This is a genomic window from Spirosoma sordidisoli (assembly GCF_004138325.1).
Lineage (GTDB): Bacteria > Bacteroidota > Bacteroidia > Cytophagales > Spirosomataceae > Spirosoma > Spirosoma sordidisoli.
Window position 1 is genome coordinate 230687 of the sequence record NZ_SBLB01000002.1, and the last position, 115343, is coordinate 346029.

96 protein-coding genes (1 of these 96 cut by a window edge) are annotated in these 115343 nt (G+C 54.9%); 40 read left to right on the top strand and 56 right to left on the bottom strand.

Annotation, left to right across the window (positions count from 1 at the left end; genetic code table 11):
- Positions 1-79: 79 nt before the first annotated feature.
- Genes EQG79_RS09480 through EQG79_RS09500 form a run of 5 tightly spaced genes read right to left on the bottom strand, consistent with a single transcriptional unit; the run spans position 80 to position 2963 of the window.
- Positions 80-916 carry an ATP-binding protein gene (locus tag EQG79_RS09480; RefSeq protein ID WP_129601321.1) on the bottom strand — a complete coding sequence of 279 codons (837 nt, stop codon included), beginning with the start codon at positions 914-916 and terminating at the stop codon, positions 80-82.
- Complete coding sequence (locus EQG79_RS09485) at positions 834-1820, bottom strand: hypothetical protein (protein WP_129601322.1); 987 nt, start codon at positions 1818-1820, stop codon at positions 834-836. Before EQG79_RS09485 ends, EQG79_RS09480 begins: the two co-directional genes overlap by 83 nt.
- The gene (locus EQG79_RS09490; RefSeq protein ID WP_129601323.1) at positions 1817-2419 is read right to left on the bottom strand and encodes a DNA cytosine methyltransferase; all 603 of its coding nucleotides are present in this window, start codon (positions 2417-2419) and stop codon (positions 1817-1819) included. The genes EQG79_RS09485 and EQG79_RS09490 overlap by 4 nt, the downstream gene beginning before the upstream one ends.
- Entirely contained in the window at positions 2416-2697 is a 282-nt protein-coding gene (locus EQG79_RS09495) for a helix-turn-helix domain-containing protein (RefSeq protein ID WP_129601324.1), read from the bottom strand. Before EQG79_RS09495 ends, EQG79_RS09490 begins: the two co-directional genes overlap by 4 nt.
- A complete protein-coding gene (locus EQG79_RS09500) occupies positions 2694-2963 on the bottom strand; it encodes a hypothetical protein (RefSeq protein ID WP_165358868.1) in 270 nt (89 codons plus the stop codon). Before EQG79_RS09500 ends, EQG79_RS09495 begins: the two co-directional genes overlap by 4 nt.
- Positions 2964-3057: 94 nt before the next feature.
- On the opposite strand from EQG79_RS09500, the gene EQG79_RS09505 reads away from it, so the two are divergent.
- Positions 3058-3732 carry a hypothetical protein gene (locus EQG79_RS09505; RefSeq protein ID WP_129601326.1) on the top strand — a complete coding sequence of 225 codons (675 nt, stop codon included), beginning with the start codon at positions 3058-3060 and terminating at the stop codon, positions 3730-3732.
- A 449-nt stretch (positions 3733-4181) separates the two neighbouring features.
- Here the strand turns inward: EQG79_RS09505 and EQG79_RS31460 are convergent, their stop codons facing one another.
- Both EQG79_RS31460 and EQG79_RS09510 read right to left on the bottom strand, forming a co-directional pair.
- Complete coding sequence (locus tag EQG79_RS31460; protein ID WP_255376574.1) at positions 4182-4316, bottom strand: hypothetical protein; 135 nt, start codon at positions 4314-4316, stop codon at positions 4182-4184.
- Between the two features lie 14 nt (positions 4317-4330).
- Positions 4331-5575 carry an SGNH/GDSL hydrolase family protein gene (locus EQG79_RS09510; protein WP_129601327.1) on the bottom strand — a complete coding sequence of 415 codons (1245 nt, stop codon included), beginning with the start codon at positions 5573-5575 and terminating at the stop codon, positions 4331-4333.
- 404 nt (positions 5576-5979) lie between these two features.
- Between EQG79_RS09510 and EQG79_RS09515 the strand changes: the two genes are divergently transcribed.
- The 8 genes from EQG79_RS09515 to EQG79_RS09545 all read left to right on the top strand — a co-directional run bounded on the left by EQG79_RS09515 (position 5980) and on the right by EQG79_RS09545 (position 14396).
- Positions 5980-7095: a sensor histidine kinase gene (locus EQG79_RS09515; protein WP_129601328.1), complete on the top strand. Its 1116-nt coding sequence runs from the start codon at positions 5980-5982 to the stop codon at positions 7093-7095.
- Between the two features lie 21 nt (positions 7096-7116).
- Entirely contained in the window at positions 7117-7851 is a 735-nt protein-coding gene (locus EQG79_RS09520; RefSeq protein ID WP_129601329.1) for a LytR/AlgR family response regulator transcription factor, read from the top strand.
- Between the two features lie 87 nt (positions 7852-7938).
- Positions 7939-8136 (top strand): hypothetical protein, encoded by a 198-nt coding sequence (locus EQG79_RS30950; RefSeq protein WP_165358870.1) that lies wholly within the window; start codon positions 7939-7941, stop codon positions 8134-8136.
- A gap of 10 nt (positions 8137-8146) precedes the next feature.
- A complete protein-coding gene (locus EQG79_RS09525; RefSeq protein WP_077921909.1) occupies positions 8147-10510 on the top strand; it encodes a TonB-dependent receptor in 2364 nt (787 codons plus the stop codon).
- 94 nt (positions 10511-10604) lie between these two features.
- Positions 10605-11441 carry a DUF4249 domain-containing protein gene (locus EQG79_RS09530; RefSeq protein ID WP_165358871.1) on the top strand — a complete coding sequence of 279 codons (837 nt, stop codon included), beginning with the start codon at positions 10605-10607 and terminating at the stop codon, positions 11439-11441.
- A 23-nt stretch (positions 11442-11464) separates the two neighbouring features.
- On the top strand, positions 11465-12145 hold the full coding sequence (locus EQG79_RS09535; protein ID WP_129601332.1) for an ABC transporter ATP-binding protein: 681 nt from the start codon (positions 11465-11467) through the stop codon (positions 12143-12145).
- A gap of 49 nt (positions 12146-12194) precedes the next feature.
- Positions 12195-13115 carry an HlyD family secretion protein gene (locus EQG79_RS09540; RefSeq protein ID WP_077921833.1) on the top strand — a complete coding sequence of 307 codons (921 nt, stop codon included), beginning with the start codon at positions 12195-12197 and terminating at the stop codon, positions 13113-13115.
- 147 nt (positions 13116-13262) lie between these two features.
- Complete coding sequence (locus EQG79_RS09545; protein ID WP_129601333.1) at positions 13263-14396, top strand: ABC transporter permease; 1134 nt, start codon at positions 13263-13265, stop codon at positions 14394-14396.
- A gap of 86 nt (positions 14397-14482) precedes the next feature.
- On the opposite strand, the gene EQG79_RS09550 is transcribed toward EQG79_RS09545, so the two are convergent.
- Positions 14483-14869 (bottom strand): GxxExxY protein, encoded by a 387-nt coding sequence (locus EQG79_RS09550; RefSeq protein ID WP_077921835.1) that lies wholly within the window; start codon positions 14867-14869, stop codon positions 14483-14485.
- Positions 14870-14990: 121 nt separating this feature from the next.
- On the opposite strand from EQG79_RS09550, the gene EQG79_RS09555 reads away from it, so the two are divergent.
- Positions 14991-16319, top strand: a complete 1329-nt coding sequence (locus tag EQG79_RS09555; protein ID WP_129601334.1) for a TolC family protein — start codon at positions 14991-14993, stop codon at positions 16317-16319.
- Between the two features lie 690 nt (positions 16320-17009).
- Here the strand turns inward: EQG79_RS09555 and EQG79_RS09560 are convergent.
- The 14 genes from EQG79_RS09560 to EQG79_RS09625 form a co-directional block, all read right to left on the bottom strand.
- Positions 17010-18470 carry a glycoside hydrolase family protein gene (locus EQG79_RS09560; RefSeq protein WP_129601335.1) on the bottom strand — a complete coding sequence of 487 codons (1461 nt, stop codon included), beginning with the start codon at positions 18468-18470 and terminating at the stop codon, positions 17010-17012.
- An 81-nt stretch (positions 18471-18551) separates the two neighbouring features.
- A complete protein-coding gene (locus tag EQG79_RS30955) occupies positions 18552-20840 on the bottom strand; it encodes a glycoside hydrolase family 88 protein (RefSeq protein WP_165358872.1) in 2289 nt (762 codons plus the stop codon).
- A gap of 20 nt (positions 20841-20860) precedes the next feature.
- Positions 20861-21823, bottom strand: a complete 963-nt coding sequence (locus tag EQG79_RS09570; protein WP_129601336.1) for a ThuA domain-containing protein — start codon at positions 21821-21823, stop codon at positions 20861-20863.
- 18 nt (positions 21824-21841) lie between these two features.
- Positions 21842-24991 carry a PVC-type heme-binding CxxCH protein gene (locus tag EQG79_RS09575; RefSeq protein WP_129601337.1) on the bottom strand — a complete coding sequence of 1050 codons (3150 nt, stop codon included), beginning with the start codon at positions 24989-24991 and terminating at the stop codon, positions 21842-21844.
- Positions 24992-24994: 3 nt separating this feature from the next.
- Complete coding sequence (locus EQG79_RS09580; protein WP_129601338.1) at positions 24995-26395, bottom strand: SGNH/GDSL hydrolase family protein; 1401 nt, start codon at positions 26393-26395, stop codon at positions 24995-24997.
- Positions 26396-26436: 41 nt separating this feature from the next.
- The gene (locus EQG79_RS09585) at positions 26437-29193 is read right to left on the bottom strand and encodes a right-handed parallel beta-helix repeat-containing protein (protein ID WP_129601339.1); all 2757 of its coding nucleotides are present in this window, start codon (positions 29191-29193) and stop codon (positions 26437-26439) included.
- Positions 29194-29220: 27 nt separating this feature from the next.
- Positions 29221-30369, bottom strand: coding sequence for a glycoside hydrolase family 88/105 protein (locus EQG79_RS09590; protein WP_129601340.1), 1149 nt, complete (start codon positions 30367-30369; stop codon positions 29221-29223).
- Positions 30370-30397: 28 nt separating this feature from the next.
- Positions 30398-31681 carry a DUF4861 domain-containing protein gene (locus EQG79_RS09595; protein ID WP_129601341.1) on the bottom strand — a complete coding sequence of 428 codons (1284 nt, stop codon included), beginning with the start codon at positions 31679-31681 and terminating at the stop codon, positions 30398-30400.
- A gap of 73 nt (positions 31682-31754) precedes the next feature.
- Positions 31755-33530: a hypothetical protein gene (locus EQG79_RS09600; RefSeq protein ID WP_129601342.1), complete on the bottom strand. Its 1776-nt coding sequence runs from the start codon at positions 33528-33530 to the stop codon at positions 31755-31757.
- 77 nt (positions 33531-33607) lie between these two features.
- Entirely contained in the window at positions 33608-35272 is a 1665-nt protein-coding gene (locus tag EQG79_RS09605; protein WP_129601343.1) for a RagB/SusD family nutrient uptake outer membrane protein, read from the bottom strand.
- Between the two features lie 25 nt (positions 35273-35297).
- On the bottom strand, positions 35298-38747 hold the full coding sequence (locus EQG79_RS09610) for a TonB-dependent receptor (RefSeq protein ID WP_129601344.1): 3450 nt from the start codon (positions 38745-38747) through the stop codon (positions 35298-35300).
- A gap of 134 nt (positions 38748-38881) precedes the next feature.
- Positions 38882-40012 carry a FecR family protein gene (locus EQG79_RS09615; protein WP_129601345.1) on the bottom strand — a complete coding sequence of 377 codons (1131 nt, stop codon included), beginning with the start codon at positions 40010-40012 and terminating at the stop codon, positions 38882-38884.
- A gap of 112 nt (positions 40013-40124) precedes the next feature.
- Positions 40125-40733, bottom strand: coding sequence for an RNA polymerase sigma factor (locus EQG79_RS09620; RefSeq protein WP_077921847.1), 609 nt, complete (start codon positions 40731-40733; stop codon positions 40125-40127).
- A 556-nt stretch (positions 40734-41289) separates the two neighbouring features.
- On the bottom strand, positions 41290-42102 hold the full coding sequence (locus tag EQG79_RS09625) for an alpha/beta fold hydrolase (RefSeq protein ID WP_129601346.1): 813 nt from the start codon (positions 42100-42102) through the stop codon (positions 41290-41292).
- Between the two features lie 69 nt (positions 42103-42171).
- Here EQG79_RS09625 and EQG79_RS09630 point away from each other — a divergent pair, with 69 nt between their 5' ends.
- The 4 genes from EQG79_RS09630 to EQG79_RS09645 all read left to right on the top strand — a co-directional run bounded on the left by EQG79_RS09630 (position 42172) and on the right by EQG79_RS09645 (position 46217).
- A complete protein-coding gene (locus tag EQG79_RS09630; protein WP_129601347.1) occupies positions 42172-42543 on the top strand; it encodes a winged helix-turn-helix transcriptional regulator in 372 nt (123 codons plus the stop codon).
- Between the two features lie 523 nt (positions 42544-43066).
- Positions 43067-44257: a glycosyltransferase gene (locus EQG79_RS09635; protein WP_129601348.1), complete on the top strand. Its 1191-nt coding sequence runs from the start codon at positions 43067-43069 to the stop codon at positions 44255-44257.
- The gene (locus EQG79_RS09640) at positions 44250-44900 is read left to right on the top strand and encodes a glycosyltransferase (RefSeq protein WP_077921851.1); all 651 of its coding nucleotides are present in this window, start codon (positions 44250-44252) and stop codon (positions 44898-44900) included. Before EQG79_RS09635 ends, EQG79_RS09640 begins: the two co-directional genes overlap by 8 nt.
- Before the next feature lie 57 nt (positions 44901-44957).
- Positions 44958-46217, top strand: coding sequence for a glycosyltransferase family 4 protein (locus EQG79_RS09645; RefSeq protein WP_129601349.1), 1260 nt, complete (start codon positions 44958-44960; stop codon positions 46215-46217).
- A 49-nt stretch (positions 46218-46266) separates the two neighbouring features.
- Here EQG79_RS09645 and EQG79_RS09650 read toward each other — a convergent pair whose 3' ends face one another.
- Both EQG79_RS09650 and EQG79_RS09655 read right to left on the bottom strand, forming a co-directional pair.
- Positions 46267-48105, bottom strand: a complete 1839-nt coding sequence (locus EQG79_RS09650) for an ABC transporter ATP-binding protein (RefSeq protein ID WP_077921853.1) — start codon at positions 48103-48105, stop codon at positions 46267-46269.
- 73 nt (positions 48106-48178) lie between these two features.
- Positions 48179-49234, bottom strand: a complete 1056-nt coding sequence (locus tag EQG79_RS09655) for a glycosyltransferase family 4 protein (RefSeq protein WP_129601350.1) — start codon at positions 49232-49234, stop codon at positions 48179-48181.
- A gap of 289 nt (positions 49235-49523) precedes the next feature.
- Between EQG79_RS09655 and EQG79_RS09660 the strand changes: the two genes are divergently transcribed.
- From EQG79_RS09660 to EQG79_RS09675, 4 genes are all read left to right on the top strand, one after another.
- Positions 49524-50564, top strand: coding sequence for a glycosyltransferase family 4 protein (locus EQG79_RS09660; RefSeq protein WP_165358873.1), 1041 nt, complete (start codon positions 49524-49526; stop codon positions 50562-50564).
- Positions 50565-50649: 85 nt separating this feature from the next.
- On the top strand, positions 50650-51150 hold the full coding sequence (locus tag EQG79_RS09665; RefSeq protein ID WP_129601352.1) for a GNAT family N-acetyltransferase: 501 nt from the start codon (positions 50650-50652) through the stop codon (positions 51148-51150).
- Between the two features lie 25 nt (positions 51151-51175).
- Complete coding sequence (locus EQG79_RS09670; RefSeq protein WP_129601353.1) at positions 51176-51634, top strand: hypothetical protein; 459 nt, start codon at positions 51176-51178, stop codon at positions 51632-51634.
- A gap of 176 nt (positions 51635-51810) precedes the next feature.
- Positions 51811-52197, top strand: coding sequence for a hypothetical protein (locus tag EQG79_RS09675; RefSeq protein ID WP_129601354.1), 387 nt, complete (start codon positions 51811-51813; stop codon positions 52195-52197).
- Positions 52198-52215: 18 nt separating this feature from the next.
- On the opposite strand, the gene EQG79_RS09680 is transcribed toward EQG79_RS09675, so the two are convergent.
- The 5 genes from EQG79_RS09680 to EQG79_RS09700 form a co-directional block, all read right to left on the bottom strand.
- Positions 52216-56424, bottom strand: coding sequence for a PAS domain S-box protein (locus tag EQG79_RS09680; protein WP_129601355.1), 4209 nt, complete (start codon positions 56422-56424; stop codon positions 52216-52218).
- Between the two features lie 50 nt (positions 56425-56474).
- Positions 56475-57581 carry a hybrid sensor histidine kinase/response regulator gene (locus EQG79_RS09685; RefSeq protein ID WP_077921860.1) on the bottom strand — a complete coding sequence of 369 codons (1107 nt, stop codon included), beginning with the start codon at positions 57579-57581 and terminating at the stop codon, positions 56475-56477.
- Positions 57582-57595: 14 nt separating this feature from the next.
- Entirely contained in the window at positions 57596-61372 is a 3777-nt protein-coding gene (locus EQG79_RS09690) for a PAS domain S-box protein (RefSeq protein WP_129601356.1), read from the bottom strand.
- Between the two features lie 69 nt (positions 61373-61441).
- Positions 61442-62185, bottom strand: coding sequence for a response regulator (locus EQG79_RS09695; protein WP_077921862.1), 744 nt, complete (start codon positions 62183-62185; stop codon positions 61442-61444).
- A gap of 837 nt (positions 62186-63022) precedes the next feature.
- Positions 63023-64240: a PQQ-dependent sugar dehydrogenase gene (locus EQG79_RS09700; RefSeq protein WP_129601580.1), complete on the bottom strand. Its 1218-nt coding sequence runs from the start codon at positions 64238-64240 to the stop codon at positions 63023-63025.
- Between the two features lie 361 nt (positions 64241-64601).
- Here EQG79_RS09700 and EQG79_RS09705 point away from each other — a divergent pair, with 361 nt between their 5' ends.
- Positions 64602-65351 carry a ferritin-like domain-containing protein gene (locus tag EQG79_RS09705; RefSeq protein WP_129601357.1) on the top strand — a complete coding sequence of 250 codons (750 nt, stop codon included), beginning with the start codon at positions 64602-64604 and terminating at the stop codon, positions 65349-65351.
- Between the two features lie 353 nt (positions 65352-65704).
- Here the strand turns inward: EQG79_RS09705 and EQG79_RS09710 are convergent, their stop codons facing one another.
- From EQG79_RS09710 to EQG79_RS09720, 3 genes are all read right to left on the bottom strand, one after another.
- A complete protein-coding gene (locus tag EQG79_RS09710; protein ID WP_077921866.1) occupies positions 65705-66022 on the bottom strand; it encodes a hypothetical protein in 318 nt (105 codons plus the stop codon).
- Positions 66023-66040: 18 nt separating this feature from the next.
- Positions 66041-66481: a hypothetical protein gene (locus EQG79_RS09715; protein WP_077921867.1), complete on the bottom strand. Its 441-nt coding sequence runs from the start codon at positions 66479-66481 to the stop codon at positions 66041-66043.
- Positions 66482-66547: 66 nt separating this feature from the next.
- The gene (locus EQG79_RS09720; protein ID WP_077921868.1) at positions 66548-67297 is read right to left on the bottom strand and encodes an SDR family oxidoreductase; all 750 of its coding nucleotides are present in this window, start codon (positions 67295-67297) and stop codon (positions 66548-66550) included.
- 116 nt (positions 67298-67413) lie between these two features.
- On the opposite strand from EQG79_RS09720, the gene EQG79_RS09725 reads away from it, so the two are divergent.
- Complete coding sequence (locus tag EQG79_RS09725; protein ID WP_077921869.1) at positions 67414-68316, top strand: histone deacetylase family protein; 903 nt, start codon at positions 67414-67416, stop codon at positions 68314-68316.
- Between the two features lie 4 nt (positions 68317-68320).
- On the opposite strand, the gene EQG79_RS09730 is transcribed toward EQG79_RS09725, so the two are convergent.
- From EQG79_RS09730 to kdpB, 10 genes are all read right to left on the bottom strand, one after another.
- The gene (locus EQG79_RS09730; RefSeq protein ID WP_317126245.1) at positions 68321-69835 is read right to left on the bottom strand and encodes a PQQ-dependent sugar dehydrogenase; all 1515 of its coding nucleotides are present in this window, start codon (positions 69833-69835) and stop codon (positions 68321-68323) included.
- 164 nt (positions 69836-69999) lie between these two features.
- Complete coding sequence (locus EQG79_RS09735) at positions 70000-71217, bottom strand: DUF6797 domain-containing protein (protein ID WP_240699322.1); 1218 nt, start codon at positions 71215-71217, stop codon at positions 70000-70002.
- 105 nt (positions 71218-71322) lie between these two features.
- Positions 71323-72165, bottom strand: coding sequence for an SMP-30/gluconolactonase/LRE family protein (locus tag EQG79_RS09740; RefSeq protein ID WP_240699323.1), 843 nt, complete (start codon positions 72163-72165; stop codon positions 71323-71325).
- 111 nt (positions 72166-72276) lie between these two features.
- Complete coding sequence (locus tag EQG79_RS09745; RefSeq protein ID WP_077921871.1) at positions 72277-73113, bottom strand: ThuA domain-containing protein; 837 nt, start codon at positions 73111-73113, stop codon at positions 72277-72279.
- A gap of 42 nt (positions 73114-73155) precedes the next feature.
- Positions 73156-75000, bottom strand: a complete 1845-nt coding sequence (locus tag EQG79_RS09750; protein ID WP_129601359.1) for a HAMP domain-containing sensor histidine kinase — start codon at positions 74998-75000, stop codon at positions 73156-73158.
- A gap of 7 nt (positions 75001-75007) precedes the next feature.
- Complete coding sequence (locus tag EQG79_RS09755; RefSeq protein WP_077921873.1) at positions 75008-76132, bottom strand: histidine kinase; 1125 nt, start codon at positions 76130-76132, stop codon at positions 75008-75010.
- A gap of 8 nt (positions 76133-76140) precedes the next feature.
- Positions 76141-77274, bottom strand: coding sequence for a porin (locus tag EQG79_RS09760; RefSeq protein WP_129601360.1), 1134 nt, complete (start codon positions 77272-77274; stop codon positions 76141-76143).
- A gap of 98 nt (positions 77275-77372) precedes the next feature.
- The gene (gene kdpA / locus EQG79_RS09765) at positions 77373-79076 is read right to left on the bottom strand and encodes a potassium-transporting ATPase subunit KdpA (RefSeq protein ID WP_129601361.1); all 1704 of its coding nucleotides are present in this window, start codon (positions 79074-79076) and stop codon (positions 77373-77375) included.
- Positions 79077-79091: 15 nt separating this feature from the next.
- Positions 79092-79655 (bottom strand): K(+)-transporting ATPase subunit C, encoded by a 564-nt coding sequence (locus tag EQG79_RS09770; protein ID WP_129601362.1) that lies wholly within the window; start codon positions 79653-79655, stop codon positions 79092-79094.
- 77 nt (positions 79656-79732) lie between these two features.
- On the bottom strand, positions 79733-81808 hold the full coding sequence (gene kdpB / locus EQG79_RS09775; protein ID WP_129601363.1) for a potassium-transporting ATPase subunit KdpB: 2076 nt from the start codon (positions 81806-81808) through the stop codon (positions 79733-79735).
- Between the two features lie 32 nt (positions 81809-81840).
- On the opposite strand from kdpB, the gene EQG79_RS09780 reads away from it, so the two are divergent.
- Positions 81841-82137 (top strand): hypothetical protein, encoded by a 297-nt coding sequence (locus tag EQG79_RS09780; RefSeq protein ID WP_077921878.1) that lies wholly within the window; start codon positions 81841-81843, stop codon positions 82135-82137.
- A gap of 73 nt (positions 82138-82210) precedes the next feature.
- Positions 82211-82483 (top strand): toxin-antitoxin system TumE family protein, encoded by a 273-nt coding sequence (locus EQG79_RS09785; protein ID WP_129601364.1) that lies wholly within the window; start codon positions 82211-82213, stop codon positions 82481-82483.
- Here the strand turns inward: EQG79_RS09785 and kdpA (EQG79_RS09790) are convergent.
- From kdpA (EQG79_RS09790) to EQG79_RS09805, 4 genes are all read right to left on the bottom strand, one after another.
- A complete protein-coding gene (gene kdpA / locus EQG79_RS09790; RefSeq protein WP_129601365.1) occupies positions 82475-84190 on the bottom strand; it encodes a potassium-transporting ATPase subunit KdpA in 1716 nt (571 codons plus the stop codon). The genes EQG79_RS09785 and kdpA (EQG79_RS09790) overlap by 9 nt on opposite strands.
- 34 nt (positions 84191-84224) lie before the next feature.
- Positions 84225-84305: a potassium-transporting ATPase subunit F gene (locus EQG79_RS31610; protein WP_077921881.1), complete on the bottom strand. Its 81-nt coding sequence runs from the start codon at positions 84303-84305 to the stop codon at positions 84225-84227.
- A gap of 396 nt (positions 84306-84701) precedes the next feature.
- On the bottom strand, positions 84702-86543 hold the full coding sequence (locus EQG79_RS09800; RefSeq protein ID WP_129601366.1) for a glycoside hydrolase family 13 protein: 1842 nt from the start codon (positions 86541-86543) through the stop codon (positions 84702-84704).
- An 82-nt stretch (positions 86544-86625) separates the two neighbouring features.
- Complete coding sequence (locus tag EQG79_RS09805) at positions 86626-87423, bottom strand: phytanoyl-CoA dioxygenase family protein (protein ID WP_129601367.1); 798 nt, start codon at positions 87421-87423, stop codon at positions 86626-86628.
- A gap of 172 nt (positions 87424-87595) precedes the next feature.
- Here EQG79_RS09805 and EQG79_RS09810 point away from each other — a divergent pair, with 172 nt between their 5' ends.
- The gene (locus EQG79_RS09810; protein WP_129601368.1) at positions 87596-88441 is read left to right on the top strand and encodes an AraC family transcriptional regulator; all 846 of its coding nucleotides are present in this window, start codon (positions 87596-87598) and stop codon (positions 88439-88441) included.
- Positions 88442-88454: 13 nt separating this feature from the next.
- On the opposite strand, the gene EQG79_RS09815 is transcribed toward EQG79_RS09810, so the two are convergent.
- Entirely contained in the window at positions 88455-89798 is a 1344-nt protein-coding gene (locus tag EQG79_RS09815) for a sigma-54-dependent transcriptional regulator (protein WP_129601369.1), read from the bottom strand.
- 187 nt (positions 89799-89985) lie between these two features.
- On the opposite strand from EQG79_RS09815, the gene EQG79_RS09820 reads away from it, so the two are divergent.
- Positions 89986-91206 (top strand): acyl-CoA dehydrogenase family protein, encoded by a 1221-nt coding sequence (locus tag EQG79_RS09820; protein ID WP_129601370.1) that lies wholly within the window; start codon positions 89986-89988, stop codon positions 91204-91206.
- A 60-nt stretch (positions 91207-91266) separates the two neighbouring features.
- On the opposite strand, the gene EQG79_RS09825 is transcribed toward EQG79_RS09820, so the two are convergent.
- The 3 genes from EQG79_RS09825 to EQG79_RS09835 are packed head-to-tail and all read right to left on the bottom strand — an operon-like array spanning position 91267 to position 93140.
- Positions 91267-91650 carry a VOC family protein gene (locus tag EQG79_RS09825; RefSeq protein ID WP_129601371.1) on the bottom strand — a complete coding sequence of 128 codons (384 nt, stop codon included), beginning with the start codon at positions 91648-91650 and terminating at the stop codon, positions 91267-91269.
- Positions 91647-92114, bottom strand: coding sequence for a DUF3224 domain-containing protein (locus tag EQG79_RS09830; RefSeq protein WP_077921888.1), 468 nt, complete (start codon positions 92112-92114; stop codon positions 91647-91649). The genes EQG79_RS09825 and EQG79_RS09830 overlap by 4 nt, the downstream gene beginning before the upstream one ends.
- A 57-nt stretch (positions 92115-92171) precedes the next feature.
- Positions 92172-93140, bottom strand: coding sequence for a helix-turn-helix transcriptional regulator (locus EQG79_RS09835; protein ID WP_077921889.1), 969 nt, complete (start codon positions 93138-93140; stop codon positions 92172-92174).
- Positions 93141-93386: 246 nt separating this feature from the next.
- On the opposite strand from EQG79_RS09835, the gene EQG79_RS09840 reads away from it, so the two are divergent.
- Positions 93387-93698 carry a GNAT family N-acetyltransferase gene (locus tag EQG79_RS09840; protein ID WP_129601372.1) on the top strand — a complete coding sequence of 104 codons (312 nt, stop codon included), beginning with the start codon at positions 93387-93389 and terminating at the stop codon, positions 93696-93698.
- Between the two features lie 3 nt (positions 93699-93701).
- Here EQG79_RS09840 and EQG79_RS09845 read toward each other — a convergent pair whose 3' ends face one another.
- Positions 93702-94085, bottom strand: a complete 384-nt coding sequence (locus tag EQG79_RS09845; protein WP_129601373.1) for an iron chaperone — start codon at positions 94083-94085, stop codon at positions 93702-93704.
- Positions 94086-94246: 161 nt separating this feature from the next.
- Here EQG79_RS09845 and EQG79_RS09850 point away from each other — a divergent pair, with 161 nt between their 5' ends.
- Positions 94247-95731, top strand: coding sequence for an FAD-binding protein (locus tag EQG79_RS09850; protein WP_165358874.1), 1485 nt, complete (start codon positions 94247-94249; stop codon positions 95729-95731).
- Positions 95732-95806: 75 nt separating this feature from the next.
- On the opposite strand, the gene EQG79_RS09855 is transcribed toward EQG79_RS09850, so the two are convergent.
- Both EQG79_RS09855 and EQG79_RS09860 read right to left on the bottom strand, forming a co-directional pair.
- On the bottom strand, positions 95807-96748 hold the full coding sequence (locus EQG79_RS09855) for a DUF2268 domain-containing putative Zn-dependent protease (protein ID WP_129601375.1): 942 nt from the start codon (positions 96746-96748) through the stop codon (positions 95807-95809).
- Positions 96749-96815: 67 nt separating this feature from the next.
- The gene (locus tag EQG79_RS09860) at positions 96816-97718 is read right to left on the bottom strand and encodes a sterol desaturase family protein (protein WP_077921894.1); all 903 of its coding nucleotides are present in this window, start codon (positions 97716-97718) and stop codon (positions 96816-96818) included.
- 230 nt (positions 97719-97948) lie between these two features.
- On the opposite strand from EQG79_RS09860, the gene EQG79_RS09865 reads away from it, so the two are divergent.
- Positions 97949-98239: a hypothetical protein gene (locus EQG79_RS09865; RefSeq protein ID WP_077921895.1), complete on the top strand. Its 291-nt coding sequence runs from the start codon at positions 97949-97951 to the stop codon at positions 98237-98239.
- A gap of 101 nt (positions 98240-98340) precedes the next feature.
- Positions 98341-99606, top strand: coding sequence for a hypothetical protein (locus tag EQG79_RS09870; protein WP_206445581.1), 1266 nt, complete (start codon positions 98341-98343; stop codon positions 99604-99606).
- 66 nt (positions 99607-99672) lie between these two features.
- Here the strand turns inward: EQG79_RS09870 and ald are convergent, their stop codons facing one another.
- The gene (gene ald, locus EQG79_RS09875; RefSeq protein ID WP_129601376.1) at positions 99673-100803 is read right to left on the bottom strand and encodes an alanine dehydrogenase; all 1131 of its coding nucleotides are present in this window, start codon (positions 100801-100803) and stop codon (positions 99673-99675) included.
- 174 nt (positions 100804-100977) lie between these two features.
- Between ald and EQG79_RS09880 the strand changes: the two genes are divergently transcribed.
- The 3 genes from EQG79_RS09880 to EQG79_RS09885 all read left to right on the top strand — a co-directional run bounded on the left by EQG79_RS09880 (position 100978) and on the right by EQG79_RS09885 (position 102764).
- The gene (locus tag EQG79_RS09880; protein WP_129601377.1) at positions 100978-101457 is read left to right on the top strand and encodes an Lrp/AsnC family transcriptional regulator; all 480 of its coding nucleotides are present in this window, start codon (positions 100978-100980) and stop codon (positions 101455-101457) included.
- Positions 101458-101576: 119 nt separating this feature from the next.
- Positions 101577-101699 carry a hypothetical protein gene (locus EQG79_RS31465; RefSeq protein ID WP_262708614.1) on the top strand — a complete coding sequence of 41 codons (123 nt, stop codon included), beginning with the start codon at positions 101577-101579 and terminating at the stop codon, positions 101697-101699.
- A 300-nt stretch (positions 101700-101999) separates the two neighbouring features.
- Complete coding sequence (locus tag EQG79_RS09885; protein WP_129601378.1) at positions 102000-102764, top strand: NIPSNAP family protein; 765 nt, start codon at positions 102000-102002, stop codon at positions 102762-102764.
- Between the two features lie 169 nt (positions 102765-102933).
- Here EQG79_RS09885 and EQG79_RS09890 read toward each other — a convergent pair whose 3' ends face one another.
- Positions 102934-104556 (bottom strand): carboxylesterase/lipase family protein, encoded by a 1623-nt coding sequence (locus EQG79_RS09890; RefSeq protein WP_129601379.1) that lies wholly within the window; start codon positions 104554-104556, stop codon positions 102934-102936.
- 135 nt (positions 104557-104691) lie between these two features.
- Here EQG79_RS09890 and EQG79_RS09895 point away from each other — a divergent pair, with 135 nt between their 5' ends.
- The 3 genes from EQG79_RS09895 to EQG79_RS09905 all read left to right on the top strand — a co-directional run bounded on the left by EQG79_RS09895 (position 104692) and on the right by EQG79_RS09905 (position 108000).
- Complete coding sequence (locus EQG79_RS09895; RefSeq protein ID WP_129601380.1) at positions 104692-106578, top strand: beta-N-acetylhexosaminidase; 1887 nt, start codon at positions 104692-104694, stop codon at positions 106576-106578.
- 117 nt (positions 106579-106695) lie between these two features.
- On the top strand, positions 106696-107268 hold the full coding sequence (locus EQG79_RS09900) for a YMGG-like glycine zipper-containing protein (protein WP_077922641.1): 573 nt from the start codon (positions 106696-106698) through the stop codon (positions 107266-107268).
- 279 nt (positions 107269-107547) lie between these two features.
- The gene (locus EQG79_RS09905) at positions 107548-108000 is read left to right on the top strand and encodes a nuclear transport factor 2 family protein (RefSeq protein ID WP_129601381.1); all 453 of its coding nucleotides are present in this window, start codon (positions 107548-107550) and stop codon (positions 107998-108000) included.
- A 44-nt stretch (positions 108001-108044) separates the two neighbouring features.
- Here EQG79_RS09905 and EQG79_RS09910 read toward each other — a convergent pair whose 3' ends face one another.
- Entirely contained in the window at positions 108045-108446 is a 402-nt protein-coding gene (locus tag EQG79_RS09910) for a hypothetical protein (RefSeq protein WP_129601382.1), read from the bottom strand.
- 406 nt (positions 108447-108852) lie between these two features.
- On the opposite strand from EQG79_RS09910, the gene EQG79_RS09915 reads away from it, so the two are divergent.
- The 6 genes from EQG79_RS09915 to EQG79_RS09940 all read left to right on the top strand — a co-directional run.
- Positions 108853-109677 (top strand): hypothetical protein, encoded by an 825-nt coding sequence (locus EQG79_RS09915; RefSeq protein WP_129601383.1) that lies wholly within the window; start codon positions 108853-108855, stop codon positions 109675-109677.
- Between the two features lie 17 nt (positions 109678-109694).
- Positions 109695-110918, top strand: coding sequence for a hypothetical protein (locus tag EQG79_RS09920; protein WP_129601384.1), 1224 nt, complete (start codon positions 109695-109697; stop codon positions 110916-110918).
- Between the two features lie 276 nt (positions 110919-111194).
- Positions 111195-112280 carry an OmpA family protein gene (locus EQG79_RS09925; RefSeq protein WP_129601385.1) on the top strand — a complete coding sequence of 362 codons (1086 nt, stop codon included), beginning with the start codon at positions 111195-111197 and terminating at the stop codon, positions 112278-112280.
- Positions 112277-113227 carry a hypothetical protein gene (locus EQG79_RS09930; RefSeq protein WP_129601386.1) on the top strand — a complete coding sequence of 317 codons (951 nt, stop codon included), beginning with the start codon at positions 112277-112279 and terminating at the stop codon, positions 113225-113227. The genes EQG79_RS09925 and EQG79_RS09930 overlap by 4 nt, the downstream gene beginning before the upstream one ends.
- Positions 113224-114495: a hypothetical protein gene (locus EQG79_RS09935; RefSeq protein ID WP_129601387.1), complete on the top strand. Its 1272-nt coding sequence runs from the start codon at positions 113224-113226 to the stop codon at positions 114493-114495. Before EQG79_RS09930 ends, EQG79_RS09935 begins: the two co-directional genes overlap by 4 nt.
- A 50-nt stretch (positions 114496-114545) precedes the next feature.
- Positions 114546-115343, top strand: the start of a protein-coding gene (locus tag EQG79_RS09940; protein ID WP_129601388.1) for an Ig-like domain-containing protein. The gene runs 2736 nt beyond the window's last position; 798 of the gene's 3534 nt are visible here — the first part of the coding sequence; its start codon is at positions 114546-114548; its stop codon lies off the right edge, out of view.

A 115343-nucleotide genomic window follows, 5' to 3' on the forward strand; every position in this document is an offset into this window, starting at 1 on the left:
GGTGGGCAAAAAAATAGCAGCCTGTAATCCGGTATTTTCTTCGTTGCGTTTGTCGCTCTGTGCGCAGACACCCCCGGCATCAAATCCGGAAGCTTGGTGTATCCTCGGGAAACCGCACCACGTTGAACATCTCGAACAAGCGGTCGTTCACCCGGGGCCCGTACGCGTTCATCAGGTCGGCGGGCGAACCGTTCGTTTCAGCATGTGTCCAGCCACGAAGCTGGTTGTTTTCATAGCGGTCGAGGAGAAGATCACCGACCGAGAAACCAGACCCGTAGTGTTTACCATCGCTGCGTTCGGCCCCGAAATCGCCGATGCAAAGCCCCAGATCAAGCTGGCCGAAAAACTTGGTGCTGCAGGGATTGGCAATCTTTTGTTTGTACTCGCAGACGTCGCCATTGAGCCGGAACGCTTCGCTGATCGACCGGGACGAAACCAGCCGATACGACCGGACCGGATTGTTTGCAAACAACCTCATCGCCAGTGTTTTGCCTACACCGTAGCCACCCACCAGTAAAATACCCCGCTTTGGTTTCAGGGTACAGGGAAACGTGGTGTAGTCACCACTGAAATAGGCCGCAAGCTGCTGATACACATGCAGCCGGTAGCCATCGAGCACAAACGGATTTTCGAGATCACCCCGTTCGTACATCGCATTACCCTGCTGCACCACATAGGCCAGCAATTCTCCCGCGGTGGTGATAGCCGGGAATCGGGGTGCATTCATTCGGCGCATATACTCGCTGACAAAGCGCCGTTTGGCCGCCGTTTCAGCGAACTGCCTGGCGGCTTTCTGCCGGGCTACCCAGGCGTCGAGGTCGCCGATCAGCTGATCACCAGCTGAAGACTCGTTTTGCGGCTGGTTCGATAACGGATCGTCCGTTTTTAGGTTGGTTACTGTGGGAACTACTGACATTGGCTTGTTTGGTTTGGCTGGTAACTAATTTCCCTTCCCGGTAGTCGTTGAGCATGATGGTGATTGCCGATGCTTTCCAGCTCCCGCGTACCGGTTCGGTCCCGTCGCGGTTTCGCCAGGCAGCAACCTTCTGGTAATAGTAGCTGAGGTCGGCGCTGGCGGCCGTCTGGTTCCCGGCGAGAGCAGCACAAAAGTTCTCGAAGTCGGCAAGCTCTGAGCGCGCGAACGTAGACCCCACCTGGTTTGTCGTCCTGGTCCGTTTTTCGGTTTTTCCCCCTGTACCCCTTTTTCCCTGCATTACATGACCTTTCTCCATATTTACTACCTGACCAGCAGTATCTACAGTATTGTATAAGGTTATGTTATCGCGCGGGGAGAGTAGCTGCGCCGAGGTGGATAAGCTGAAAACAGGCCCTGACGAGCTGGAATCGGACCTATCGGTGCTGATGCTGAACCGATGCGCTTGTTTCATCAGGTCAGCTACTGAACCGATAAACGGCTTCATCGGTACCGTTTCAGAACCGATGGTTTGGCTCATCCGTACAGCCGCTGAACCGATGCAGGCTTTCACTGGCTTCATGCGTTCGGCAATTGAACCGATGGTGTGGCGCATCGGTACGCAGGCTGAACCGATAGACGCAAATGAAATGGTAGATTTTCCGTATCGGCTGGTAGCGGCCACGTAGATTAGATAGCCAAAGGCAGCCAGTTCGTGAAGCGTCTTGTAGTACGTTGCCTTCCCGCGAATCCGGCAAAGTCGCATGGTATCAGCGTGGTTGATGGCTGCCCGTTGCGGTTTACCGGCGTTCACCCAGCATTCCGTAACAACATGAAACAGGGCAACGTGTCGGGGCTCCGTTCGCTTATCACTGGCGATGCGTTGCAGTTGCTCGTAACGGGTCATAGTTTAGCGGGGTTGTTGGCCTGAAAAAAAGCATCGGCAAAGCCCGATGGCGTGATACTCCGTAGTCGTTTCGTTCGCTCGGATTTCCCGCCATAAAGCCGGTGCATCTTGCTGCCCATTACCGGCTTTCGGTGATTCCTGACAAGCCAGGGTGAAAAGTGGCCCCAAAGAATGGTCCGTTTCGTGTAGGGATCCCCGAACTCACAGGGTTGAAATGATAACAGGCGCTTGCCTTTCAACGCGGGTATACACTTATCCAGCCGACCGACCGGATTTTCGATTACCCAGAATTTGAACTGCTGACCCTGGGAAAAGTGGCAGATGATCTCCAGGGTCTTATCGACCAGCTTTATACTCTCAGCCAGCAGCTTCGGATCCTTTTTCTTCCACCATTTCGCGCCAAGAGCAGCAAATTCGGTACAGGGAGGAGCCGCCAGGATGCCAACCACCTGATTGCGGTCAATCTGTGAATAGTCCCAGCTAAAGACATCGGTCCCTAGTTGCAAATCGATCTGGATGATGTCGTAGCCGGCATTTCGATAGGGATTCGACCAGCTACCCGACTGATCGAACAGGCTGATTAAGATCGGCTTGCTCATAGTTCGCGCTTATAACGATCCATATACCGGCTCACCTCGTAAGCCCGAAACCCATACTCTTTTTCATTGATTTTAAAGCCCGTCAGCCGGCCATCCCGTCTGGCTCTGCGAACCGACTCTTCCGTGACATGGAGCCGGGCCGCCACCTCGCGCACCGTCAGCACCGCGTCACGGTCCGGTTCGGCCCCCCGCTCCCGGTCGCGTTCTTCCAGACGCTTCAACCGATCCAGCGTACTCTCCCATACGTCGGGTGGAATCACAATCGCAACCTGAGTCATGCGTGAACAGCCTTTAGATGTTTCGACACAATTTTCATCTCATCCCGAATCTTCCGCTGTTCACTCAGGTAATCACTACCCAGCAAACTGATTTCTCTGGCGATCAACTGGTTATAGCTAACCCCGGCTGTTACGTTGTAGACCTGAGAGCGGGTAACCACGACACCTTTCACCGCCAGACGGCTAACGATCTTGCTGGCGTAATTGAACGTCTTCGGAAAATGCCCCGTGACCTCCTGAAGCAAAGTTTTAATTTCAGTTTGCACCTTATTATTAGTTTTCTGCATACTTTTTGACGAGATTTGGTTAGAAATAGCGCAAAACTATTTGTTGTTAGTTAAAAAGCAAATAATAATTAGTATGACTCCCACCTTGACTAATCATATAGCGCAGCGCTTTACGGAGGTATTCCAGGCGCTCGATGTGAATGCAAATGAAGTAGCTCACCGACTGGGTGTAGCCAATGTGAAATGGTACAAGATCCTGAAGGGAGAAACCAAGCCGAGCTACGAAACCCTGGATGACTTTCTGAAGGCATACCCCCGGGTTAATGCCAACTACCTGTTGAAAGGTCAGTTACCTATTTTGCACACATCGGGAGCCGAGATTGTAGGTACCGATTATGAGCCCGCTACCCAGATCAGCCTACCCATGTACGTGGTCGGGAGCGGGAAGGAATATGTACGTGAACCTGAGCAGTATGTCTCCATTGTGGCTGAGGAGCAGACCGATTATACCTCCTCCATGGTAGTGCGGCTGACCGATAATTCGATGCAGCCCCGGTATCCGGCGGGCATGCGCCTGCTGGCCAAACCCATTCCGGTAGCTGACTGGGACTACATCAATTCGACGCTGGTGCTGGTCCTGTACCGGAATACGCTGGTCGTTCGTCGTATCAAGGAAAACGAGCTGCTGAGTCGCCACTACCTGACCTTGTATGCGGACAGCGATGAGGCTGGTTTTGTGATTGTGAAGCGGGAGGATGTAAAAAGTATCTGGCGGATCACCAAGATTATCGGCGGTGAAATTGACTAATAAATCTGACCTATAATCTGACCTAACAAAAATAGAGGGGCGTAAAAGATTGATTATCAGTATGATTTTTAGGGGTGTTGTGTCCCCGTATCGGTCACTAACATTTACAATGGTTATTGTAAGCAAAAAAGCCTGAGCAATCAGGCTTTTTTTGTTTCCTCAGTCTGTGTTCACTACATGACTTATTAGCATATACTACGTATAGTAGATGAATCGCCCTACTGGTTAAACTGTTTTTACATTTTGCGATCACATCGGCTCATCTGCATATACCAAAAAGCCTCCCTGGTTTACCTCCAGTGCGGCTTTTTGGTACTCCGTATTTTCCCCCATTTAAGTCAGGTAGTTTGTAAAACCCATCGTAGAAAGTGACTTAACGTTTGCCTGGAACATATTTACCAGTGATTCGTTGCGCCTGGCGGTCTGATTCTGATGGGGGTGAAGCAAACCTATCTGCGTCGGCCGGGCTTGTCGGAGCGGAGCAACCAGCCGCCCGTGATCACCAGCACAAACAGCAACACCGTTTTCAGGACGTATAGCGTGGTCAGTATAGGGAGCCGATGGGAAGAGTTGTTTTGCGTCATGACAAAAGGCTGACTCACTCCCTGACCAGAAAAGCTCCGATATAAAAGGCCTGTTTCTCATAGAGCTGAGGGCTGGTGATTTTGTTGTTCCGTTTTGCTAAAATGGACGCTTTGTCCAGTTTAGTTGGCGACACCCGAATGGAAGCGGTGTGTTTGCCGTCGGATAGGCCCGAAATGAGTGTGTAACTCATGCGGTAATAGGTACAATACTCATCAAACCGATTGATGTAGCGGGGCGGGTCGTTGTCAACTCGGACAACAATCTGTCCGGTTCCCGGCCCGATCACATCTACCAGGCCCAGTGTATTACCCCGGAAAGAGATAGTAATATAATCGGCCGTATCGGCTGATGCATACACAGGAGGCATTAATGAGGCATAGGGTTTGCCAGTCACGACCGAATCGACCAGATGCCAGCCTTTGCTTTTTTCAAGCTTGTCGACTGTCAGTAGCGCTACGTTCTGCAAATTATCGCTGATCAGGCTTTTCGGCAACGGATGCTTTTGCACCTTGCTGTTCGGCTCCATCCGCAGCAAATGCCGTTCAACGGTTTCGGCGTAAAGTTTATGCCCTGTTTCAACGTAGGGGTGAACGCCGTCGCCCGAAAACACGATCTTGTCAGGCTGTTCGCTGGCCTTTCCCTGAATTACCATTTTACCGGCCTCAATCAATTGTATAGCTGGCAAGGCCAGGCAAATGGATGGAATCTGGTACTGATCGGCAATCGTTTCCATGGCCGAAGTAGAAACCGGAAACGTCTTGTTCTGATAAAAGGGCAATTGAACTTTCTGAAACGTATACACAAAGCAGATATCTGTGTGGCGATCAGCCTTCCAGATTTGTCGCACAATACCTTCCATAGAGGCTTTCACCTGCTGCGCTGTTTTGCCGTGGTCGTTCACGGCAAACTCGACAAAGACAAGATCGGGCTTGTGCTGAAGTACGTGCTGCCGAAGGCGATAGGCCCCAAAGTCGGAACCTGTGCCGCCAATGGCCGCCATGATTTGTTCGAATTTAGCGTGGGGGTACTGGTCTTTTAGCCAGCTAACTGTCTGATCGCGCCAACCCTGGTCGGCACGGGTAATACTGCCCCCCAAATAGGCCACCTTACTGGTTTGCCCGCTCTGAATCTTATGGAAAAAATTAGGCAATCCGGCCCGATAGGTCGCTTCTACCACCGGGGTCAGACTGTCTGTTTGGGCGGTTGCCGACAACGTGAGCAACAAGCTTACGAGTACTGATAACGAGCGTTCAATCATGATTTTTGCGTGACTACTTCGTCCCCTTAATAAAAGCCAGGAAATCAGCCATGTCGGGTAGCGAGATGCCGCTTTCCAGCCCTTCGGGCATGGAGGAAGCAGGCCGTGTTTTTAGGTTTTTTACGATAATCTGAATAAAATTCGTGTCATCAAACGATCTTAAGTAACGTAACTACTTATACCAGCTTGAATCAGATGGCTACTCATAAATGGTCTATCCAGTTGCTAAGCCGGTGAATGTCTGCACATTTACCCAGATATCTACATCTTATAGATATACGGGCTGAAACTGACTATGTTTATCGTGTCTCAAGACCAGGTTACCATCTGATCGGCATAGCGATTGGAAAGGTAAATGACTCTATACTCACTGGCGTAAAATTCACTATATTTAATAGATAGCATTGGCAGCGTTTTCTTTTTATGAACGGCCACAACAGCAGCAACGGCTCGAACGTTTGTGGATTCTGTTTCAGGCAACCGCCTGGTGCATTTACATTACCCTGCCTTTTTTGTTGCTGACGGTGCCGGGGTCGATTCCTATAACCGATATAGTAAAAATATTCGGCCTCAAGATCATCAATGACCTGCTGAGTATTGCTTTCTTTTACACGAATCTGTACGTACTTACCCCCGACATTCTCGTTAACCAACGGCTTATGCGGTTTGGTCTGGCATTAGTTGGGCTGATGGGGCTCATGCTTGTTACCGACTGGCTCTACGCGAATAACTACCTGTTGAATGAACTATCGATGCTGTCCAGGCATAATCAATTTGCCCGATCGTTACTGGCTCAAACCGATGCCTGGTTCGCTATCCCGACCCCGATCCTGCTTGTTTCGTTTCTGTCGCTGTTACTGCTAACCAGCGTGAGCAGTGGGTTGGCCATTTATAACGACCGCAATCAGTACAAGGCTACCGGACAGCAGATGGTTATTGAAAAACAGGAAGCCGAACTGACCTCCCTCAAACTCCAGATTAGTCCGCATTTTCTGTTCAATACACTCAACAATTTGCGGTGGCTGGCCCGTCAAAAATCAGATGACACGGAAGACGCCATTCTGCGGCTGTCAGACATGATGCGTTACATGATCTACCAGGTAGATAACGGACCGGTGACGCTGGCCAGGGAGATCGATTATCTACAGCATTATGTAGAGCTTCAGGCCATGCGCCTGACCGCGAATAACCAACTGACATTTGTGGTTGAGACCACCGACCGGAACGTACTTATTGAACCGTTGCTGTTTATTCACCTGGTCGAAAATGCGTTCAAACACGGCGTGCACCCCGAAGAGGAATCGCCCGTGACTATCAGGTTGACCTTTCAGAACGACCTGCTGACATTTGAGACGCGCAACCGAATCCTGACCAACGAACTTTCTTCTACCGATTCTGGCATTGGCATTCAAAATGTTGAAAGGCGACTGGCTCTGCATTATCCCGACCAGCACGAACTGAGGATTTATTCGCAAAACGGCCTGTTTTGTGTGGATCTAACTATCCACTTCCCAGCTTAACTACTCATAAATCCCGCGCCCATGGCACTGCATACGATTGCCATCGATGACGAACCTTTAGGACTGAATATTCTGGCCGACGACCTCCGGAAAATTCCCACCCTGGATCTGGTAGGTACGTTCACCAACCCCATTAAAGCCGTTGATCTGATTCAGCAGGGCCTCGTTGATCTCCTGTTCCTGGACATTCAGATGCCGACGTTGTTAGGCACCCAGTTTTTACGCACACTTTCCAATCCTCCGCTGGTGATCTTCACCACTGCCTACGAGCAGTACGCCCTGGAAGGTTACGAACTCGATGTAGTTGATTACCTGATGAAGCCCATCCGGTTCGAGCGGTTGTTTAAAGCCTGTAATAAGGCTGTTGACACCTTTCTGCAACGCCGTAAAGCCGACACCATACCTGCCGATACGTACTTTTTCATTTATTCAGAATACAAGGAAATTAAGGTTTACCACCATGATATTCTGTATATCGAAGGGTTGAAGGACTACGTTAAGCTTTTTCTCGCTTCTCAGCCCAACCGGCCAATTCTGACCCGGCTCAACATGAAAGCGATTGAGAGTAGACTGGATCCGACGCAATTCTGCCGAGTGCATCAGTCTTATATTGTGCCGTTGACCCGCATCAGTTCATTTCATAAATCCAAACTAGTGCTGAATTCCTCAGCCACTGGTAAACCGTCAGGTACGCTGGAAATTCCGATCGGTAGCCGCTACGCTGATGACTTTCTGGCTCGCTACCGGGGCGAGTAAGAACAGCTATCTGTTGGCCTTGGCTGACCCTTTATGTAAAAAGCGATGTCCGAACTCAGGACGGGGAAGGGCGCAATCCAACGGTTCATGATCCTGGTACCCATCTTCCAGTTCGTTGGTGTCGATCCATCCACTGACGGACCAGAAGTAACCGGGCTGAACGTCTACACTCCCGGCCTGAATCTCTACACATATCCATATGCTTCGACACACTCATTTCAGGGGCTAAAATCGCTGAAAATCAGCCGTTTTATTTGTGCCATTCAAGGTGAAAAACACAAATGAAATGCGAATAATGAGCCACAGAAGTATCTTTATTCTAAGCCTGATGGCTTTGCTCTGCTGTCTGACAGACGGAGCGTTAGGGCAAGTTAAATTTACCCTTAGCGGTACCATCCGCGATGCGCAGAACGGCGAATCGCTGATTGGCGTAACCGTCTATGCCAAAGGCGCAGCCGGTACTGTCGGCGTAACCACCAACGCCTATGGTTTCTATTCGCTTAGCTTACCACCCGGCCCGGTAACGGTCACCATCAGTTATGTGGGGTACAGCCCCCAGATCATGTCCCTGACTGTTTCGGCCAGCCAAAAGCTCGACGTTCAGTTGCGCGACGAGTCGAAAGAGCTCCAGGAAGTGGTAGTTTCCCAGACCCGCGCGCAGGACAACGTGCAACAGGTGGGCATGAGCGTGAACCGGCTCGACATCAAGACCATTAAATCCATTCCGGCGCTGCTCGGTGAGGTAGACGTGGTGCGCAGCCTGATGTCGCTGCCTGGTGTGGCATCAGTGGGCGAAGGGGGTGTGGGTTTCAACGTGCGGGGCGGAGCGGCCGATCAGAACCTGATTATTCAGGACGAAGCCAATGTCTACAACGCTTCGCATCTGTTCGGCTTCTATTCAGTCTTTAACCCCGATGCCGTTAAGGATGTAAAACTGTTCAAAGGGGGGATTCCGGCCCAGTATGGCGGTCGACTATCGTCGGTGCTTGATGTTCGGCTCAAGGAAGGCAACGCCAAAAAATTCTCGGTCAACGGCGGCATCGGGCTGGTATCGAGTCGGCTGACGCTGGAGGGCCCCATTGTTAAGGACAAAAGTTCGTTTATCATTTCCGGCCGGCGAAGTTACGCCGATCTGTTCCTGAAGGCGTCCCCCACGCTAAGAGAAAATAGCCTGTACTTCTACGACTTAACTGCCAAATGGAACTACACCATCAATCAGAATAATACCCTTTACGCGTCGGGTTATTTCGGAAAAGACAACTTCGGTTTTGGCAGCGTGTTCGGCCTGAACTGGGGTAATGCCACAGGTACGTTGCGCTGGAACCACGTGTACACGCCGAAGCTATTTGCCAACTACACCTTCGCCTACAGCAAGTACACTTACAACCTGAATTTCAGCAACGGGGGCGAGTTTAACTGGGCCTACGACATCAAGAATTACAACCTCAAGGCCGACCACACGTATTACCTCAACGCCAAAAACACGATCTCGTTTGGGGCAGCGGCCACCAGCTATCAGTTCAGTCCGGGCGAAGTGTCGGGCAGCGGGTCGTCGCCGTTGGGTAGTGGTAACTCGCTCGCTGATCAGAACGCCATCGAATACGCAGCGTACCTGGATAACGAGCAGACGATCAGCCCAAAACTGACCGCACAGTATGGCTTTAGGCTATCGGCATGGAATTTTCTGGGGCCGTATACCACCTATCAGTACACCGGCACCAACGGGCAGCGCAAACAGCCCATGAACGAGCAGTCGTATGGCGATGACCAGACCATTTCGACCTACGCTAACCTTGAACCCCGTTTATCGCTCCGCTACCAACTCAACGCCAACAGTTCGATAAAGGCTAGCTACAACCGCACGGCACAGTATGTTCACCTGATCTCGAACACCACCGCCGGCAGCCCGCTCGATATCTGGTGGCCCACCACCAACAACACCAAACCCGAACTGGCCGATCAGGTGGCGCTGGGTTACTTCAAAAACTTCGGCGACAACCGCTACGAAGCTTCCGTTGAAGGGTATTACAAGACGCTCACCAATCAGGTCGACTATATCGACGGGGCCAATACCCGGCTCAACAAACACCTCGAAGGGGATTTGCTCTACGGGCAGGGCCGGGCCTATGGCATGGAGGTATATGTCAAGAAAAACGCCGGGCGCATCAATGGCTGGCTGAGTTACACGCTCTCCCGAACGGAAAGGCAGATCGACGGGATCAACAACAACGAATGGTATCGGGCCAAATACGACCGCACCCATAACCTGTCGATAGTGGGTATCTACGAAGCCTCGAAAAAGTGGACGCTCTCGGCCAACTTTACCTACCAGACGGGCGTGGCCACCACTTTTCCGAGCAGCAAGTACTACGTGCAGGATATTGCGGTTCCGCAGCGCAGCGACAATGCCCGCAACAACTACCGCGTACCGGCCTATCACCGGCTCGACCTCTCGGCCACGCTTCACCCAAACCCACGCGCCGACGGACGGCCCCGACGTGGCGACTGGACGTTCTCGCTCTACAATGCGTATAACCGCCGGAATGCGTTCTCGGTGTATTTCCAGCAAGACGAAGACAACCCCAGCCAAACCAACGCCACGCGGCTATCCATCTTCGGCTCCGTCATCCCATCAGCCACTTACAACTTCCATTTTTAACTGGCGATTGGAACACAGATCATTATGATTTTTATGATGAATCATGATCGATCATAAGAATCATAAAAATCAGCGTTCAATAAGACCTAAAGAGATGAAAAAACTACTGCTATTCAGCGCATTGCTCCTCTCTCTAACCGCCTGCACCGACACTATCGACGTGGATGTAGAGGGGGGCGAAACACAACTGGCTGTCGATGGCGAGATCACCGATCAACCCGGCCCGTATACCATAAAGCTTACCGAAACAGTCTACGCCTTCGGTTCCGATGCGCCACCCGCCGTTCGCGGAGCTACGGTGTTGCTGGCCGACAGTCAGGGAAAGGTAGATACCCTCCGCGAGACATCGCCAGGTACGTATCAGACCCGCAGCCTTCGGGGCCGGGTAGGCAACAGCTACACGCTGACCATCGGAAATACCCGATTCGGGACCTATAAGGCGACGACTGAAATCAGACGTCCTACACCCATCGATTCGGTGTATGCCGAGTATCGGGACATTGTGCCGGGCACGACCAGCAGCGGCTACCTCATTCGCTATAACTACACCGATCCGAAGGGCGTAGGCGATAATTTCCGGGCCAAACTGTATCAGGGTACCGGTAGCGAAGCAGCCAAACTGCTGAATAAACCCTTCAACCTGAGCTTCGTGCAGGATATCTACAACGACGGTCAAACGGTGAAGGATGTACTGACCACGCCCGAAAAGTTCGAGAAAGGCGACCGGGCGGTGCTGGTGCTGGCTTCGCTGACCAACGATGCCTATCTGTTTCTGAACGAACTGCAACAGCAAACCAACAACGGCGGCCTGTTTGCTAACCCACCCGCCAACGTCCGCACGAACATCGTCAATACCGACGCCAACGGCAAAAAGGCGGTCGGGTACTTCTTCGGGTCGGCCATCACAACCCGCACCACGACGGTAAACTGACCCAGCCAAAACGACCTCGACGTATGATTGCCGAACTGAAAGAAGCCAACAAAATTTACGAGACCCCAGCGGGTGTGTTTACGGCGCTGGATAAAACTACGCTGGTCATCAACGAGGCTGAACTGCTCTTGATTATAGGACCATCCGGTTCGGGAAAGACAACCCTGCTCTCGCTGATTGGTTGCCTGATCGATCCAACCGAAGGTGACGTCTGGCTACAAGGGCAATCGGTCCGCGAGATGTCGGCGAAGCAAATGGCCGACGCCCGCCTGAATCTGGTTGGATTCGTGTTTCAGCAGTTCAACCTGTTGGCTCCGTTGACAGCCGAGGAAAACGTGGCGTTTCCGCTTCAGATGCAACGGCTACCGAGCGTTGACATCAAACGCCGAACGGCCGAGGCACTCGCCAAAGTGAACATGACCGACCACCGCCGAAAATCCCCCAAACAGCTTTCGGGTGGGCAGCAGCAGCGTATCGCCATTGCGCGGGCACTGGTTACCAACCCGAAACTGGTGCTGTGCGACGAACCAACGGCCTCGCTCGACAAAGAGAGCGTCGACATTGTGATGGATGAACTACGGTTACTATCCCGGGCGGGTAAGGCGGTGGCCGTTGTGACGCACGACCCACGCCTGAGCGCCTATGCCGACCGCGTTATCGAAGTTAACAGCGGCATTGCCAGGCCCATAACCCTGGAACGCTGATGTATGGGGCCATTCCGATTTATGTTCCGCTAATCGACCACGAAAAAACATGAAGACGTTCCCCTATTTGCTCTTGAGTTTTGCTGTTTTCGCCAGTTGTACCAAAAAGGAGACGCCGAACGTAGCCTCGGTCAAACCCATTAGTCAGGTGGTTGGCATTGCCCGGATCGAACCTGAGCAGGGCCTGATCGAGGTGAGCGCCGGTGCGTCGGGGCGCATAACTAGCCTGCCCGTGGCCGAAAATGCGCTGGCAACGAAAGGAGAGCCGATACTGATCATCGACTCCTCGACAGATCAGGCGCAGGTGACGCAAGCCAGAGCCAAAATCGGTACGCAGCGGGCGGCCATTGCGGCACAGGAAGCCAGTATTGCTGGCCTGAAAATTCTGGCCGACAAAGCACAGGCCGATTATGAGTTGAACCAGAAACTGCTGGCCGTAAAAGGAGTTACCGGGCAGACCCTGCGCGAAAGTGAAGTGAACGCAGCCAAAGCCCAACAGGATTATCAGAAGGGATTGACTGACCTGAAACAGACCACCGCTAAAATCACCGAGCTAAACGCCGACGTTGCTTATTACGCCACCGTGGCTGTCCAGAAAACGGTAAAATCGCCCTACACCGGCAAGCTGCTCGAATGGAAAGTGGCTGTTGGCGACTATGTGACGGCTGCTACCGCTGTGGCCCAACTAGCCCCCGCCGGTAGGTTGATCGCCCGCACCGAGGTAGACGAACTCTTTGCCGAACGGGTCAAAATTGGGCAAAAAGCCGATGTTTTCTCGCAGGCAACGGGGAAGCGCATCGGGTCGGGCGTGGTCTACTTCACCGCCGATTTTCTGAAGAGAAAGTCGCTCTTCGCCGATGAAACCTCGCAGGAAGACCGGCGGGTACGTGAGGTACGTATCCGTCTCAACCCCGATGCGTCGGTGCTCATCAATGGCCGTGTCGATTGTACTATCTATCTAAGTCAATAGAACGCTGATTCTTATGATTAATCCTGATCGATCATAAAAATCACAATGATCTGTGTGCCAACTGGAACGCTGATTCTTATGATCGTTATGATCTGTTATGATTAATTATAAAAATCATAATGATCTGTGTTCCATAAAATCATCATCATGCTACAGACAGCTTACAGATTCATCACTTACGATACCAGCAAAATGTTGGGTATTCTGGCGGGAATCATCATGTCGGTTGTGCTGATCGGGATGCAGTTAGGCATCTTCACCAACATGACCGAAAACGTGCAGGGACTTGCCCTCAAATATAGCGACTATGTGTGGGTGATCAGCCAAAAAACGCAGTCGGCGATGCAGCTACAGGCCATCGACGTGCGCGTGGGCCGGCAATTACAGTCCATTCCGGGAGTGCAGCGGGTTTATCCGTTGGTGTTGGCATCGGGTTCGGCCAAATCGCCCAACGGGTCTAAATCAGCCCTTACGTTTCAGCTTATTGGCGTACAGCCACCCAGGTACGTTGGCGCAGCCACCCGATACGCACCCGGCACCAACCTCGACGACCTGATGAATGAAGGCGCCGTCATTCTGGATCGCAGTGCTATTCCTACCATGGACAGCATTCAGGTAGGCGACCATTTCACGATCAACGACCAGCGCGTTTACGTCAGTGGGTTGTCAATTGGCATGACAGGGTTTGGCTCGTCGTATGCCATTACCACCCTCGAACGAGCCCGTAAGCTGAGCGGCCAAAGCACCGATTTTGTCAATGCCTACCTCGTTGCAGTTGATACCACTCAGGCCACACGTCAGGAGGTGGCTACCCGGATTATGACTGAAATGGGCACTATACGGGCGGTATTGGGTCGGGAGCTAGGGGGCGATACACTCCGGTTTATGCTGGCCACCAGCAACGTAGCCGTCAGTTTCGGCATGATGGTCATGTTTGCGCTGGTAGCCGGGTTCATCATTGTGGGGCTTACCCTCTATGCCTCAGTCAACGACCGCATCCGGGATTACGGCACCATAAAGGCGATCGGCGGCAGCAACGGCCTGATCCGACGGCTCATTCTGACACAGGCGGTGCTTTATGCTGTGCTGGGGTTCGGCATCGCCTATGGCCTGCTGATGCTTACTCGGCAGGCAATGGCGGGGGGCGTCATGGAAGTGAATTACCCCGGTTGGCTCATCGGGGCGCTGGTGGGTGTTACGCTATTGATCAGCGTAGTCAGCAGCCTGATCGCGCTCCGGAAAATCACCCGACTCGAACCCGTGCAGATCTTCAGGATGTAGCTAGCTTGATGGAACGCTGATTTTTATGATCGTTATGATCTATCATAATTAATCATAAGAATCATAAAAATCAGCGTTCCATAAAATCACTTCCTGTTGTTGCTAAACACTTTACGCTTATGCTGGGGCGTACGGCCGAAATTGAGCAATAACCCCACTTCGATATTGGTTGCCCGGAGGTAGTTGGTGAGTTGCGCTTCATGTTCAGGCACCAGACCTTCGGCCGCTTTCAATTCAACAATAACGAACCCGTTGATCACTAGATCGGCGTAGTACAGCCCCACTTTCTGCCCATCGTAAAACACGTCGATCGGTTGCTGCCTCACGCACGACATACCCATTTTGGTCAACTCGATATGCATGGCGTTTTCATAGACTTTCTCAAGAAAACCGTAGCCCAGGGTATTGTAGACTTTGTAAAACGATTTAAGAATCTGGTCGGTGAGGTCTGAATGCTGGTAGTTGCTGTTCATGTCAGTTACGGATGAAAATCATACGAATCATAAAATCAGCGTTCCAGTTGGCACACAGATCATTATGATTTTTATGATAGATCATGATTAATCATACGAATCATAAAAATCAGCGTTCAATATGGCACTGAAAACCAAAAAATGGATCATCATAGCCAGTAGCCTCCTCGCGCTAACGGCACCAGAGAACCACGCCCAAACCCGGCTACGTTTACAGGATGCCCTCACCATTGGGCTAACCAACCGCTACGATGCGCAAGCGAATCGAACGAACATCAGCCTGGCCGAAAACACGGTGCAACAACGACGTCTCGACTGGATGCCGGAGCTTAATTTGTCGGGTAATGTGCGCTACAACACCCAGTTGCAAACGACCGTCATACCGGCGGGGGCGTTTCCGGGCGTAACCGAATCGCAGCGGCTGGCTTTCGGCACGCGCAACAACACGTTTTTCGCCCTCGACCTGACCCAGCCGATTTACAAACCAGAACTGAAAACCGACGCGAAACTGGCTCTGAATAGTCTGGCGATTAAGAAAGAGCAGCATAACCAACAACAAACCAGCCTGAGAGTACAGATTGCCGAAACGTACCTGAACGTGTTGCTCAAGGAACTACAGCGCGACCTGGCCCAGGCCGATCAGCAGCGATATACCGCTTATTTGGCCATCGCCGAAGGACGATACAAAGCGGGTACGTTGCTTGAATCGGACTATCTACAGGCTAAACTCGACGCCCAGAACGCCGACATTGACGCCCGGAAGGCAACGCAGAATTACCAGTTGGCCCTCGACAATCTGCGTTACCGCCTTAACCTGCCCGGCGACACGGCTCTGGAACTGACCGACCGGCTCGACCCTGATGCCTTAACCGATTACCAGCTTCCGGCACTGAGCAGTTACGGGCAACGCTCTGAAATTCGGCAGTTATATCTTCAGCAGGAACAATACGGGCTAAACAGCCAGAAAATCCGCGATGGGCTAAAGCCGGGGTTGTCATTCTACGCTAACTATTCGACGCAGTTTCAGGATAACAGCCTTAACTATACCCGCGATGCCTGGAGCAATTTTAACTACGTGGGCCTGAAACTGAACGTACCGCTATCGGCGCAATTCAGGAAACGGACCAGCCTGCTTGACTATCAGCTCCGGTTGCAGCAAACGGCCTTGACCCTGCGGCAAACCGAAGCCGACATTACCTACGAAATCCGTAAAAACCAGACCGATCTGACCAACGCTACCCAGAACCTACGCGCCACTAAAGCCAGTTTGGCGTTGTCGAAACAGCTATACCAAATCCAGCAGGATAAGTACCGGCTTGGGGTAACGCTGTACAGCACGATACTGGATACCGAACGATCGTTGCGAGCGGCCGAGCAAAACCACATTGAAGCGGCTTATGCCTATTTGGTAGCGAAACTAAACTATGAAAAAGCAACAGGCCTTTACTGATCTTTTCTTTGTAGCTGACGTTGTTACTAACCGGCACCGGGTTGACTCGTTCAGATTTTGTGTGGACCATTTTGCTACTATCAATGCTGAACGAGAACCTTGGAGATGAGTCGGTTAAACAGATGTCATGTCCTGGTTTGGCAGTCAACCTTTTTTATACAGTCAGGCCAACTTCAACATCTTTTTCAGGAAGTATTGTACATACATCGGGTTCTGAATGCGGGCCGATTGGTCATCGTCTTCAGATCTGCCGCCGTTCCCCTGCTGGGGCTTTCTTCTAATTATGGCTCAGCTTGCTCTCCTGGCTAAACCTTATTCCGGTCCATGTAGCCAGTATTTGCTCTCTTTTCAGGAAGTGCATGAAACAACGGCGTACAACACCCTGCTTACTGCAAACAAAGGGAAACGACTACCCGATTATTCGTGTAAATCACGTCGGTCCGTAGCGTTTGAATCGGATTCGTTAAGGCTGCTTTTATGCTTTGTGAAACTGTTTACAAGGCTACCGCAATCGCCAGTAAACCCGCCAGCCTGGTCTGAAGAGCCCAAACCTGACCGCTTCAGACCAGGCTGGGACAGGTCGGGAGTCAATTGATTACCAGGCGGGCTGGTACGTATTCAGGGCAAAACTCAGCTGAACGACGGATAAAAAAACAAGTAGAGGCAAGAGATTCATCGTCATATCTACCTCTATTTTTTGAGTCCCGTTAGATCGGAATCTATTATTATTTGCCCGTTCCCTGCATTCACTTTTGCCGAAAACTTGTCGTTTAATTCAGTGTTTCCAAAAGTCTTGACATGAATTTTCTTTCCGGCAACCCCATTAGTTATCAGTTCAAACTCACCATCGTTATGGAACGAGCATCCGTAGATAGTAATACTCGTTTTGAGGTAGTCGGTCATGGCTTTGTTGCTCACGAATTTGATGGTGTTGTTTCGGATGCTCGAATTACTGATGGTGACCAGATCGACGGGTGTGGCTATCGATAAAAAGGGGATCGGTTTGTTGTGCAGCACCCGCACGTTATCGAAGCTCAGTTGCTCTTGCAGTGGTATGGCTGCGCCCGGATAGTACGAGCGGCTGTATTTATCGTTATCGAAGTGAATAGAAAGCCCGATACGAGGTTTTTCTAAAAAAATGTTCCGAAAAATCACATTGCGAACACCTGCGGTGTAAGTGATGTCGTTCTGCACCACCCCCCAATTTATGCCATCGAGCACTTGACTCCCTTTGTCGTGAGTAGGTCGTGTTTTCGAGGTATATATTGTGCCGTCCGGTTTCGCCTGTACGCGGTAGAGTTTTCCGTTAGAAACGACCGCATCCGATTGTTGAACGGCCATTCCTTCCTGCCAGTCCGTCCAGGCTCCTGCCAGAATCCGGCAGAAATACCCGGTGGTGTTTTCGGCGTTCAGGTCATGGCAATTTTCAATTACCCCGTTTTCGATCCAGCCCAGTTCGGGGTTTCCCGTGGCATAATCGTGGGCATTGAGGGCAATGGCATCGTCGAAGGTTTGGAAAACCCCATTCCGGACGGTAAACCGTTTCCCCCGACCGAAGTGCACACCATCTTTTTCACCTTTGATAATCACGTCGTCGATAATGACATCTTCGAACGTGCAGATGTGAATGCCATATTGCGCTTTGCCCAGGTCGAGGCACCGAAACCGATTGATGCGGAGGTCTTTTACATAAAAGAAGGCCAACTGCCCGTGCAGGCCGTAGGCTTCGTTGAACTTCCGGACATCCATTCCGTTGACAATGATCTGTAATCCGTCGACGGTGATGTGCTCGTTGTAGGTTTTGGTCGCGGCCCCTTTGTTGATAAAAACGTGCGAAAAATCTTCCTTCTCGTTTACCTTCTTGATAAATACCCCATCGCCAAACACCAGCGAGGTATGGCTGCCCAGATAAACCGTACCACCCAGTTTATACGTACCTGGCTGGCTCACGATAATGGTGCCGCCCAGATCGACGGCTTTTTGCAAGGCCAGGGCGTTTTCCAAACCTGTGGCGGATGGCGAAAAACCGAACGAAGCGGCATCGGTAAAACCAACCCGGTCAGCCGTACTGGTTTTTTTAGATTGCGCCGACAACGAACAAATCGACATCACAAACAAAAGAAGAAAAATGGGGAGAGGGCTGATTTTCATTACGGTTGCTATGTGGGTACGGATTATTTAACCAGCATCAATGATCGAATTATGAAATGTTTCCTAACTAATCTGTTAGTTTCATATAGCCAATTGCTTTAACTCTCTCTCGCTCAGCGCCCGGTCGAACACGGCCAGACCACCAATTTGCCCCTTGAAAAAGTTACCCATTCCGCTTTTTAACAGAACCGCTCCCACCGTGAAATCCGAACCATTATTGCCCATGCCGTCAGGATAGGCGTAAGGATTTTTGGATTGGGTAAGTCCATCGGGGTATCCCGCAAAGCCTTTGGTGTTGTTGATCAATTCGGGGGCTCGCTGCTCAAACACCCCATTCAAATACGAGCGAATCTCGTTTCCGTCGTAGGTGAAGGCCACACAAACCCACTCGTTAGCCGGGACTTCCTGCTTACTGGCCGAGTAGTCGATGGAATAGGGGAAGGGGGGCGTGGGTTTGCCCGTCCGGGAGATATGGCCACACACCTGATTGCGGCCGTTGTAATACGGCAGAGAGACGAATAAGCCGTACTGGCGTTTGCCGCCGTTCTGATATTCGTTCCACATGCCGCCCACAAAACCGGTTTGTTCACCCGTCCACTTGACCCAGGCCAGCACCGTTACGCCCTGCTTCTTGCCGTGGATGTTGAGTTTTCCGGTTTCGGTATGGGGCAGCGAGAGGTAGGCTTTGTTGCCAAACCGGGTCGAGTAGCCCGACAGTGGCCCCTCGGGCAGGCGGGGTAGTGTTCCGTTTTGTTCAGTCAAAGCAAATGCTGCCTGCCCGAGGGCTTTTCTGGGTTGGCCTTCGGGTTCGTTGAAGTCCCAGAGGGCTACCAGGTTTTTGGTGGCGTTGAGTTGGTTCAGCCGCCGAGTTCTTGTATCGTGTGCGTCTAGTTCGGCAACCAGTTGCGCCATCATGCCCATGCCAAACTGGAGGATGGTGCCTTTCGTTTTTCGCTGGAACGTCTCTCCGCCCTCTTTCATGTTGGAGTGGGCCACGGCGGTCAGAAAGCCGTCGGGTGTGAGTCGTCCATAGAGGGCGTTGAGTGCTTTCCGGGCCGCCCGGTCGGCATCGGCTCCCAGCCAGCCCCGGCGTACCCCAATGGCCAGTGCGGCTCCGATACCCGCCGTGCCAGAGGTTTCGGGGGCCGTTTGCGGATCGTCGGCAAAGACCCGCCAAAGTCCCTCTTCGGTTTGGTAAGGCAGTAAAAATCGGGCGGTACGTTGTAATTCGGTAATCAAATCGGCCGGTGGACTGGGTAAGGCATCCAGACTTTTGGCGAGCCCTAACACGTACCAGGCCACACCCCGCGACCATAGTTTGTAGGTACGTTGCGGGTTGCCGTTTCTGTAATGCCGGAGCCAGATAGCGCCCTGTGCATCGACAAGTCGGTCACGACGCAAACGAAGTTGGGTGATCGATTTTTCGGCCAGGTCCGGGCGGTTGAGTTGGTTGGCCAGTACGGCCAATGGCCAGCCCACGGTATAATTTCCTTCGGCGGCTGTCTGACTTCCATCAATAATGCCGCCTTCAGAGTCTTCCTTTTTCGTCCAGAACGCCAAGGCTTTGTCTATTTCGGGGTGTCGTGGGTCGTTCAAAGCCAATTGAGCAATACAAAGCGTAGCCTCGATACTGCCATCCATCTCGGGTGCTTGTCCTTTCTCAAAAATGAGTTTCAGGTGGTCGTTCAGGGCTTGCCGACAGGCGTTGTTGGGCGGCAAATTGGCCGATAAAGCCGCCAAACCATCCAGCACGCAGCCTTCCTGCCAGCCATAATTGGTCAGACTGCTGCGGGAGGCCATCTGCCGGATGAATTCGTCTTTGGTGGGTACTTGACCCGGTACGAGCAGGTGCGGGTAAAAAGCCGGTGGAACGTCGGCAGAAGGAATAAAGAAGGTGACGGGATTACCTTTGCCCCGGCAACGGATTTTCAGGCCACTGTCTAAAACGGTTTTCAGTTTCTCTTTTGGAATCAGCCATTCGATTAGTTGAAAGGAAGCCGAGATAGACAAATCCATGGTGCCGATGGGTCGATTATCGGCGCTCAGCACCTCAAGGTACTGGAACGTCCGCTGCCCCGACACCAGACAGAGTCTGAAACGGGGCGTGTTGCCCAAGGTGTTGGCCCGTACACCTTTCCAGCGTAGCAGCAGGTAGCTTGCCGTATCGTCGGTTTGGAGCGTAATGCCTTTACCCGACATATGAATGCTGCTCAGGCGATTGAACTCATTGACTACCCCCGTGCCGCTGATGGTCGGGATGAGGTATTGAGCCGGTTGGGTTTGTGAAACAGATTGCCCTGCTACCATCCGCGTAGCAAAAAATAGTAGTAGACCGTAAATGGTTGCCCGTTGCTTGAAAATCCGGCTCATTGTGAAACGCCAATCGAGGTTTAGTTTTTAATGACCAAAGGTCGTCGGTTCGGTTTAAACCGTTCGCCGAAGCCTGAATTATTGGGTTCATAGGGCTCTACAAACGTGGCATTCACGCCATTTTGGGGGATTCGCTTTTCGAGACCAAGTGCCCAATAGATGCCGTTCAGGGCCAGTTTTCGCATAGAGACGTCTTTGAAATCGTACGGATGGCCAAGCGTTGTAAAGAACACCCGCGCGGTTTTGCCCCGTTTTCCCGTGTAGCTTTTGGTCCAGGCAACGGGCTGGGTAATCGGGAATTTGTCGAGCTTCCCTTCCATTTCATGTTTCGACTTCAGCGACTTGCCTTCCAGGAAAGGTACGCAGTCGCCGTTCAGTTTCCAGTCGCCACCGTCAACATGGTAGAGCCACGAATAGGCCTGAAAGGGTTGGAATCCGTTCAGTATGGGTGTGTTGCTGCTGGGTTTTACGTACACCGATGTCAGCGGGTTCTTTCCATCGTCGAAATGCCCGTGATGCACAATCCACTGTTGGCCAAAGACGGTGGCTGGCCAATAGTTATTGAGATAAGCCATCGACGAATCGGTTTTGTACATAAACGTGTGGGTTGCCGTCCGGAAGCCAACCATGGGTTTGCCACTTTCGGCGTAGTCCGTTATCCACTTAGCCTGCTCTTTCGGGAGTTCGCGCCAGCGGGCAAAAACCACCATCAAATCAGCCGTTTTCAAGGCTTCCAGCCCCACAATGTTGTTGATGATGTTGGGGTTAATCACACCCTTGTCGTCCAGCGGGTAGCAAAGGCTTATCCGGGCTCCCAGCTCGCGGTGCAAGAGTTGCCCCAGCATGGGCATCGACTCTTCGGAGCGATATTCTTCGTCGCCAATGACAAAGACAATATGCGGTTTTTTGGACTGTGCAACGGTAGCGATGACGCCTAACAACAGCAGGGTCACACTCAATAAGGTTACTCGTATCGTAGTCATATGGCTCGTTTCAGTAAGTTATCCTTCGTTTGGGTGTTGGTTCAGCAACTCCTGGGGGGTGTAAAAGCCCTTCCTGGTTTTGGTTTCTTCGCGTATCGTTTTCACTTTTTCGGGGGTGATTAAGTTAGGGGCAACATTGCCAAACGAATTGCGGACGTAATTCAGTACCGCAGCCAGTTCTTCATCCGTCATCATCCCGCCGTAAGGGGTCATGGGTACGTTGCCGGGGTACTTTTTCCCGTTGACATCTATGGGGCCATACAGTCCGTGCATGACCAGTTTTATCAGCCGGTCGGTGTTGCCGGTCACCCAGCTGCTCCTGGCAAGCGGGGGAAACCCGGACGATTCGAGGCCCGCCCCATCGGGCTGATGACAGGTTACGCAGTAGCCCTCCCGGTTATAAAGGGCTTCGCCTTTCGCGAACAGCGGGCTGGTTTTGTCGACCTTTTTCTGAAGGTTAGAATCCTTGATGTCTTTCGACGGCTTTTTGATGTAGTTGTAGGTGATTCTTAGCCAGTCGTCCATGGGCCGTTTTGCTACATGCTGCTGGATGACAGCGGCCGTGCCTTTATCCAGCCAGGTACTCGCGGCCAGCGCTTCCATGCGTACCCGGCCATTTTTATCGGTAGACGCCTGAACAAACACCTGCGGCTGATTGGGGAGCTGCGACCCCGTGAACCGAGCCACATGCACAGCGGCCGCCCGTACCCGCGCATCGGGCGACTGGAGCAAGGCACGCAGTAAGGTTGCATCCAGTTTGTTGATGCCCCAGCTCACCCAAAGGGCTTCCAGCCGATGATGCTCGTAGGCTTTATCGGCCGGGGTAAGCTGGCTTACCCAACGCTGAAGTTTGCTGTAGACCTCGTTTTTATCCAGGCTTCTCAGTGCCCGTTTAGACCGGTAGCGGGTTCGGTATTCGGGTAGTTTCAGGTTATCCAGCAATTCTTCGATGCGGGCTCCCGCTACGTTTGCTGGTTTTACCAATGGTCTGGACGGGTAGGTAATCCGGTAAATTCGGCCATGTACGTGGTCGCGGAGCGGGTCACGGGCGTTATGCTGCATGTGGCCGATCAAGACGTTGTGCCAGTCGGCCAGATACAGCGACCCATCGGGAGCAAATTCCATGTCGACCGGCCGGAAGTTAGGATCGCTGGAACGCAGCAGGTCCATCCGGTGCTTGGCCTTGAAACCGGTGCCATCGTCCACAATTTGGTGCATTTTGGTCCCCAAAAAACCAATCGTATTGTTGAGGAGCAAATCGCCCTGTATCTCGTCGGGAAAGTGGCGACTTGAGACGAACTCCAGGCCGGAGGTTGGCCGAACCCGGTGCTGTTCCTCAATCAGGTTTTTGCCGGGTGGGGACGAGTACCCATAAATGGGCTTCAACGTACCTGGATTCAGCCAGTAGACGTTGGGGTTGGAGGTGGCCTCGACAAACCCCTGCCCCCAGGCATCGAAAGCCGTTCCCCAGGGGTTTGTGACGGGAATCTGGGCGATGCGCTCCAGTTTCTTCTGGTTTGGGTTGTAGCGCATAAATCCGCCATGCGTGGCCCGCACCGTGCCGTAGGGAGTTTCGACATTCGAGTGGAGGAAGATACCTTCCCCCATATAAATTGCCCCCGACGGGTCGGCACAGAAAGCGTGAATGACATGGTGCGAATCGTGATCATCGAATCCGCTCAGCAGTATTTCCACCTTATCCGCCCTGTCGTCGCCGTTGGTGTCGGTATACAGTTTGAGGTTCGTTCCCTGGGCTATATATACGCCTTCGGGAGCCAGTTCAAACCCGGTGGGCAGGTGCAGTTTATCGGCAAAAACGGTTTGCTTATCGGCTTTAAAATCGCCGTCGGTATCTTCCAGAATCAGCAACTTGTCGTTGGGCAGCGGGTCGCCGGGTCGGTAATGCGGGTAGGTCGGCATCACGGCCACCCAAAGTCGCCCCTTGTCATCGAAGGCCAGCTGCGAGGGATTGGCCAAATCGGGGAACTCTTTTTCGGAGGCAAACAGGTCGATGTTGAAACCGGGTGCTATGGTAAACTTGTCGAGGGCCTCTTGTCCATAGAGGTAGCGCATGGACTCGCCCAGTTTATAATTGGTCTCTATCGGTTTCAAAACCTTTGTCCGGGCATCGGCTTTGGCCAGATCATAGGGTTTGCCGTTAGCAACAGACCAAATGAGCGTATCCCGATTGGCGGTCATTTGCCGCAGCTTTTCCAGTTCGTCGGGGTAATTGTCGGGGCCGAATGGTTTGTAACGGCGCCCGTAAATGTGTACGCCATTCGGGATTTTATAATCGTTGTGCCAGCAGTAATCCTTTTCCAGAACGGCCTGCCGCAACGGCTGTCGGCGGCTTTCATCAACAGGAGCAGCAGGGGCGGCAAACAGGCCATCCACCAGCAGGGGCGTCAGTTTCTGGTATCCTTTTTCCGTCAGCTGACACCCGTCGATGGTGAGTTCTTCGCCGGTAGCGAACCATTGCTTTGTCGGTGTGAAAACATCCAGAAAGAGCACCTTATGTTTGGCGGCAATGTCGGCCATGGCCTGGGTATAGAGGGCCAGGTTGCGGTTTTCATTGATCCCGTTGGGCAGGTCGTATTTTTTGGATAGATCCTGAAATGCAATAGGCGATACCAGGGCCAGTTGGGGGGCACTTTTCCCGTTGTATTGCTGAGCCAGGGTATGCACCACAAAGGCCTCCAGCTCGGCCTTGAACGCCGGAAGACCTTTTACGCCCGCAAACGACTCGCTATACCCAAAGAACGCAATGACAACATCGGTTTTCAGATTCGTCAGCCATTCGTCCGGTTTGGGGAAATTCCCTTCACTGTCGGATGGTTCGGCGTATTCCTTTTGAAATTTCTCGGCCCCGGCAAACGCCCAGGGGTCATTGCGGGCCGAATGAGGCCGGAAACCCGGTGTATCGCCCCCGTCACACAGGTTCCGGATAAAGAGTTGCTGTTTAGGAAAGCGGAGGTGTAGTTCGGTGTCGAACGTCCCATAGTTCATCAGGCGGGACCCAAGATTATTGCCAATCAGGGCAATGTGGGCGTCTTTCGTTAGCTCAATTTTTCGCTCCAGAACCGGTTGAAACGAACTGCTGATGAACGCAACAAATGCCCCAATAATGACCGCCAGGGCCAGTGATCGGTTTAGTATTATTTTCTTCATGGTCTATTTCGTCAGGTGCTGCTTATCCGTCGACGGTAATTTTATCAATGTGTACTGATGCGCCACGGGCACAGCCGCCCGATACGCTTTTTCTCTCAACTCGTCCAGCGCCTTTTTATAGGTTTCTTCCAGCGGCTTCAGCAACAGATACTTGTCGAATTGAGTCTGGTAATATGTGCTGTTAGAGGCTGTTTGGTATTTCTGGGCGTAACGGGCGGCCAGAAAGGCCTTAACGGCCTGTAAATCTTCTCTATTTTTGCATTCCTTCAGATGCCCGATTTCGACCCATTTTATCGTTCTCAAATTGGCTTCGTTGCGCCACAGATCAGCCAGTATCGCCCTGACTGCCAACGCCTGTTTGTACTGCGGGCTGTGGCTGTATTCGGCTAGATTGATGCCCTTTTTGAGTTGCTCAGCCGTAAGTGTGTCCACAACCGTTGTATCGATCAAGACCTGATACGCACCTGCCGGGAGATTTGTGACGGCCAATTCTTGCTGGTTCAGTTCGCGGGTAAACGGCACCAGGGCCAGGGCTTGTTTCTGGTTCTCCACGGTCGCGAAAGGCAGGGCGTTTTCCTTTACTGTAAAACGCAGGCGTTTTTGGTCTTTTTTCACGCTGAGTACGACACCGTTTTGACCCGTTTGCCGGGCCTCTCCCCGATCTCGATCAATCAATATCCTGCTCACGTACCCAGGAGACTGCATGGACGTCAAAAACTGATAAGCCATGATCAAATGCCCGGCCGATGCCGGATGAACTCTGTCCGGCCCAATGATCGTGGCCGTTGGGTCTTTTTTCTGCAGGTCCGTGTTGATAGCATTCAGAATAGTCCAGTAATCAACGATGGGTAGCCGGTATTTTCGAGCCAGTTCTTCGGTGTAGTCCGCGCATTGTTTCAGGGCATCGTTTACCCCGAGATTAGTCGCCGTTTTCAACCGCGCTGTTTGGTCATAAATAGTTGGTTTTTGTAAAATGACCTTTATGTTCCTGCCAGAAAATACCCGCACTAGGCTGTCGAGATTGGCTTTGTAAACCCGGATGGCTTCCCGCCGTTGGGTCAGCGTGTCGGTATCCGTAGTGGGTTTTGGCCCGTAAAGCGACCGTTTCACGTCATTCATCCCGATCATCAGGACCACATGGGTGGGGTTATGCACCAGAATGTCGTCGTCCATCCGGCTAAGGATGCCACCCGTTACATCACCCGAAATACCACAGTTGAAAAAGGTTACCGGCTTTTCGGGAAACCGGGTTACGTAATACTGAAAGATGTTATGATGAAATTCGCCGTTGTTGGTAATGCTGTTCCCCACAAAAGCGACCCGATCCCCTTTCTGAAAAAGCAATGGCTGGGCCAGACCGACAAAATGGAGGAAGCAGCAAAAACAGAAAATACTGATTTTCATAGACGAATATTAAAGTTGCATTTTCAGGGTCTCATGCGGGTTCACTTTACCACCACTTTATACATGTTTACTTTGTCGGTGGCCTGTGCTTTTAAATAGTAGATACCAGCGGAAAGAACCGTCCTGGGCTGAATAGAATACGTACCAGCTTGCCTGGTCATCGAAACCGGATACACTTTCCCACTGGCATCGACTAACTCAACCTTCGTTAATAACTCGTCGACGTTCAAGTGCAGCCGATACCCGTCGCTTGGGTTGGGGTATAATACGCTTTCTATGTCCGTTTTTTTATTATCAGTCCCCAAAATTGTCTCCGGATCGCTGATGTACATGGTACCGGTCAATTTCCCGGCGTTGAACATCAGAAAACCGGCATTGGTCAGGTAACCCGGTGTAGTATCGACTACATCGATCCAGGTAGTATCGCCAATTCGTAACCCTATCTTAACACCAATCGTCTGATTCTGAGTGCTAATTTCAATCAATTGCGACGACGTGTATAGCCCTGATGTATAAGTAATTGTGTTTCGCAAGACGCCATTTGTGCCAATTAATGTGGTCGTGCTGCCGTCGTGGTTTCGGCGGAATAGTTCTATTGTATTTTTTGTTATCTGGACGTTGTAGTTAGCCTGCTCGCCATAATGTTGGGTTTCATTTTCGGCTCTGAACGCTATGATCTGTTTACCAGTTGCTGTTTCGTTGAATAAGGCATTGAAACGGATCGTCTCATTCTCAAAAATAGCTCCCCGAAAAATAATGGCCGAACCAAACGTAGGACTGGTCATTTTCATTGCCCCCTGCGAGAGTGTGTATACCCCTCCCCATCTTTTCCGGTAGTAGTCGGTGCTTTTTGTAAATGACACTCGTTTACTCACCAAATCGGAGAATAGCTCATTGCTCCATTGTATTTTCTTGATCTCCGGCACCGGGCTTTTATCGTATACATCCGCCCCAAAGCCGTTCAACAAATAACGGTAGGCAGGCTGAAGACCGGCACCATCGATAATCGCCTGCGCAGCTGAAGACCAAGCCGGGGCATTTTTTTCGATAACCAGATTTGAATTTGTAGCCGTGGGTAAGTCTTTAAATTCACCGTCTACGTTGGCATAATTCGTACTAAACGTAACACCGCCCGTTTGCAGGTTATACCACGAAAAAGACCGATCGCAGGTTTTACAATCGGCGACATTATTTGTCCAAGTATTGTTGAGCCCGTACTGATCCTGCCGAAAAATGCCCGCAATGGGTTTATTGCCCGCATACTGGGCGTAATTGTGGCTTATAGTTGAATTCTGGACCCCGAAAAAGTAAAATCCAGCCACTTCGTCGCCAATACCAAAACCATACTTGCTGGCGGTTGCATAGTTGGTCACCCGGTTGAACCTGATCTGTGTGTTCCCGACAAAATCCGTGCTTACGTTCTGATATCGCTGGTTAATGCCGAAATAAGCCACATCGGCTACATCATTGTAGGTAATCGTGAGGTTTTTGCTGGTGTTGGCGTAAATGCCCGATGCTTGGTAAAAATCAGCTCCTATTGACCGAATCACATTATTGGTAATGGTTGTATTGGTATTGGCCGTTGCCGATGGGGTCATATCTCGCCCAATCAAAACGGCGGTTGCCGTCAGGTCGTTGAACACATTGCCCTCGATCAGGGTGTTGCTGTTATTGTCGGGCAAGTAGATGCCTGTGCTGGCAAAATGCTCAAAACGGCATTTTTTAAACGTGATATTATCGGTGTATTGAAGGAATAGCTGACCTTCGATTGCCGTATAATCTGAATACAGATCGGCCTGGCTGCGTCCGAATTCTTTTGTCTCCATTCTCGACAGATTGCCGTACTCAAAGCGGATGCCCTCGAACTGGAGATTGGACACCGGGTTCCCCGCTGATCCCTGGACTTTGAGCAGGACATCCACCGCCGGGGCAACGACTTTGGACGTACGTAGATTTTCGTCAGCGCGTGGGTAGTAATAGATTTTCCGGGTGGCTTTGTTGAGGTAAAACTCCCCGGCTTCGTCTAATTCCTCAAACGCGTTGATAATGCGGAGCGTATAGGGACTTTCGTAGGTGTATGTGTTTGTCCAGTCCAGAAAAGCCGGTTGTTTCATCACAATGGCTGTTTCACTGCCTGTGATCGGCAGCATGCGAAGGGGGGCAATTTCAACGTGTTTAAAGATGCCACCCTGAAAAATCCGCACGTCCGGCAGGTTGGTGTAGTCTTTCACATCGACCGATTTTACGATGTAGCCATCTCTCACCTGAGGGGTAGCAGGGTCGTCGTAAGCCAGGGGATGAAACGTGACAAACCCACTCCTAGCCTGAACGGCACGTTTGCCCTCCACCCAAATGTTGCGAAAATAGGCGGCAAAACCGGCATTCGTGGGCACATCGGCTACCCAGTAGTTTTTGCCGCTCACCTGTGTCCAGCCGGTAATTTGTTTCCCCCCGGTGATGACCGGTTTTTCATCGGGATAGGCCTTGTAACTGACAATGAACCCATTTCTGCCTCCGTCAGTGGCTCCCAGCACGAAGCTTTCTGACAGTTGATGCTCTCCGCCCCGCAAAAAAACAGTGATGTTGCCGGTCATGCTGGCGTTGACCGTTTTGACGATATCCCTGGCTTTGATCAGGGTTTTAACCGGTTTGGTGAGGCTACCCGGATTGCCATCGTTGCCGTTGACCGGGTCGACGTAATAGTTGAGGTCTGCTGCTGTAGCCGCCTGACAAGAAGCCGCCTGTAGGAAAACCAACAGTATAAGTCGCAGCGCCAGACATGGGATTGATAGATTCATCAATTCGTTGGTTTACAGGTTGAGTAATTACTTCACCAGGGCCATCGCGCACCAGATCATCGGTGCTTGCCCGTGCAAATCGCCAGTGATGCGTTTGCGATCCAGGTAGTACTGGCGGTCGTTTTTCTTGTTGGTGCCCTCGCAGATTTCGCGCAGATCGTTGTTCTCATCGAGGTAACCGCACAGAGAAATCCAGGCTTTTCGGGCTGCGGGGCCGTAGGTTTTTTCGTCCAGCCAGCCGTTTTTGACCCCCGTAATAAAGGCGAACGTAAACATGGCCGTCCCCGACGTTTCGGGCCAGGCCGTTGGGTCGTCGAGCAGTTGGTGCCACATCCCGTTTTTGTCCTGGAATTTCAGCAGTGTCTGCATCATGTCTTTGTAGCCCTGTATAATCCGGGGCCGGTAGACATTGTCTTTGGGCAAAATGGTCAGCAGTTCGGCCATACCAGCCGCCAGCCAGCCATCGCCCCGGCCCCAGTAAAACGGCACGTCGTTGGCGTGGTAAAACAGTCCGTTGGGGGTTTGCAGGGTATCCAGATAGGCAATCATGAGTCGGGCGGTGCGGTCCAGGTACGTTGGGTTGCGGGTGGCCCGGTACGCCTGCGATTGTAGGGCCGTGATCATATACATATCGTCCATCCAGAAACGGGTGTGCCAACTGTAGCCTTTGGCGTACCGGTCGCGTATCTCGGCGGGTAGCTTCGCGTATTCGTCGGGCGAGAGGGTTTTGAACTGTTCGTTGGCGGGGATGAGCCCTATTTTCAGGAAGCGTTGATCGCCGGTTTGGTTGTAGACCTCCAGCGGAATGATCCCGATGACGGCCCGGTCAACATCTTTGGCGTAAGGAATCAGATGCGCTTCTTCGTTCAGCAGCAGTTCGGCCCGTTTGATGAGCCGTTGCTGCAACGTTTTATCGCCTGTTCGCTGGGCAAACGTCAGGGCACCGTACCAGGCACAGGCATCGGGGTACGTGATCTCGTTGGGCGGGGTCGCCTTAAAAGCGCCAAACGTACTGTGTGGCCTCGCCAGAAACCGTTCCGACAACCGTTTGCCAACGTCGACCGGGTTGGCATTTTTGGGGAGATTCTTGAAAAAATCGACCTTTTGCTGGCTGTGCGCGCTAAGGCTCAACAAAACCAAGGCTGCGTAGATAAGTCGTCGAAAGGATGTACTCATTAGATTTCGTTTCGTTCGGATGAACCTGTTATTCATTGATGATGCGCAGGGCAACCAGCCCTGACTCATTTCGGGCCGATGCCGCATCCAGCAGTTCTATGAACGCATCCCGTTGGGCAAAACGGGCGTCGCTTAGCTCCCAGGCGGCATAGCAGTCATACCTGACTTCGTTGTTTTTGTCAGGCTTCAGGTTGAAGCACCAGGACGTAGAGATACCATTTCCCGTTTTAGGGGCTTCAAATTCACCCGCGTAATGGGTTTTGGGCACGATGATGCCCATGCCCAAAATCCATTCTTTCCCATACGTCTGTTTGTCGTGCGTGGCCCGTATTTCGTACTCGCGGGATTGTCGGGAAATATAAGGCTGGGTGTTCAGGCTATTTACAATGCCGGTTACGAGATAGCTGTTGGCCGGTAAGGGTGAGGTCGTCACCCGGTTTTCGTACCCATACTGCCCGGCCCAGATGGTGACGGTATGGTTGAGATTGATCTTTGTTTTGCCAATATCCCATCCATAGAAATCTAACTGAAAGACAGACCGAACCGGCCCCTCGGCCAGCAAGGTATAACGGGTAGAATCAACGTTATCGGTCGTCTGGCTGCGGAGTACCCCCAGGCGGATGAGCGTGTCGGGCAGTTGCAGAGCAATGCCCCCCAGCCCGAGAGCCTGGGCTCCGTTCATCACATCGCGCCCCCAGGGTCGCAACACGTGGTAGGTGTCGCCGGGCGAACCGTCGGGCATAATACCCACCGTATCCAGTACCATCGACGGCACGCGTTTCCCGAAAATATCCCGCACGTTACGGCCGTCGAAATAGTGCCGGAAGCCTATTTTGTCATTTTCCCAGGCCACGCCGTCCATTTGGTAGGGGTAGCCTTTCCCTCTGGGCAAGTTGTATTTTCCGTGCATGTCGGTGGTCAGCCCGACTATTTTTCCGGGACTGGTCATTTTACCGAACCGCACATTCGTCCGGACAGGAAATGACGGCAACGCATCCGCCGGCACCCATTTCAGCATCAACTCAAGCTTTTCTTTGGGTGCCAGATCACACACAAAAGCAAGCTCATCCCACTGCCCATCGTAGTCAAGGTCATCGACCTGAGCCAGTATCTGTTTACCGGCTTTTGTGACGAGTGTAGGCAGTAGGGCTCGTGGGACGCGTTTTAACTGTTTACGCGCTACCACAAACGCTTTGTCGGTAAGTTGGGCAGTGCTTTTATTCTCGATCAGTAAGCGATTGTCGGCGTACATTGGCTCGCTCAACCCGATGAGCAACAGTACTGCGAGTGAGATTCTATACATCTGATTCATAGATACCTGCGGTAGCTGAACCCGGCAAAAGCGTTGCGTAAATGCCCGGTTGACGAGATAGGCCAGGGGTACGTTATAGGTTTTTGGGTAAGGGCAGTACCGACGTGGGTACGTCGAGTTGCAACCCCTGCCAACTGGTCTTAAGCGTACCCGTCGACTCCGTTACGGTTGGCGTTCCGTTGGGCAGGGTGTCTGAGGCTGTACCCATCGAGAACGTAAAGCCCCATATCGCTTCCCTGATGGCGTTCAGATCGAACTCTTTTTCGGCACCGCTGTAAATGACATAATCCCACCAGGCCCCGCTGGCATCTGAGCCTTTTTCCCAGCGTCCTTCGTAGCCATCAAATACGGCTTTGAAGAGTTGAACATTCAGCTTTACCCCGTCGACTGTGGCCGAAATGGCCTGATCGTTTTTAACGGGCAGCACTTCCGCTTTCTGCTTCCCGAATTCTAAGCGAATCCGTAGATCGGCCGCTTTGAACTTGCCCGTTGTCATACGGTCGATGCTGATGTGTTTGTCGCCCCCGCCCAGATTGAGGTTAATGGCTGCCAGAACTTTATTGTCTTTTTGCTGACTGTAAAAACTGGCCGAGCTGAAATCGTACTTGTCGTGCAGGAAGCGGACTTGCAGGTATTTGGGCTGGTCAACCGTACCCCAGTAGGCGATAAAGGGTCGGCGTTGGTTCCACATCGACGACCGATTGGCTGAGGCTAGGGCGTATTGACGCGTCATGTAGGCCGTTCCTTCGATCTTTGGCTCAACCAATTCAAACACATCGTTTTGCGTTTTCGGGTTCGTACCTGACCGGAAATACGAATACAGATCGGTAGGGATCACGTGTTTTAACCGACTGTAGGTAAAGGCTGGGTTGGCTTTGAGTTGAATAGCCCCTTTAGACGCGCGGTTGATCAGGTCATAAAATGAATTCTGGAGAAGTGAGTAGTACGCCCGGCTGTGGGGGCCGGCCCATTGCCCCGAAGGCGCATGATAATGTTTAGCGATAATCTCCCAGCCCGTGTAGTACAACTTATCGATCATTTGCTTCGCTGAGGGCTCGATGATGTGATCTTTCATCCGGCTCAGTTCATCAATGGCAGTGATGGTGTAGGTAGGGCTGTTGTATTCGGTAAACCCACCTTTTTCCTGGGTATAATTGTAAAACCGTTTCAACCGATCTACCGAATAGGTTTTCATGGCCGGTACATCGAACAAGTGCGAGACCATGTACGTGACGTACGTGCCCATGATGGCAATGTTGGTGTAGCTCATGGTGATATTCCGCTTCTGAATTGACTGAGCGGCCAGAATCAACGAGCGACGAATGACAGGTTTAAGTCGTTCGGGAATTTTGGCCTGATGCCCCATCCAGACATCCAGCAGGGTGACGCTGAAAAAATCGGCCATGTTAAAATCCGGTGGTGACTTTTTGGTGGCTAGTGGTTCTTCCAAAAAGTAGCCCCAGATACCGTATGTTTTAGATGTGCTAACGGTGTCTTGCAGCGAAATACAGCGTTCGATAATGTCAAACGCGCGTTGCTCATACTGCTTGTCGCCGGAGTCCAACAAATCCAGGGCGTAATTGAACGAAGTACCGATTCGGTGGAAACGGCCGGACGTCGCATCGGTGTGGTAATTGTACCCGTTCAGGGTCATTAAGACCATCTTTTCGACCGGGTCGTAATTGGCATGGGTACTTGCCAGCGACTTTGCCAGTGCTTCTTTTTCCTGGGCTGTCAGCGAGGTAGCCGTGTATTGAATAGTCGAATCTGCCGATTGCGCCGGGATGGGCATAGCGGTCTTGCAACTGTACAGCAACGCTGTAAGCAGGGTAAGCAGGATGTATTTCATGAGTGAATAAGTGTAAGGGAGGTGTTTGATGTGTAGTGCACAAACACCCCCGAAGACAGTCTACCGGAAGCGGATGGTTAATACCCCGGATTTTGGGTCATTTTTGCGTTGGCTAACACCTCTGATTGAGGGATGGGCAGGAGTAACAAGCGTGGATTAAAAGGCGGAATACTTGCTGATTCGGTAACGCCACCATCCCAGCGTCGGGCCGCATTATTATAAACCGGAAGCCCCGCTTTAAGCGTTGGCAAGAAAGTCCCGAATTGATATTCCATCATGGATTTACCGTTGGGTGCTTTCATCCGCACCAAATCAAACCAGCGGTGACCTTCGGCAAATAACTCCAGGGCTCGTTCATCAAATACTTTCATTCTAAACTCATCCCTGGTGAGTCCCGCTGCCAGATTAGCTGGGGTGGTACGTGTAGTCCCGTTGGCATTTCGGGCCCTGGCTCTTAGCATATTAAAAGCCGCGTAGGCCGCTGGTGTTGGGCCATTCACTTCATTTTCAGCCTCGGCTTTTATCAGATAAACATCAGCCAGACGAATGATAAACAAATCATTCTCCTGATTGGAGTTAGCAAGGCCCGCCCCGTCCACATACTTGTATATGTAGGGTTGGACGGTGGAGGCTTCAAAAAGCTCGTTGCTTGTTGTAGTTGCTCTAAGAAGCGGGTAGGTTATTACTTTCCGATTGGCCGTATTCGTCCAGGTCGTCAACATGGAGCGCTCAACCCGGTAGTCATTCAGAAAATCACCGGTTGAATATTTGTCATAAAACCAGGGTTGAACCACGTAGTTGGCAATGCCAACTTTGGTTGTGCCAGAACCCGCCACGTTTGGCATGGAAATAGGCATAAAAAACCCGGCAAACTGGGAGCCCAACGTACCCAACTGCGCATCTCTGGTGAAAGAAATGCCAAAGATTACCTCCTGATACGCATCCCGTTCTTTGGCAACGTCCCACAGATCGTTGTAAGAAGGGATCAACCGATACTGGTTCGAGCTGATCACACTATCCGCATATACACTGGCCAGTGCATAATTGGCCGTTGCCGCCGTTCCTTTCAGACTTTGGTAGCTGGCGTAGGTCAGGTAGGCCTTGGCCAGCATAGCCTGTGCGGCTCCTTTGGTGGCATGGCCAAACTCAGCGGCCGGCAGCGCCGTTCGCGTTAGCAGGGAGGCCGATGCGGCTTTCAGATCGGTGAAAATCTGCTCAAAAATCTTGTCGCTCGCTGTCCGTTCCAGCGTTAAATCGTCGGTCAGTGCGGTTGATTTCAGGCGAAGGGGTACATCGCCAAATAGCCTGACCAGGTAGAAATAAGAGAAGGCCCGCAGAAAATACAGCTCCCCTTTTACGCGGGCTTTGTAGGCCGCATTGATGTTGAGCGGCTCCATTTTCTCCAGCAGGAAATTGCACCGGTTAATGGTTGCGTACATCGTGTTCCAGAAACCGCTGGTGGCTGGCGTCGACGCATCATGCGTTTTGATGGAATACTGTAGGTTTGTGCCGACACTCGGGCGAATATTTATATCGTCGGCGGTGGCCCAGAAAATGGCGTAGTTGGCTCTAAACGCGCCATCGGTTTGCAGCGTTGCATAGGTGCCGTTTAGAAACGCCGTTACGTCAGCCTGTTTTGAGATCGAGTTTTCAGGCGTCAGGGTATCCAAAATTTTTTCTTCCAGGCTACATCCTGACAGTACGAATACGATCAGAAGGAGCACTGCCAATTTATTTTTCATGGCTATAATGCTTGGGTCGAGATGATTAAAATGTCAGGTTGATACCCGTCGAATAGGTGCGGTATTGGGGAACCGTTCCAAAGTCAACCCCCGGTGTTAGTGAACTGGTGGCGTTGGCGCTTACTTCCGGGTCGTACCCTTTGTAGTTAGTCCAGGTAATCAGGTTCGTGGCCGATACGAAGACTTTGGCATTCCGCAGCCATTTGACTGTGTTGGTGGGTAAATTGTAGGCAAGAGAAATATTCTTGAGCCGCACAAACGAGCCATCTTCCAGATAAAAATTGCTCAGACGCCCCCGGAAGGCATTCCCTACGTTTCGGGCCTGCGGGTAGTAGTTGCTGGTACCTTCGCCCTGCCACCGTCCTTCCCAGGCTTCGGTCCGCATGTTGGTGCCGGTCGTAAAGGTGAGCGCGTCCAGAATATGCCGGTTCAGGTTCATCACATCCTGCCCCATGTTGCCCATGAAGAAAATACTCAGCGTCAGGCTTTTCCATCGGAAGTCGTTGGTAATGCCAAAGGTGTAGTCAGGGTAGGGGTTGCCGATAATGGTCCGGTCAGCCACCGAAATGGTGCCATCGCCATTGGTATCGACATATTTAATGTCGCCCGGAGTTGGGTTGGTGGGATCTTTGGGTCCGGTAGCCACCTGATCGGCATTTTGATAAACGCCATTGACCTGGTACCCGAAAAACGCGCCAATCGGAAATCCTTCCAGTGCCGTGTTGGCGGGCTGACCAAGGCCAATAGAACCCACCGACAGGTAACTGGCCCCAAACAACTGGATACCACCCAGGTTGGTTATTTTGTTGCGGTTGAAGCTGATGTTGCCGGACGCATTCCATTTGAGTTCGCCGTCGAGAATCACCGCATCGGCATCAAACTCGATTCCTTTGTTTTCAACCTTGCCAAAGTTGGCAGCATAGCTGGTAAAACCCGTTGATCCGGGTAACGTCAGGTTGATCAGCAGATCGGAGGTGTTGCGGCTATAGGCCTCAAAACCCAGCTTTAGTCGGCTCTTCAGAATAGCCACGTCGAGCCCGACATTGATTTGACGGGTCGTTTCCCAGCCCAGATTTGGGTTCCCCAGGCCACTGGGTGCCAGTGCCGTGAGGATGATGCCGTTGACAACCGTCCGGGTTGTTCCGACCCGGTCGACGGATGAGCCGACGCCGATACTTTGGTTACCGCTGATGCCGTAACTGGCTCTGACCTTCAGTTCATCAAAGATGGTCCGGCCCTTCATAAAGGGTTCATTATGCACATTCCAGCCACCGGCAATGGAAGGGAAAAAGGCCCATTTGTTGCCTTCGGCCAAGCGGGATGCGCCGTCGGCCCGACCGGTAAGCGTAAACAGGTAGCGGCTGTCGAACGTATAGTTGAAACGCCCTAATACTGATTGCAGCGCCCAGTTTTGGTTGGTTGTGACCGGGATAGAGGATGAACTGGCTAACTGAAAATTATTGGCCTGAAGGGCTTCCGACACAAATTGCGTAGCCTGAACCCCGAACGTTCGGTTATTCCATTGCTGCCAGGTGTAGCCACCAACGGCATTGATGCGGTGCTTTCGGGCAATGGTTTTGTTGAAGCTGAGGGTGTTTTCAACCAGGAAGTTAAAACTACTGGCCTCACCGGTGTAGGCATAGCCATTCTGGCGGCCAGCAAAGGTGCCGAACGGCTGGAAGTTATCCCGCTTGGCATTGGTGTTATTGACGCCTGCATTGATCACAAAATTCAATCCCTTCAGGAGCGAATAATCGGCTTTCAGATTGGCAAGCACGACCGTTGACCGGGCCACGTTTCGGCCGAGCGTTACCAGTGTCAATGGGTTGCCTTCGATGGATAGTTCGGGTTCATCGTCGGTGCCGGCAGCAAAAGGAGACGCAATGGGCCTGAACCGCAGCGCACCGGTAATGGCCGAGCCCGACTGATCACCATTTGAATTGGATTGCTGCGTCGATCTGTTCTCACTGATTGTTCCGCTAAAGCTGCCGAACAGTTTCAGTTTCGGCAGTACCTGCCGGTCGAGGTTGATCCGAATGGAGCCCCGGTCGAACGACGAATTCTTGATGATACCTTCCTGACTGTAGTAGTTTCCCGAAACGGAATACTTGGTTTTATCATCGCCCCCGGTAAACGAAAGCTGATGATCCTGAGAAACCGACGGTTGAATGATCAGGTCCTGCCAGAAATAATCATTGGCCAGCAAGCCCGGTATGGCAGCCGCCCGGTAGACCGAATCCCGACCACTGTTGCGGGCACCTTCGTTGGCGTACTGAATAAAATCAGCCGCCCGCAGCACATCGATTTTTTTTGGTAAACTGCTGATGTCAGTACGGAAGGAGTACGAAAACTGATCCCGTTTGCTCTTCCCGCGTTTGGTGGTGATCAAGACAACGCCATTGGCTCCCCGCGACCCATAAATGGCGGTTGACGATGCATCTTTCAGAATTTCGATGGATTCAATATCATTCGGGTTGATAGCCGCGAGCGGGTTAGTTGGTGGTGTTGACGCTTCCCAGAAACTCGTGCCGGTGTTGGGCGACAGGCTCCGCTGATCGGTTTCGATGGGATAACCGTCCAGAATAATCAGAGGTTGATTGGAACCCGTTACCGAACTGGCCCCCCGAATCAGAAACGTCATTCCCGAACCCGGTGCGCCTGAGTTCTGCGTGATCTGCACCCCCGAGGCACGGCCTTGAATCAGCTGGTCGATGGAGGTTATGGGTTTGTCTTCATTGCCTTCGGCCTTCAGGGAAGAGACCGAACCAGTCAGGTCGCTCTTTTTGATCTCACCATAGCCCACTACTACCACCTCCTCCAGCGATTTGGTATCGGGCTTCAACGAAACGTTGATGCTTGTTTTGTTACCAACGGCCACTTCCTGAGATAAATACCCCACGAAGGAGAAAACCAGTGTCGCACTACCAGTAGGCACCGCCATGCTGAATTTGCCCTGAATATTGGTTGTACTTCCCTTTGAGGTGCCTTTTATGACCACACTCACCCCCGGTAGAACCTCGCCTTTTTCGTCGGTCACCGTACCCGTAACGGTTATATCAGCCGTGGCTTCCGTCCGGGACTGGTCGGGCGCGGATGATGCACTACTGCCAGTTTCCGAAGGCTGGATCACGATATTCTCGCCGGAAACTTCGTAGCTTAAGCCTAACGGTTTCAGTAGTTTATCCAGAACGGAGGCTACCGGCTGATCGGTGACCTGAAGTGACACCTTTCGGTCAGACTGAATGAGCCGGGAGCTGAATACAAACCGAATCCCGGCCTGCTGCCCAAGCTGCTGAAGAACGTACTTCACTTGTTTTTGCTGCACCTGCATCGACACCTTTCGAGTCAGGGCTTCCTGCGCATGAACGTCAAAGGCAATGGATGTACTGACAACCGACAAGGCTAAAACGATCTGGAGAATACTGATTCGCATGATTAGCTGTAGTTGACGTTTGACTGGAAAGCGTTTCTTCATACTTTTGACCTGTTTTGTTAATCGTGAAACAATTGGCAAAATGAACCCCGTATCCTGTCATAGACGGATAATCAGGTCGGCAAACCTTCGGGGCAAACACGGGTCAATCATGTTCGAGCATGATTGACCTCTTTTTAGGGGGCTACGCTACAGCCCTTACCTTCAATAATGATTCGGCCTTCGATGACAACGTACCTGGCCTGTACGGCTTTACAGATCAGGTCGAGTTTTTCGTAGAGCGGCAGGTCCGTCAGATTGGCCGATACCGGGCAATCGCGGAACAGGGTCGGATCATAAACGAGATCGATTTCGTAGGCTTTTTCGAGGGTTTCGAACACCTGTGCAACGGGCGTTTCATCGAAATTGAACGCCTGCAGTTCATGTTCCTGCTGCCCCGTCATGAGTGGTTGCTCAATGAGCCCTTTTTCCATTTTTTCGGTGGCGCGGGTATACACAATTCGCTGGTTTGGGTCGAGCACAACGCCATCCAGTGCGGGAGCTTTCAGCTTGGCGGATAGTTGAGGATCGGCCTGCGAGAAAACGGCCACCCGACCGGTTTTGACCGTCACCTGAACCTGCTCGTCCTGTTGCCGGGCACGTACCCAGAAGCTGGTACCCAGTACCTTGGTGACCAGCTCATTGGCGTACACCACAAACGGTTTAACCGGGTTTTTGGCTATGGAGAAAAAGGCCTCTCCCTGCAAAACGACCTCGCGCTGATTACCCCTAAACGAGACAGGATAGCTGATTCGGGACCCTGGCTGGAGAGTAACCGTACTGCCATCGCTCAATAAAACCGTACGCGGCTGCTGCGTGTCGTTGGTTTGTTCGACCCGCGTTTGACCAAGCTGGGCAACCAGTTCAGCGTAATCAATTCGATTCGGTCGTTGTATAAACCACCAGCCCGCCCCCGTGATGAGGAGAATGGCAGCGGCCACCCGAAGCCAGGATTGCCAGTGAATCTGACGGACAATGCGCCGGGGTTGACCTGAATCAACTGTGTCCGGTAACCGGGCCATTATCTGCTGAACGGCGGCCGCTCTCTCCGTGGCTGACAGGGGAGTGTTAGCTGGGCGAATGGCTAATACCAGCGATTTAGCACTGGCCATATCAGCGGCCTTTTCGGGATGAAGGGCTACCCAGTCTGCCCAATGTATATTCGCAGGGTCGTCGGGAAACAACACCCATCGCCGGAAAGAGGGGTCCAGAACAAACTGCTTTACGGTATACTGCTGGTATTTTTCCACGTCACTAGGTGCTTTCAAACACCATTAGACATGACCTAATGCCGGATACTGTATTTTTTCTAGTTTTTTTTAAATTATCTGACCCCAAATAAGAAAAAGGCCATGGATGTCAAGCGAGGAGTTCAACAGATCAACCCTGGTACCAGAATCGCAGACATAGCATCAAGCCAACTTTCCAGTGAATTTTGAGCCATTTGAAAGCAGTCTGTAGAAGATTGGAGACCGACTGCGGATGAATATCCATTATTTCGGCGATCTCATCACGGCTTAAGTCGTGGAAAAAGCGGAGGTAAACGGCCTCTTTCTGGCGTTTGGGGAGTTCATTGAGCCAATAGGATAACTCAGTCGCCAGGCGTTGGTCTGATTCTAGTTGAATGAACTGCTGTTCGACGCTGAATTCACTCTCAAAATCAAGCTCTATTTTGTCGTAATCGCCAAACGTGCTCATTCGGTTGTACTGAACAACGCGGTGCAAACGGCGACGCAGAGATGCCAGAAAGTAAGGCCTGGGTGGAATGTTGGCGTTTAACAGCTGCCGCTTTTCCCAGACCTCCAGAAACACATCCTGAATACAGTCTTTTACCAGATCACGATCGCGGCAGAACTTACACCCATACTGAAACAGTAGATCGTAGGTTTGATCAACAAGGTTCTCAAACAGTTGGGCATCACCCGCCAGAGATCCCCGCCAGAGAATGGCTTCCTCCTGATCGTCAAACGGTTTACCTCTGTTTTCCATGGATGATTTTTCGGTTGTTGTAGTGCCCGAAATACATGTTGCTGCCGTAGGATGTCTACAAACGGAAGTCTATTTGTCGCAAAAAAACAATTTTTGTTCTAAGATTTATTATGTCGTCCGGTATTACTGATTTCAACAAATCCGTTTTTGGTACCAATCATAAATAACCTGCTATCGAAAAATCTACCCAAAAGAGAATAAGCGATTTTATAAGTCAGGGTGATTTCATGCAGGGTCAAAGCACTCATCATTGTTGGATACATGTCGCCATATGTATTGTTGGGGGAAACTCGATGCCCCACTGCCTTAGCCGGCAGTTATGTACTGAAGGCTAGGCTGTATGGTGGTTTGGCGGGTTTTGCGACATAAGTGAGCACAAGAAATAATCTCCTGTTGTCTGAAAACAGGCGTCAGCTTACAACGGGAGATAAGGCTGGTAAGGAGGCCAGACCTGGGATAACTGGGCTTAAGTCAGCCAATCAATCCTCGGGTATTCTCAAACAAATTTGTCCATCAAATGAAAAGCAGGCTATCCCAATTGGGATAGCCTGCAGGGTTAACGTTGACTAATTCGTTGCAGCAGGGCCGCGGTTTCAGCAGGCTGGCTGAGCATAGCGTCGTGGCCCGTGGCCAGCTCATAATAGCTCCAGTTGGGGTTGTGCTTTGTACGCTCGGCGAATACCTTCAGTACTGATAAGGCAGGCTGAGTGCAGGCGATGTAACTCGTTGGCAAACCGTTACCGTAGGAGTTCCGCAATACGATGGGCTGGCTAAAGCAGCGATAGGGCTGGGGCGTTAGTCGGGCATCCGCCCAGCGACTCAGGGCCACATCGTTGACCCCGAAGCTTGCAGAGGGGCGAATCGGCAGGCTGAGCCCACGGCTGGGGGCTGCGGCTGCGACAAAGGCCGCTTGTATGTCCTTCGGATGTACGTCGAGCAGACTTTGCCCATTTTCGACCAGAACGGCATCCAGAAACACCAGTTGGTGCAATCGCTCAGGTATGCGGTCGGCCACGCCGGTAATGACGGCCCCGGCATAACTATGGCCCACCAGCACCACATCGTGCAAGTCTTCCATCACCAGTAAATTCACGATATCCGTGATATGCGTGTCCAGGTTGATGGCAGGGGTGAGCGTATGTTGATGCTCTCCCATACCGCTGAGAGTAGGTGTGTAGACGGTAGCTCCTGTAGCGCGTAATTGAGCGCTGACCTGCTGCCAGCACCAGCCACCATGCCAGGCCCCGTGGACCAACACATAAACCGGGTGTTTTACGGGAGTCGGCTTCCCCGCCCAGGCTCCCTGCCAATCCAGTACGACGATGAAAACGAACCAGACTGTAATCTTTCCAAAAAATAACTGTTTCATTGGGCAAAGGTCCCCGTTATCTCAGGTGGTCACAATAACTCACCCTAAAATGAGCCAGGTGAATCTCATATGTCCAGTACCATAAAAGAAAGCTCCACGAATGCGCACAACGCCAGATTACTGTCTGAGTGGTGTGGCGTGAACGACATACTGCGTGACATCAGCCCTCGCTGGAAGATGGTGTTGTTGCACCAGATTGCTCATGGGGTTGCCCAGTACAGTCTGCTCAAACAGTCTTTCCCTACTTTATCGGACCATGTACTCAGTCAGCGTCTGGCGGAGTTGGTAACCGAGAAACTTGTTAGAAAAAGCTTCGTACCCGAAACGGTACCCCCGCAAACCCGGTATTCGCCTACACCCAAAGGACTCGCCTTGCTGGCTATTGTGGCGAAATTGAATCAGTGGGGTAATCGGATCTGGGTGGAAGAGCAGGATGCCTGAAACCTTCGGTCATGAGCCCAGGGCAGCCGTGACTAGTTGTGCGGGCTCGGGCATGATTGCCGAAGTTGTGCCGACGCTACGCTGTGAAGGCCCTGACGGGTTGTGGTTGAACCTGAAGATTTGTGCCGACGCTGCGCTGTGAAGGCCCTGACGGGCCAGGGTTGAACCTGATCGATTGCTGCTACCGACGCTACGCTGTGAAGGCCCTGACGGGCCAGGGTTGCTCCTGATCGATTGTTTCTACCGACGCTGCGCTGTGAAGGCCTTGACGGGTTGTGGTTGAACCTGAAGATTTGTGCCGACGCTGCGCTGTGGAGACCCTGACGGATTAAACGCAGGCTTTTCCTGGATTCATTTGAACCAACTCAGCTGACCTGAATCATGGCAGCAGCTGAGCTGTTGATGGTGGGTCTTCGCGGATACTAAGCCATACTAAGCCGGCGCGCCGGGCGTTGACAGGATAACCGGCTGGCCGCTCAGACCGCCACTGGCGTAGGGGGCTTGCAGGAATCGTGACAGGCCTATGACTTTTTCTCTATTAGCAGGCTTAAAGAATAACCTGGCGTATACACAGTTTTTTTATGCCCAGACCCGCCTGCTGTATCCAACCCTGGAGCTGGTCTTCGTCAGCTTCAACAGCACCGACGGCACGCACCAGTGGCTCGACTCCCTGCAGGATGAACACGTTCGGTATTATTACGAAGAGCGGGAACGCACGCTGTCCGACACGTACAACAAATGCATCGAACTGGCCACGTCGGCCTACGTGATCTTCGCCCACAACGACATGGTGCTGGCGCCAGGCTTTGTAGAAGAGGTGGCACTGCTGCAAACCGACCGGCGAGTGATATTTTACACGACGGTTGAGCCGCCTGTCTTTGCGGACGACCCCCGGCCCGGCAAACTGGTTCAGGATTTTGGGGCCGACCTGGTTACGTTTCAACAAACCGTCTTTTTTCAGTTTGTGCAGGATGAGCAGCAACGAAATCGGGAGGCCGGTCAAACGGCCATTCCGACCCATCGGGGTGTTTTCTTTCTGGCTGCGTCGCGGAAGCGGCTGCTGGACATGGGCGGATTGGACCCGCTCTTCGATCCTATGTTCTGCGAAGATGACGACCTGCTGCTGCGACTCGGGCTGAGCGGTGTCGAGATGATCATCGCCCCGAATGCGCTGTGTTACCACTTCGTCAGTAAAACCTCCCGGTTTTCGGAAGAGTATATTCACCGAACCCGGCAGATCGAGCGGCAGTCGAACCGGAATTTTGTTCGGAAGTGGGGGTTTGGAAATACGTCGGCTAACCGGTGCCGGTACGACATTGGTCTGATTCTGACCGGTGGCGACCTGTCGGTGCTTCGGGAGCTGGAGCCCTGGGCGCAGACGATCTATACCGACCTTGACCCGGAACCGTACATCCGGGACGAGCAGCCCCTGACCCACATCGACCTGCCGAAGAAACTAAAAAAACTGTCGGCCACTCGGACCAACGGGATTCTGGTTACGCTGGATGCGCGTAAAGCGGACTCAGCCCAGCTGGAGCAGATTGCACACTTATCGGACATGATCCACGCCCGGCTCAACGAGCCGGTATCGCCGTGGAAACGCTTCTGGCGACGGCTGGTTCCGGTCACTACCTGGCACGGGTATCGCATCCGGATTATTGATCCGACAACATCCGAATCCGCCCTGATTTATAAAAAACTTACCTATGCTTGATCGGTTACTGGCCCGGCGGATCCGGCTGTCATACGGTATTACCGTTTGCAACGAAGCGGTGGAGTTGGAACGGCTGATTCTGTTTTTGCTGCTTCATAAAGATGCGCACGATCAAATCGTCGTGTTGCAGGATACTACCGAGCCTGACTCGTGGGTTACGGACGTACTCGACCGATACCAGAATCAGATCAGTGTCCTGACCGCGCGGCTCGGCGGGGACTTCGCGACCTTTAAGAATACCCTGATTTCGATGGCGTCGGGCGATTATCTGTTTCAGATCGATGCAGACGAACTGCCCGGTAAACCCCTGCTTCGTTCGCTGAAAGGCATACTGCGAAAGCATCCGCAGGCCGACTGCCTGGCTGTTCCCCGGATCAACCTGGTCAGGGGACTGACGCCCGAGTGGATAGCGGCCTGGCAGTGGCAGGTGGATGAGCAGGGGCGGATCAACTACCCCGATTACCAGCTGCGGATCTTCCGGCTGAACCAGATAATACGGTGGAAAAATAAAGTACATGAAGAACTCGCCGGGTACCAGCACTGCCATTTCCTGCCTGCCGACACCGATGCGTACTGTCTGCTACACCGGAAAGACATCGATCGGCAGAAAAAGCAGAACGACTTTTACCAGTCGCTCGGATGAGCCGGGGTTAACTCATGAACTCTGGCGGTAGCCGGGGTTATCGCTTAGCTTTGTCATATGAAAAAAATAGCGTTTGTTGTGCAGCGTTACGGCGTGGAGGTCAACGGAGGAGCCGAGTACTACTGCCGGATTATGGCCGAACGACTGGCAAATACCTATGAAGTGGATGTGCTGACAAGCTGTGCGCTGGAGTACGTCACCTGGGCCAACTGGTACCCCGCCGAGACGGTGATGATCAATGGAGTACGGGTACACCGGTTTGCGACCAAACACGAACGGCTGGTTAAACAGGCCGCCCGGGCAGAACACAAACTCAAAAAATGGTCAAGGCCGGAAGAGTGGCAGGGGCTGGCCCGGCTCCGGATGTGGGCCCGGGCGCTGGTGGGTAAGAGCCTCCGCCGGTACAGCCGTCTGTGGGCCGAATACCAGGGTCCTTATACGCCCGACCTGATCGATTACCTGAAGCGCAACCACCAGCAGTACGACGCGTTGATCTTCATCACCTACCTCTATTACCCCACTATTGCCGGGCTGAACGTTGCCCCCCAGAAGTCTATTTTTATTCCCACGGCCCACGACGAGGTGCCGATTTACCTGCCGGTGTTCGGGCCGCTCTTCCAGAAACCCCGCGCCATCCTGTTTTTGACGCCCGCCGAGCGGAGCTTCGTGCATCAGCTGTTCCGGAACGAGTCGATCCGGAATGATGTGGTAGGGGTGGGGATTGAACCCGCCCGCGCCCTGTCGGACAAGTCGGTAAGTGAGATACTCAACCTCGGCGAACCGGGCTCTCCAGCGGCCCAGGACGGTGTCGATTACCTGCTTTACATTGGGCGAATCGACACGGCAAAAGGGTGCGATACGATGTTTGAGTTTTTCAGGCAGTATAAAGAGGCACATCCGTCTCCGCTGAAGCTCGTGCTGGTTGGGCAGGCGTTCATGCCTATACCGGATCACCCCGACATACGGCCCGTTGGCTTCGTTGATGAACCGACCAAAGCCACATTGCTCCAGCACGCCAAAGCGCTCGTGATGCCGTCGCCCTACGAAAGTCTGTCGATGGTAACCCTGGAAAGTTTTGCCGTCGGTATTCCTGTCATTGCCACGGCCGAATGCGCCGTGCTGCGTGATCATATAGTCGGCAGCCGGGCAGGCCTGTTGTTCCGCAGTTACGAGGAGTTCGGCCAGGCGGTTGACCAGATTCTGACGCAGGATTCCGCAGAGATGGCCAACAATGGGCGGGCCTATGTCAACCAGTACTACACCTGGAAAAACGTACTGGCCACGTTTGACGAAGCTGTCAAGTACGTGGCCAGCTGAACCCGCTGGTTTCGAACACCCTGCAGGAGGTACTCCAGTAGCAGCGCTGCTACTGGAGTACCTCCTGCAGGGTGTTCAGACGTTTATAGACACTGTCGGTGCGGCTGATCAGGTCGTAGTGGTTGCCGCGTTCCACGATCTCGCCGTCTTCCATGATCAGGATTTCGTCGGCTTCCCGGATCGTGCTGAGCCGGTGGGCAATGACCAGTGTAGTGCGGCCTTCCATGAGGTTGTCCAGCGCTTCCTGCACCGATTTTTCCGACTCGACATCCAGGGCCGAGGTGGCTTCGTCCAGGATGAGGATCGACGGTTTTTTGAACACCGCCCGGGCAATACTAAGCCGCTGGCGCTGCCCCCCGCTCAGCCGTACCCCCCGGTCTCCGATGTTGGTGTTGTAGCCGTCTTCGGTTTCCATAATAAAGGCGTGGGCGTTAGCCACCTTGGCCGCGGCAATAACATCTTCCAGGCGGGCGTCGGGCTGACCGAGGGCAATGTTATTGAAGATCGTGTCATTGAAGAGGATAATCTCCTGGGTTACGAAACTCATCTGCCGGCGCAGCGAATCCATGGTGTAGTCGCTGACCTCTACGCCATCGATGGTAACGCTGCCCTGGGTAGGTTCGTAGAAGCGGGGAATCAGGTCAGCGATGGTCGACTTGCCAACGCCCGATGGCCCTACTAGCGCGATTTTCCGGCCTTTCTCCATCCGGAAGCTGATGTTTTTCAGCACGGGCTTGTCGCCATACTGAAAGCTGACATTCTCGAAGACAACGTCGCGCCGGAACTGATCCAGGGTCAGGGCGTTCGGTTTGTCTTCAATCTCGATTGGTTTGTCGAGCAGTTCCAGAATGCGCTCGCCAGCCGCCTGTCCCTGCTGAATGTTCGTCAGGGCAACGACGATGGCTTTGGCGGGCCGAATGATCTGCGAGAAAATAGCGATGAACGCAATGAATGAGCTGGCCTGCAGGTTACTCGTGCTGTTGAGTACCAGACTGCCTCCGTATACCAGGATACACGCCACCACGAATACCCCCGACGCTTCGGAAAAAGCTGGCGCCAGTTCCCGGCGCTTGAACCCTTCCAGACTGGCTTTCCGGTAGAAATCATTTTCGACACTGAACCGCCGAAGAATGAACGGCGTCGCGTTGAAGGAGCGAATGATGCGCATCCCCATCAGCGTTTCGTCCATCAGCGTGAGCATCCGGCCCATCGACGACTGAACGTCCTGCGCTTCTTTCTTGAGTCGTTTGGTAACGGCGGCAATCCCGACTGCCGACACCGGAATGATAACGAGCGTGAACAGCATCAGCTTGGCCGAAATCATGAACAGCGCCACAAAATAGCCGATCAACATGTACGGCTCCTTGAAAACGACCTCGATTGAACTGCCGGCTACGCTTTCAATGGCGTAGACATCGCCGTTGAGCCGCGACAGCAGATCGCCTTTGTGCTCTTTGGTGAAATAACCCAGGTGCAGGTGGTTGATTTTCTCGAACAACGCTTCGCGCAGGCGTTTGACCAGCAGGGTTCGGGCACCCAGCAGACACTGTTGGGCCAGAAACCGGAAAAAGTTGGTCATGACCACGGCTACCACGATCATTCCCGCCAGGAAATAAAGCGCGTGAACCGGATTCGTGGTCTTGAACTGATAAATCAGGTGGTAAAAAATATCCTTGAAGTAATTGCCGGAGATATGAAAGTCCGGCATCGACGCGTACTTGGCCGCGTCGGCCGTGTTGATCGGGTCGAACAGGAAATTGAGCAGCGGGATAATCAACGCAAACTGAAAGACGTTGAAAAACACACTGATAATGGTAAAGAAGAAGAAGGGGATAATAAATTTTCCATAAGGCCTGGCGTAGGCCATCAGCCGTTTATAAACTTTCATTCGTTGATCGTAACGTGTTAACTCTCTATGCTATGGCAGCCTGGAGAAATCTGGCTGGATCGCAGGTTGTATTTTATCCGAGCAAAGACCGGTAAACGTCCAGATACTTCCGGGCCGCGTCTTCCCAATTGAACGTAGCGCTGTAGGCTTTCATTGCTTCCTGGATGCGGCTGCCGGCCTTTCGGTAGTGCAGCATACCGGACTGAAAATCATCGTGCATGTTGTCGAAATCCTGAAAGTAGAAGGCCAGATCTTTGCCAATTTCCGTCATGGCGGTGTGTTTCGACAGAAAAACAGGCTTGCCTACGGACATCGCTTCGGTGATGGGCAAACCAAATCCTTCGGCCAGCGACGGCATCACCAGCGCCTGGCAATTATGATAATACCAGGACTTCTCACCTTCCGTCACCTCGTTGATCAGGTGCGTACGGTCGTCGACGTTTAGTTCAGACGCCTGCTGCCGGATGTAATTCGCGTAGGATTTATCCTCGTGCCGACCTGCCAGTACCAGCTCCATGGACGGATTGCTTTGCAGCAGGGGTAAAATCTGATGCTGGTTTTTTTTGCGGGCAATGGCGCCGATGTTGAACAGAAACGGAACGGCGGGGCGGTATGACTTTTCTTCCAGAACCGGCTTGGTCAGGCCGTTGGTGCCGTTATAGATCACGTGTACAGCCCGGTTGCCGACGTCGCAGTGGGTTAGCACGTCGTTGCGCGTGAATTCGGAAATGCACACGATGGCGTCGCTCCGGTTGATGTTCTCCTGCAGATGACTGAGGCAGCGGGCTTTTTTACTGGCCGACTTGTCTTCGTAGAGAAAATTCAGGTCGTGGATGGTCAGTAGTACTTTGATCTTCCGGTTCCGGCGCGGCAGGTAGTTCGAGTTCTGATAGGTGCAGTGCCACAACTGATACTGGCTGACCGATGGCATGAAGAACTTCTGCAACGATTGCTGCGGCAGGATGGGTACCGACGGGCCAAAGCTGGCGGCTACCCGGTTAGGAATGAAGACGGCTATTTTTTCACGGCTGCTATTTTGCAAAAGGGCCTTCCCCAGATTGAGACAAAAGTAGTACAGTCCGGTGTTGATGTACTTCATTCGCTCGCAGTCGAAGATGATTTGGTTCATAACGGAATCGCTTTTCAACGTTGATAAGCTGAACAGAAAAGTTTGGAACGGGCGTCATGACGAAAAATAAACGTGTACCTGTAGGAGTTCATCAAGCATGACGCATCGTTCAGAAGTGATGAGTCTTAAAGCTGGTAGAAGGGTTGGAAGACAGCCGAAGGAAAAAAGGCCGCATTAGAATAGCGGCCTAACCTCCATAATGTTGCATTTTTTACGAAAATCTGATTGTAAGCACCCTGCACCCCCGCAGCTCGACCGTATGTCTCGAATTATATTGGATTGCGACCTGATGAAGTATTCACATTCCGGGTTGTATCAGTACTGCCAGCAACTTGGCGATCACGTTAATCAGTTGCCAGCCGTTGATGGCTCGCCATCCCTGTACATGTATCTGCCGCCCCGCCGGAAACTTGAACTCAGTCCCAAACCGTATCACCTCATTGAGCAACGATGGCACAGGCTGGTTCAGCCGTTTCTGAAAGACTGTCGGGTGTGGCATGCTCCGTTTCAGTCCGGTCGGATTTTACCCGGTAAAACGCGTTATCCGGCTATCAGGGTGCTGCTGACCATCCATGACCTGAACGTACTCCACGAGGGCAAGCCCCAGGCTGTACAGCAGAAGAGCCTGGCGCATACGCAGTCGCTGATTGACCGCAGCGATGCTATTGTCTGTATTTCTGAATTTACCCGGAGCGACGTGCTGACTCACTGTAACGTCGGTGACAAGCCCGTTCACGTGATCTATAACGGCGTTGACCCGCTAACGGAGCCGATACAGGCGCCCGTGGCGTACCGACCTGCCCGTCCGTTTCTGCTGGGCATCGGGTACCAGAACCGGAAAAAAAATTACCATGTGCTGCTGCCTTTACTCCAGTCGAACCCGGAGCTGGAGTTGCTGCTGGTCGGTCATCACGACGATCCGGCTTATGTCGGTCAGGTGCGGCAGCTGGCCCAAAACCTGGGGGTTAGCGATCGGCTGCACCTGCCGGGAACGGTCTCCGAAGCCGATAAAGCCTGGTATCTGAGGCACTGCCAGGCGTTTCTGCACCCCTCCCTGGCAGAGGGGTTCGGGCTGCCCGTTATCGAGGCCATGCGGTTCGGGAAGCCGGTGTTTCTCTCAACGGCCACCTCGCTGCCCGAGATCGGTGGGGAAGCGGCCTTCTATTTTCCCAGCTTTGAGGCCACAGTGGTGCAGGCGGTGTTTGAACAGGGCATGCATACCTACACCCATACGCCGATGGCCGACGCTATTGTCCGGCATGCCGAACGATTTACCTGGCAAGAAAGCGCCCGCCAGTACGTAGCCGTATATCAGTCGCTGATGAACTGAAAAGCCGGATGGTGTTATATTTTGTTCGAGCCGACCTGTACGTAGCGCGTAGTCGCTAACTTGTCATTACAAGACTTCTAAGTGTATGCTGGAAACGGAGCGGTTAAACCTGGGTGAGCTGTCGACAGACGACGCGCCCTTTATCGTTGAACTCCTCAACACGCCTGCCTGGCTGGAATTCATTGGGGATCGGGGTGTCAGAACGGTTGCCGATGCCGAAGCATACATTCAGAACGGTCCGGTGGCCAGTTATCGGCGGCTGGGTTTTGGGCTGTATCTGGTTCGGCTGAAGGAAAGCCGGCAACCCATCGGCCTGTGTGGCCTGCTGAAGCGGGAAACCCTGGACGATGTAGACATCGGGTTTGCGTATCTGCCGACCTATACCCGACAGGGATACGGCTTCGAAGCGGCATCGGCCGTTATTACCTATGCCCGCACGACGCTAAAGCTAACCCGGATCGTGGCCATTACGGCGCCCCACAACCAGCCCTCGATCAACCTGCTCAGTCGATTGGGGTTCCGCTACGAAGCGACCCACACGCTGCCCGGCCAAACCGGACCCTCGATGCTATTTGGTCTCAGCTAACGAAACCCTTTTCTTCTTTTCTCCTATGAACGCTCAACGAGTAATCAGCCTCGCCCTGGTCGGACTGACTGTCTGGCTGAACCCGGGTTGTCAGAAAAATCCCGTGCCCCCCGGTGGTATCGGAACCTACCTGGTCGGCCAGTGGCTGCTCACTAAAAAGGTTACCCCAGCGGATACGACCGCCTTTGGAAGTCTGGGTGGACAGGTGCTCGAAGTGGGCAACGATACCCGGCGTAATTTTCTGTCCATCAGTCAGGGCGGCAGTGAGCAGCTACGCCTTTTTGAAACTCGCCGGGTCACAAACGAGAATGCCTATACCGTGGATCTCTATTACGGCAACGGGCAAATGCTGCGGTTCTTTCTGAGACAAACCTATCAGAACGGCGCTCCACAGGGCGTACACAACATTCAGGTAACGCCGTTCATAAAAGGATATGCGGCCGTTTTCGATACCGTCCGCTACCACTACGAGCGGCTCCGGTAGGTCGGCTGGTTCGACAGGTTGCCGCGTCGTCGTTATGGTGGTGCTTCAGGAGACGGGTAAGGTGGTCGATTGGGCGCAGGCTGCCGGAGGGGGCGCTTCGTTTGTGAGGGGGACCATTGTGGCTGAACGAGGGGACAAACTACCGAAAACAGACGCATACCTCGTATGTTTGGCTCATGAACTCACGCATACGGCCTGAGTCACTTGACTCATCACCCTATAAAGAACTGATTCAGACCCTGGCGTATCGATGGGTCAGTTCTGACCGCCCCGCCGAAGGGCTGGTCTATCAGGATTATACGAATACCCTCCGCACGTTGCTGCTGACCACCCAGAGCCCCGAGCAGACCACCGCCATCGTTACGGCGGTGCTGAATCAGGCCGTGGCGCTCAACAAAACATCGGCCTGGATTGAGCAGGAGCTGAAATTTGAGGGCATGCTCAGCGGAGTCGACCGGGCCGACTTCCTGCGGCTCGACCTGCAACAGGCGGGCGACGTCGACGACAGCCTGCTCGATATGTATAACGAACGAATCAACCGATTTTCTGCCGACGGGGTGTAGCGCAGCAGTCGCCGTTGTTCAGGAGATGGCGCGGTAGGCTTTCGGGAGCGTAATCCGGAAGGTAGTGCCGACGCCTTCGGTACTGTCCAGATCGATCTGTCCGTTGAGGAGGGTGATGTATTCGTGGCAGATGGCCAGCCCAAGACCCGTTCCCTGAAAGGCAATGGCGTTACTGGCTCTGAAAAATTTCCCGAACAGATTTGGTATGTCTTTTTTGGGAATTCCGATGCCCTTGTCGCTAACTTTCAGCGTGACCATATTGTCTCTAAACCGGATGGTCAGCGTCGGGTTGCCGGTCGAAAATTTGAAGGCATTGGACAACAGATTTACGAGCACATGCGCGATCAGTTTCCTGTCGGTTTCGATCGGTACGACCTCGCCGATAACGATCAATTCAACGAAGCGTTTATCCCCTCTGTCGCTGAAATACAGTTTCAGCGTCTGCGCACAAAGGTCAAATAAATCAACCGGCTCAATGTTAATCATAACCTTGCCCTCGTCGAGTTTGCTGACGGAAAGGGTGTCGGAAATCAAATCGTTGAGCGAAAATATTTTCTTGTGAATATTGTCGAGATGCCGGTTAATGGGGCTGGTGTCGAAGGGAGCCGAGCCGCTGTTGACATAATGTTTTACGAGTTCAAGGCTGGAGCTGATGCCCGCCAGCGGTGTTCTGAACTCGTGGGAGGCTGTTGATATAAACCTCGATTTGAGTGCATTCAGCGCCCGCTCCCGCTGGAGAGAATCCTGCAAAATCAATTCTTTCTCGTGGGCTGACGTGATGTCGGATGCAACACCAACCCGGCGTGTAATGACACCGGCCTCGTCTTTTACCGTGAAAATACGGACGCTCAGATAACGAACACTGCCGTCCTGATGATTGGCCCGGAACTCAAACGACGGTTCCTGCTCATTGTGCATGAAAAAGCTCAGCACGTTCGGGCGGTCTTCTTCGATAATAAAGTCTAAAAACGTTAGCGGATTTCGGTACAGGTTCGTAACCGGCTGACCCGTAAATCGTTCGTAGGCGGCATTCATGTAGGTAAACCGGGGCTCTTCCAGATCCCGTATCCAGAAAATTTCGTCTACGTTTTCGGCAATATCCCGGAATCGCTGTTCGCTTTCGATGATCGCTTCTTCCGCTTTTTTTCGGTCGGTGATGTCGGTCAGGGTTCCGGTAAAGCCGGTAATCTCGGCCTGTTCGTTGAGCGTAGCCTGCGCAAACACATCGATCCATCGGTAACCGCCTTCTTTGTGGCGATACCGTACCACCAGTTTGACATGCCCGGCATCGCAGTCCCTGATCTGGGAAAAGAGCGCCAGGGTATGGGCCTGGTCGTCGGGAAGAATGTACTCCAGGAACCGATGGCCCAGGGCTTCCTCGACGGTGAATCCGGTCACTTCTTCCCAGGCAGCATTCAGAAACAGCCAGCAACCCGTTGCGTCGGCCTGGAAAACAACGGCTTTGAGGTGATCGACCAGCGACCGGTACCGGTACTCGCTGTCCCGCATGGCCTGTTCGGCCTGGCGTTTCGTGGTCCGGTCCCGAATGACGCCGATCATGCGGTTGGTGCCGTTGGGATCATCCTGACGCACCAGGCCATCGGCTTTCATGTAGTGAACCGACTGGTGAGTAGGCGAGAAGAGCCGGAACTCGGCGTTAAACGGCTTTCTGCTTTGCTGGATGTCGGCTACGTATTGCTTAAAGAAGGGCAGATCATCCGGATGGACCATGCGGGCCACCTCGTCGAGGTGGCGGATGGGCTTATCACGGGGCATGTCGAAGAGGCTGGCGAAGCTGCCGTCCAGAATCAGCTCGTTGGTATCCAGATTCCATTCCCACACGCCCAGTTTGCCGGCGCGGGTAGCCAGTTGACTCCGCTGGTTAGCCTGTACCAGCTCCTGCTCGATGGTTTTGAGGTACGAGATGTCGATAGCCGTGTCGACGTAGCCGATCAGCTCCTGCTCATCGTTGTAGAGGCCGGTTACGGTAGAGATAACCGGAATCAGCTGCCCGTCTTTGGTCAGCAGCGTATTTTCCCGGCGCAGGTAGTCGTGCTTTTGCAGATAGGCCCTGATCAGCGCTTCGCCCGTAATCGACGGGTCGGCTACAGCCGCCCTGAGCTGGTCGATCTGCTGCTGAAAAACCGCGGGTGCGCGCAGCGCTCCGGGCGTAACCTTGCCAATCAGCTCGTCGGCCCGGTAACCGGTCATGGTTTCGAGTGCCGGATTGACCAGCTGAATAATGCCCTCGGGGTCGGTAGCGGCAATGGCCAGCCCTGTGTATTTGAAGATGGCCTGCTGAATGGCGTACAGTTGCTGAATCTGCCCGGTGCGTTCAGCGACGCGCGTTTCCAGCTCCGCATTCGTTTGCTGCAGCTGCGCTTTGGCCGTTGTCAGGCTGGTAATATCGTTGACCGTCAACAGCACATTGCCCCCCACCCGGGCCAGCAGGTAATCGCCCCAGAACTCGCCCACCGGCAGGTCGTCCCGTATCTGAATCCGTTGGGAAGCGCCCGTCGTGGCCACGCCGACCAGACAATCGAAAAGCCCGTTGGTGCGCACATGCGGGAGCATGGTAAGCAGCCGCTGTCCGGGCATGGTTTCCTGCGTTTGGCCTGTGATATGGGCCGCCACCGGATTGACCAGCAGATACGTAAAATCAACGAGCTTGCCAGCGGCCCAGACCGGCTCCAGAAGCGCCAGGCCCGTGGGGCTGGTGTCGACGACCACCTGCAGGAGCTGGTGATTGTTAAACAGGGTAGTGGCCTGACTCGTCAGCTGCTGGTTGATTTCCTCCTGCAACAGCAGCACCGAGAGCTGCCCGGCCACTTCTTTGGCGATAAGGACATGTTCGGCGGTGAAGAACTGCGGGCTAGGGTCTAATAGGACCAGTAAGCCAACGTATTGCTCACGGGCCTGCAGGGGAACGCACAGAAAAGAGCGATGGCCCCAGGCGTAGGGGTTGAAGTCAGCGGGAAAACCGCTGCTGCCGGGGCGTAGCTGATTCACCAGAATCTCCTGCCCCTGCGCCAGCAGGTTGTTATACAGGTACTGCACGGGTATAGACACCCCCGGCCAGTCTTCGCGCTGCCCGTGTCTGAACCGGCTTTCGGTACGGGCATACTGTCCGTCTTCATCAATCCGGAACACAATTCCGATTTCGCAGGGAATCATCTCGTACAGGTGGTGCAAGGCCGTAAGGTCAGGCTGTCCGTCGTGGAGACTGCTGGTCAGTAACGCTTTGGTGATGTGACTCAAGCCGGTGAGCCGTTTGTTGACCCGCTGCAGCTGTTGTTCGCGGCTGGCCCGGCTGGTGGCGGTCACGACCAGCGCCGAAAACGTTTTGAGCAGATCGGCATCGTTGGTATCCCACTGCCTGGCGTCCCGAACGGCATCGAATCCGACAAAACCGACCAGACCATGGTCTGCCACCAGGGGCATGACCAGCAACGACTTAATGTTGTGATCCAGCAGGGTCGCTTTCTCGCTGGTCGCGTGGGGGGGGAGTTCATCCAGTGAGGTCAGCCGGATGGTTTGCTGACTGCTCATTTGCTCCTGCCACCAGGGGAACGACCGGGTCGGTAGATCCTGCAGGTTAGACCGGTGGGAGGCAATGCCTTCTGCGCACCACTCGTGGGTGCAGGACATGCGCTGGTTGTCGGGGGTGTATTCGAAGATAGACACCCGGTCGGCCTTGTCATAAGCCCCTATCTTGGCCAGCGATTCGTGGATGAATGCGTTCAAGCCATCGGAAGGCATAGTCAGCAGGCTACCCGATATGTCGGAGATAATCGATTCGAGCTCGAGCCGGCGCTGCAGGTTGGTTCTGTATTTCTCCGGGCTTTTATTCTGGACATAAATCAGGCTGGTCTGCTGGTGGCGGCTGATCGTAAAGTCGAGCCAGCGATCGGTATCCGGGTCGTATCGTTCCAGGGTAACTGGCGTTCCGGTGGCCAGTGCCGTCCGGATGGAGTCGGCGAGGTGGCGCAGGCAGGGATTGGTAGCCAGCGGCAGCGGACGAACCGGCTGAGGCAGGTCACCGACGAGCGAGGAAGCCTGGTTGTTCCAGTAGGTGACGGTCAGCGTAGGGGCAAAAGGGGTCGGACCCGGCTCACAGATCAGTACGCCGATCGGAAGATTTGCCCACTGACCGGGTTGGTTCCCGGTTTCAGAAGGGTTGACTTCCCTGCTGGAAAAGAGCCTTTTTAGCCGATTAAAAAGCACCATGAATAACTGACTCGTACGAAGGGTAAACAACTGATATCAATGTGTTGAGCTTAGGCCCGGCCGGTATGGACAGGAAGCCGGACCACCACCACTGTTAGTCCGGGTGCGGGGCTATCGATAGTGAAGCTGCCCTGGTTCAGATCAAGCATGCGCTGGGTGATCGACAGTCCAATACCAAAGCCCTGTTGCTCGTACTGATACCGGTCAAACTGGGTGTAAGCGCCGATCCGGGCCAGGCCCCCGGCCGGAAACGGCTGCCCCTGATTGGTTATGGTCAGGCTGTACTGATTGGCCTGCACGCTCCCCTGCACCGTAACGCACTGGTCCGGAGCCGAAAACTTACAGGCGTTGTCGAGCAGTTCGGTCAGGCAGGTTGACAGGCTTTCGGCCGACAGGTCAAGCGGGGCGTCTTCGATCTCGAGCCGGTAGTCGATGCGTCGGTCCTGTCGCAGGGCGATGGCTTCCATACAGCTATTGACCATCGACTGGGTAATCTGGCAGGTGCCGCTGGTATAAAACAGGTACGTGGGGTTAGCGGGCTCCATATGCTGGAGCGAATCCATCAGCTGAATGTTGTCCAGCGAGCGTTTGAGCCGGAGTCCGCACACCTTGATCATGTGGGCCATAGTGGCTATTTCATCGCCCGTAAAGTGCTGGTGCTGGTCAACGAGCAGTGACGAAAAACCCAGAATGCCGGTCAGGGCGGTGTTTGACTCGTGTACCGATACCGAGGCCAGGTTATGGCGGTAGTTGTCAAGCTGCGCTTTCAGCTCTGCTTTGCGCAGGGCTTCGCGCTGCAGCCGGCTGTTGATGCTGCTCAGCAGATTATCGAGGGTGAAGGGCTTGGTCAGGTAATCATCGGCTCCCTGGGCCATACCCCGGCGCAGGTCGGCGTTTTCGGTCTTTGCCGTCAGAAAAATAAAGGGTGTCGTGGCGGTAAGCTGATTGTTGCGTATGACATCCAGCACCTGGTAGCCGTCTACTTCCGGCATCATGATATCGCACAGGATCAGCTGGGGGGGGCGTAACATGGCCTGGCTGATGCCCTCGCGCCCATTGATGGCGGTATCGACCTCGTAGCCATGCAGGCTCAGCATTTCGGCCAGGTTTTCCCGAATTTGTGCATCGTCTTCTATAACAAGTACTTGTGTTGACATGGTGGCCGGAGCGGTTAGTTGAGGCTGGTGCCCGAAAAAGGTTGTCTGATGGAGGAGTGGATGGTTTCGGCGCAGGCAATGGGTAAGGTAATGGTACAGGTAGTGCCTTTGTGTTCTTCACTGCTGAGGGTCAGCTGACCATCGTGCAGCTCGACAAACTGCCGCGAGATGACCAGCCCCAGCCCGGTGCCGGGGATGCCGGCGGTGTTGCTGGCCCGGAAAAAAGCCTGAAAAACGGTGGCCTGCTCAGCGGCTGGTATCCCAATCCCCTCGTCGATAATCTGTATGACCAGGGTCGTGTCGGTGAAGCCGAGGTGCAGCTGCGGATGGCTGGTCGAGAACTTAAACGCATTCGAGAGCAGGTTAACCACCACATGACTGATCAGCTTGGCGTCCAAATAGACGGGGCGGGGAGAAGCCGCTACCACCAGCTGAACGCTGCGCTGGTCGGGCCGGGCGTTAAAATGCGTGGCTATGATTTCTTTACATATGGCCACGACATCGACCCAGCGCGGTTTAAAGCTTACTTTCCCCGATTCGATCGCGCCGATGGTCAGGATGTCAGAGAGCAGCGTGTTGAACTGGTCGATCTCTTTTTCGATAACGGACAGATGACGCTGAACCGAGGCCCGGGCGTTATCCAGCGGAAGCTCCATATACAGCTTGATCAGGTCGACGCTGGACTGAATCGTGGCCAGTGGCGTGCGGAACTCGTGCGATGCGGTAGAGACGAACTGCGATTTTAGCTCGTTCAGGGCCTGTTCCTGTTGCAGCGCCTGCTGCAGAACCCGTTCTTTTTCCTTCTGGCTGGTTACGTCGTTGGCAATGCCGATATGACGAATGGCGGCCCCCGCTGCGTCGCGTATGATAAAGGTCCGGACGTGGATCCAGCGGATGGCGCCGGCCGTTTCCTGAAGCCGGAAATAAAGCTCGCCCTCCTGACCGGCTCTGTACTGTTTCATGAAGGCCAGAACGGCGGGTTTGTCTTCGTTCAGGACCGGATTGAGAAAGGAAAACGGTCGGCGGAGCGAACGGTTCGAGTGGGTACCCCAGACCCGCTCGTAGGCCGGGTTGAGATACAGCAGCTGGAATGGACTGGCCGAATGAATCCAGTACACCTCGTCTACGTTTTCGGCAATTTCGCGGAAGCGCTGTTCGCTCTCGAGCAGGGCCTGTTCGGCTTCTTCCTGCTCCGTTACGTCCCAGAGAACGCCGATCTGCCGGACAACGGTGCCCTGATGGTCCCGGATCAGCTTGCCGATAGACCGTACCCAGCGAATGACACCGTCGGGGCGAATTACCCGGGTTATGTTCTGGAAGGTATTCCCGTGCATGTCCCGGTGATAGCGCTCCATAAAGGCCGGCAGGTCTTCGGGGTGAATCAAATTCAGGAAGGTCTGGAAGTTCAAAGATTCGGAGTGGGGCGACAGCCCGTATATTTCCCAGACCCGATCGTCCCAGAACATGCGGTTTTCGACCATATCGATCTCCCAGATGCCTTGTTCAGCGGCCTCAGTAGCCAGCTGAAGCCGCTGGTTCAGGCTGCGCAGCTGACTTTCGTTCTGTTGCCGTTCGGTTATGTCGCGGGCCGATGCGCAGATGAGGTGGTCGATCTTGACGGCGTTCCATTCCAGCACGCAGAACGTGCCGTCTTTTTTGCGAAACTGGTTGATCTGGTTCCGCAGCGGCTGGCCGTCAACGACGCTCAGAAAGGCCTGCCGAACGGTTTCCTGCTCGCTTGGGTCAACCGATGCCCAGAACGGTACGGCTCCCGGTTCGCTGGCCGAAAAGCCGAGGGTAAGTGCCCAGGACCGGTTAATAGTAAGCAGGTTGCCGACCAGATCGGTTGTACAGTGCAGGTCGATCGATTCGTCGAAGATGGCTTTTACGGCCTGATTGGTTCGTTTCAGTTCGGCCTCAACGGCTTTCTGCACCGATATATCCGTAGAGATACTGACGAAACCGATCAGCGTGCCCGCTTCATCCTGCAGGGTGCTGATCGTTGCCAGGATGGGTACCTGCCTGCCGTTTTTACCCACCACCACACACTCCCCATAGTAATACCCCTGCGAGGCAAAGGCATCGTTGAAGATATCGGATGTTGGGAAGACGGAATCAGGTGGATAATGGGCAATGTGCGGAACGGGATTGTCGGGCGGCCCCGGCACGATACGGGCTACCAGACCGACGAGTTCACCGGGTTCGTAGCCGAGCAGGTGGGTGGTAGCCTGGTTAGCCGTCAGAATAACCCCGTTCACATCGGTTGAGATAATGGCATGACCGGCATGTTTGAGTATGGCTTCGTGCAGGGTCGAGAGCTGCCGGATCTCCTGTGTGCGTTCCTGAACGCGCTGCTCCAGCTGTTCGGTATGGTGCCTGAGCTGGTCGTCCAGCTGTTGCTGGTAGAGGACCAGCGCGACCGGACTGGCCAGCTCCTGCGCAATGGTCCGGTACTCTTCGTTAAAAAAGCCGGGTTTTGTCGACGTCAGCGTAAAGGCACCGATGCACTTGTTCCGGCAGTATAGCGGGATGATGAGCAGCGAGCGGAACCCCCGCTCATACACGTTCAGCGCGGGCGGAAGCTCGTCGGAATCGGGCTGAAGGTCTGGAATATGGATCGTTTGCCGGATGGCGAGGAACTGCTCGTAGAAGGTGCCGGGCGGTATGTCGGTGTCGGGGTTCAGGATCAGATCACCGTCAACGATGCGGCATCGGGCGGTAACCTGGCGGGTGTCGTCGTGAAGCTGAAAGACCGATATGCGTTCGCAGGGCACCATGAAATGCAGGTACTTCATGGCAATCAGCAAGGGCGACTGATCGTTCAGCCGGTAGCCGAGCAGCGCCTGGTCAATGTCGTGCAGCCCTTCCAGCCGCTGGTAGGTACGCCTGAGGGCTGACTCATGCTGCAGGCGCTGCCGCACATTGGCCACCTGGGTAGCAAACGTTTTCAGCAAAGACAGATCGTGCTGCTCCCAGCTGGGTTGGGTGGTGATGGTATAAAAGCCAACGAACCCCCGGACCCGCTGGTCCTGCAGGAACGGAACGGCCAGTATGGATTTTACCGAGAGAAACGAGAAAAATGCTCTTTCGGCAACGGCTTCTTCCGGTAGTTCATCGGCGCGTAGCCGGATGATCTGGCCGTTCTCCAGCTGGGGCCGGGTCCAGTCGAAACAGCTGGCCGGTCTGATGTTGACCCGCTCTTTTCGGGGCGCTATGTGGGGGGCGCACCATTCGTACAGGCAGCTGCCCTGCTGAAAATCGTCTGAGAAGAGAAATACCGAGGCTCGCTCAGCGCCAATGTGCGTACCAATCAGGCCCAGCGCTTCGGTCATGCAGGCGTCGACGGTGTCGGCCTGTACGGTAATAAACCGGCTCGAAATGGTAGACAGGATCGACTCCATGGCCAGCCGATGCTGCAGGGCAGCCGCCGATTGCTGTTGGGCACTGACGTCGGTGAGGCTGATCATAAGCCGATCGTCGAGCCGGGCCAGGCTGATGTCATACCAGACCGACTGACCCTGTAAGGTGTATTCCCGAATCAGTTGCTGCGGCTCGCCCGTTTGCGTTACGGTGACCATGCGGGCGAACAGCTCAGGCAGTACCGGACAGGGCACCTGGTTAACAAACTGCTCGGTAAGGGATTCAGTAGTTTGCTCCAGCAGCCGGGCGAAGGCTGGATTGACCAGCCGGTATCGGAAATCGCATAGTTCTTTATGTCGGTTTCGGACCGGAATCAGAAAAGCTACCCCCTGTACTGATGTATTGAACCAGGTCTGGAAAAATTGCTCCATTATAAATCAAGTGAAGTGGATAGATGAACGCATGGATACCCGTTGGACTACGGCGTTTCTCCGCTACGGTTAGGTGGACAGCCAGTTTCTGAATGCGCTGTAACGGGCCTTGGGTAAGATTACCTGGTGTTGCTGGCCGTTGATCGTCAGGTAGAGGCAGTATTTGCCTTTTTCCCAGTAGGCGTATTGCTGAATGGTTTTTCGATGCAGGATAACGTGGCGGTTAACCCGAAAAAACTCGTGTGGATCGAGGGCGGCCGTCAGCATGTCCAGCGTTTTATTGAGCTGGAAAAGGCCGGCCTTGTGCCAGACGTAGGTACTCCGGAGCTGCACGTAGAAATACAGGCAGTCGGGCACCGTCAGCATTATGTTGCCTTTGGCATCGTGACCCGAGAGGCTGGTAAGATAGCCCGATTTCGGGGGGCGGCTTACCCGTTGCTGCTGACACCGTTTGAGCCGACTGGCAATCGCCGTCAGCAGGTCGCTGCTCAGGAAGGGTTTGGTCAGGTAATCATCGGCTCCCAGCCCCATGCCCTGGCGAAGGTCTACCATATCGGCTTTGGCCGTCAGGAAAATAAACGGAACATGGGCCAGGTCGGGGTAGTTGCGAATGGTGGTCAACACCTGATGGCCATCCATGTCGGGCATCATAATATCGCACAGAATCAGATCTGGCTTTACTTCCCGGGCTTTATGAAGGCCGTTTATGCCATCGGGGGCTGTCTGCACGTTATAGCCACTGAGCTGAAGGAGTTCGACCAGATTCTCCCGGATCTGGGCTGCGTCTTCAATAACTAATATTTCGGTTGGCATAGGGATGGATAGTTGGGTACACAATGAAAAAACGTTCAGCCTGCCTGGCTATGCAAGGCCTACAGGTATACAGCCAGAGCCCTGATGGGACTGACCTGCTGGTCGGCAAGAAATACGTTGAGTAAGGCACCTGGTCTGCGTACAGACTAAGGCGAACGATTAAGCGGCAAAAGCACCGGGAGCGGGAGAGGCTGTATATATAAGCTCCAACAGTAATCTAGCCGGACAGATGGATTGAACGCCGAATTTGATGGTGACCTGACAGATATACATAATGTATATATTGAATGGTCTGATGTTAATTAATGTCGACGTTGAGTTAGCCAGGTTTCGGGTCAAATTTATAGGAAGTATATAATAAAAGAAAGTAATAACCGCAAGAATGATTAGTTATACGTTAACATTTGCCAGGATATGGTAGAGTAACTTTAGGTTGATGTATATAATTGATTTAGAGTTGCTTACTCCACATTCATTGAAATTATTAGTCAGGGTGAATGCAGGGTTTAAGCCACTAAATCAAATTGGCCAATTCTGACCTATATGTAATAATATAACTTTTATGTAAGTAAAGTAATTTAAAAAAAACAGATCAAAAAATCCAACGGTTTGTGGTTTTTTATAAACCATCAGTCAATTTTATAAACATTTAATAAATGGTTGATTTTGTCTTGTTTGACACAGAATTAGGCTGCTTTGCCGCTTTGTCGGGCAAAAATTTATGGACTTACCAGAAGCTGAACATGATAAAAGTCACCCGTAAATTCTGTCTCTTTTATACGTTACGGGTGACTTTTTACGTGTATAATCCGCTGTTTTCAGAGTCAGGGCCAACGATTACGGCCGGTAGCTGACCCGGTATAAAACCCCGTTGGTATCGTCCGTGAACAGCAGGGAGCCATCGGGCATAGTCGCAATGCCTACCGGCCGACCAAACTGGGCGCGGTTATTGTCGACCAGAAAGCCCGTTACGAAGTCGTCGATACGGGTCGGTTTGCCATTTTCGAAATGAGCCCGAACCACCTTGTAGCCCGAAGGTTGAGTGCGGTTCCAGGAGCCGCGCATGGTTACGAACGCATCATACTGATAATCGGCCGGGAACGCGCTGGCCGCACCGGTGCCACTGGTGTAAAAGACCATCCCCAGCGGAGCTGCGTGAGCGTCGTACGACAAAGCGGGCAGGGTTGTTTTAGCCAGGATCTGAGCATAGGTCGTATCGCCCATAGGCCGGGGGTGTGGGTTGTAGTTCCCATCGCCGTAGATGTAAGGCCAGCCGTAAAAGGCGCCCTCTACGATCTGGTTCAGCTCCTCTTTCTGCTGTTCATCGCCCAGCCAGTCGATGCCGTGGTCGAACCCGAACAGGGCTTTCGTTTGTGGATGCCAGCCAAAGCCAATGGTATTGCGAAGGCCACTGGCGTAGATCCGGCGGTTCGTGCCGTCGGGGTTGGCCCGCAGGATGGTAGCGTGTTCGGCGTTGGGCTCGGCGCAGGCATTACAGGTGCTGCCGACGGTCAGGTACATAAACCCGTCGGGGCCGAAGCCAATGGTACGGTTGGGGTGTTGCCCGGCGTCGGGCAGGTTATTGATCAGCACCTGCGCCTGACCCAGGGTACCGTCGCCGTTGATCGGGATGGAGTACACTTCCTTGATCGCCACGGCATACAGTCTATTGTCGAGGATGGTAAGGCCGTGAATACTTTTCAGCGTTGCCACGACCTGCTTCTGGTCGGCCCGGCCGTCAGCGTTGGTGTCTTTCAGCAGGGTGATCGTCCCCGCCGTACGGTCCGACACATAGACATTTCCCGAGCTGCTCACGGCCAGCATGCGCGGCTTCCCGAGCGAATCGGCGAATTTGGCGATGCTGAACCCGGCCGGTACTTTCAATTGGGCAACCCGTTCGTCGGTGGCGCTGACCAGTGCTGGCTCGAACACGTTCCCGTTTACCTGCGCTGAAGTGGGCTGGTCGTTGGTCTCCGGAATCGACGCGTCATACACGTCGTCTTTGTTACAGGCGATCAACCCAGCCATCAGCGTTGCACACACTAATGCTGACATGTGAAAATTACGTTTCATGTGATGTTGATAACGTTGAGAAATTAATAGAGTATAATCTACAGGATAACTAGTAATAGAACTACAGGTTGTGAACGGATCGGGTATACGATCAAACGGACCCGGTCGGTCAGGCCCTGCTTCCTGGCCGGGCCTTACAGCGTTTGCTGCCGGTTTGTGCCGATCTGGGAAGCCTGTTTGGCGGGTGGGGAGGGGATATGTTCGATTACTCTACAATAATTGTAGAAAATAATAAACACAACTTATTCGCGGAAATGTGTAAAACGCACAGTATCAGCAGATGGCACAGTTTTGGTAACCAGAGCAGCAACACAAACTAACTAACCTTAAACTGTTTTACGCTATGGCAACGTTTGGAGAACGCATCGCAAATTTTTTCAGTGGTAATGACACGGAAACCCAGGAGGGCCTGCACGGCTTATTCGTAACCGAGCTCAGGAATATTTACTATGCTGAGAAACAGGCCGTCGATGCCCTCGGTGAACAGGCCGATGCGGCTACGACCGACGAAGTGCGGAACGCTTTTCTGCAACACCAGCAGGAAAGCCGTAACCAGATCGCCCGGCTGGAGCAGGTATTTCAAAGCCTCAACGTCGACGTAGAAGAAGGATCGTGCGCGGCTATCGATGGACTGGCCGAAGACGCCCGGATGGTGGTGTCAAATACCCATTCAGGCTCGCTCACCCGCGACGCCGGTTTGATCATGGCCGCTCAGAAAGTAGAGCACCACGAGATCGCTTCCTACGGCTCCGTTGTAACCCTGGCCCAGATTATGGGGCATACGCAGGCGGCTCAGCTGTTACAGCAAACCCTCGACGAAGAAAAAAACACGGACAAAAAACTGACCCAGCTGGCCGAATCGTTCATCAACGACCGCGCTAACTCCGAGTCGGGCGACATGGGTTCGTCGGATCGGGATCAATACAGTGGCAGCGTGGTAAATCCGGACGGTACGCGTTACAGCGACAGCTCCAGCCAGACCTACCAGTCGGGCGAGTCGTACAGCGGCACGCAGTCGGGTAGCTCGACCGGGTCGACAGGCACGTACCGGTCTGGCAACGATGCCACTCTGGGCGGTACAATGGGCATATAATCCCGACTATTCCTAATAGCAGCGGGCTTCCTGACCAGGAAGCCCGCTGCTGTTTTATGACCCTTCGTGGTTCAGCTTCAAACTTGCCTCGCCTATACTGAAATGTTTGTTTGGGGATGGTACTTGCTGACTTTAGTCGGCTCAAAGGGAGGGCCTTTTTTACCCCCAGCTCCCTGAACGGGGAGTTGGTATCGCCGAATACCCGTTCAGGGAGCTGGAGGGGTGTAAAATACGGTCTATTCAAGAGACTTTACCTTCTTGACCACCCTTTCTTGAATAAGCTCTCAGGGTGAAGGTAAAAGCTAGCTGATGAAAGCTATAAAACGCTTTCCTGATTAATCACTACCGAGTACTTACCGGCTGGGTAGCTCCGGGTCGGGCTCGGTGCCGTCGTTGTTGCCCATCGTATCGCCATTCCCGAAGTTGCTGCTGCGGTCAGGCTCCATGTTAGGGCTGCCCGAGGCCATGCCGGACCCGTCGTTTATCGTGGCGGCATCCTGCTCATCGGTGGGCGTTGTGGGCGCGTGATGGGCATCGCCCGACAGATCGGTCGGGTTGTACTCTTCATTCATCATCTCGCTCTGGTCGGGGGTCTGCATGAGACCGCCGGTGTCGGGCGTGTAGGTCTTGGACTGCTCGTTGAGCATGGCGTCCTGATTTACGTTTTCCATGGGTGTTGAGTTTAGTGGTTAACCGCGCGTAAATACCTCCCACAAACGGTTGTACAGTTTACGCGAATACGTCCGGACGTCGAGGTGCGACGCATGGATGGTGAACGGCGTAAACCGGTGTGCCGAGTTAGGCAACGGTTCGATCCGAATGGTTCGGCCCGACGTCCAGCGACCGGCTACCCGACGTACCGAACCCGTGAGCTGAATACCGGCATCGACCAGGGTGGTTGCTACCGTATCGGGGTACTCTGCCGCAGCCAGCTCCTGCGAAAAACGCTGTAGCTGGCTGGCATCGAACCACGACAAAGGAGGCATTTTCAGGTGGTTATCCTGCAATCCCCGGCGACACAGGAGTCGAACGAGCAGCGAGGAGCGCCCGGCTACCGGTCGTGTCGTCACCTCCAGGTCGAGCACTTCGAGGGGCGCTGTTTCCGAGAGGGTAGTAAGTTCGATGTTCATGAGTGATGAAAATATGACGTTTTATCTCTTAAAACCGGACAAATGCATATGATGTTTACCTATGGATTAGATGTAGATCATCTTTTTGGTCATACCGCCATCGACCGTAAAGTTTTGTCCGGTAATGAAACTGTTTTCCGGCGCGATCAGGAACAGGATCATGCGGGCAATATCGTCGGCCTGCCCTACACGCCCGGCCGGGTGCTGGGCATGATCTTCGGGCCGCAGATCGTCGGCTTTCGCTTTGGCTTTCTTGCGCAGGTTGGATACGTCGATCCAGCCGGGGCTAATGGCATTGACCCGGATGTCGGGGCCGAGGCTAACAGCGAGCGAGTGGGTCAGCGACAGAATACCGCCCTTGCTGGCCGAGTAGGCAAACGTGTCGGGTTCCGACTGGAAAGCCCGGGTCGAGCCGATGTTGATAATACAGCCTTTCTGGGCCGCAATGTAGGGAGCCGTATGTTTGGTACACAGAAAAGCGCCGGTCAGGTTGGTGCCGATCACGCGGTTCCACTCGTCGAGGGTTAGCTTATCGATTGGTTTTTCGATCATCTGCGCGGCATTGTTGATCAGCGCATCGATCTGGCCAAAGTGACTGATGGTCTGGTCGGCCGCTTTCTTGACGTTGATTTCGCTGGAGACGTCGCAGGAGACGAACAGGATCTGGCTGGTAGAGGCTTTGAACGCTTCGCGGAGTTCGGCAAGTGCGTCAGTGTCAGCTTCCCAGATAGCAACGCGGTAGCCGTGTGTGAGGAGGTATTGGGTTGTTACCCGGCCTATGCCCTGGCCCCCGCCGGTGATGATGGCAGTTTTCATGATTGAGAATAAAGCGTATGAACAGGCAAACTACACGTTAACCGAACACAAGCCATCACCCGCGGGTTAACTTGAGCGTATCCTTATCGAACGGGCCAGCTACAGGCCGCCCCCCAATGCTTCAGATTGCGTTCTCTCCGGTGTATCGGCTCCGGTTGCCCGAAGGCCATCGGTTCCCGATGCTCAAGTACGAATTGATTCACGAACAGCTGCTCTACGAAGGCACCTGTACCGAGGCTAATTTCTTCGGCCCGGAGCCCGTTGACAACCGCTGGGTGCTGGGCGTACACACGCCCGACTACGTGCAGGCGCTGCAGTCGCTGACCGTCGATCCGCGCATGGTACGTCGGATCGGATTCCCGCTTACGCCCGAGCTCATCCACCGCGAATGGATCATTACCCAGGGCACCATCGACTGTACCCAGCGGGCCAGACAGGACGGGGTGGCCATGAACGTAGCGGGCGGAACCCATCATGCCTACCCCGACCGGGGCGAAGGCTTCTGTATGCTCAACGATGTGGGGGTGGCGGCCCACTACCTGCTCGAGACCGGTCAGGCCCGGCAGATCCTGGTAATTGATCTGGACGTTCACCAGGGTAACGGCACGGCGGTTATGTTTCGGCAGGAGCCGCGCGTGTTTACCTTCAGCATGCACGGCAAGGACAATTACCCCCTTCGCAAGGAGCAGTCAGATCTGGACATTGAGCTGCCCACCGGTACCGCCGATGAACTGTATCTGAACACGCTCTACGATACCCTGCCCGGCCTACTGAAGCGCGTTCAGCCCGATTTTCTGTTTTTCGTGTCGGGAGTCGACATCCTGGAGTCAGACCGGCTGGGCAAGCTGGGGGTAAGCCGGGAGGGGTGTCGGCAGCGCGACCGGTTCGTATTCGAGCAGGCGATTCAGCACGGTCTGCCCATCGTAGCGTCGATGGGGGGAGGGTATTCGCCCCGCCTGACCGACATTGTCGAGGCTCACTGCAACACCTTCCGCACGGCCAGCGACCTGTTTTTCTAACACTTTACCGGAGCCGGTTCAGGGTATAGCACACCAGCCGGTTGGCCACTTTTTTTGTGCCGTTACCCGCGCGCAGGTCGCCGAGGGTAAACTCATACATGTAACCCGGCACGAGCTTGTCGACCGTCAGCGACACGGTTCGGCGGTCGGGCGAGAGCCGGGCGGCTGTAATGGCCACGGGCTGTTTGTCGGTCTCGGGCGAGCCGTATTCGCGGTGGTATTTGTAGTAATAACGGCGGCAGGCGTAGTTGGTCAGGCTGCGGGCCGTGGCGTCGTCGAGGGGCTGGGTGAAGGTCAGGTCGAAGCCGGTGGCGGTCAGGTGCATGGCTGTTACATCCAGCGGAGTGCCGCCTTTGTAGCGGACGACCTGCAGGCCCCGGTCGCCGACCCAGCCGTGGTCTGTCATGCCGAGCCAGAGCGAACCGTCGGGCGCAAATGCCATGCGGTTGTTGCCGATCTTCAGCCCCGCTTTGTCGAAAAACGGGATGCAGGCTCCCTGTAACTGACCGCCAACGGTATCGAACATAACCCGCAGCAGGCGCGAAAAATCCATCTCGCCGATGAACAGCTGGCCTCCAAAGGGACCAAACTTTCCGCGGGTCAGGTCGGGTACGATCTGGGTGGGCGAATGCGCCATGCGCTGATGCGGAAACGCAACCACCTCTTTCGTCCGCATACTGTCGAGGGTCTGGGCCGGAAGGGTCAGCGGGTCGATGTCGGGAAAGTCTTTTTTCCAGACCAGGCTGGACGGATGGCCGTAGAACTTGCCGGGCTCAACGTGGTAGAGTTTGCTGGTGCCCAGCCAGTCGCCCTGGTTGTCGGTGACGAAGAGCCGCCCGGCCCCGTCGAAGCCAATGCCGTTGGGCGACCGGAAACCAAGGGCATACGGAATAACCTGCCCGGCCGGCGTCTGTTTCAGTACCCAGCCCCGGTAGGGCACACAGGCGTACATGCGCCCGGGCCGACCCAGCGGGTCATACGTACCCCGCACCTCGTCGCGGATACCGGCCCCGTTGGAGGCTGCGTTGAGGCTGATGTAGAGGTTGCCCTGCCGGTCGCGCACGGGCCCGAAGGCGTACTCGTGGTAATTGCCCGACATGCCGAACTGATCGATAACGGTTTCGTACACGTCAGCTACACCGTCGTTGTTGGTGTCTTTGATCCGGGTCAGCTCGGGCCGATGTACGATCAGCAGTTCGGTATTGCTGACGGCTATGACCCCCAGCGGATCGTGCAGCCCTTCGGCAAATAATTTCCACTGTTTGGTTTTGGGGTTGTACAGCATCACCTCGCCCCGGTGGAAACAAACCGCCAGCCGCCCGTCGGGCATAAACGCCAGTCCGCCCGTTTCGGCCACCAGACCCGGCGGGGTCGGCACCGTTTCGACGCTGTAGTAATCGGTAATCGTGTCGGCCGTAGCCCGCCCGCGGGTTTTGATTTTCGCGGTTCGTCTACTCTTAATCACCGTGGTCCGTTCGGTCGGCGCTCCGATCCCGGTCACCGTGGTCCGTGTCCCCACGGACCACTTGCCCGGATGGTTTGTTGCTGACGCATAGGTGGTCCGTGTCCCCACGGACCACGGTGACCGCACGGACCATGGTGACCACACGGACCAGGGTGACCAGAGGAGTAGCCCCATCGTGGTGGCCAGTGCGGAGAGGAGGTATAGGAGAGAAAAGCGCATTACTGAACGGTCATGAAAATGGTGAACTGGCGGGTACCGGCGGGCAGAAGCAGCTGGCCGTTGCGTAGGGCAGCGGTCTTCCCGGCCCGGGTAGCGCGATAAGCCAGGCCCGGTTGCTCGTCGGCCAGGAAGGTGACGGGCTGTTTGGCACTGTCGATGGAGAACTGCCGGACCAGTCCCCGCCCGCCGGGGAGCGGTTTGATCAGCTCGCGTACGGTAACCCCGTCAACGACGTACTGAAACTCCGGGTATCGGTTGATAAGCCGGTAGCCCCGAAACTGAACCACCGGCGAGTGACCGGCCGGTTTGTTCCCGATCCGAAGCGGGAAAACCAGTCCGGCCGGGCTGGGCGCGGGTGCCGATCCCGGCTTGGTGGCGGTGCTCACGGTCAGGCCCGCGGTAGAGGCCCGCCCGGGCGAGCTGGCTACGTAATAGATATCCCCGACGAGTTTGGTAAGCTTCTGCCCCTTGCCATCCCACTGATCGGCATTGTCGACGAAACCGCCCGACCAGGCGTAGCGCAGCTGGCAAATGCCGGCGTCGAAGCAGTACGACTGAACGGGTCCACCAGCCAGTCCGGGCATGCCGACCGCAATAGCCGCCGGGCCACAGTCGGGCATGAACGTGCGATAAACGGCCGGTAGGGTGACCTCGTAGGGGTGGCCCGACGGTTGGTGATGACCGGCATGGTCGGCAGTGCTACCCCGTTTGGGTAAGTACGGGTCGGCTTCGGGCGGGGGGAGCCGTTTGGGGTCGCGGGTGCCGTACAGGATGCCGTACATCACATAGCCGTGGCCGGGATAGGTACACACGTAGGGGAAAGCGCCCTCGTCGACCGTTAGTAACAAGGTATCGGCCCGGCCCGGCTCTACCTCGCGGGTGTGGGCCAGCACCTCCGGCATGTCGGGAACGTAATGGCGACTGGCACCCTCGGCCCCCATACGCAGGGCCGCGTCGACCACCCGGACCCGGGCGTTGGGGCGGGTGACAACGAGGTTGTGGGCCATGTCATCGTAGTTTTCCAGCACGAGCCGAAGCCGGGTTTTGGGCTTCAGTACCAGCCGGGGCTGATCGTATTGCAGGCCCGCAATGGACTTGAGCGTAATGGTTGTATCTACCTTCTGCTGAGCCAGTACCGGACTGATGCCGAGAGGTAGCAGGAGCAGCAGAGAAGCCCGTAGCCGGGAAAGAATGAGGTGCATAAACTCGTAACGCATACAGGCCTAAAAGCGGTTCAACGCCTTCTGCCTACTTCTGGTTACTTCGTTCACCCCCTGAAATAAATGACACCGGCTGTACTCCACCGGGAGTAGCGCCCTGGCTTACCGGGCGCCCCTGACCTGCATCTGAAGCGTATAGACCGACTCCGACGCGGTGATGAAGAGCATGTCGTTGTTTTTACCGGCGAAGCAGATGTTGCCGACCCAGCCGGCCGGTACCGGAATGGTCATCAGTTTCGATCGGTCGGGGCCGTATACCGTAACGCCTTTGCCCGTCAGGTACAGATTCCCTTTGTTGTCCAGCGTCATGCCGTCCGAGCCCTGGCTGACATAGAGCTGTCGGTTTTTGAGCATGCCATCGGCCTGGATGTCGTACCGGTAGGTTTTATTATCACGGATGTCGGCCACGTACAGGACTTTCCCGTCGGGCGTGCCTATGATGCCGTTGGGCTGTTTGAGGTCACTGTCTACCAGAATAGCCTGCCGGGCTCCTTTGGGCAGGTAATACACTTTTTCACCGTCCAGCTCCGGCTTTTTTCGCTCCCAGTAGTCGCGCTGGTAGTAGGGGTCGGTAAAATAAATCCCGCCTTTCGGGTCGATCCACAGGTCGTTGGGGCCGTTGAAGCGATGGCCGTTGAAGTCGGTCAGCAGGACCGTAACTTTTTTGTCGGGACCGATCGACCACAACTCGTTTTTTTCGTCGGCGCAGGTGATCAGGTTGCCCTGCCGGTCGAAGTACATCCCGTTCGAGCGCCCCGTCTTATCCATGAAGAGAGAAAACGTTCCGTCTGGGTTGTAGGTCCATATTTTATCATTAGGCTGGTCGGTAAAGTAAACCACCCCTGCCTGGTTTACGGCGGGGCCTTCGGTAAACTTGAACTGGCTCGATAGCTTCTGAAGGGTGGCATTGGGTGCCACAATTGAGCTGGCTTCGGTCTGGGTCATAGGCGTCGACTGGCTAAATAAAGGCCCTGATGTGGTCAGAGACAATGCTAGTATAAATCCGGGCCAGAGGGAATTGTTCATGGAAGAAAGGGAATTGATGTTTGTAAAAACTTACCGGATTGGCGAATCGCGGTTGTCGGCATACGCTTTGCTGAAGTCGATTCGAGTCACCTGACCTGCCACATAACGGATGCCCTGGAAGATGTGTTTGATGAACAGTTCATCGGTCAGGTAATCCGTTTTGGCGTGGCCGAGGGTCGTACACCAGGTGTACCCGCCGTCGAAATGGTAGTACCAGGCCGACGGATAAAGCTGTGTATAGGAGCCGCCGAAGGTTTTTATCTTTTCGGGTTCGTCCGGCTTCAGCGTGGTCATATCGCTCGCCATAATCACCGTGGGACCGGGCGACATCTCTTTGGTGAAATAAAACTCATCTTCTTTCTGCCACCGTTTGGGCAGGCCCTGCATGGACGGGTGCCGGGTGTCGAGAACCTCGACCGTAAACGGCTGAAACCGCGGATGCCAGGCAAACGTGCCGCCAATCATTCGCTTGAACCAGCTCCAGTTCCGCTCGGTGCCCATCACGGAATGAATACCGACAAAGCCCCCACCGGCTTCGATGTAGCGTCGGAACGTCAGGCGTTGCTGGTCGGTATCGAATACGTCGTTGTTGGTGCTGGCAAAAAGAAGCAGGGTGTATTGTTTCAGATTCGCTTCCGTAAACACGTCGGGCTGGTCGGCGACGTCGACCGCAAACCCGTGTTGCTGGCCGAGTGTCCGGATGCAGGCAACGGCGTTGGGGATGTTGTCGTGTACGTATCCCTTGCCGTTTTTGGTGTAAACCAGGACCCTGACTTTTTTCCAGGTAACGGACTGGCACCAGACCGGCCCCAGGCTGAGTACGCCTAGCAGGAGGAGTATACCGCCTGTTCTGCAGATTCGATTCATCGGTGAGATGGGTTGATGAACCTATAAGGACCGGGGGTAGGGTTATCTACGCGTGTAGGGGAGGGCCTGGCTGACGGGAAGCCGAAAAAAGAAAGCCGCTCCGTCCGTAACGGTCGTGTCGAGGCCGATCTGCCCGTTCATACTCCGGATAAATTCGCTCGATATCGCCAGCCCGAGACCAGTGCCGCCGGTGGTTTTGCCATCGGTCCCGGCTCGGCTGGGGCCAGCGAGACCCGGCGCCTTGAAGTACCGGTCAAATACCCGGCTCTGGTGTTCGGGTCGGATACCGGTTCCGTAATCCCGAACCCGAACATCAACGAAGGTGTCCGCTTGGCGGGCTGCGATCTCGATCGAACTCTCCGACGGGCTGTGCCGGATGGCGTTCGACAGAAAGTTGATCAGTACCCACGACGCCTTGTCCGGATCGGCCAGCACGGCCGGGAGCGGGTCGGGCAGCGACACGTTCAGCGAAATCTGCTTGTCGTCGGCGGCTACCCGCAGGGCATTCACCGCATACTGGATAATATCGGCCGGAGCTACCGGTTGCAGATTCAGCTGAATCTGCCCTGATTCGACCTGGGCCATGTTCAGCAGTTCGCCGGTCAGGTTCAGCAGCCGGTCGGCGTCGGCCCGGACATTGCCGATCAGGTCGCGCTGTTCGTCGTTGAGCGGGCCGATGCGGGTGTCATCCAGCAGCTTCAGGCTCATCTTGATGCTGGACAGCGGGGTTTTTAGTTCGTGCGAAACCGTAGCGATAAAGTTGGTTTTGGCCAGATCGAGTTCTTTGTAGGAGGTAATATTTTCCAGCACAATGACGTAGCCGGCCAGTTGCGACTGCTCTTCGCCGGTGCGCGTCACCGAAACGGTATGGGTGCGTTTGTTGAAGTAGCTCTCCTTGCCGTTGTCATAGATCTTCAGCAGCGCTGGCCGGTCCGGGTCGGCTGGTTCGGCGGTCGGTTCGGGTACCGGCGGGTCCATGACATCCCGGATCAGCGTACGCATGAGGTCGTTCGAGGTGGCTACATCGGGGGCGTAGCGGCCTTTCAGCTGTGCTTCGGTCAGGCCCAGCAGGCGACAGGCAACGGGGTTGGTAAAAAGAATACGCCGGTTTTCGTCGAGGCCAATAATACCTTCGTTCATAATCTGAATAAGCGTGTCGATGCGTCGCTTTTCGAACAGCACCCGCGCCAGGTTCGAGTGTTCGTATTCGTCCAGCTTATGCGCCATCGAGTTGAACGACCGGGCCAGTTCGCCAAACTCATCGCTGGACTTGAAATGGAGCCGTTCTTCAAAGTTACGGCTGGCAATCTGCCGGATACCGTGCGTCAGTTCCCGAAGGGGGTTGGCAATGTAGCCGGGGAAGTTGATGATAAACGAAAAAACAATCAGGAAGCAGAATGTACCCACGGCTGCCATCCAGAGCAGGGCGTCTTTAGCCGTTTGCTTCGCGATTTCATTCTTGCGCACGATGGCCTGCCGGTTGACCTCATCGACCCGGAACAAGGCCTGCTCCATCCGCCGGATCACGTCGGCGCTGGTGGGGTCGCGCCGGAGCCGGTCGAACTCACGGCGCAACGCACTCGTTGGCGACTGTTCGCCGGCTTCGGTCACGTTGGCTTCCTGCAGGCGTAGGTTCATCTCAAACTCTTTCAGCGCGTTGGCGGGCTGGGCGGTTCGTTCGCTGGCGGGTACGCTGGCCTGCTGCCGAAGATCGGCCAGCGCCCGCTGCATATCGCCTACGTATTCGAGCGAGATGTAGTTGTCCTGCAAAATGGCCTGCGAATCGTCAGACAGCTGGTTGAGGTAATAGGCTCCCAACCCGCCCATGAGCAGGATAATGGCGAAGAGGAACGCCAGCGCAGCCGATATTTTTGCTTTGATGGTCATGCTCGTTTCAGGACAGGATAACCAGATCGGTGTCGGATTCGGACAGCTTGTTCAGTAATTGATTAAACACGAAGGTGCGCAAAATAATCTGCGTCAGGCTGAAATGGGGCTTGCCGATGCAAACGGTGGTAACCTGTCGTTTCTCGACTTCGGTCATGATGCAGTTGACAACGTTGGTGCCTTTGGCCTGGATAACTTCGGCCCCCAGCTCGGTTGCCAGTTTCAGGTTATTGATGAGGTGCCGCTGCAGATCGAGCCGGATGCGGTCGGGGGCTTCGGCGGGCGTCTGCACGTACAATACATACCAGCGCGACTGGTAGTAACTGGCGAGCCGGGCCGTTTTGCGGATCACTCGGCGGGCGGTGTCGGGGTTGCTGCTGATGCTGGCCAACAGCCGTTCGGCCCGGATCGTGCCGTTCAGCGGCTGGCTGAGTTCGATCTTCCGTTCTACGGCCGAGGCCACTTCGCGCAGGGCCAGTTCGCGCAGCTGCAGAATCCGGTCGGGCTGAAAAAAGTTAGCCAGAGCCGTCTGTACCTTGGCGGGGTCGTAAATTTTGCCTTCGCGGAGCCGGGCTATCAGCTCATCGGCGGTCAGGTCGATGTTCACCACCTCATCGGCGAGCTGTACCACCCGGTCCGGCACGCGCTCCGTTACGTCGATGCCGGTAATGGCCCGTACTTCGTCGTATAAACTTTCGATATGCTGGATATTGACCGCGCTGATGACGTTGATGCCGGCGTCGAGAATGTCGAGCACGTCCTGCCAGCGTTTTTCGTTCTTCGACCCGGGAATGTTGGTATGGGCCAGCTCGTCGACGATCACCAGTTCGGGATGGGCGTTCAGAATAGCCTGCACATCCATTTCGTCGAGCGCACGCCCTTTATAGAACAGGCTCCGCCGACCAATAACGGGTAAACCCACAACCAGCGCGGCCGTTTCGGCCCGGTTGTGGGTTTCAATGAACCCGATGCGGGCGTCGACGCCGTTGCGCCGGAGGGCGTGCGCGTCCTGCAGCATCCGGTACGACTTGCCGACGCCCGCACTCATGCCGATGTAAATCTTGAACTTACCCCGCCTTGATTCGCGGATCAGGTTCAGAAAACGTTCGGCAGTCTGATCGTTCGGGTTCATGATACAGCTTAAAACGAAACGGCTAAACTGGTGGTCAGGGATGCGTTGCTACGGCCTGTACCGCTCTGCGTAGCGAAGATAGACGTCTGGCTGTTGTAAACCTTTCCTTCGATCCGGAACAGGGCCGTGGGCAGGATGGCGTAGTCATACCCCAGCGAATAACCCCAGGTCTGGAAGTCGGGCGTGCCGATAATAACGCCGTTCCGGTCGTCGTAATACTCGACCCGTCCGTTCAGGTAACTCGTGGCTGAGGTTTTCAGCCGGGCAATCATAACCGGCGAATACCAGACGTAGGAGCCGCTGCCGGCCCGCTGGCCGTTGCCGATGACTGGTTTCCGATCGGCCCCGATGTCGAAGCCCAGTATCAGGCCTACTCTGCCGGCGGGGTTGATGATGGCGTACAAGTTGTTGAAGAAACGTCCCTGACGCAGTGAGTCGGGCCGGTCAGACCCCAGGAAGCTGCTCCAGTTCAGCGTCAGCCGGGGCGAGGGCCGGAACTGCACCTGCGTACTGAAGGAAGGCCCCCGGTATCCCTCCACTTTTTTGATCCGCTGCCAGCCATTCAGGGCCGAGCCCAGCAGAGTCCATTTTCCGTTTGGGCTGGCGTAGGTCAGTTTGGCACCCGCGAGGTAGTAAGGCGAGTTTTCGGCCAGGATGCTCCGCGTCAGGGTCCAGCAGTCTTTGGAGATGGCACTTTCGAAGCCGATGTGCGACGGAAATATGCCGGCGTCGAGCCAGATATCCCGTTGGCGCGACAGTTTAACCCCGGCGTTGGCCTCAAAGATCGGTTTTACCAGCCCCTGTTCGGCCGCGTAGTTGTATTGTCCGTAGGTACCGACCTGAAGCGCCAGATTACCCCGTACCCGATCGGTGGCGTAGGCCAGCCGGGCATAGGCCAGGTTGATATTCAGCTCCCGGTTTCGCCTGTGGTTGTAGAGAAAGCCGGGCCGTTCCTGGCTGGTTTTGGGCGCGGTGAAATCGTGGGTGTAATACGCTTCGACATAGCCGGTCAGGGTGAGCGGTGATGATGGCTGAACGGTAGTAACCGCCGGGCTGGTCGTTGAGTCGATGGTTTGTGCGGTCAGCGAGGCAGGAAGCGCCATAGCAGCCAGTAGAAGGGAAAAATAAGCCGATTTATTCATGGGTATGGGTTCTGAACGAACCCTGGTTTGTTGTACTATTTTTTTACAGATAACATGCTTCTGGCCCGGTCCTGACTGGTCAGGCCGGTATCGGCGTATCAAAAATGATACTGGGTAAGATATTCGGCTATCGGGCCAAGGGTGGCTGCCGGGAAGATACTAAGCGCCCCGCTGATGATGATGACCGCTGCCAGCAGCAGCCCGAACGTCCATGATTCAGCGGGTAACACCCCGACAGTCGGCGGCACGTACTGCTTTTGGAGCAGCAGCCCTCCAATGGCTAGAGGGCCAATAAGCGGAATGAAGCGCCCCAGCAGCATAACTACGGCCGTAGACAGGTTCCAGAAAGGGGTATTGTCGCCGAGCCCTTCGAACCCCGACCCGTTGCCAGCCGCCGACGAAACAAATTCGTAGAGCATAGTGGTAAAGCCGTGGTAGCCCGGGTTGCTGAGCCAGCCCACGTCAGGGTGCCCGTTATGAATAGCTACAGCCAGCCCGGTAGCGCCCAGATAGAGCAAGGGCAGCGCCACCAGAATAACCGACGCTATCTGCATTTCGGGAATCCCTACTTTTTTGCCCAGCAGCTCGGGGGTGCGGCCAATCATCAGGCTACCGATGAACATGGCGATGATAAGGTACAGAAACATATACAGGAAACCGGACCCCACTCCGCCATAAAACGCATCCAGCTGCATGCCCAGCAACATGAACAGACCCGATAGCGGGGTGAAGCTGTCATGCATGCCGGTGAGCGTACCGGCCGGAATAACGACATTGACACCGCACCAGACCGCCGAGGCCAGCGTACCAAACCGCATCTCCTTGCCTTCCAGACTGCCCGACGCCTGGCTGATACCCAGCGACTGAATGGCCGGATTTCCGCGTAACTCCTCGGTAACGATCGGGATTGTCAGGGCCAGAAAATACCCGGTCATGATCGTGAACAGGATTACCGCCAGCTTTCGCCGGTTCAGAAAATCCCCGACGAAGCAGATAAACGCCATTGGCAGCAGCAGTACGTTGAGCAGGTTGATCAGGTAGCTGAAAGCGTTGGGGTTCTCCAACGGATGCGCCGTGTTGGCGCCGAAGAAACCGCCCCCGTTCGAACCCAGGTGCTTGATGGGCAGCATCGCTGCTACCGGACCCGATGCAATCGTTTGTGAAACGCCCTCCATGGTCTCAATGACCGAGTAGGATGAGAATGTCATGGGTACCCCCGTCAGCACCAGTGCTATAGCCCCGATTAGCGACAGTGGCATAAACACGCGGGTGATCGACAGAACCAGATCCTGGTAGAGATTACCGACGTTGCGGGACGTGTGCGGTTGTAACGACCGGACCACGGCGACGCCTACCGACAGACTGGTAGCCGCCGAAGCGAACTGGAGAAACATGAGCACACCCATCTGGCTGAAATAGGTGACACCACTCTCGCCTGAATAATGCTGCAGGTTGGTGCTGGTCAGAAAACTGATGGCGGTGTTGAGGGCCAGCATCCAGTCCATATCCGGAATCTGCTGCTGGTTCCAGACGGGTATAACCGACTGAACCAGCAACATTCCGAAGGCATAAACGAGCCAGACGCCATTCAGGGTGCCAAGGGCCAGAGCATATTGCTGCCAGGTCATGGGCTCGTTCGGGTCTACACCGATCAGCCGGTAAAGCTGCCGCTCAAGGGGCCCCAGCCAGTCCAGCCAGGTGCTATTCCCTCGAAAAACCCGGCCTATGTACCGGCCCGTCAGGATGGCCAGCCCCATCGACGCTGTAAAAAACAGGGTCAGGCCTATCAGGTCAAAACGCATAGCAAGCCGTAATAGCTATCGCAGCTGATCGAGCGCTACGTTCAGTTTCAGTACGTTAACTGTTTCGGGGCCAAACAGGCCGAGTAGTGGTTTCTCGGTATGCTCGCCGATGAGTTGGGTCAGCCGGTTGGCGGGGAGCTTCCGTACCCGCGCAATCCGGGCCACCTGAATAGCCGCAGCGGCCGGCGACAGGTGCGGGTCGAGGCCCGAACCCGATGCCGTGACCAGTTCGGCCGGGATGTCGGCCCGCCGAACCCCAGGGTTGTGCACCAGAAACGTATCGATGCGGGCCTGAACCGTTTTCAGATAATCGGGGTTGCTCGGGCCTTTGTTGGACCCCGCCGACCCGGCTGCGTTATAGTCAACGGCCGACGGGCGCGAGTTGAAATACCGGTCTTCGGTAAACGATTGACCCAGGTTGGCGTACCCGACAACCTTGCCGTTTATCGATACGGTTTCGCCATCTCCCCCGCCGGGAGCCAGTTTGGCCACGCCCGCAATAACGAGCGGATAAATAACGGATACAAGAACCAGCAGGACCAGCGAAAGTCGGATAGCGGGTGACAGGTGTTTACTCATGAGATTAATGCCGGTTTCACCCGGCTGTTTATGGGGCAGCGTCGGGCCGGATACCCGACGCTGCGTGAATCAGTTGATCAGACGAACAGTCCTACAAGCAGATCGAGCAGTTTGATGCCGACGAAGGGGGCTACCAGACCGCCAAATCCGTAGATGAAGAGGTTCCGGCGCAGCAGCGCACTGGCTCCGATCGGTTTGTAGGCTACGCCCCGCAGAGCCAGCGGAATCAGCACCGGTATGATGATGGCGTTGAAGATCACCGCCGACAGAATAGCCGACTCCGGCGAGTGGAGTTGCATCAGGTTCATGCGTTGCAGCGCCGGTATGCTGGCCACGAACAGCGCCGGTACGATGGCGAAGTACTTGGCTACGTCGTTGGCGATGCTGAAGGTGGTCAGCGTACCCCGCGTAATCAGCAGCTGCTTTCCAATCTCAACTACCTCGATCAGCTTGGTGGGGTCGTTGTCGAGGTCGACCATATTGCCCGCTTCTTTGGCAGCCTGCGTTCCTGAGTTCATTGCCACACCCACGTCGGCCTGGGCCAGGGCGGGCGCGTCGTTGGTGCCGTCGCCCATCATGGCTACGAGTTTGCCGCCGGTCTGTTCGTGGCGTATGTACTGCATCTTGTCTTCGGGCTTGGCTTCGGCAATGAAATCATCGACGCCCGCTTTCTGGGCGATGAACCGGGCCGTAAGGGGGTTATCGCCGGTTACCATAACGGTCTTGACGCCCATCTTGCGGAGCCGGTCGAACCGTTCGGCAATGCCCGGCTTGATGATATCCTGCAACTCGATGACGCCCATGACCCGTTCATTTTCGGTCACGACAAGGGGGGTGCCGCCATTGGCTGCAATGTCGTTGGCTTTGTCGGTCGTTTCGGTCGGGAAGGGCTGACCGGCTTTTTCAACCAGTGCCCGAATGGAATCGACGGCCCCTTTTCGGATACGAAGTACGTCAGTTGCATTGCCTTTTCCTGGTTGCGGCAGGTCGATACCCGACGAGCGCGTTTCGGCGGTAAACTTGATCAGGGTAGCACCGGTCGTGCTGAGCGAGCGGGTCACATCGGTACCGGCCAGCTCGACAATCGACTTACCTTCGGGCGTTTCGTCGGCCAGCGAACTCAGCGCCGACGCCCGGATCATGTCGGCCTGGTCGATACCTGGCGCGGCATAAAAGTGAGTGGCTTTCCGGTTGCCGATGGTGATGGTGCCGGTTTTGTCGAGCAGCAGCGTGTCGATATCCCCCGCTGTTTCTACGGCCCGACCCGACTTGGCAATGACGTTGGCGCGCAGGGCCCGGTCCATACCCGCAATGCCGATGGCCGACAGCAACCCGCCAATGGTGGTCGGAATCAGACAGACGAAGAGCGAGATCAGGGCCGCAATGGTAATGGGCGTGTTGGCATAGACGGCAAAGGGCTGCAGCGTTACGCAGACGATGATGAACACCAGCGTAAAGCCCGCCAGCAGGATGGTGAGCGCAATTTCGTTCGGTGTTTTCTGCCGCGAGGCTCCTTCCACCAGCGCAATCATCTTGTCGAGAAACGACTCGCCCGGCTGGGTCGTCACGATGACCTTGATCCGGTCCGACAGAACTTTGGTACCCCCCGTGACCGACGATTTGTCGCCACCGGCTTCGCGGATCACCGGCGCCGACTCGCCCGTAATGGCCGATTCGTCGATGGTAGCCAGCCCTTCGATGATGTCGCCGTCGGACGGGATGATATCGCCCGGCTCGCAGAGAAACACATCGCCTTTACGGAGTTGGGCCGACGAGATCGTTTCTACTTCGTCCAGCTGGTAGGCGCCCACCGGCCGGATCACCTTGGCGGGTGTCTCCTGGCGGGTTTTGCGGAGCGACTCAGCCTGGGCTTTTCCCCGTGCTTCGGCAATGGCTTCGGCAAAGTTGGCGAACAGGATCGTCAGCAGCAGCACGGCCGTAATGACGATATTGTAGGCCAGTGAGCCCTGGGTCGTATCGCCCGAGAGCGCAATGTAGATCGTGACGGCCAGCATCACGAAGGTGCCGATTTCGACCGTAAACATAACCGGATTCTTAATCAGAAGCGCCGGGTTTAGTTTAACGAATGAATCTTTTAGGGCAGTTCCCACCAGGTCGCGCTGGAACAGTGATGGGGAGGCTTGTTTTGCCATTTTTGTTAACTTTGATAAAACGACATGTAACTATGACAGTTGAGCAGACTTCGGTTGAAAGCATCTTCCACGAAATGGGATATGCTTCCAGTACGGATTACGCCATCAAAAAGGCCAGAGAAGAACTATTGCAGGAACTTAAGGTCAGCCTGGGTCGTATTGACGCGTTCGAGAAAAAGTACGAAATGACGTATGCTGAATTTGATAAGCAGTTTCATTTGCTTACCCAGTTCAGCCTGTTCGAGCGCGACGATGACAGCATGGACTGGCGGGCAGAGCTTACGGTGCTGCGGAGCATTGAAAAGCGGTTGGCCACATTGACACTATGATTCATGATTTGCAGCCTTTGCCCGTTTTATCACAGAGGCTTCTTCCCTTAAACCTGTTTACAGGCCAGGTATTATGCAGATTCGAGGGCGCCTTACCCTGATCGATCAGTCCGTTGTTCATATTCGTGAGAATCATGTGTTAGCTACTGGCTGGATCGACTACGCCTACCAGTGGCAGACTGCCAATCATACTCTTATCGTTCGTTGGGACAATGCCCATGATATGCCTGGGATTTATACGTCGCCCTACCACCAGCATGTAAATACGGAAGAAAACGTGCTCCCCTCGGAACCGATGACGCTCGAAAAAGTCCTTGCTTTCATTGCCGTACAAGGGTCAGTGTAGAGAGAAAAACTCGGCTAGCGGACCTAGCGCCAGGGCCGGAAAGAACGACAGGGCCGCAATGATGGCGATGACGGCAAACGTCATCAGTCCGAACGTGCCGGTATCGGTCGGGAGGGTGCCGGCGCTTTCGGGTACGTACTTCTTCTGCGCCAGTAGCCCGGCAATAGCCAGCGGTCCGATGATGGGCAGGAACCGACCCAGAATCAGTACAAAGCCCGTCGATATATTCCAGAACATATTGTTATCGCCCAGACCTTCGAAGCCCGAACCGTTGTTGGCGGCCGATGAGGTGAATTCGTAAAGCATCTCCGAAAAACCATGAAAACCGGGGTTGTTGAGCCAGTTGGCGGGCTTAACGGCCCAGTCGGCGTCGGGGCTATGGATCAGCACGTACGACGACAGAGCCGTACCCGCCAGGATGAGGAACGGGTGCAGGATGGCGATCAGCGAGGCAATCTTCATTTCGCGGGCTTCGACTTTGCGGCCGAAAAACTCGGGAGTCCGCCCAACCATCAGCCCGGAGATAAAGACCGCTACGATCAGGAAGATGTAGTAGTTCAGAAAGCCTACTCCGCAGCCCCCATAGAAAGCGTTGGTCATCATGCCCAGCAGCTGCATAGCGCCCGACAAAGGCATGGCCGAATCGTGCATGCTGTTGACCGAACCCGTCGAGATAATCGTCGTCACAATACTCCAGTAAGCCGAAGCCAGCGGGCCGAAACGAACTTCTTTGCCTTCCATGGCGCCGGTCGGCTGGGCAATGCCCAGCTGCGTCAGGGCCGGATTCCCGTTCAGCTCCGACCAGATGGTGGGTAGTAGTAACAGCAGCATGCCGGTAGTCATGACACCAAAGACGATCCAGGCAAACTTGCGCCGGTTAATGAAAAAGCCCAGAGCAAACACCATGGCCATCGGGATCAGTACCTGCGCAATCATCTCGACCATGTTGGTCAGGTAATTGGGGTTTTCGAATGGGTGGGCCGAGTTGGCACCGAACCAGCCGCCCCCGTTGGTGCCCAGGTGTTTGATGGCAATCATACCGGCGGCCGGGCCGCGCGAAACGCCCACGGTATCGCCCTCCATCGTAATCAGGGTGTCTTTACCGGCAAAGCTGGCCGGTGTACCGTTGAAGGCCAGCACCAGTGCCACCACGAGCGAGAGAGGGAGCAGCAGGCGGGTGATCGACCGGACAAAAAAAGTATAAAAGTTACCCGACCGGTCGGTCGTCTGCGGCAGAAAATGCCGGAAAAGCAGCACCAGCGCGGCAATGCCCGTGGCCGCCGATACAAATTGCAGAAAGGTGATTACCCCCAGCTGCGTCAGATACGTCAGCCCCGACTCGCCCGAATAATGCTGCAGATCGCAGTTGACGAGAAAACTAATGGCGGTGTTGAACGCCAGATCGGGCGACATGGACGGGTTCCCGTCGGGGTTCAGCGGGAGCGAGCCCTGGGTGAGCAGCAGAACGAAAGCGAGCAGAAACCAGACCAGATTGATGGTCAGCAGCGCCACCAGATTCTCTTTCCAGTGCATGTCGCGGGTGTCGTCGATACCGCCGATCCGGTAGATCAGCCGTTCGACGGGCGCCATAAAGTCGAGTGCGCTGGGCTTATTGGCAAACACGCTGGCGAGGTACTTGCCCAGTGGAATCGCCAGCAGGACGGTCAGGCCGTACATGGCCACCACGCCTAATAATTCAGTTGTCATGGGTTAACGTTTAAATCGAAGCCTGGAGGCTGGTTTAGAACCGTTCGGGCCGGATAAGCACATACAGCATGTAGGCAAAAGCCAGGAGTGAAATGATAAACAGGATCGTCAGCATGATCGTGTGTGTGAAGCCGCAAGCACCCGGCTAGCCAGCCGTTGCGCCTGCTTTAGCCAGTGGATGGCGGTTGATGATAACAGGTTTAGATTCGTTCGAACCATTCGATGGTTTTGTAGAATACGGCGAAGCAGAGCAGGGCCGAAACGAGAAGCAGCAGAACAGTAGCCATTGTATTGATCAGGTTGGTTGCTGACTACCCTGTGCCAAAAAGGAGTCCAAACTGGTCGTGAAAAACGGGTGTTGGCTATAGCTATCTGTAAGTGAGGAGTTTGTGTTGGTCGAGTGGATTGAGGAGCGGGGAATAGAAAAAGCCGACCCTACCAAAATGGTAGGGTCGGCTTTTCAATTTGGTAGTGTCGGTGCGGACACGGACCACTTGTTCGGATGGTTTGCTTATCGAAGCTCGAAGATAACGGCCGATTTGCCGGCTATGGACAGCGGCTGGCTTAATGGCTGCGTTTGGCCGGTCAGTACGTTTCGGGCGGTTGTATGACCGGCCAGCACTTCGCCATACCGGGCGGTATCGAGCGTGGTAGTTTCCGGGAGCTTGTTCATCACCACCAGCACCTTCTGCGTGTTGGTGTAGCGGACGTATACGTAGAGGCCATCGCGGGCCGCGAAGTGCTTGAGTTGTCCGGTCTGCACAGCCTCGTTGGTACGACGCCAGCGCAGGAGTTTTCTCAGAAACGCCCGGGCCGCTACCTGTTGCTCAGTCAGCCCCTGGCCGGTAAACGCGCTGGCAGTATGATCGGGCCAGCCCCCGGGCATTTCACCCCGGATTTCGTCGTGCCGGTCGCTCTTCGGGTTGGTCATCAGGACTTCGGTGCCGTAAAACAGCTGTGGAATGCCGCGGGTGGTCAACAGGTGGATCATCCCCATCTGCCACAGCGCAAAATCCTCATGAATCTGTGTGTAAAACCGGCTCATGTCATGGTTGTCCGGAAACGTAACCAGGTTCTGGGGGCGCTCATACAGAAAATCCTGCGCGAGGGTCTGGTAGAGCTTGACCAGCCCCCGGTTATACTGCCGGTCGTCTTCGTTGAGGGACTCGACCAGGGCATTCTGCAGCGGGAAATCGAACATGCCGGGCATGTAGGAAACGTACCCATTGCGGTTCTGCTTTCCTTTTTGCCAGAAAGCTACGATTGCCGGATTCAGCGACCATTCTTCGCCGACCATATTCAGGTTGGGATACTCCTGCATGAGCCGTTTCGACCACTGCGTCATGAAATCCTTGTCGGGATACGGGTAGGTATCCATCCGGATGCCGTGCAGGTCGGCGTATTCGACCCACCAGATCGTGTTCTGAATCAGGTAGGTGGCCAGCAGCGGATTGCGCTGGTTCAGATCGGGCATCGTCGGTACAAACCAGCCGTCGGCGTGCAGGCGCCGGTCGTAGTCAGACGCGTAGGGGTCCTGGATGCTCTCGCGGGCGTGGTGGGTAATCCGGGGCTTTTTCTGTTCGTTCAGCCAGTCGTCGGTAGGCAGGTCGTTCATCCACCAGTGCGACGAGCCGCAGTGGTTCATGATCAGGTCGATGATGAGTTTGATGCCTCGCTGGCTGGCAGCTTGGGAGAGGGTTAGGTAGTCGGTGTTGCTGCCGAAACGGGGGTCGATTCGGTAAAAATCTGTGCTGGCATAGCCGTGATACGACCCGGAAGGCATGTTGTTCTCCACCAGTGGGTTGACCCACAGGGCCGTGATGCCCATATCCTGGAGGTAGTCGAGGTGGTTGATGATGCCCTGAATGTCGCCCCCGTGGCGCGTATCGCGGCCGGTGCGGCTGGCTTTGTCGGCCAGATCGGCCGCGTTGTCGTTGGCCGGGTTTCCGTTGGCGAAGCGATCGGGAGTGATGAGGTACATGACGTCGGCCGCCGTATACCCCTGCCGCTGGGCCGAGTTGGCTTTCCGGGCTTTCAGCTCATAAACAACTGTTTGTGCCGGTCTGCCGTTTCTGAGGAACTGGATCGGGAACGTACCGGGTTTGGCGCCGGGGCCAATAACCAGGTCAATAAAGAGGTAATTGGGGCTTTTGACCCGGCTGACCTTCGTCATCGTTACCCCCGGATACGACAGGCGGGGCTGCGTATCGCCAATATTTTTTTCGTGAATCAGTACCTGCAGGTGAGGATCTTTCAGGCCGACCCACCAGAAAGCAGGTTCAACGCGTTGGGCAAAAAGCAGGGTTACGGGTGTCAGAGCCAGCAGCAAAGCCAGCAGAATAAATCGGGGCATAGGTAAAAAGACGAGATAGGTTGAAGGCAAAAAGAAGGACGTAGGCAGAAAGGCCGGCCAGCCTGACCGGCTCGGCAGGGGGTCAGTATAGCACGGGGTTCAGCGCCGTATCGATCACCTGGCCTACCGTTGCACCCGGACACCAGGTATGCCAGTCGTTTTCCTGATTGCGGTTGGTGGGTTGTTTCAGCCGCATGGTTTTATCCATGTAGATGACCGTCATAACCTTGCGGGTCTGGTCGGTCAGGTTGGCCCCGGCCCGGTGAAACACCCAGCCCGAATGAAAACTGACTTCGCCCAGATCAAACGGTTCGATCACGTGTTTGAAGTCCGTAACCCGCAGTTTTTCGGCAATCAGCGTTTCGCTGTCGTCGCTGATTTTGAGGTCGCGGCCTTCCACAATTCGGTGGCTCCCGGCGCTGAACTCGAGTGGACCCAGCGGCAGTGGCGTTGCCTGCAGGGGAATCCAGGCCGTGATGGTTTTGTCGCTGCTCAGCGGCCAGTAATACTGATCGGCATGCCAGGGGGTGATGCCCCCACCGCCTTCTTTGAACAGGGCCTGGTCATGATAGATCCGGACGCCGGCTACCTGCATCAGATCCGCGGCCAGTTTGGCCAGTCGTTTGCTGAACACCAGCGTTCGGATGGCTTCGTTTTCGCGCCAGAGGTTGAACAGCTGCAAAAACGCCTTGCCGTAGGTGTCGCGTTCGGTCAGGTGGGTAGTGACGGTGTTCATGTGGGAAACCTGCCGGGTAATGACTTCGTTGTAATGGGCCAGCGTATCGGCGTCGAAGACGTGCTTTAGCTTGATGAACTGGTTGGTCTGGTAAAAATCGATCTGGTCGGGCGTGAGTTCGTAAGGGGTATCCAGGCGGGTCATGGTTATCGCTGATTGGGTTGGTTCACTTGAGTCGTTTAGAGCTTATGTGGTTTTGACTGATGCCACAAAGTTCTATCGCGAGTCTGTCATCCTGGATTACCCATTTATCCGAATACTTTTCCGATATTACCATCAGATTGACTTTTATGCGTATATACAGGTAAAATAGGTAATGAAACCCGAACTGGAAGCTGGTATTTCGACAAAGGGCCTGGCTTCGTTCAGAGCGTTTCGGCTGAACCAGCCCGCGTTCCGGTCCCACTGGCATTACCATCCTGAACTGGAGCTTGTGTTTTTTGCCCGTGGCAAAGGCATGCGGTTCATCGGTGACGACATAGCCCTGTACGACGAAGGCGATCTATTCCTGATTGGCGAGAACCTGCCCCATACGTTCGTGAGCTACGAAGACGAAGCCGTTCCGCTGGTCGAAGCCCTCGTCATTCAGTTTCCGCGGTCTTTGTTCGATGGGTTCGTCGAATGTGCTCCGCTGCAGGGGTTGTTCGACGCGGCCCGGCGCGGCCTCGCCTTTGCCCGGCCCGGTACCGACCTGGTAACAACCATCCGGCAGATCATCCAGCATCCGGGCCTGTCTGCGCTGGCCGGCCTCTTCGCCCTGCTCAACCAGCTACAGGAGCTACCCGCCCGGGAACCGATCCTGCTGCAGACTTATCAGCGACACGCGGCTCTAACCGACGCATCGACCCGCATCCGCACCGCCATCGATTACGTGAACGTCCATTATCAGCGGCCGATTCCGCTGGCCGAAATGGCTCGGGTCTGTCATTTTGCGCCCAATGCCTTTTGCCGGTGGTTCAAACAACACATGGGCGTAACGTTCGTCGATTACCTCAACAAAGTTCGCCTGACGCACGTATGCCAATTGCTGGTTGCTACCGATCTGCCGGTGGGCCAGATAGCCACCCAAACGGGTTTCGACAACATCAGCACCCTCAACCGGCTTTTTCAGCGCCGGCTCCATACCGCACCGGGTCTCTACCGGGCGCAGCACCGTATCTGAATATGGGTTGACTTCAGCCGTCCAGCCCGTATTCGGCCAGCTTTCGATACAGGGTGGTTAGGCCAATGCCCAGTAGTCGGGCCGACTCGGTTTTGTTGCCGCCGGTATGCCGCAATACCCGCCGGATGTGCTGCTGCTCTAGGGTGGCGAGGTCAACAATAGCGTTGGGGTCAGTGGCGGCCGGGCCGTCCTGCATCTCGTACGGTAGCAGATCCGGGGTCAGCTCGGCGGAGTCGGCCAGGATGACGGCCCGTTCGATGAGGTTCTTGAGCTCGCGGATGTTGCCTTTCCAGGGGTGCTGCTGCAGTTTCTGTACGAAAGCCGGGCTGAGCCGGAGGTCACGGCGGCCAATTTTCAGCGCGTCCTGCCGGGCAAAGAGCTCGGCCAGCGCGGGAATGTCGTCGCGCCGGTCGCGCAGGGGCGGAAGTTCGATGCTGAAGACCGACAGCCGGTAGTACAGATCGAGCCGGAACCGGCCAGCGCTGGCTTCCTGCTCCAGGCTCCGGTTGGTAGCCGCCACCACCCGCACATCAGTCCGGGTCGGTCTGGTATCGCCCACGCGCAGAAACTCGTGGGTTTCGAGCACCCGCAGCAGTTTGGCCTGCAGGTCGAGCGGCATCTCGCCGATCTCATCGAGAAAGATAGTGCCTTTGTCGGCTTCGGCAAACAGCCCTTTCTGGTCGCGGCTGGCCCCGGTGAAGGCGCCCGCCCGGTGGCCGAAGAGTTCGCTTTCCAGAATGTCTTTGCCCAGCGCGCCACAGTTGATGGCCACAAACGGCCCGTTTCGGCGGGGGCTTCCCTGGTGAATGGCCTGCGCAAAAACTTCTTTGCCCGTACCGGTTTCGCCGGTGAGCAGCACGGTGGTATCGGTAACGGCCACCTTACGGGCCAGTTCTACCGCCTGCCGGAGCGGTCTGGAATGACCCACGATGGTATCGAACCCATGTCGGCGGCTCATCTGCTCTTCCAGCTGGCGGATGCGGAACTGCAGGTTCGCTTTCTCCACGGCCCGGCTAACGAGCGGAATGATCTTGTCGTTATCGTCGCCCTTGGTGATGTAATCGAACGCGCCGTTTTTTATGGCCGCGACGCCATCCTGAATGGTGCCGTAGGCGGTCAGTACAATGATTTCGGTGGCCGGGTAAAGCTGCTTGATCTGTTGGGTCAGCTCGATACCGTTCCGGTCGGGCAGTTTGACGTCGCTGATGACGAGCTGAACCGTTTCGCGCTCGAGAGTTTTCAGTCCGGCCCGGGCGGTGTCGGCTTCCAGAACGGTATAGTCTTCCAGCTGTAAGATCCGGGCCAGTAGCTGGCGCAGCCGGGGTTCATCATCAATGAGGAGAATCGTGGCGGGCATAGAGTGCGTACGCTGAGTGACTGATCGGGCTGCAAAGTACGGATGAAAAACGGATGGCGAACGATACCGCCCGGCCGGTCGGGACCGGCTACGCACCCGAAACGTCACGATACCAGGGTGAGATACGAAGTAATGCTAAAAAAATGTTATTTCGCCAACAAGCCATACTCTCCGGAGTTAACCCCCTATGCAACCCCAATCGACCCCATCCCGTAACAAAGTCGACTCCCGGATTACCTCCCCGGTCGAGTCGCCCGACTTTTACCAGCTCGATGATCTGCTGACGGCCGAACACAAGCTGGTTCGGTCGGCCGTTCGCGACTTTGTCCGGCGCGAGATATGCCCCATCGTCGAAGACTATGCGCAGCGGGCCGAATTTCCGGTTCATCTGGTGCAGAAGTTTGGGCAGATCGGTGCGTTCGGACCCACCATTCCCACCGAGTACGGCGGGGGTGGACTGGATCAGATCAGCTATGGCCTCATGACGCAGGAAATTGAACGGGGCGATTCGGGCTGCCGCTCCTGCGTATCGGTGCAGAGTTCGCTGGTCATGTACCCGATCTGGGCGTTCGGCTCCGAGGAGCAGCGGCAGAAATTCCTGCCCCGGCTGGCTACGGGCGAACTGCTCGGCTGCTTCGGCCTCACGGAACCGAACCACGGCTCTAACCCTGGCGGCATGGAGTCGAACTTCATCGAACGCAGCGACTATTACCTGCTCAACGGCTCGAAGCTCTGGATCACCAACGCACCCATTGCCGACATCGCCATCGTCTGGGCCAAGAATGACCAGGGCAAGATCCGGGCGCTGCTGGTCGAGCGTGGCATGGAAGGCTTCTCGACCCCCGAAATCCATAACAAATGGTCGCTGCGGGCCAGTACCACCGGCGAACTGGTTTTTCAGGATGTGAAGGTGCCGAAAGAAAACATGCTGCCCGACGCGTTTGGGCTGAAGAGCGCGCTGAAATGCCTCGATCAGGCCCGCTACGGCATCAGCTGGGGTGCGCTGGGCGCGGCTATGGAGTGTTACGAAGTGGCCCGTCGCTACGCCCTCGAACGGATTCAGTTCAGCAAGCCGATCGCCAGTTTTCAGCTGGTGCAAAAGAAGCTGGCCGAGATGCTCACCGACATCACTCAGGCTCAGCTCCTCTGCTGGCGGCTAGGTATGCTGAAAAACGAAGACCGAGCCACGACCGCCCAGATCTCACTGGCCAAACGCAATAACGTGGAGATGGCCCTGCGGATAGCCCGCGAAGCCCGGCAGATTCTGGGTGGCATGGGCATAACGGGCGAGTTTCCGGTCATGCGCCACCTGATGAACCTGGAGTCGGTCAGCACCTACGAAGGTACCCACGATATTCACCTGCTCATCCTGGGCGCTGACATCACCGGTATCCCGGCTTACAAATAAGCAGAGGACAGAACAGATAAAGCCACAAAAAGACCCGTCATAGCACGGGTCTTTTTGTGTTCAGGCCGGGTCAGGGGCTGCGTAGGTGACCAGATCGATACCGATGCCGTTGGGATCGACGATGGCAAAGTGCCGGTCACCCCAGGGTTCGTTGCGGATATCGATGGCGATGGGGAGGCCCAACGCGACTACACGTTCGTATTCGGCGTCAACGTCCTCGTATTCGATGGTCAGATAAACGCCCTGTCCCCCGAACGCCGGCTGGAACAGTGGCTGTTGCGAGGGATGGTGAGGGCGCAGAAAGCTCAGCTCGGCCTGCTGGTTCGGCGTATGGAGCAGGAGGTAAAAGTCGTTCTCGAACGTTACGCCAAACTGCAGCACGCGGGTGTAAAAGTCGCGGGTTTCGGCCAGCTTCTCGGTGATCACTCCGGCGTTCAGTTTCATAGGCCGGGGCTGTTTTCAACAAGGGTATGCAGGAGTTCGCAGGTCAGCCGGATCGTTGAGAAGCGGCCTTCGGCAGCTACGAACGTACCGCTGCCCTGCAGGCCGGTCAGCTCGTCGGTGCCGCTGCCGGGTACGATGGTGAGCATGCCCCGGGCCACGCCGTCTTCGTAGGTGCCGGTTCCCTGCATCACAAAGCTACCCCGATGACCGTCGAGGCTACCGATGAAACGCTCGAGGCTGACGAAGCTGCAGGAGGTCTGGCTCCGGTACGTCATCAGGTACTGCTCCCAGCTTTCGCCTTCCAGGTCACCCGACACGGTGTTGGTCACGCCGGAGCGGGTCAGGGTAGGGGCATCGGTCAGTTCATCGTAGGGGGTTTCCGTCCAGCTTCTGACCGTACGTCGGGCTGTCAGGTGAAGAAGCGAACGTGTCAGGGAGGAGACAAACATCGGGTTGGGCTGCATAAACGCATGCTTTAGGATGACATGAAAGCCTAAAGATCGGCTGGTCTGGTGACAGCCCTATGTCAGCAGCGTTTCCTCGACCGGCATGTAATGGGCAAAAAGCTCTTCGGTCAGCGCCTGCATGAGGGTTCGCAGCTGGTCGGGGGCTTCGATCGTGACCGAGTCGCCGTAGGAGAGCAGCCACCGGCCCAGCCCTTCGAGGTAGGGCGTACACAGATGCATCCGTACGCGGTCGCCGAGGTCTTCTTCGCGCTGAAAGCCCCACATGTAGCGGTGCTCCTGCACAAACCGGGCGGCTTTTTTGGTGAACGAGACCGATACATTCACGACGGGCATATCAGGTCGGCGCATCTGGTCGAGGTATTCGCGCAGGCTAAGCCGTTCCTGCCGCGCAAACGGCCGCCCCGTGTCGACCAGCTCCCGAATTCGGTCGACCCTGAAATCGCGGTAGTCCTGCCGCGTTCGGCAGTAGGCAATCAGGTGCCAGACCATGCCGTAATGGTACAGGCCAACGGGCTCTACTTCGCGCCGGGTTTCGGTATCGGTATAGCCGGCCTGGTAGCAGATGGCGAGAACGTGATGCTGGGCAATGGCGTGCTGGAGCGTGTTGAGCAGGCCCCCGACATAGGGTTCGCGGAGGTTGGGCTTGTGTACCGCCACATGCGGAGCCAGGTCGTCGAGGTGTTCCTGGTCGGGGCGCTTCAGTACCGATTTTATCTTGAACAGCGCCGACTCGAAAGCGGTCTGTACCGACTCGTCGCCCCACTTTTCGACCAGTTTGCCGCCGAACACCAGCGCACTAGCTTCAGCGTTGGTAAACATGACCGGCGGCAGGTGATAATCGGTCAGGAAGTAGCCCACGCCTGCTTCGGCACCGACAGGAACCCCCGCTTCTTCGAGCGACCGGATATCGCGATAGACCGTTCGGAGGCTGATGGTAAAGCGATCGGCCAGTTCCTGAGCGCGGACGACGCGCTTGGTTTGCAGATGAATCAGAATGGCAGTCAGGCGGTCCAGACGGTTCATAAATAGAGCAGGAATCAGGTTGTTCAGGGTAGTTAAAGATAAAAAATAAGCCGGGTTCTACCTAAAAAAGCGGGGGTTTCAGTCGTGTTTTTTTGCCAGTGGGACCGGGTCCGGGGGCGATTGGCCGAGTAAGTGACGGATGGTGTATACGAGGGGTGTTTTTGTGCCATGTCGGTGCGCCGGGGCGGGGGCTTTCCTGAACAAACTACCCCACTTTGGTGTACAAGAGAGAAAACCTCCGATCGCATGAACTTAGCAGACACCCCCGTTACCGACAACCGCCATCACCACCGGTTTGAACTGACTGTGGACGGAAAACTCAACATCGTGGCTTACCAGCTGGTAGACGACGAAACGCTGGCCCTGACCCATACCGAAGTAGACCCCAGTCTGGAAGGACAGGGCGTTGGCTCGCATCTGGTCAAAGGGGTGCTTGAATTCGTGGAGCGCAATAACCTCAAAATTGTGCCGCTTTGCCCCTTCGTATCGACTTACCTCAAGCGCCACCCCGACTGGAACCGGGTTGTTTCCACGGCCTACAGCGTCAACGACTTTTAAATCTTACGAACGGGGCGTGGATGAGGGCGAATCCGAAAACTTATGCTGAACCAGCCTGACCAGCAAATCGGTAGGGAGCGGCTGATCATGCGGAAAGTGAAGCGCGTCTTTAGTGCCTTTGCCCCGGTACGGAGCCATCTCTGCGTTGTAGAGGGCCATCCCGTACATGGGGTACAGTCCGATATGCTTTTTGTAGGCCGCAAACCAGATCGTTACGTCATTCCTTTTGAAGGCGGGCATGCCGTAGCTGAACGTTTCTTCGGCGTCTGGCTGGGCGTCCTGGATGAGCTGCCGTAACGTCCGCAGCCGCTCCTGAACCGGTGCCGGGAAGGTGTCGATGTACGCATCGATCGGGCTGGCGTGGGGCGAAGGTACCTGGGTAGTCATGAGTGGAATAGAGGTAGTCGGGTTGTTTGGGTATGTCGGTCTGGAACGGGGCAATCGCTGGGTAAATCTACGGGACTGAGGGATATAACCCAATCCTCATTTGACCGCGTCGGGAATAACGCCTACATTGACGGGGAATGCCAAGCTGCCAGTCTGCTCCCATGTCAGTTGCCCCACGGACCTCCGCCGATCAACTCCCCGAACCGCCCGCCCTGTACTTCGATCCCGACGAGCGCAGCTGGGTAATGGCAGCCGACACCGCCAGCCGCTTCGTGCTGGTGCCGCGGCTGGATGGAAACCTGATCACTGATCCGTCGGCCCTCGCCGATATGGCCGATGACTTTGGCCACCTGATTCATCGGACACCGCTGGCCTGGTTACGCCCCGGCTCCACTGCCGACGTCGTAACGATGGTTCGCTTTGCCCGTCGGCACGGTATCCGACTGGTGGGCCGCGGTTGTGGGCATACGGCTTTCGGGCAGGCGCAGGCCGAGGCCGGTTTGGTCGTGGACATGCGCAGCCTTTGCCAGATTCACGACATCATGCTCGATCGGGTGCGGGTCGATGCGGGCGTCATCTGGCGCGATCTGATACTGGCTACGACCGCCGTCGGGCTGACGCCCCCTGTGCTGACTGACTTTACGGCGCTGACCGTGGGCGGTACGTTATCGGTTGGCGGGGTCGGTGGCCGGAGTTTCCGCTATGGCGCGCAGGTCGATCAGGTTGTCGAACTCCAGGTGGTAACGGGCCAGGGCGAGCTGCTGACCTGTTCGGCCGAGGCTCATGCCGGGCTTTTCTACGGTATGCTGGCCGGGTTGGGCCTTTGCGGCATAGTGGTGCAGGCTACCCTCCGGCTCATTCCGACTCGTCAGCACGCCCGTACCTACCGCTTCTTCTACCCCGACCACACCACCCTGCTGGCCGATCTGCGCTGGTTAACGACCTGTTCGGCTATCGATTACATCCGGGGAAATGCCGTTCCCATACCGGCCCAGTCGGCAACGCCGGCAGGAGGGCCGGGCTCGCGTCGGCTCCGTTTTCAGTTTTTTCTGGAGGCTACCGTTTTTTACGACGACGTCGGGGAACTGGCCGGGCTGCCCGATCTCGATTTGCCGGTAGCGGGCGAAGCTGATCAGGTCGAGGACCGGACGTACGTTGCGTTTACCGATCAGGTGGTGCAGCTGGTTAACGAACTGGATGCGGCCGGGCTGGGCCAGCTCCCCCATCCCTGGCTGGACCTGTTCGTGCCCGACTCCGCCGTTAAGCACGTGTCGACGGACATCCTGGCCCAACTCGACGATACTACTTTCGGCCCCGGCTCGCTGCTGCTCTTTTACCCGTTCAGCCGGGACACACTGCGCTGTCCGCTGTTTCGGGTGCCAGACGAGCCGACCTTCGTACTCGTGGATATCCTGCGCACCATTGCGCCCGATCCCGACCTGATGGCCGCTGTCGTCGCCCGGAACCGGCATCTTTACGAGCGGGTCGTCAGCACCGGCGGGCAGTTGTATCCCATCAGCGCCGTACCGATGGACACCCGCGACTGGGCGCGCCACTTCGGCCCGCTGTGGCAGGAACTAACCCGAACGAAACAGCAATACGACCCGGATGCCCTGCTGGGCGCTGGCCTTCGGATTTTTGATTAAGATAGATTTGAAGAATAATCGTTTTTAATGCATCATTCGACTTCCACTTAGCTCAGGCAACGAGGTAGACAGTCGTTAATACCCGTTCGCTTTGAGGATGGTTTGGGGGTTGCTCAGGGTGGTTATGTTTCGCAGCGCTTCCTGTTTGTTACGGGCCTTTCTGTAGTAATTCTCGCAAAGCCGGAAACCAACCACGTACCCCAGCATACCCGGTCGCTTCCGTTGCGCATCGCCCATGGCCAGAAACCACCTGGCCTCGATGGGTTTGCCGGCCTGAAGAGTGAACTCCGATTGTATCGCTTTTTCCAGCGTCGGATTCATCTGGTCGAAAACGGCCTGCATGGTTGATTTACCCGTCAGGTAATGGGTAATAAACTCGGCCCCGCCCTCGACCAGCGCCAATTCCAGGTTGTTTTTCGGGCTGAGCTGTTGCTGAAAATGAACGATCTCATGCAGACAGACCGCGTCCAGCTTATCAAACCGCATGACCCCGGCCTTCAGGTAGGGATTGGCAATTTCATCGAGCGGGGAATCATTGGACAAACAGGTAAGTTCAGTGCCGATGTACAAAATATCGTTGGTTCGATTGCCGGCCACCTCAAACTTCCCCACGCAAAAAAACAACTCAGGAAAAACGCTGCCCGGGTAAATCGCCTTCAGCTTCCGCGCGCCGTCCACGATAGGCCGCTGCTTTGTCGAAATGGCGAGTGTATTCGACCGGATCGATCGTAACAGGGCAGGATGCCTGCGGATGACCTCCAGAAAACTCCCGGCGTTCGAGCCCGACATGTCCCGGTACAGCTCGAGGCCCCGGCTTGCTTTAGCCAGGTACTGATTGTTGATAACGGCCAGACTGTCGGCCTGGCTCGAAGCCGTGGCCAGCAGATCGTAGGCCGTCCAGAAATTCCGTACGTCCTGCAGGTTAAACGTGATGCTGTCCGGATTCGACGTTTTGACGGATTGGGCCAGGGTTGTCAGTTGGATGTTGAGGAAGAGAAAGGCGACGAAGCGTCTCATAACGTCAGTTTTTAGCGCAGGAACAAGCCCGGCCGGTTCGTTTATCGATACAGTCGGGGCGAGCCGGTCAGGCGGCTTCGGTTTTTTCGCTGGGCTGGGCCGGGCGATTTGCCTGCTGCTTCAGGAGTTGTTTCGTGGTCTGGCGGCTGCCGTCGTGGCTCCAGCCGGGCGGGCCGAAGAGGTAACCCAGGGCGTTTCGGAACGAGCCGGCATGGATGACGTCGCGGGCTATGTCGGACCATTCGTGGAAAGCGATCCGGAGGGGGTTGTGCGAGTCGATGTTCTTGGTGAGGCCGTAGGTTGGCCGGTGCGTTTCGGGCTCGAAAGTGCCGAAAAGCCGGTCCCAGATAATCAGCACACCTGCGTGGTTCTTGTCCAGATAGGCCAGGTTCGACCCGTGATGCACGCGGTGGTGCGAGGGCGTATTGAATATAAACTCGATGGGGGCGGGGAGCCGGTCGATGTGTTCGGTATGAATCCAGAACTGGTAGAGCAGGCTGATGGCCTGCATGGTCATGACGGCCACTGGCGAAAAGCCGATCAGCGGTAACCATACCCAGAAGAGCCAGGCCCCCGACAGGGTACCGGTCCAGGTTTGCCGCAGGGCCGTACCGAGGTTGTATTTCCTGGACGAGTGATGCACCACGTGCGAGGCCCAGAAATAGCGGCTGCTGTGGCTAATGCGGTGGAACCAGTAATAGCTAAAATCGTCGGCAAAAAACAGCAGCCCCCAGGCCCACCACTGACTCATGTCGATCGTGAACAGCCGAAACTGGTACACCAGCGAATACGCTCCGAACACAATAGCTTTGCCCACAAACCCGACAATCACGTTGCCGATGCCCATACTCAGGCTGCTGGCCGTGTCTTTAGCCTCATAATAATCCTTTTGCTGGATAGCCGTTACAATCACTTCGGCAACCAGCAGAATGACAAAGCCCGGAATAGCGTACTGAATCAGATCTTTCATGCGTGTTTTAGCGGAGCCAGGGAGGTTGTATGGTCCGTACTGCCCGCGCTGTACTCTTCGCAATTTACAGAAAAATACAGTTTTGTTTACATGTAGGCCCAGGCTATGGCGATAGACCGGTTGCAAACAGGGGCGCCGGTCTTCCGGTTGATGGGATAAGGACCAGGCGGCTTCGAGAGTCTGAACCGGCCTCCTATATTGCAGCCCTGTACGTAAAAGCAGATTGACACATGACCTTCGAGCAGTTTACCGCCAGCCTGTCGGACCCGCAACCCCCGGCCGCTGTCCACCCTATTCTGAAAGCCCTCTGGTACGACGCCAATGAACAGTGGGAAGAAGCCCACGAAGTAGCCCAGAGCCGCGAGGGCGATCAGCCCTACGACCGGCTGCACGCGTACCTGCACCGCAAAGAAGGCGACCGCTTCAACGCGAATTACTGGTATCGGCGCGCCGGAACGTCGTTTTTCGACGGATCGCTGGCCGACGAGTGGCAGGTGCTGGTGACCGAACAGCTGGGCTGAGGGTTCACAAAAATATAATGGAGGTTTGCGGGCAATTTCCTTCGGAAATCCTTTGAATTCTATGTATATTGTGGGGCTATTTTCCCAGCGTACTTCCCCACATGCAAACAGTGTTTCGGATCGTATCCGAGCCCGCTGGTCTGATCAGACTGGATCAGACCCCTGTATATACCTATTCCCAAAAACAAGCCGAGGAAGCCAATCTGGCTTTCGATCTGGCCGTTCGTACGTTCCTGCGCAACTGGATCGACCAGGGCACCATATCGGGCTTTCATGCCGATACGGATGCCGACGCATTCATTGAGCAGGGAGCGCTGCGAAGCTTCTTTCAGCATCATGAAGATGCCCTGGAGCAGCTGCTGCGGAACGACGCCATTGCGCGCCATCTGCTGCGTTCGGTGCATGAGGTCTACTTTCAGAACGATGCCTACGAGCCCCTGCTGGCCCAGTTTGAACGCCGGATCTATAACGTAGCCGCCCACCGCGAACACCGCGAGGTGCCGTTCCGCTACAGCCCGCCCAGCCGCCAGAGCGATTACGGCGATACCGTCGATACCAGCCACCTGCCCGCCGATCAGGTTCGGGAGGACATCGGTATGTATTTCGGCACCCGCCGGTCCGACACTACCGCCCTGACCATCCTGGGCGACCAGCTGCGCCGGGAAGCGCTGGCTCCGGCCTCGCTGCCGATTCATGTCGTGACCGAGGGGTACATGGATGAGTCGCTGCGGGCCGTTCGGGCGGCCACTGAACAGGCCAGTCTGGATGACGATGACCGGTTGCATATTTTTATCATCCAGCGACGCCACGCGGCCGACGACCGGCACCTGGGTGCGGCTCTGCTTGTGATGAACCCGCAACAGCCCGACCGGCCCTGCCGGCTTATCTTCTGCGACACGCTGAACCCTTCGGGTACGCCCCCCTGGTGGGATAAATTCAAACATAAAGTAGACGTGGTATTCCCGGCCCCGGCCAACGAGACACCCGTATCGGCCCGGCTCGAAGACGGAAGCGTGAACCTGCAGCGGCTGCACGATGGCGTACCCGTCCGGCATCAGGACATCGACTGTGCGTTTTACACCGCATCGATCGGCCGCGCGCTGATTCAGCTGGCCCAGGCCGAGCCGGAGCTGATCCTGTCCGGTTCTATAGAAGCCGTCCGCGAGGCCATGACAGCCCGTATGCCGGAGTACTTCGACCAGCCCGGCCAGCCGAAGGTACCCGTTGCGGTGCGTGAAGAAAACATAGCCCGCAGGTGGGATACGGGCCGCGAAGCCCTCTGCCGGCTGCTGCCTGCCATGATCACCGTGCCGACCCGCTTTATTGACTTTGCTGCTGCAACAGCCGTCAGCGCCGAACTGGCCTGAAAAAAAGGGCCGCTCTCCGGAGAGAGCGGCCCACGTCTGTCGATGAATGGGTAATAGTATCGTGGCTTACGCCAGTTCTTCTTCGCTCAGGATGGTGCTGACGGGCGTGAGCTCCAGGCCAAACGCGTCGGCAACGCCCTTGTATACCACCTTGCCATCGACTACGTTCAGACCCAGTTGCAGGTCCATGTTGTCGCGGCAGGCCTGCTGCCAGCCTTTGTTGGCCAGTTGCAGGGCGTAGGGCAGGGTTGCGTTGGTCAGCGCCAGGGTGCTGGTATACGGTACCGCACCCGGCATGTTGGCTACGCAGTAATGAACCACCCCGTCGATGATAAACGTCGGATCTTCGTGGGTCGTTGGCCGGCAGGTTTCGATACAGCCCCCCTGGTCAACAGCTACGTCGACGAGTACGGTGCCGGCCCGCATCTGCTTCAGCATCTCACGGGTAATCAGGTGGGGGGCTTTGGCGCCCGGAATCAGCACCGCGCCCACAATCAGGTCGCAGACTTTGATCATCTCCCGAATGTTGTACTCGTTCGACATCATGGTCTGTACGTTGGGCGGCATGATATCGGACAGGTAGCGCAGGCGGGCCAGGCTAACGTCCATGATCGTAACGTGCGCGCCCAGTCCGGCGGCCATCTTGGCGGCCTGGGTACCGACAATACCACCGCCCAGAACCAGGACGTTGGCGGGTTTTACGCCCGGCACACCGCCCAGCAGGATACCCCGGCCTTTCAGCGGTTTCTCCAGGTACTTGGCCCCTTCCTGAATAGCCATCCGGCCGGCTACTTCCGACATCGGCACCAGCAGCGGCAGGCTGCGGTCGGGCCGTTCAACGGTTTCGTAGGCCAGGCATACGGCTTTCTTCGCCAGCATAGCCTGGGTCAGTTCTTCCGATGAGGCAAAGTGGAAGTAGGTAAACAGGAGCTGGTCCTGCTTGATGAGGTTATATTCAGCCGCAATCGGCTCCTTAACCTTCATGATCATCTCGGCGATACCGTAGACATCTTCGATGGTCGGCAGCATAACGGCACCGGCTTCGATATACTCTTCATCTTCGAAACCACTGCCTTCGCCCGCGTTGACCTGTACATAGACGGTGTGGCCGTGCTTGCGTAGTTCCGTAACGCCCGCGGGGGTCAGTGCCACGCGGTTCTCGTTGTTTTTTATCTCTTTGGGAACGCCGATAACCATAATGAGCTGGATGCGTTTAGGTTAGTTGTTATGGGTAGGACAAAGATAAAGTGGGTGTATATCTTTTCTAATACGTGTCACTTTTTTGGGAAAATCGGTCTGTAATTACAATATTGGCAGTATAATTTCCTGTAATAGGAGGTGTTTTCGCCTGGGTGTCCGTAAAAATTCCGTATGGAACTGCTAGATAAAACCGATCGTCGTATCCTGAGCCTGATACAAACCAACGCCCGCCTGACCATTCAGGAGATCGGGCAGCAGATCAACCTTTCCAAAACGCCGGTTCACGAACGAATCAAACGGCTGGAGCGGGAGGGTGTCATTTCGCAATACGTTACGCTGATCGACAAGAAAAAGGTGGGCAACAGCCTGATGGTTTATTGCCAGGTTACCCTCGACAAACAGACCCGCGATACATTTGCCGGTTTCGATACGGCCGTTCGCGATCTGCCCGAGGTGCTCGAGTGTAACCGCGTGTCGGGTACCTTCGATTACCTGCTGAAGATCATCAGCCGCGATATGGACGCCTACAACCGGTTTTACCAGGAGCGGCTGTCGGTTATTCCGGGCATGCTCCACATCAGCAGCTTTTTTGTCATGGATGAGGTGAAAAACTCCACGGTGATCCCCCTGACGACCGACGCTGCGCTGTGATGGCCCTAACGGGCCAGGGTTGGTGGTGATGTTTCCGATTCTACCGACGCTGCGCTGTGAAGGCCCTAACGGGCCAGGGTTGATCTGGATGCCCGAACGGTTGCTACCGACGCTGCGCTGTGAGAGCCCTGACGGGCCAGGGTGATCTGGATGCCGAACGGCTGCTACCGACGCTGCGCTGTGAAGGCCCTGACGGGCCATGGATGATCTTGTCGATTGGTTCTACCGACGCTGCGCTGTGAGGGCCCTGACGGGCCAGGGCTAATGCTGATGTTTTCCGATTCTACCGACGCTATGCTGTGAGGGCCTTGACGGGCCGGGGTCGTGCTGCATTTTATTTCTTTACCGCTCCTTTAGGAAAACAATGGCCCGTCAGGGCCTTCACAGCGCAGCGTTGGTAGGAATCAATTCGGCCAGATTATTCAAGGTCCGTCAGGGCCATCACAGCATAGCGTCGGTGCCCTGGGTAGGGTTGGTGGGTCGGTAGAATAAAACGGGTTCAGACTTATGATACTCGCTTAATGTGATCTTTTTATTCTCTGATGAAACGAAGACAGTTTGTTGCCTCATCGCTCCTGGCCGTACCGGCGCTGACCCAGGAAACCACGAAACCCGCTCCGGCTAAACAAGTGTATGAATTGCGGATATACGACATGCGCTTCGGCGCTCAGCAGGCTAACCTCGAAAACTACCTTAAAGATGCTCTTATACCGGCCCTGAACCGGCAGGGTGCCAAAACGGTGGGCGTATTTCGGGAAATGGGTAAGTCTGACCCGGCTAAGCTGTATGTACTCATACCCCACGCGTCGATGGACGCCTACGCCGGAGCCGCTACCCGGCTCGCGGCCGATACCGCCTACACCAGCGCGAGCAAAGCGTATAACGACCTGACACCCGACAAAGCCGTTTTTACACGCTATACCACCTCGCTGCTCACGGCGTTCGACGCGCTGCCGCAGCTGGTCACGCCCGCGCGCGAAAGCCGGATTTTTGAACTGCGAACCTACGAAGGGTACTCGGAAGATGCCGTTCGGCGGAAAGTGAAGATGTTCAACGTCGACGAGCTGCCTATTTTTTACCGGGTCAAACTCAATCCGGTATTCTTCGGCGAAGTGATTGCCGGGGAGCATATGCCGTGTCTGACGTACATGCTGACGTTTAAGGACATGGCCGAGCGGGATGCCAACTGGAAACAGTTCGGCGCTGACTCCGACTGGAAACGCGTGTCGCAGCTTCCCGAATATGCCAATACCGTATCCAACATCATCCGGGTATTTCTGGAGCCGTCGCCCTACTCACAGATCTAGTCCCCGAACGTTAGTCAGAGCCGCGGCCCGGTGTCGGAAACAACACCCCGGTGGGGTTACGTGACGGCAAAACAGGCACAGGGTGGCCAAGAGCCTACCCAGTTTATACACAGAACCCCAGATCAGCCGAGGCCGGTCCGGGGTTCTGTGCGTATGGGGAATACGGCGGTTAGGGTTTTACCAGAAACTGGTCCAGGAACAGGTAGCGGTCGCGGTGCTGTTCGGTTTCGGGGCGGGTCGTAACGTCGATGCGCATATACTGAGCCGGGGCGTTGGGTTTCAGCGCGGGCCAGTTGGGTAAACCTTTGCCGTTCGGGTTACCGGTTTTTATAAAGTTGGCAAAGTAAGCCTGCACCGTTTCCGACACTTTATAGTCGTCGGGGGTCCAGGCAAATACCTTGTTGGTAGCCAGGTTCCCCATGGCATATTCGATTTCGGCCGAGTGGACGGCTCCTTTGGCGGGAGGAACCGCATTGGGGGCGTTTCCTTTAACCACGCCACCCGCCAGACCCGGTGCTGCGTTGCCCATTTCGGGGGTCATGGCCGGGCGCGGACGGGCGTAGAAATAGCGGTAAACAGGCTTGCCTCCTCCCGTCTGGCTGTGCATATCGGCCCATTTCCAGGTGCTGTACCCGATAAAGCGGTCGCCAGCCAGATCGGTGGCTACCTGTTCTACATCGGCGTCCGACTGGGCAGCATACTGCTTCAGTGCTTCGTCGGCGCGGTCGTTGTACAGTTTCTGTACGGCTTTGGTGTAGTTTTCCAGGGTCGGATTTTCCCTGCCCATGAGGGCGCGGTAGTTCATCTCTTCCGAGTTCCAGCCTACCAGCAGCGGTACTTTGGCCTGCTCGCCGGCCGCGCAGATGGCTACCGGCGATTTAGGGAAGAAGTACCCATCGATCGAGGCCGAGAAACGGGGCGCGTCGGATTTGGCGGTAGCCTCCAGCACCTGCTCGGCCGACAGGGCCCGCAGCTCCTTCAGCGATTGTACACCCAGCAAGCTGGCAAACCGGACTCCGGTCTGTTCGGCAACCGGCAGCGGAGCCGGGGGGAGGGTGCCCAGTACCGACCCACTCTCTCCGATGGCACCGGCAATCAGGTTGCGCGACAGGGGTGACATCATCTGGGCGCTGACCGAGGCCGATCCGGCCGATTCGCCCGCAATTGTCACCCGCTTGGGGTCGCCCCCGAACGCGGCAATATTCTGTTGTACCCAGCGCAGCGCAGCCGCCTGGTCGAGGTAGCCGTAATTGCCCGATGAGCGGTTCGGCGACTCTTTAGTCAGCTCCGGATGGGCCATAAAGCCAAAGGGGCCGAGTCGGTAATTGACCGTCAGGGTAACAATGCCCCGGCGGGCCATGCTTTCGCCATCGTAGCGGGGCTCCGAGCCATCGCCCGCTATGAACCCTCCGCCGTAGAAGTAAACCAGCACCGGCAGCCGTTCGCTGGCCGACTTGGCGGGTGTCCAGACGTTGAGGTAAAGACAGTCTTCACTCATGCCGTCCGATCGGAAGTTCATATCCCCGAATACGGCCCGCTGCATGGCGCGCGGCCCAAACTTGGTCGCCGGCCTGACGTCGGTCCAGTTTTTTACCGGCTGGGGTTCTTTCCAGCGTAGCTCGCCCACGGGGGGCTGCGCAAAGGGAACCCCTTTAAAAGAACGAATACCCGAGGCTTCGAGGGTGCCCTCCAGGGTGCCGTTGGCCGTACGGACGCGGGGCGGAGTCGACTGAGCCAGGGCGGTCAGGCCAGTTTGCACAGACAGGAGAGAAAGAAGAATGAGTGACTTCATAGGATACATGTATAATCTGAAAATGACTATATGATCTGAAACTACTTGTCATATAGGCGAGGACATAGGCATCTGTGGGTTTTTTGGGTAAAAAACACCTACTTTACCCTGTTTACTAAAAAGCGTACCCACTCTATGAAACGGCATTACGTTTGGCTGATCGGACTCTTGATTAGCACCATTGCCCAGGCGCAGCAACCGCTCGCCCTGATCCCACAACCCGTCTCGGTACAGACCCAGCCGGGCACCTTCGCCCTGACGCGCTCCACCGCCATCCGCTACAACAAACCCGCCGGGCAGGCTGTTGCCGATCGGCTCGCCAGCCAGCTGAGTCGGCCCACCGGTTTTCCGCTCGGGGCGAAAGCGGGGTCGGGGAGCGGCATCCAGCTCAACCTGACCGACACGCCCGATGCTCAGCTCGGCCCCGAAGGGTACCGGCTTAGTGCCTCGCCGAAGGGAGTTGTGATCACGGCCAACCAGCCGGCGGGGCTGTTCTATGGCGCGCAAACGCTGCTGCAGCTGTTACCCAAAGAGATCGAAAGTGCCGCAGTTACCCGGGCCAGCTGGGCGGTTCCGGCGGTTCAGATTACCGATTATCCCCGGTTCGGCTGGCGTGGCATCATGCTCGACGTAAGCCGCCATTTCTTCTCCAAAGATGATGTGAAGCGGTACATCGATGAGATGGCCCGGTATAAGTTCAACACCCTGCACTGGCACCTGACCGACGACAACGGCTGGCGGATCGAGATCAAGTCACTACCCAAACTAACCGAAGTAGGGGCGTGGCGGGTAGCCCGGGCCGGTCATTTCGGTGATCGGACCGACCCGCAGCCGGGCGAGCCCGTGCCGTACGGCGGGTTTTACACCCACGACGATATCCGCGAGGTGGTTGCCTACGCGCAGGCCCGCAACGTAACCATCGTACCTGAAATCGACGTGCCGGGCCACAGTATGGCGGCTCTGGCAGCCTACCCCGAACTGAGCTGCACCAAAGCCGCTGTCAGTGTCAACCCCGGTACTCCTTTTGCAGATTGGTACGGTAACGGTACGTTCAAGATGAAGGTCGAGAACACGCTGAACCCGTCTGACGAAAAAGTATACGAGTTTCTGGACAAGGTCTTCACCGAAGTAGCTGCCCTGTTTCCCAACCCGTATATCCACGTCGGCGGAGACGAATGCTACAAAGGGTACTGGGCGCAGGACCCAGGCTGCCAGGCGCTGATGAAAAAACTCAACATCCGGCATGTAGAAGACCTGCAGGGCTACTTCATGAATCGGGTGATGAAGATTGTACAGGCTAAAGGCAAGAAGATGATTGGCTGGGATGAAATCCTGGAGGGGGGCATTGCCTCGGACGCTACGGTCATGAGCTGGCGGGGCATCAAGGGCGGGATCGAAGCGGCTCAGGCGGGCCATAACGTGGTAATGACCCCGTCGACGTTCGCTTATATCGACTACCTGCAGGGAGACCCTACCATCGAACCGCCCATCTATGCCAGCCTCCGGGCCAGCAAAAGCTACAGTTTCGAACCTGTTCCGGATGGCGTCGATCCGAAGTTTATTCTGGGCGGGCAGGCCAACCTCTGGACCGAGCAGATTCCGACCCTGCGCCATGCCGAGTATATGACCTACCCGCGCGGCTGGGCCCTGGCCGAAGTCTACTGGTCGCCGAAAACGGCCAAAGACTGGGCCGGATTCGTACCGCGCCTGGAAGCCCACTTCGACCGGGCCGACGCAGCTGGGGTCAACTACTCTAGGGCTATCTACGACGCCATTGTTCGGACCAGTCAGAAAGACGGGAAACTGGTTGTCGAGCTGGAAAGTGAAACGCCGGGTCTGGATCTGTACTACACCATCGACGACACCATGCCCGACGGCCGTTCGCCGAAGTACAGCCAGCCGATCACCCTGCCCGACGGACCCATCACCCTGCGCGTCATTACGTACCGGGCCGGCAAGCCCATCGGCCGACTGATCACCCTTACGCGCGATGCGATGCAGAAGCGGGTCGGGCGGTTCTAACGGCCGGATTCAAACAACAATCCGGAACCGGGCGTTATTCGTAGTTGATATGTCGACTAAACCTATTGGATGCTTGTTTGTCCAACGGGCAATTGAACACCAACTATAAGTAACGCCATGAAAACGAACCGAGTGATTATCCTGATGGCAGTTCTGACTGCCTTTATATTCAGTCATGTTGTAGAAGCACAGCAACGCCGTAAGTGGAGTCCGCAAGCCAAAGGTACCGCCATCGGGGCGGGCGTTGGCGGAGCCGCCGGGGCTATAATCAATAAGCGGAATCGGCTGGTGGGTGGCCTGATTGGTGGTGCGGCCGGTGCGGCTGGTGGGTATGCCATCGGTAAAGGCGTCGACAACCGCCGGAAAACCAACGCCCGCATTGCCGCGGCCGAACGCCAGGCGGCCGAAGCCCGTCGCGAAGCTGCCCTGGCTCGCCGGGAAGCGGCCGCAGCTGCCGATAAGCCCGGCGTGGTAACCCGTCCGGCTGCCGAGCGGGTAGCTGCCGTGCAGAAAGCACCTGTACCCGCCGTGGCAGGAGTAGCGGCCGGGGCCGGTCTGGCCGCCACCGCGTTCAGTGCCCAAACCCTGTCGGAGCCGTATCAGAACAACACCCTGTTCCTGCTGAACAACAACTACGGCGATCAGAACAGTGCCTACCCCAGCTCCGAAGTGCGCCGGAAAAGCTGGTAAACAGCTTGCCTTCTCCATGGTCCGTGAGGCCCACCCGGCCGTATAGTGTTGCTGACGCGTGAATGGTCCGTGTCCTCACGGACCATGGAGACGATGTTTTTGATCGTACTGTCACTCCTCACCGTGGTCCGTGTCCTCACGGATCACCTAGCCGGATAGTATTGCTGATACATGAATAGTCCCACTACGTGTTCCGGTGCGGACACAGACCATGGAGAAAGCAATCTATTGGGAGATTAGTCCATATCAACCATTCCATCATCTAAATACACCAACGTCATGAAAGCATACGGATTTGTTCTACTCGTGGCCCTGTTTGCCAGCGGCTGCTCCTCGACCGATACGGTCAATATTCAGGATTTAAACCAGCAGTTTATCGGTGCCTGGAATAACAAGGATACCGAGAAAGTCATTGGTTTCCTGGCCGAAGATGTGCATTTCCTGCAGGGCAACACCCACTTTAAAGGAAAGTCGGAAGTAGCGCAGAAATGGGTTCGCGAAACCATGCCAACCCTGGCTGATCTGAAAACGAATGTAGTCAGCTCGGCCGTCGATAATCAGACCGCTTATGAAGCCGGTACCTACTCGGTCGATGTGCTGCCCGAAGGCCCCCAGCAGCCACGAGGCTACGGGGAGGGCAACTTCATCCTGCTTTGGAAGAAGGGGACCGACAATACCTGGAAACTCAACTACGCCCAGCTGGAAGGATTGCCGGTCCAGGTGAAGCAGTAAAGGAACTGGTAGTCAACACAAAAAAATAACCCGGCTGGTCCGGGTTATTTTTTTGTGCGTTCGTTCTGGATGCTGGTTCGCAGGGTGGCGAAAAACTCCTGGCAATCGGCAAACTGTTCGGCGTCGCCATAGTCCGTTTTTTCCTGATTCCAGCGTTTGATGGTTCCGTTGAGCAGGTCGGTCAGGCGCTGACCGGGTTCGGGCTGCGCCTGGCGAAGTTTGTTTAGTTCCTGCCGAACGGCTTTGATCTCGTCGGCAATCCAGGCGCGGTTTGTGGCGTAGCGCACTTTCCAGGCGGCAAAGGCTTCGTCGCGTGCGCGGGTTTCGGCGGCCGTTGACGCCGACAGGGATGGGGCCGATGTTGTTGTGGCTGATGAGCCGGTTACCTGCGCCGATGCCGCCACCGACAGCATCATCAGGAACAGAAAAGAAAACAACCGAATCATGGGGGTTACGTCATTGAGTCAACAAAGAAACGCATAAAAGCGGGTAGGTAGTACGCCGTCACAACCTACCCGGAACCTTACAGCCTAGCTAACCGAGGATTTGAATCCCAAACCTATGGATGTAGTTATGGTTAGTTGCGGTTATTCGAACCGTTAGGTGAAGGACTGATTGGTCAACTTACTACCGATAAATAAATTCGACTGCGTTTATCTGAGACTATGTTCAATTGTATACACGGTAACACGAACATATTTGTTTATTTGTAACCTATTTTATATTTACTCGATGTGGTATTTAGAATTTGTAGCTTGTAGACCTTGATTATGTCTACAAAGCTCAGTCGTTTCTTTGCTGCCTCCCGTAATTGTAAACCACGAAAATGTTGAAAACCAACCTTTAAACTTGATGAAGCACAAATACGTACTAGTACTCTTCCTGATTATTATCCAGTTCGGTTGTTCTAAGCGAGCCGTTGTTCGGTTTACTCAGAGAGCTCCTGAGCTGACCTCGGCCGATGTACTGACCGAAATTATGCTTGTCAACAAGGCACCACGCATTGTGCTTCGTGTACCAAATACACGCAAAGGGGTTACGAATACGCAGGGAACAGGCAGTTACCAGTCCAATGTAATCAACCCCGTTCTGGTAAAGCAGGCTGGTAGCGGAAGAGCAGCCGCCAAGGTGCAGTACGTTGAATCACAGTATGACGAGACGGCTTTGTATAACGCTATTGAGAAGCAGCTCTTCAAGGAAGGGTTCAGCGTACGAGACCGGGGGCTGTTCAATCAGGTACTCGATGATAATGCCAGCTTAGACTATTCGAAGATCAAAGAACTGACGAATACGGATTTGATTCTGGAGCTTGTCAGTTTAGAAAGCTCGGTCGGGTACCGAACGAACGTCTGTTATCTGGAGGCCGATGATGCGCCCAAAATTATAAACGAGTACCGCAACCAGGGGGCTTCGGTTGAATTCAAACTGGTACATGTAAAGACGAACGAGATCGTTGGAACCTACAAAATTCATTACACGCCCTGCCTGGAAGGGTGCCGGGGTATCTATACCAAAAAAGGTACTAATGGCACATTTATAAGTAGCTTCTGGTTAAGGCCCGGCGAAAAAGAGCAGCTTCAGAAGCTGAACCGAAAAGGATACGAAGATCTCGATCAGGATCGGTTGGAAGCCTTTATTACCGATGCTACCCAACAGCTGGTCAAAACAATGCGCTAATTTCTGAACCACACCTTATGAAGCAAACTCTACTAGCCACACTATTTTTCCTGGTTTTTCCGCTGGTTTTGTCAGCACAGGATGCCATCTATACAGCCAATGGAAACCGGATCAGTGATGCACAACTGACCGGTCTTACGGAAGATAAAGTAACCTTTACCGTTCAGCGGGACGGTAAAGCCAGCACATTCAACTTTCAGCGTGCCAATGTTTTGTTTGCGTTCAGTCGTACCGGTAACTTTCTGGTAATAAACGAATTGAGTAGCGACCTGACAAAAGCCCAGCAACAACTTGGAGCGTATTTATCAGCACCAGTCAGAGCGGGTGACAGGGAGTATCTGATCAGGGCAGTTCCACTTACTGTCATTCCGGCCACAATTGCCTATGAGAGCGATGCTGTTGTAAACTACAAAACCGCTGAAGGTAAATCCGCATCCATTCCCAAGAGTGAGCTCGTAGGCATTCTTTACCAGGATGGACGGCATCTGTTATTACGGGAAGCCGCCGAGATCGCTCCTTTATTAAAGGACATAGGCGGGCAGATAAAAGGCGAGACCCTGGCCGCAAAACCGCAGCCAGCCGTACCTACAGCCAGCTCTCCGGAGCCTCTGCCCACGCCATTGCCCACCGCTCCAGCCGCGTTGCCCTCCGACGGCGCTGCAAAACCGGAAGCGGCTATCCCGTCGGGAAAAGTGACAGACAAGCCGTTGACGACCGAATCGGCGACTGATGTCCGAAAGCCGGCATTGACCGAGGGAGAATACCAGGGCTATCGTAAAAAAGCATTGCAGAAGGTAGACGAATTTGTCTCGTATCTGAATATCATCACCGATAAAAAGCTGCCCACCTACGAAAAAGATAAGGCTATCGATCAGGCAGCCAGACTGTTTATGCCAGCGGCTACTATCGCTGTTACCTCAACCAGCAAACCCGGAGCCCGCCGTTACCCCATTCGCGACTACCTCAACCGGCTTAAGCTCCTGCCTTACAGCTCCGCCCGGATCGAGTGGTCAGAAGTGCAGTATATAAAGGAACTGTCGCAGGCTGCCGACGGGAACTACTATGGAGTCATCACGGGCCAGCAAACATTTATCGGGTATGGCAGCCAGGATCAGGTACTCTACTCTGACGTAGTTCAGAAGAATGTACGGGTTAAACTCCAGTCATACGGATCTACGTCAGACGGGGTAAAAAGTATAAAATGGGATGTATTGTTGGGTAGTATCGGTGTAGCGCAATAAATCACTACGAACGTGAGGAAGGCATTACTCGTATGCTCATCTCTGCTGAGCGTGGTGGTACAGGCGCAGGTGCCAGAACACCCCCCATGTCGGCGATTAGAGGGCGTTATCGTCGATTACAGTACCCGCAAAGCTCTGCCCAGGGCCAATCTGTTCGTTAAACTGCCCGGGGGTCAGAAGAAGGTCAGCTCTAGTTCAGCACAGGGAAGATTTTCGATAAACGCTCCCTGCGAAACAACGGCTATTGTCATAGAAAAACAAGGTTACCGTACGCAGGTGCTTCCTGTCGCTATCGTGCAGGCAGATACCCATACCGTGGTTGTTGAGGTTCCATTGCTGTCGGTTGAGCCGCCAGCCAAGGATCGGATCTACTTGCAAACCGAGCAAAAGTCGTATGTCCAGGCCAGCCGTTTCGTCGGAGCCGACCAACCAGACAGCATTGGGCAACACGCTGTTTTTGTGGTGAGCGATGCAATCCGTAAGACGCCGGTCGAGGGAAAGATCTGCTTTGTTTTTACGAAAACGGGTGAGCGTAAATGCCTGGATACAGACAAAGCTGGTCAGGCAGCCATCAACTTTAGCCAGGCAGATATCGTTGCCGTTGACGCCACCGCAGCCGGTTACCAGCCCTACGCAGGCAACCTGCTCGTTGAATCACTGAAGGGCGCGTCGACGAAACAAATAATTCAGCTGCAACGCGAGCTGACCCTGCTGACCGTCTGGGCAGGTAAAGCAGAACAAGGTACGCTTCTAGGAAAGGGTGTTCGTATCCCGCTGAAGAAGGTGACGGGGGCCAGGGGGGGCGTTTGGTTCAGTACGTATCAAGCCGAGCCGGGTTCGTATACACTGGTCGTGAAGCGTCAGGGGCAGATCCGTAGTGAAGAGATAGGCGTTAGAAGTGGCTTGACTGTGCTGTACACAGACCCGCTGAAAGCCACCGCCGAACTGGGCGTACGAACCGCAGAAACGGGAATAAAACCCAACGGGGCCCCTCCTGTATCGCGGCCTGCTCTGGTACTTCCGGATAGTATTCCGATGCTTTATTTTGAGCAGGGCAGTTATCAGTTGCGGGCCGATTCGCAGGAGGTGTTGAAACAGGTGGCTCAGTATCTGAAGACGCACCCCCATTACCGCCTGCAGGTGACTGGTCATACGGATAATGTAGGTAACGAGCGCCTGAACGAAAACCTGTCCGAATACCGGGCTGCGGTTGCCTTTACATTTCTGACCCGACAGGGTATTCCCGAAGAGAAGTTAAACAAAGCCGGCGAGGGCAGCAGAAATCCGATTTCACCCAACGATACGGAAGCCAACAAAGCACTAAACAGGAGGGTAGCCCTGAAACTTATTACCAATCAATGAAGAAACTCTACGCAGCAGGCTATTCTTTATGGATCAGCGCCCTGGTGGCTGGTATAACCGGTTGTCATCAGGACCCTTTTTTGCCCAAGTCGGCCATCCCGTTTGCCTGTCAGCTTAGTCAGTCCGTGACTATTGATGAAGACCTGCGGGATACCACTACCTATCAGTACAACTCATTTGGGAACGTAGAAAAGAGCACGTACCGCAGATGGGTCAGGGGGCAATTAATGATGAGTACCGAGCAGGTCTACGTATATACAGCGGATCATTACCTCACCTCTCAGGTGGAGCAACTGATAAGTCGTGACAACAGCGGCCGGCAAATAAAGCAAGTAAACGGCTATCTCTATACGTACGAAGACGAGCGGCTTCGTACGGTAAAAATCATTAATAACACAACGAACGTAACCCTTGGCTATCGGGACTATACCTACAACGGCGACAGGCTGAAGACCTACACGCAAGCCGATGCCAACCGGGTTGTTACAAAGCGATATTCGTACGACGACACCGGGAAACTGTTATCCTGCCAGGCGCCAGGATCGATCAGCTCGTATACCGTAGATAAGGGAAAAATTATAGCAGAAAGCCACTACGGTAATCCGGATAGTACTGACATACGCTATCAGTTTGACAATCGGGGACAGCTCGAAAAACAGACCGTCTATTCCGGATTCAGCCGGGTACAATATTCCTACACCTACGATAACAATCCCTACTGGTACCAGACGCAGCTGGGGCTGAGAGGCATCCCGGCGCTCGACTTAGGGGAGCACAGACCGCTACATAACGTAAAGACAAGGACGTACCAACGCTACCAGAACGACAGGCTACTTGAGGAGCAAACCCTTGTCTACAACCATGCCTACAACAAAAACGGCTATTCGCTGGGCTACGGCCGTAGTGACGGAGCCCGTCAGATCAACTATTACACCAACTGCCCATGAAAAACAGCTTCTTCTATTTGGTAGTGGGCTTCTTACTGATCGGACTGCCGGCCGTAGCCCAGGATAAGTCGGCTAAGGTGTACATAGCCAAAGTAGGTAAAGGGGGCGCGTTAACGCCCCAGCAGATGAAGCGACGCAACGACGAGATTAAGTTTCAGGCTACCAACCGGATCAATAAAAACCTCGTCGACCTGCTCAACACCCTTACGTTTGATGGGCTGGGTGATGCTGAACGCATTGCGTTAATGCAGAACAGCTTTTTACCCAGCCCGAACCAGATCTTTAGTGGAGACGACGTAGTAATCGAAGATGATATCGATCCCTCCCATACGTCGGCCGAGGGGGCGGTTGATGTAGATGTCGAGAAATACCTGCGTAACATGGACCTGTTCTACGTCAAGTCCGATACGCTGACCATCGCCTTTTCTCAGCTAATTGTCTCTGACGTTCAGGAGGGGAAAGACTACCCGTATGTGAAAGTGTTTTTCACCCAGACCTTCAGGAGTAAAAACAAACAGGTAGACAGGGCCTATCAACCCGTACGGCGGGTGGCTGAACTGAAAGCAGAAGTTGTTGACGGCAAATGGCGAACGTTTATTACCCGTCTGGCCTTTCTGCGGCCGGGCGAAGCGCTCACTCAGCTTACCAACCCAACGATCCTGCAAGCTGACGGACCGAAAAAGCCCCTGGATAGTAAAGAGGTCAGTTTTCGCAAAGCCGACAATCCCATTGACTCGCTAACGGTAAAATGGGATACTCAATGGTTGAGTGTTGTCCGATCGACCATTGATATGATACCGACGGGTTACTACCGACGGGGTATAACGACCAGCAAAAGCCAGGATAACATCAGCATAACCTTATCCAGAGAAGATCAGCAGCTTACGTTTCGCCGGATTGATGGGTCAACAGTAGGGTTTACGCAGGCAAGGTCAATCGTGGGGGATGAGAAGTTACGCCAGCGCAGCCGGCGCCGGTTGTCTGGCTGGCTTCAGGTGGCAACTGGGCTTGTATCGCTCGGTGCCAGCTATGCAGGTTATGCGTATCTCCAGAAGCAATATGATGGTTACAGCCATCAGGTATCGGCGCTCAATGCTGACTATGCGATCTGGCAAACGCTGGCGCAACGGCCCGATACCAGTCCGTTAGTAACCATGCCATTTACCTCCTATGCCCAGCCTGGTATCTACGCGGTCTATGGTGGAGGAGTGGCGGGTGGCGGCCTGCTCATCAATGGAATCCGATTATTACTGAAAGCCGGGAAGTAGCCAGGCGTAGTTGCAAACAACCCGCCGACCAATTACAGATCCACACGTCTATGCAGTTCGTTCTAAAAACTTTGTGGGCAACGGCCCTGCTGATCGTTAGTAGTGCTTTGGTTGCAAAGGGCCAATCGTTGGCTCTGTACTACGGTGATCCAAATGGGAGGCCAGAAGATGCCTTCGATGGTAACGTATTCCGATCGGGTACGGAGTATGGCGATGCCAGTATATATGCGGTTCTGAGTAATGGAGCCCAGTCTTTCCAGATAGCATCGCCCGGTGAAAATCTGACAAAAACCGTAACCTCTACCGGCTATTTTACAATCCGCCCAACGAGCAGCATCGTTATTGACCGGACCAGAATTCTCAACTTCACCGGCTCGGTAACGGGATCGGTTAGCATCAATGTCAAGACCCTGAGCATTTCAACCATTAGTGCCAACGTGGCTACAGAAGCAGTCCCCGGCTCAACGCTCACCATAACATACACGACCGGAGCGGGCACCTATCCTGTGGGGCTCGCTGCCGGCAAATTCAAGGCTCAGTTACTGGATGGTAATGGGATTCTGTATGGTGATCTGTCAAACTCAGAAGATCAGTATACTGACGGCGAGAAATTTGGTTCCAGCCGGGGTGGTATCCGGTCTATCAAGGCAACCATTCCGGCCAGTGTACCTCCCGGTACATACCGGGTTCGGGTTGTTACCCAGGGCCTGATCTCAAATGTGCTGGGTACTGCCAGCGGCACGTTTGTAATCAGAACCAATACACTTGGTATTACCGCCGGTACCCTGGCTTCAGCGCCTGTTTGTGCGGGAAATACGGTAAGCATCCCTTTCACGACAACCGGGAGC

Excerpts from the sequence above, each read along its gene's own strand:
- EQG79_RS09890 (WP_129601379.1), bottom strand. The coding sequence starts at position 104,556 with ATGAAGTCACTCATTCTTCTTTCTCTCCTGTCTGTGCAAACTGGCCTG.
- kdpA (WP_129601361.1), bottom strand. The coding sequence starts at position 79,076 with ATGCGTTTTGACCTGATAGGCCTGACCCTGTTTTTTACAGCGTCGATG.
- EQG79_RS09685 (WP_077921860.1), bottom strand. The coding sequence starts at position 57,581 with ATGTCAACACAAGTACTTGTTATAGAAGACGATGCACAAATTCGGGAA.
- EQG79_RS30950 (WP_165358870.1), top strand. The coding sequence starts at position 7,939 with ATGATCCTGGTACCCATCTTCCAGTTCGTTGGTGTCGATCCATCCACT.
- EQG79_RS09695 (WP_077921862.1), bottom strand. The coding sequence starts at position 62,185 with ATGCCAACCGAAATATTAGTTATTGAAGACGCAGCCCAGATCCGGGAG.
- EQG79_RS09900 (WP_077922641.1), top strand. The coding sequence starts at position 106,696 with ATGAAAACGAACCGAGTGATTATCCTGATGGCAGTTCTGACTGCCTTT.
- EQG79_RS09855 (WP_129601375.1), bottom strand. The coding sequence starts at position 96,748 with ATGAGACGCTTCGTCGCCTTTCTCTTCCTCAACATCCAACTGACAACC.
- EQG79_RS09760 (WP_129601360.1), bottom strand. The coding sequence starts at position 77,274 with ATGAATAAATCGGCTTATTTTTCCCTTCTACTGGCTGCTATGGCGCTT.
- EQG79_RS09600 (WP_129601342.1), bottom strand. The coding sequence starts at position 33,530 with ATGAAATACATCCTGCTTACCCTGCTTACAGCGTTGCTGTACAGTTGC.
- EQG79_RS09530 (WP_165358871.1), top strand. The coding sequence starts at position 10,605 with ATGAAAAAACTACTGCTATTCAGCGCATTGCTCCTCTCTCTAACCGCC.
- ald (WP_129601376.1), bottom strand. The coding sequence starts at position 100,803 with ATGGTTATCGGCGTTCCCAAAGAGATAAAAAACAACGAGAACCGCGTG.
- EQG79_RS09680 (WP_129601355.1), bottom strand. The coding sequence starts at position 56,424 with ATGGTGCTTTTTAATCGGCTAAAAAGGCTCTTTTCCAGCAGGGAAGTC.
- EQG79_RS09745 (WP_077921871.1), bottom strand. The coding sequence starts at position 73,113 with ATGAATCGAATCTGCAGAACAGGCGGTATACTCCTCCTGCTAGGCGTA.
- EQG79_RS09510 (WP_129601327.1), bottom strand. The coding sequence starts at position 5,575 with ATGATTGAACGCTCGTTATCAGTACTCGTAAGCTTGTTGCTCACGTTG.
- EQG79_RS09650 (WP_077921853.1), bottom strand. The coding sequence starts at position 48,105 with ATGAAAGTTTATAAACGGCTGATGGCCTACGCCAGGCCTTATGGAAAA.
- EQG79_RS09810 (WP_129601368.1), top strand. The coding sequence starts at position 87,596 with ATGAAACCCGAACTGGAAGCTGGTATTTCGACAAAGGGCCTGGCTTCG.
- EQG79_RS09895 (WP_129601380.1), top strand. The coding sequence starts at position 104,692 with ATGAAACGGCATTACGTTTGGCTGATCGGACTCTTGATTAGCACCATT.
- EQG79_RS09935 (WP_129601387.1), top strand. The coding sequence starts at position 113,224 with ATGAAAAACAGCTTCTTCTATTTGGTAGTGGGCTTCTTACTGATCGGA.
- EQG79_RS09830 (WP_077921888.1), bottom strand. The coding sequence starts at position 92,114 with ATGCAGCCCAACCCGATGTTTGTCTCCTCCCTGACACGTTCGCTTCTT.
- EQG79_RS09880 (WP_129601377.1), top strand. The coding sequence starts at position 100,978 with ATGGAACTGCTAGATAAAACCGATCGTCGTATCCTGAGCCTGATACAA.
- EQG79_RS09575 (WP_129601337.1), bottom strand. The coding sequence starts at position 24,991 with ATGAAGAAAATAATACTAAACCGATCACTGGCCCTGGCGGTCATTATT.
- EQG79_RS09815 (WP_129601369.1), bottom strand. The coding sequence starts at position 89,798 with ATGCCCGCCACGATTCTCCTCATTGATGATGAACCCCGGCTGCGCCAG.
- EQG79_RS09700 (WP_129601580.1), bottom strand. The coding sequence starts at position 64,240 with ATGTCAGCATTAGTGTGTGCAACGCTGATGGCTGGGTTGATCGCCTGT.
- EQG79_RS09750 (WP_129601359.1), bottom strand. The coding sequence starts at position 75,000 with ATGACCATCAAAGCAAAAATATCGGCTGCGCTGGCGTTCCTCTTCGCC.
- EQG79_RS09785 (WP_129601364.1), top strand. The coding sequence starts at position 82,211 with ATGCAGATTCGAGGGCGCCTTACCCTGATCGATCAGTCCGTTGTTCAT.
- EQG79_RS09660 (WP_165358873.1), top strand. The coding sequence starts at position 49,524 with ATGAAGTATTCACATTCCGGGTTGTATCAGTACTGCCAGCAACTTGGC.
- EQG79_RS09490 (WP_129601323.1), bottom strand. The coding sequence starts at position 2,419 with ATGAGCAAGCCGATCTTAATCAGCCTGTTCGATCAGTCGGGTAGCTGG.
- EQG79_RS09825 (WP_129601371.1), bottom strand. The coding sequence starts at position 91,650 with ATGAAACTGAACGCCGGAGTGATCACCGAGAAGCTGGCCGAAACCCGC.
- EQG79_RS09535 (WP_129601332.1), top strand. The coding sequence starts at position 11,465 with ATGATTGCCGAACTGAAAGAAGCCAACAAAATTTACGAGACCCCAGCG.
- EQG79_RS09770 (WP_129601362.1), bottom strand. The coding sequence starts at position 79,655 with ATGAGTAAACACCTGTCACCCGCTATCCGACTTTCGCTGGTCCTGCTG.
- EQG79_RS09675 (WP_129601354.1), top strand. The coding sequence starts at position 51,811 with ATGAACTCACGCATACGGCCTGAGTCACTTGACTCATCACCCTATAAA.
- EQG79_RS09595 (WP_129601341.1), bottom strand. The coding sequence starts at position 31,681 with ATGAATCAGATGTATAGAATCTCACTCGCAGTACTGTTGCTCATCGGG.
- EQG79_RS09550 (WP_077921835.1), bottom strand. The coding sequence starts at position 14,869 with ATGAACAGCAACTACCAGCATTCAGACCTCACCGACCAGATTCTTAAA.
- EQG79_RS09480 (WP_129601321.1), bottom strand. The coding sequence starts at position 916 with ATGTCAGTAGTTCCCACAGTAACCAACCTAAAAACGGACGATCCGTTA.
- EQG79_RS09670 (WP_129601353.1), top strand. The coding sequence starts at position 51,176 with ATGAACGCTCAACGAGTAATCAGCCTCGCCCTGGTCGGACTGACTGTC.
- EQG79_RS09840 (WP_129601372.1), top strand. The coding sequence starts at position 93,387 with ATGAACTTAGCAGACACCCCCGTTACCGACAACCGCCATCACCACCGG.
- EQG79_RS09865 (WP_077921895.1), top strand. The coding sequence starts at position 97,949 with ATGACCTTCGAGCAGTTTACCGCCAGCCTGTCGGACCCGCAACCCCCG.
- EQG79_RS09845 (WP_129601373.1), bottom strand. The coding sequence starts at position 94,085 with ATGACTACCCAGGTACCTTCGCCCCACGCCAGCCCGATCGATGCGTAC.
- EQG79_RS09920 (WP_129601384.1), top strand. The coding sequence starts at position 109,695 with ATGAAGCAAACTCTACTAGCCACACTATTTTTCCTGGTTTTTCCGCTG.
- EQG79_RS09645 (WP_129601349.1), top strand. The coding sequence starts at position 44,958 with ATGAAAAAAATAGCGTTTGTTGTGCAGCGTTACGGCGTGGAGGTCAAC.
- EQG79_RS09860 (WP_077921894.1), bottom strand. The coding sequence starts at position 97,718 with ATGAAAGATCTGATTCAGTACGCTATTCCGGGCTTTGTCATTCTGCTG.
- kdpA (WP_129601365.1), bottom strand. The coding sequence starts at position 84,190 with ATGACAACTGAATTATTAGGCGTGGTGGCCATGTACGGCCTGACCGTC.
- EQG79_RS09590 (WP_129601340.1), bottom strand. The coding sequence starts at position 30,369 with ATGAGTACATCCTTTCGACGACTTATCTACGCAGCCTTGGTTTTGTTG.
- EQG79_RS09755 (WP_077921873.1), bottom strand. The coding sequence starts at position 76,132 with ATGAACCCGAACGATCAGACTGCCGAACGTTTTCTGAACCTGATCCGC.
- EQG79_RS09705 (WP_129601357.1), top strand. The coding sequence starts at position 64,602 with ATGGCAACGTTTGGAGAACGCATCGCAAATTTTTTCAGTGGTAATGAC.
- EQG79_RS09780 (WP_077921878.1), top strand. The coding sequence starts at position 81,841 with ATGACAGTTGAGCAGACTTCGGTTGAAAGCATCTTCCACGAAATGGGA.
- EQG79_RS09605 (WP_129601343.1), bottom strand. The coding sequence starts at position 35,272 with ATGAAAAATAAATTGGCAGTGCTCCTTCTGATCGTATTCGTACTGTCA.
- EQG79_RS09820 (WP_129601370.1), top strand. The coding sequence starts at position 89,986 with ATGCAACCCCAATCGACCCCATCCCGTAACAAAGTCGACTCCCGGATT.
- EQG79_RS09635 (WP_129601348.1), top strand. The coding sequence starts at position 43,067 with ATGACTTTTTCTCTATTAGCAGGCTTAAAGAATAACCTGGCGTATACA.
- kdpB (WP_129601363.1), bottom strand. The coding sequence starts at position 81,808 with ATGGCAAAACAAGCCTCCCCATCACTGTTCCAGCGCGACCTGGTGGGA.
- EQG79_RS09630 (WP_129601347.1), top strand. The coding sequence starts at position 42,172 with ATGTCCAGTACCATAAAAGAAAGCTCCACGAATGCGCACAACGCCAGA.
- EQG79_RS09930 (WP_129601386.1), top strand. The coding sequence starts at position 112,277 with ATGAAGAAACTCTACGCAGCAGGCTATTCTTTATGGATCAGCGCCCTG.
- EQG79_RS09715 (WP_077921867.1), bottom strand. The coding sequence starts at position 66,481 with ATGAACATCGAACTTACTACCCTCTCGGAAACAGCGCCCCTCGAAGTG.
- EQG79_RS09485 (WP_129601322.1), bottom strand. The coding sequence starts at position 1,820 with ATGACCCGTTACGAGCAACTGCAACGCATCGCCAGTGATAAGCGAACG.
- EQG79_RS09495 (WP_129601324.1), bottom strand. The coding sequence starts at position 2,697 with ATGACTCAGGTTGCGATTGTGATTCCACCCGACGTATGGGAGAGTACG.
- EQG79_RS09690 (WP_129601356.1), bottom strand. The coding sequence starts at position 61,372 with ATGGAGCAATTTTTCCAGACCTGGTTCAATACATCAGTACAGGGGGTA.
- EQG79_RS09540 (WP_077921833.1), top strand. The coding sequence starts at position 12,195 with ATGAAGACGTTCCCCTATTTGCTCTTGAGTTTTGCTGTTTTCGCCAGT.
- EQG79_RS09525 (WP_077921909.1), top strand. The coding sequence starts at position 8,147 with ATGAGCCACAGAAGTATCTTTATTCTAAGCCTGATGGCTTTGCTCTGC.
- EQG79_RS31610 (WP_077921881.1), bottom strand. The coding sequence starts at position 84,305 with ATGCTGACGATCCTGTTTATCATTTCACTCCTGGCTTTTGCCTACATG.
- EQG79_RS09620 (WP_077921847.1), bottom strand. The coding sequence starts at position 40,733 with ATGGAAAACAGAGGTAAACCGTTTGACGATCAGGAGGAAGCCATTCTC.
- EQG79_RS09520 (WP_129601329.1), top strand. The coding sequence starts at position 7,117 with ATGGCACTGCATACGATTGCCATCGATGACGAACCTTTAGGACTGAAT.
- EQG79_RS09735 (WP_240699322.1), bottom strand. The coding sequence starts at position 71,217 with ATGCGTTACGAGTTTATGCACCTCATTCTTTCCCGGCTACGGGCTTCT.
- EQG79_RS30955 (WP_165358872.1), bottom strand. The coding sequence starts at position 20,840 with ATGAGCCGGATTTTCAAGCAACGGGCAACCATTTACGGTCTACTACTA.
- EQG79_RS09800 (WP_129601366.1), bottom strand. The coding sequence starts at position 86,543 with ATGCCCCGATTTATTCTGCTGGCTTTGCTGCTGGCTCTGACACCCGTA.
- EQG79_RS09905 (WP_129601381.1), top strand. The coding sequence starts at position 107,548 with ATGAAAGCATACGGATTTGTTCTACTCGTGGCCCTGTTTGCCAGCGGC.
- EQG79_RS09910 (WP_129601382.1), bottom strand. The coding sequence starts at position 108,446 with ATGATTCGGTTGTTTTCTTTTCTGTTCCTGATGATGCTGTCGGTGGCG.
- EQG79_RS09720 (WP_077921868.1), bottom strand. The coding sequence starts at position 67,297 with ATGAAAACTGCCATCATCACCGGCGGGGGCCAGGGCATAGGCCGGGTA.
- EQG79_RS09610 (WP_129601344.1), bottom strand. The coding sequence starts at position 38,747 with ATGAAGAAACGCTTTCCAGTCAAACGTCAACTACAGCTAATCATGCGA.
- EQG79_RS09560 (WP_129601335.1), bottom strand. The coding sequence starts at position 18,470 with ATGAAAATCAGCCCTCTCCCCATTTTTCTTCTTTTGTTTGTGATGTCG.
- EQG79_RS09725 (WP_077921869.1), top strand. The coding sequence starts at position 67,414 with ATGCTTCAGATTGCGTTCTCTCCGGTGTATCGGCTCCGGTTGCCCGAA.
- EQG79_RS09805 (WP_129601367.1), bottom strand. The coding sequence starts at position 87,423 with ATGACCCGCCTGGATACCCCTTACGAACTCACGCCCGACCAGATCGAT.
- EQG79_RS09665 (WP_129601352.1), top strand. The coding sequence starts at position 50,650 with ATGCTGGAAACGGAGCGGTTAAACCTGGGTGAGCTGTCGACAGACGAC.
- EQG79_RS09545 (WP_129601333.1), top strand. The coding sequence starts at position 13,263 with ATGCTACAGACAGCTTACAGATTCATCACTTACGATACCAGCAAAATG.
- EQG79_RS09580 (WP_129601338.1), bottom strand. The coding sequence starts at position 26,395 with ATGAAAATCAGTATTTTCTGTTTTTGCTGCTTCCTCCATTTTGTCGGT.
- EQG79_RS09585 (WP_129601339.1), bottom strand. The coding sequence starts at position 29,193 with ATGAATCTATCAATCCCATGTCTGGCGCTGCGACTTATACTGTTGGTT.
- EQG79_RS09710 (WP_077921866.1), bottom strand. The coding sequence starts at position 66,022 with ATGGAAAACGTAAATCAGGACGCCATGCTCAACGAGCAGTCCAAGACC.
- EQG79_RS09885 (WP_129601378.1), top strand. The coding sequence starts at position 102,000 with ATGAAACGAAGACAGTTTGTTGCCTCATCGCTCCTGGCCGTACCGGCG.
- EQG79_RS09870 (WP_206445581.1), top strand. The coding sequence starts at position 98,341 with ATGCAAACAGTGTTTCGGATCGTATCCGAGCCCGCTGGTCTGATCAGA.
- EQG79_RS09640 (WP_077921851.1), top strand. The coding sequence starts at position 44,250 with ATGCTTGATCGGTTACTGGCCCGGCGGATCCGGCTGTCATACGGTATT.
- EQG79_RS09915 (WP_129601383.1), top strand. The coding sequence starts at position 108,853 with ATGAAGCACAAATACGTACTAGTACTCTTCCTGATTATTATCCAGTTC.
- EQG79_RS09625 (WP_129601346.1), bottom strand. The coding sequence starts at position 42,102 with ATGAAACAGTTATTTTTTGGAAAGATTACAGTCTGGTTCGTTTTCATC.
- EQG79_RS09555 (WP_129601334.1), top strand. The coding sequence starts at position 14,991 with ATGGCACTGAAAACCAAAAAATGGATCATCATAGCCAGTAGCCTCCTC.
- EQG79_RS09505 (WP_129601326.1), top strand. The coding sequence starts at position 3,058 with ATGACTCCCACCTTGACTAATCATATAGCGCAGCGCTTTACGGAGGTA.
- EQG79_RS09850 (WP_165358874.1), top strand. The coding sequence starts at position 94,247 with ATGTCAGTTGCCCCACGGACCTCCGCCGATCAACTCCCCGAACCGCCC.
- EQG79_RS09740 (WP_240699323.1), bottom strand. The coding sequence starts at position 72,165 with ATGACCCAGACCGAAGCCAGCTCAATTGTGGCACCCAATGCCACCCTT.
- EQG79_RS31460 (WP_255376574.1), bottom strand. The coding sequence starts at position 4,316 with ATGACGCAAAACAACTCTTCCCATCGGCTCCCTATACTGACCACGCTA.
- EQG79_RS09835 (WP_077921889.1), bottom strand. The coding sequence starts at position 93,140 with ATGAACCGTCTGGACCGCCTGACTGCCATTCTGATTCATCTGCAAACC.
- EQG79_RS09655 (WP_129601350.1), bottom strand. The coding sequence starts at position 49,234 with ATGAACCAAATCATCTTCGACTGCGAGCGAATGAAGTACATCAACACC.
- EQG79_RS09570 (WP_129601336.1), bottom strand. The coding sequence starts at position 21,823 with ATGACTACGATACGAGTAACCTTATTGAGTGTGACCCTGCTGTTGTTA.